Source organism: Sphingobacterium kyonggiense, from assembly GCF_039536825.1.
GTDB classification, from domain to species: Bacteria; Bacteroidota; Bacteroidia; order Sphingobacteriales; family Sphingobacteriaceae; genus Sphingobacterium; species Sphingobacterium kyonggiense.
This window is the reverse complement of the sequence record NZ_BAAAZI010000004.1, coordinates 418844-534186: the sequence shown is the minus strand read 5'-3', so window position 1 is coordinate 534186 and position 115343 is coordinate 418844. Positions and strand designations below refer to the sequence as shown.

General features: G+C 39.1%; 102 protein-coding genes and 1 other RNA gene (2 of these 103 running past the window's edge). 60 read left to right on the top strand and 43 right to left on the bottom strand.

From position 1 onward, the window contains the following. The 14 genes from ABD676_RS03400 to ABD676_RS03335 all read right to left on the bottom strand — a co-directional run. Nucleotides 1–200, bottom strand: the 5' portion of a protein-coding gene (locus ABD676_RS03400) for a polyprenyl synthetase family protein (RefSeq protein WP_344673264.1). 775 nt of this gene lie to the left of the window's left edge; the window shows 200 of its 975 coding nt (coding positions 1–200); the start codon lies at nucleotides 198–200; its stop codon lies beyond the left edge, outside the window. A 55-nt stretch (nucleotides 201–255) separates the two neighbouring features. Then, nucleotides 256–822: a DUF3109 family protein gene (locus ABD676_RS03395; protein ID WP_344673263.1), complete on the bottom strand. Its 567-nt coding sequence runs from the start codon at nucleotides 820–822 to the stop codon at nucleotides 256–258. A 3-nt stretch (nucleotides 823–825) separates the two neighbouring features. Further along, nucleotides 826–1617, bottom strand: coding sequence for a DUF3108 domain-containing protein (locus ABD676_RS03390; protein WP_344673262.1), 792 nt, complete (start codon nucleotides 1615–1617; stop codon nucleotides 826–828). 30 nt (nucleotides 1618–1647) lie between these two features. Then, nucleotides 1648–2163 (bottom strand): DUF2480 family protein, encoded by a 516-nt coding sequence (locus ABD676_RS03385; protein ID WP_344673261.1) that lies wholly within the window; start codon nucleotides 2161–2163, stop codon nucleotides 1648–1650. 64 nt (nucleotides 2164–2227) lie between these two features. Beyond that, nucleotides 2228–4327 (bottom strand): SurA N-terminal domain-containing protein, encoded by a 2100-nt coding sequence (locus ABD676_RS03380; protein WP_344673260.1) that lies wholly within the window; start codon nucleotides 4325–4327, stop codon nucleotides 2228–2230. Between the two features lie 152 nt (nucleotides 4328–4479). Continuing rightward, nucleotides 4480–5082: an LPS export ABC transporter periplasmic protein LptC gene (gene lptC / locus ABD676_RS03375; protein ID WP_344673259.1), complete on the bottom strand. Its 603-nt coding sequence runs from the start codon at nucleotides 5080–5082 to the stop codon at nucleotides 4480–4482. 1 nt (nucleotide 5083) lies between these two features. Continuing rightward, nucleotides 5084–6418: a BamG family beta-barrel-assembly machinery protein gene (gene bamG / locus ABD676_RS03370; RefSeq protein WP_344673258.1), complete on the bottom strand. Its 1335-nt coding sequence runs from the start codon at nucleotides 6416–6418 to the stop codon at nucleotides 5084–5086. A 194-nt stretch (nucleotides 6419–6612) separates the two neighbouring features. After that, nucleotides 6613–7596 (bottom strand): DUF6427 family protein, encoded by a 984-nt coding sequence (locus ABD676_RS03365; protein WP_344673257.1) that lies wholly within the window; start codon nucleotides 7594–7596, stop codon nucleotides 6613–6615. Nucleotides 7597–7605: 9 nt separating this feature from the next. Beyond that, nucleotides 7606–7824 carry a CcmD family protein gene (locus ABD676_RS03360; protein WP_344673256.1) on the bottom strand — a complete coding sequence of 73 codons (219 nt, stop codon included), beginning with the start codon at nucleotides 7822–7824 and terminating at the stop codon, nucleotides 7606–7608. Between the two features lie 6 nt (nucleotides 7825–7830). Then, nucleotides 7831–8562 (bottom strand): cytochrome c biogenesis protein CcsA, encoded by a 732-nt coding sequence (ccsA, locus tag ABD676_RS03355; RefSeq protein ID WP_344673255.1) that lies wholly within the window; start codon nucleotides 8560–8562, stop codon nucleotides 7831–7833. Further along, nucleotides 8507–9166, bottom strand: a complete 660-nt coding sequence (locus tag ABD676_RS03350; protein ID WP_344673254.1) for a heme exporter protein CcmB — start codon at nucleotides 9164–9166, stop codon at nucleotides 8507–8509. The genes ccsA and ABD676_RS03350 overlap by 56 nt, the downstream gene beginning before the upstream one ends. 51 nt (nucleotides 9167–9217) lie before the next feature. Continuing rightward, nucleotides 9218–9595 carry a YtxH domain-containing protein gene (locus tag ABD676_RS03345; protein WP_344673253.1) on the bottom strand — a complete coding sequence of 126 codons (378 nt, stop codon included), beginning with the start codon at nucleotides 9593–9595 and terminating at the stop codon, nucleotides 9218–9220. A gap of 94 nt (nucleotides 9596–9689) precedes the next feature. After that, nucleotides 9690–11525, bottom strand: coding sequence for an ABC transporter ATP-binding protein (locus ABD676_RS03340; RefSeq protein WP_344673252.1), 1836 nt, complete (start codon nucleotides 11523–11525; stop codon nucleotides 9690–9692). Nucleotides 11526–11580: 55 nt separating this feature from the next. Then, a complete protein-coding gene (locus ABD676_RS03335) occupies nucleotides 11581–12177 on the bottom strand; it encodes an NAP domain-containing protein (protein ID WP_344673251.1) in 597 nt (198 codons plus the stop codon). A gap of 354 nt (nucleotides 12178–12531) precedes the next feature. On the opposite strand from ABD676_RS03335, the gene ABD676_RS03330 reads away from it, so the two are divergent. Continuing rightward, the gene (locus ABD676_RS03330; protein ID WP_344673250.1) at nucleotides 12532–14124 is read left to right on the top strand and encodes a discoidin domain-containing protein; all 1593 of its coding nucleotides are present in this window, start codon (nucleotides 12532–12534) and stop codon (nucleotides 14122–14124) included. A gap of 890 nt (nucleotides 14125–15014) precedes the next feature. Here the strand turns inward: ABD676_RS03330 and ABD676_RS03325 are convergent. Beyond that, nucleotides 15015–15800 (bottom strand): SAM hydrolase/SAM-dependent halogenase family protein, encoded by a 786-nt coding sequence (locus tag ABD676_RS03325; protein ID WP_344673249.1) that lies wholly within the window; start codon nucleotides 15798–15800, stop codon nucleotides 15015–15017. Between the two features lie 255 nt (nucleotides 15801–16055). Between ABD676_RS03325 and ABD676_RS03320 the strand changes: the two genes are divergently transcribed. The 11 genes from ABD676_RS03320 (at nucleotide 16056) to ABD676_RS03270 (ending at nucleotide 25313) form a co-directional block, all read left to right on the top strand. Further along, nucleotides 16056–17027 (top strand): PhoH family protein, encoded by a 972-nt coding sequence (locus ABD676_RS03320; RefSeq protein WP_344673248.1) that lies wholly within the window; start codon nucleotides 16056–16058, stop codon nucleotides 17025–17027. 31 nt (nucleotides 17028–17058) lie between these two features. Continuing rightward, nucleotides 17059–18003 (top strand): phosphoribosylaminoimidazolesuccinocarboxamide synthase, encoded by a 945-nt coding sequence (locus ABD676_RS03315; RefSeq protein WP_344673247.1) that lies wholly within the window; start codon nucleotides 17059–17061, stop codon nucleotides 18001–18003. 25 nt (nucleotides 18004–18028) lie between these two features. Further along, the gene (locus ABD676_RS03310; protein ID WP_344673246.1) at nucleotides 18029–18406 is read left to right on the top strand and encodes an STAS domain-containing protein; all 378 of its coding nucleotides are present in this window, start codon (nucleotides 18029–18031) and stop codon (nucleotides 18404–18406) included. A 4-nt stretch (nucleotides 18407–18410) separates the two neighbouring features. Then, on the top strand, nucleotides 18411–19322 hold the full coding sequence (locus ABD676_RS03305) for a ribonuclease Z (protein ID WP_344673451.1): 912 nt from the start codon (nucleotides 18411–18413) through the stop codon (nucleotides 19320–19322). 52 nt (nucleotides 19323–19374) lie between these two features. Then, on the top strand, nucleotides 19375–20433 hold the full coding sequence (gene hisC / locus ABD676_RS03300; RefSeq protein WP_344673245.1) for a histidinol-phosphate transaminase: 1059 nt from the start codon (nucleotides 19375–19377) through the stop codon (nucleotides 20431–20433). Between the two features lies 1 nt (nucleotide 20434). After that, nucleotides 20435–21574 carry a bifunctional histidinol-phosphatase/imidazoleglycerol-phosphate dehydratase HisB gene (hisB, locus tag ABD676_RS03295; RefSeq protein ID WP_344673244.1) on the top strand — a complete coding sequence of 380 codons (1140 nt, stop codon included), beginning with the start codon at nucleotides 20435–20437 and terminating at the stop codon, nucleotides 21572–21574. 41 nt (nucleotides 21575–21615) lie between these two features. Then, nucleotides 21616–22206 (top strand): imidazole glycerol phosphate synthase subunit HisH, encoded by a 591-nt coding sequence (gene hisH / locus ABD676_RS03290; RefSeq protein ID WP_344673243.1) that lies wholly within the window; start codon nucleotides 21616–21618, stop codon nucleotides 22204–22206. Between the two features lie 16 nt (nucleotides 22207–22222). Continuing rightward, nucleotides 22223–22975 (top strand): 1-(5-phosphoribosyl)-5-[(5-phosphoribosylamino)methylideneamino]imidazole-4-carboxamide isomerase, encoded by a 753-nt coding sequence (locus ABD676_RS03285; RefSeq protein WP_344673242.1) that lies wholly within the window; start codon nucleotides 22223–22225, stop codon nucleotides 22973–22975. A 2-nt stretch (nucleotides 22976–22977) separates the two neighbouring features. After that, nucleotides 22978–23733: an imidazole glycerol phosphate synthase subunit HisF gene (gene hisF / locus ABD676_RS03280; RefSeq protein ID WP_344673241.1), complete on the top strand. Its 756-nt coding sequence runs from the start codon at nucleotides 22978–22980 to the stop codon at nucleotides 23731–23733. Between the two features lie 11 nt (nucleotides 23734–23744). Next, a complete protein-coding gene (hisIE, locus tag ABD676_RS03275; RefSeq protein ID WP_344673450.1) occupies nucleotides 23745–24335 on the top strand; it encodes a bifunctional phosphoribosyl-AMP cyclohydrolase/phosphoribosyl-ATP diphosphatase HisIE in 591 nt (196 codons plus the stop codon). A 66-nt stretch (nucleotides 24336–24401) separates the two neighbouring features. Next, on the top strand, nucleotides 24402–25313 hold the full coding sequence (locus ABD676_RS03270) for a WD40 repeat domain-containing protein (protein ID WP_344673240.1): 912 nt from the start codon (nucleotides 24402–24404) through the stop codon (nucleotides 25311–25313). Here ABD676_RS03270 and ABD676_RS03265 read toward each other — a convergent pair. The 5 genes from ABD676_RS03265 to dacB form a co-directional block, all read right to left on the bottom strand. After that, nucleotides 25285–26118, bottom strand: coding sequence for a hypothetical protein (locus ABD676_RS03265; protein WP_344673239.1), 834 nt, complete (start codon nucleotides 26116–26118; stop codon nucleotides 25285–25287). The two genes, ABD676_RS03270 and ABD676_RS03265, sit on opposite strands and share 29 nt — an antisense overlap. Nucleotides 26119–26252: 134 nt before the next feature. Continuing rightward, nucleotides 26253–26732 carry a GAF domain-containing protein gene (locus ABD676_RS03260; RefSeq protein WP_344673238.1) on the bottom strand — a complete coding sequence of 160 codons (480 nt, stop codon included), beginning with the start codon at nucleotides 26730–26732 and terminating at the stop codon, nucleotides 26253–26255. A gap of 124 nt (nucleotides 26733–26856) precedes the next feature. Then, on the bottom strand, nucleotides 26857–27441 hold the full coding sequence (gene ruvA, locus ABD676_RS03255; protein ID WP_344673237.1) for a Holliday junction branch migration protein RuvA: 585 nt from the start codon (nucleotides 27439–27441) through the stop codon (nucleotides 26857–26859). An 8-nt stretch (nucleotides 27442–27449) separates the two neighbouring features. Further along, nucleotides 27450–29738 carry an NADP-dependent malic enzyme gene (locus tag ABD676_RS03250; protein ID WP_344673236.1) on the bottom strand — a complete coding sequence of 763 codons (2289 nt, stop codon included), beginning with the start codon at nucleotides 29736–29738 and terminating at the stop codon, nucleotides 27450–27452. 52 nt (nucleotides 29739–29790) lie between these two features. Next, nucleotides 29791–31221 carry a D-alanyl-D-alanine carboxypeptidase/D-alanyl-D-alanine endopeptidase gene (gene dacB, locus ABD676_RS03245; protein ID WP_344673235.1) on the bottom strand — a complete coding sequence of 477 codons (1431 nt, stop codon included), beginning with the start codon at nucleotides 31219–31221 and terminating at the stop codon, nucleotides 29791–29793. Between the two features lie 128 nt (nucleotides 31222–31349). Here dacB and ABD676_RS03240 point away from each other — a divergent pair, with 128 nt between their 5' ends. Then, nucleotides 31350–33125: an aminopeptidase P family protein gene (locus tag ABD676_RS03240; RefSeq protein ID WP_344673234.1), complete on the top strand. Its 1776-nt coding sequence runs from the start codon at nucleotides 31350–31352 to the stop codon at nucleotides 33123–33125. Between the two features lie 138 nt (nucleotides 33126–33263). Here ABD676_RS03240 and ABD676_RS03235 read toward each other — a convergent pair whose 3' ends face one another. The 4 genes from ABD676_RS03235 to ABD676_RS03220 form a co-directional block, all read right to left on the bottom strand. Then, entirely contained in the window at nucleotides 33264–35051 is a 1788-nt protein-coding gene (locus ABD676_RS03235) for an alpha-L-fucosidase (RefSeq protein WP_344673233.1), read from the bottom strand. 129 nt (nucleotides 35052–35180) lie between these two features. Beyond that, a complete protein-coding gene (locus tag ABD676_RS03230; RefSeq protein ID WP_344673232.1) occupies nucleotides 35181–37070 on the bottom strand; it encodes a SusD/RagB family nutrient-binding outer membrane lipoprotein in 1890 nt (629 codons plus the stop codon). Nucleotides 37071–37080: 10 nt separating this feature from the next. Next, nucleotides 37081–40194 (bottom strand): SusC/RagA family TonB-linked outer membrane protein, encoded by a 3114-nt coding sequence (locus ABD676_RS03225; protein WP_344673231.1) that lies wholly within the window; start codon nucleotides 40192–40194, stop codon nucleotides 37081–37083. 84 nt (nucleotides 40195–40278) lie between these two features. Then, nucleotides 40279–41466 carry an ROK family transcriptional regulator gene (locus ABD676_RS03220; RefSeq protein WP_344673230.1) on the bottom strand — a complete coding sequence of 396 codons (1188 nt, stop codon included), beginning with the start codon at nucleotides 41464–41466 and terminating at the stop codon, nucleotides 40279–40281. A gap of 219 nt (nucleotides 41467–41685) precedes the next feature. Between ABD676_RS03220 and ABD676_RS03215 the strand changes: the two genes are divergently transcribed. From ABD676_RS03215 to pnp, 3 genes are all read left to right on the top strand, one after another. After that, nucleotides 41686–42897: an acyltransferase family protein gene (locus ABD676_RS03215; RefSeq protein WP_344673229.1), complete on the top strand. Its 1212-nt coding sequence runs from the start codon at nucleotides 41686–41688 to the stop codon at nucleotides 42895–42897. A 97-nt stretch (nucleotides 42898–42994) separates the two neighbouring features. Next, nucleotides 42995–43273, top strand: a complete 279-nt coding sequence (rpsO, locus tag ABD676_RS03210; protein ID WP_189625276.1) for a 30S ribosomal protein S15 — start codon at nucleotides 42995–42997, stop codon at nucleotides 43271–43273. Between the two features lie 343 nt (nucleotides 43274–43616). Continuing rightward, nucleotides 43617–45761 (top strand): polyribonucleotide nucleotidyltransferase, encoded by a 2145-nt coding sequence (pnp, locus tag ABD676_RS03205; RefSeq protein WP_344673228.1) that lies wholly within the window; start codon nucleotides 43617–43619, stop codon nucleotides 45759–45761. Between the two features lie 849 nt (nucleotides 45762–46610). Here the strand turns inward: pnp and ABD676_RS03200 are convergent. Then, nucleotides 46611–46934 (bottom strand): DUF493 domain-containing protein, encoded by a 324-nt coding sequence (locus ABD676_RS03200; RefSeq protein WP_344673227.1) that lies wholly within the window; start codon nucleotides 46932–46934, stop codon nucleotides 46611–46613. Nucleotides 46935–47015: 81 nt separating this feature from the next. Beyond that, the gene (locus tag ABD676_RS03195; RefSeq protein ID WP_344673226.1) at nucleotides 47016–49274 is read right to left on the bottom strand and encodes a GH92 family glycosyl hydrolase; all 2259 of its coding nucleotides are present in this window, start codon (nucleotides 49272–49274) and stop codon (nucleotides 47016–47018) included. Between the two features lie 160 nt (nucleotides 49275–49434). On the opposite strand from ABD676_RS03195, the gene ABD676_RS03190 reads away from it, so the two are divergent. Beyond that, nucleotides 49435–50454: a LacI family DNA-binding transcriptional regulator gene (locus tag ABD676_RS03190; RefSeq protein ID WP_344673225.1), complete on the top strand. Its 1020-nt coding sequence runs from the start codon at nucleotides 49435–49437 to the stop codon at nucleotides 50452–50454. Between the two features lie 524 nt (nucleotides 50455–50978). On the opposite strand, the gene ABD676_RS03185 is transcribed toward ABD676_RS03190, so the two are convergent. After that, on the bottom strand, nucleotides 50979–51440 hold the full coding sequence (locus ABD676_RS03185; RefSeq protein ID WP_344673224.1) for a methionine-R-sulfoxide reductase: 462 nt from the start codon (nucleotides 51438–51440) through the stop codon (nucleotides 50979–50981). A gap of 241 nt (nucleotides 51441–51681) precedes the next feature. On the opposite strand from ABD676_RS03185, the gene ABD676_RS03180 reads away from it, so the two are divergent. The 20 genes from ABD676_RS03180 to ABD676_RS03085 all read left to right on the top strand — a co-directional run bounded on the left by ABD676_RS03180 (nucleotide 51682) and on the right by ABD676_RS03085 (nucleotide 70779). Further along, on the top strand, nucleotides 51682–52965 hold the full coding sequence (locus ABD676_RS03180; RefSeq protein ID WP_344673223.1) for a cytochrome c3 family protein: 1284 nt from the start codon (nucleotides 51682–51684) through the stop codon (nucleotides 52963–52965). Between the two features lie 40 nt (nucleotides 52966–53005). Continuing rightward, nucleotides 53006–56017 carry a TAT-variant-translocated molybdopterin oxidoreductase gene (locus tag ABD676_RS03175; protein ID WP_344673222.1) on the top strand — a complete coding sequence of 1004 codons (3012 nt, stop codon included), beginning with the start codon at nucleotides 53006–53008 and terminating at the stop codon, nucleotides 56015–56017. Between the two features lie 26 nt (nucleotides 56018–56043). Beyond that, nucleotides 56044–57528: an NrfD/PsrC family molybdoenzyme membrane anchor subunit gene (gene nrfD / locus ABD676_RS03170; protein ID WP_344673221.1), complete on the top strand. Its 1485-nt coding sequence runs from the start codon at nucleotides 56044–56046 to the stop codon at nucleotides 57526–57528. A 6-nt stretch (nucleotides 57529–57534) separates the two neighbouring features. Beyond that, a complete protein-coding gene (locus ABD676_RS03165; RefSeq protein WP_344673220.1) occupies nucleotides 57535–58071 on the top strand; it encodes a DUF3341 domain-containing protein in 537 nt (178 codons plus the stop codon). Beyond that, on the top strand, nucleotides 58064–58693 hold the full coding sequence (locus tag ABD676_RS03160) for a c-type cytochrome (protein ID WP_344673219.1): 630 nt from the start codon (nucleotides 58064–58066) through the stop codon (nucleotides 58691–58693). Before ABD676_RS03165 ends, ABD676_RS03160 begins: the two co-directional genes overlap by 8 nt. 19 nt (nucleotides 58694–58712) lie before the next feature. After that, entirely contained in the window at nucleotides 58713–59948 is a 1236-nt protein-coding gene (locus ABD676_RS03155) for a quinol:cytochrome C oxidoreductase (protein ID WP_344673218.1), read from the top strand. A 41-nt stretch (nucleotides 59949–59989) separates the two neighbouring features. Then, entirely contained in the window at nucleotides 59990–61330 is a 1341-nt protein-coding gene (locus ABD676_RS03150) for a cytochrome c oxidase subunit II (protein ID WP_344673217.1), read from the top strand. A 25-nt stretch (nucleotides 61331–61355) separates the two neighbouring features. Continuing rightward, on the top strand, nucleotides 61356–63230 hold the full coding sequence (locus tag ABD676_RS03145) for a cytochrome c oxidase subunit I (protein WP_344673216.1): 1875 nt from the start codon (nucleotides 61356–61358) through the stop codon (nucleotides 63228–63230). Between the two features lie 51 nt (nucleotides 63231–63281). After that, the gene (locus ABD676_RS03140; protein WP_344673215.1) at nucleotides 63282–64340 is read left to right on the top strand and encodes a COX15/CtaA family protein; all 1059 of its coding nucleotides are present in this window, start codon (nucleotides 63282–63284) and stop codon (nucleotides 64338–64340) included. 19 nt (nucleotides 64341–64359) lie between these two features. Next, nucleotides 64360–65265, top strand: a complete 906-nt coding sequence (gene cyoE, locus ABD676_RS03135) for a heme o synthase (RefSeq protein WP_344673214.1) — start codon at nucleotides 64360–64362, stop codon at nucleotides 65263–65265. Nucleotides 65266–65270: 5 nt separating this feature from the next. Further along, nucleotides 65271–65873, top strand: coding sequence for a cytochrome c oxidase subunit 3 (locus tag ABD676_RS03130; RefSeq protein WP_344673213.1), 603 nt, complete (start codon nucleotides 65271–65273; stop codon nucleotides 65871–65873). Nucleotides 65874–65882: 9 nt separating this feature from the next. Then, a complete protein-coding gene (locus ABD676_RS03125) occupies nucleotides 65883–66620 on the top strand; it encodes a cytochrome c oxidase subunit 3 (RefSeq protein WP_344673212.1) in 738 nt (245 codons plus the stop codon). A gap of 31 nt (nucleotides 66621–66651) precedes the next feature. Further along, the gene (locus ABD676_RS03120; RefSeq protein ID WP_344673211.1) at nucleotides 66652–67026 is read left to right on the top strand and encodes a cytochrome C oxidase subunit IV family protein; all 375 of its coding nucleotides are present in this window, start codon (nucleotides 66652–66654) and stop codon (nucleotides 67024–67026) included. Between the two features lie 14 nt (nucleotides 67027–67040). After that, nucleotides 67041–67763 (top strand): SCO family protein, encoded by a 723-nt coding sequence (locus ABD676_RS03115; RefSeq protein WP_344673210.1) that lies wholly within the window; start codon nucleotides 67041–67043, stop codon nucleotides 67761–67763. Between the two features lie 2 nt (nucleotides 67764–67765). After that, complete coding sequence (locus ABD676_RS03110) at nucleotides 67766–68308, top strand: DUF420 domain-containing protein (RefSeq protein WP_344673209.1); 543 nt, start codon at nucleotides 67766–67768, stop codon at nucleotides 68306–68308. A gap of 27 nt (nucleotides 68309–68335) precedes the next feature. Then, nucleotides 68336–68800 (top strand): ABC transporter ATPase, encoded by a 465-nt coding sequence (locus tag ABD676_RS03105; RefSeq protein ID WP_344673208.1) that lies wholly within the window; start codon nucleotides 68336–68338, stop codon nucleotides 68798–68800. 175 nt (nucleotides 68801–68975) lie between these two features. Further along, complete coding sequence (locus tag ABD676_RS03100) at nucleotides 68976–69551, top strand: RNA polymerase sigma factor (protein ID WP_344673207.1); 576 nt, start codon at nucleotides 68976–68978, stop codon at nucleotides 69549–69551. 10 nt (nucleotides 69552–69561) lie between these two features. Then, nucleotides 69562–69915 (top strand): hypothetical protein, encoded by a 354-nt coding sequence (locus tag ABD676_RS03095; protein ID WP_344673206.1) that lies wholly within the window; start codon nucleotides 69562–69564, stop codon nucleotides 69913–69915. 89 nt (nucleotides 69916–70004) lie between these two features. After that, the gene (locus tag ABD676_RS03090; protein WP_344673205.1) at nucleotides 70005–70298 is read left to right on the top strand and encodes a hypothetical protein; all 294 of its coding nucleotides are present in this window, start codon (nucleotides 70005–70007) and stop codon (nucleotides 70296–70298) included. Between the two features lie 19 nt (nucleotides 70299–70317). After that, nucleotides 70318–70779 carry an Hsp20/alpha crystallin family protein gene (locus ABD676_RS03085; RefSeq protein ID WP_344673204.1) on the top strand — a complete coding sequence of 154 codons (462 nt, stop codon included), beginning with the start codon at nucleotides 70318–70320 and terminating at the stop codon, nucleotides 70777–70779. Between the two features lie 69 nt (nucleotides 70780–70848). Here the strand turns inward: ABD676_RS03085 and ABD676_RS03080 are convergent, their stop codons facing one another. Further along, nucleotides 70849–71244 carry a DoxX family protein gene (locus ABD676_RS03080; RefSeq protein ID WP_344673203.1) on the bottom strand — a complete coding sequence of 132 codons (396 nt, stop codon included), beginning with the start codon at nucleotides 71242–71244 and terminating at the stop codon, nucleotides 70849–70851. A 181-nt stretch (nucleotides 71245–71425) separates the two neighbouring features. Here ABD676_RS03080 and metG point away from each other — a divergent pair, with 181 nt between their 5' ends. Further along, a complete protein-coding gene (metG, locus tag ABD676_RS03075) occupies nucleotides 71426–73492 on the top strand; it encodes a methionine--tRNA ligase (RefSeq protein WP_344673202.1) in 2067 nt (688 codons plus the stop codon). Nucleotides 73493–73574: 82 nt separating this feature from the next. Here metG and ABD676_RS03070 read toward each other — a convergent pair whose 3' ends face one another. The 9 genes from ABD676_RS03070 to ABD676_RS03030 all read right to left on the bottom strand — a co-directional run bounded on the left by ABD676_RS03070 (nucleotide 73575) and on the right by ABD676_RS03030 (nucleotide 83586). Beyond that, nucleotides 73575–74213, bottom strand: coding sequence for an SCO family protein (locus tag ABD676_RS03070; RefSeq protein ID WP_344673201.1), 639 nt, complete (start codon nucleotides 74211–74213; stop codon nucleotides 73575–73577). Between the two features lie 10 nt (nucleotides 74214–74223). Further along, nucleotides 74224–74997: a formylglycine-generating enzyme family protein gene (locus ABD676_RS03065; protein ID WP_344673200.1), complete on the bottom strand. Its 774-nt coding sequence runs from the start codon at nucleotides 74995–74997 to the stop codon at nucleotides 74224–74226. A gap of 50 nt (nucleotides 74998–75047) precedes the next feature. Beyond that, on the bottom strand, nucleotides 75048–76487 hold the full coding sequence (nirK, locus tag ABD676_RS03060; RefSeq protein WP_344673199.1) for a copper-containing nitrite reductase: 1440 nt from the start codon (nucleotides 76485–76487) through the stop codon (nucleotides 75048–75050). Nucleotides 76488–76665: 178 nt separating this feature from the next. Further along, on the bottom strand, nucleotides 76666–78918 hold the full coding sequence (locus tag ABD676_RS03055) for a nitric-oxide reductase large subunit (RefSeq protein ID WP_344673198.1): 2253 nt from the start codon (nucleotides 78916–78918) through the stop codon (nucleotides 76666–76668). A 524-nt stretch (nucleotides 78919–79442) separates the two neighbouring features. Beyond that, entirely contained in the window at nucleotides 79443–80744 is a 1302-nt protein-coding gene (gene brnQ, locus ABD676_RS03050) for a branched-chain amino acid transport system II carrier protein (RefSeq protein ID WP_344673197.1), read from the bottom strand. Between the two features lie 15 nt (nucleotides 80745–80759). Beyond that, on the bottom strand, nucleotides 80760–81599 hold the full coding sequence (folP, locus tag ABD676_RS03045) for a dihydropteroate synthase (protein ID WP_344673196.1): 840 nt from the start codon (nucleotides 81597–81599) through the stop codon (nucleotides 80760–80762). Between the two features lie 73 nt (nucleotides 81600–81672). Beyond that, a complete protein-coding gene (locus ABD676_RS03040) occupies nucleotides 81673–82152 on the bottom strand; it encodes a DUF4920 domain-containing protein (protein WP_344673195.1) in 480 nt (159 codons plus the stop codon). Nucleotide 82153: 1 nt separating this feature from the next. Beyond that, nucleotides 82154–82738 (bottom strand): L-threonylcarbamoyladenylate synthase, encoded by a 585-nt coding sequence (locus tag ABD676_RS03035; RefSeq protein ID WP_344673194.1) that lies wholly within the window; start codon nucleotides 82736–82738, stop codon nucleotides 82154–82156. Between the two features lie 20 nt (nucleotides 82739–82758). Beyond that, nucleotides 82759–83586 carry a 2,3,4,5-tetrahydropyridine-2,6-dicarboxylate N-succinyltransferase gene (locus tag ABD676_RS03030; RefSeq protein WP_425565264.1) on the bottom strand — a complete coding sequence of 276 codons (828 nt, stop codon included), beginning with the start codon at nucleotides 83584–83586 and terminating at the stop codon, nucleotides 82759–82761. Between the two features lie 103 nt (nucleotides 83587–83689). On the opposite strand from ABD676_RS03030, the gene ABD676_RS03025 reads away from it, so the two are divergent. From ABD676_RS03025 to ABD676_RS02995, 7 genes are all read left to right on the top strand, one after another. Continuing rightward, nucleotides 83690–84103 (top strand): RNA-binding S4 domain-containing protein, encoded by a 414-nt coding sequence (locus tag ABD676_RS03025; RefSeq protein ID WP_344673193.1) that lies wholly within the window; start codon nucleotides 83690–83692, stop codon nucleotides 84101–84103. Between the two features lie 15 nt (nucleotides 84104–84118). After that, nucleotides 84119–85753 carry a DUF6377 domain-containing protein gene (locus tag ABD676_RS03020; protein WP_344673192.1) on the top strand — a complete coding sequence of 545 codons (1635 nt, stop codon included), beginning with the start codon at nucleotides 84119–84121 and terminating at the stop codon, nucleotides 85751–85753. Nucleotides 85754–85948: 195 nt separating this feature from the next. Further along, nucleotides 85949–88918, top strand: coding sequence for a SusC/RagA family TonB-linked outer membrane protein (locus ABD676_RS03015; protein ID WP_344673191.1), 2970 nt, complete (start codon nucleotides 85949–85951; stop codon nucleotides 88916–88918). Between the two features lie 18 nt (nucleotides 88919–88936). After that, the gene (locus tag ABD676_RS03010; protein ID WP_344673190.1) at nucleotides 88937–90457 is read left to right on the top strand and encodes a RagB/SusD family nutrient uptake outer membrane protein; all 1521 of its coding nucleotides are present in this window, start codon (nucleotides 88937–88939) and stop codon (nucleotides 90455–90457) included. A gap of 11 nt (nucleotides 90458–90468) precedes the next feature. After that, nucleotides 90469–91962, top strand: a complete 1494-nt coding sequence (locus ABD676_RS03005; protein ID WP_344673189.1) for an endo-1,6-beta-glucanase — start codon at nucleotides 90469–90471, stop codon at nucleotides 91960–91962. Further along, nucleotides 91959–93293, top strand: coding sequence for a DUF5125 domain-containing protein (locus ABD676_RS03000; RefSeq protein ID WP_344673188.1), 1335 nt, complete (start codon nucleotides 91959–91961; stop codon nucleotides 93291–93293). Before ABD676_RS03005 ends, ABD676_RS03000 begins: the two co-directional genes overlap by 4 nt. Nucleotides 93294–93392: 99 nt before the next feature. Then, entirely contained in the window at nucleotides 93393–94427 is a 1035-nt protein-coding gene (locus ABD676_RS02995; protein ID WP_344673187.1) for an isoaspartyl peptidase/L-asparaginase family protein, read from the top strand. Nucleotides 94428–95204: 777 nt separating this feature from the next. Here the strand turns inward: ABD676_RS02995 and mtgA are convergent. After that, entirely contained in the window at nucleotides 95205–95948 is a 744-nt protein-coding gene (gene mtgA / locus ABD676_RS02990; RefSeq protein ID WP_344673186.1) for a monofunctional biosynthetic peptidoglycan transglycosylase, read from the bottom strand. Between the two features lie 168 nt (nucleotides 95949–96116). Between mtgA and mutS the strand changes: the two genes are divergently transcribed. Genes mutS through ABD676_RS02975 form a run of 3 tightly spaced genes read left to right on the top strand, consistent with a single transcriptional unit; the run spans nucleotide 96117 to nucleotide 99927 of the window. Next, nucleotides 96117–98693: a DNA mismatch repair protein MutS gene (mutS, locus tag ABD676_RS02985; protein WP_344673185.1), complete on the top strand. Its 2577-nt coding sequence runs from the start codon at nucleotides 96117–96119 to the stop codon at nucleotides 98691–98693. Nucleotides 98694–98709: 16 nt separating this feature from the next. Beyond that, nucleotides 98710–99414, top strand: coding sequence for a tRNA1(Val) (adenine(37)-N6)-methyltransferase (locus ABD676_RS02980; RefSeq protein WP_344673184.1), 705 nt, complete (start codon nucleotides 98710–98712; stop codon nucleotides 99412–99414). Nucleotides 99415–99432: 18 nt separating this feature from the next. Next, nucleotides 99433–99927, top strand: a complete 495-nt coding sequence (locus ABD676_RS02975; RefSeq protein ID WP_344673183.1) for a metallophosphoesterase family protein — start codon at nucleotides 99433–99435, stop codon at nucleotides 99925–99927. 84 nt (nucleotides 99928–100011) lie between these two features. Here ABD676_RS02975 and ABD676_RS02970 read toward each other — a convergent pair whose 3' ends face one another. Next, nucleotides 100012–100347, bottom strand: coding sequence for a MerR family transcriptional regulator (locus ABD676_RS02970; protein ID WP_344673182.1), 336 nt, complete (start codon nucleotides 100345–100347; stop codon nucleotides 100012–100014). A 105-nt stretch (nucleotides 100348–100452) separates the two neighbouring features. On the opposite strand from ABD676_RS02970, the gene ABD676_RS02965 reads away from it, so the two are divergent. Further along, the gene (locus tag ABD676_RS02965) at nucleotides 100453–100818 is read left to right on the top strand and encodes a hypothetical protein (protein WP_344673181.1); all 366 of its coding nucleotides are present in this window, start codon (nucleotides 100453–100455) and stop codon (nucleotides 100816–100818) included. A 58-nt stretch (nucleotides 100819–100876) separates the two neighbouring features. On the opposite strand, the gene accD is transcribed toward ABD676_RS02965, so the two are convergent. After that, the gene (gene accD / locus ABD676_RS02960) at nucleotides 100877–101719 is read right to left on the bottom strand and encodes an acetyl-CoA carboxylase, carboxyltransferase subunit beta (protein WP_344673180.1); all 843 of its coding nucleotides are present in this window, start codon (nucleotides 101717–101719) and stop codon (nucleotides 100877–100879) included. Between the two features lie 205 nt (nucleotides 101720–101924). Then, nucleotides 101925–102152, bottom strand: a complete 228-nt coding sequence (locus tag ABD676_RS02955; protein WP_344673179.1) for a hypothetical protein — start codon at nucleotides 102150–102152, stop codon at nucleotides 101925–101927. A 95-nt stretch (nucleotides 102153–102247) separates the two neighbouring features. On the opposite strand from ABD676_RS02955, the gene dprA reads away from it, so the two are divergent. The 5 genes from dprA (at nucleotide 102248) to ABD676_RS02930 (ending at nucleotide 106350) form a co-directional block, all read left to right on the top strand. Further along, nucleotides 102248–103348, top strand: a complete 1101-nt coding sequence (gene dprA / locus ABD676_RS02950) for a DNA-processing protein DprA (RefSeq protein WP_344673178.1) — start codon at nucleotides 102248–102250, stop codon at nucleotides 103346–103348. A gap of 15 nt (nucleotides 103349–103363) precedes the next feature. Then, complete coding sequence (locus tag ABD676_RS02945) at nucleotides 103364–104899, top strand: MFS transporter (RefSeq protein WP_344673177.1); 1536 nt, start codon at nucleotides 103364–103366, stop codon at nucleotides 104897–104899. Between the two features lie 3 nt (nucleotides 104900–104902). Then, nucleotides 104903–105130, top strand: a complete 228-nt coding sequence (locus ABD676_RS02940; protein ID WP_344673176.1) for a DUF6814 family protein — start codon at nucleotides 104903–104905, stop codon at nucleotides 105128–105130. Nucleotides 105131–105211: 81 nt separating this feature from the next. Continuing rightward, an RNA gene (gene ffs / locus ABD676_RS02935) (signal recognition particle sRNA small type) lies at nucleotides 105212–105309 on the top strand. 303 nt (nucleotides 105310–105612) lie between these two features. Next, the gene (locus tag ABD676_RS02930; protein WP_344673175.1) at nucleotides 105613–106350 is read left to right on the top strand and encodes a hypothetical protein; all 738 of its coding nucleotides are present in this window, start codon (nucleotides 105613–105615) and stop codon (nucleotides 106348–106350) included. Between the two features lie 86 nt (nucleotides 106351–106436). On the opposite strand, the gene rsmG is transcribed toward ABD676_RS02930, so the two are convergent. Together rsmG and ABD676_RS02920 are read right to left on the bottom strand one after the other, a co-directional pair. Further along, nucleotides 106437–107072, bottom strand: coding sequence for a 16S rRNA (guanine(527)-N(7))-methyltransferase RsmG (rsmG, locus tag ABD676_RS02925; RefSeq protein ID WP_344673174.1), 636 nt, complete (start codon nucleotides 107070–107072; stop codon nucleotides 106437–106439). Nucleotides 107073–107103: 31 nt separating this feature from the next. Continuing rightward, entirely contained in the window at nucleotides 107104–108246 is a 1143-nt protein-coding gene (locus ABD676_RS02920) for a glycosyltransferase (RefSeq protein WP_344673173.1), read from the bottom strand. A 130-nt stretch (nucleotides 108247–108376) separates the two neighbouring features. Here ABD676_RS02920 and tgt point away from each other — a divergent pair, with 130 nt between their 5' ends. The 6 genes from tgt to ABD676_RS02890 all read left to right on the top strand — a co-directional run. Next, a complete protein-coding gene (tgt, locus tag ABD676_RS02915) occupies nucleotides 108377–109507 on the top strand; it encodes a tRNA guanosine(34) transglycosylase Tgt (protein ID WP_344673172.1) in 1131 nt (376 codons plus the stop codon). A 7-nt stretch (nucleotides 109508–109514) separates the two neighbouring features. Further along, complete coding sequence (locus ABD676_RS02910; RefSeq protein ID WP_344673171.1) at nucleotides 109515–110597, top strand: LptF/LptG family permease; 1083 nt, start codon at nucleotides 109515–109517, stop codon at nucleotides 110595–110597. An 11-nt stretch (nucleotides 110598–110608) separates the two neighbouring features. Further along, nucleotides 110609–111487, top strand: a complete 879-nt coding sequence (locus ABD676_RS02905; protein ID WP_344673170.1) for a DMT family transporter — start codon at nucleotides 110609–110611, stop codon at nucleotides 111485–111487. Between the two features lie 874 nt (nucleotides 111488–112361). Beyond that, entirely contained in the window at nucleotides 112362–113663 is a 1302-nt protein-coding gene (der, locus tag ABD676_RS02900) for a ribosome biogenesis GTPase Der (RefSeq protein WP_344673169.1), read from the top strand. An 18-nt stretch (nucleotides 113664–113681) separates the two neighbouring features. Further along, nucleotides 113682–115148: a cysteine--tRNA ligase gene (gene cysS / locus ABD676_RS02895; protein ID WP_344673168.1), complete on the top strand. Its 1467-nt coding sequence runs from the start codon at nucleotides 113682–113684 to the stop codon at nucleotides 115146–115148. Nucleotides 115149–115170: 22 nt separating this feature from the next. After that, nucleotides 115171–115343 carry the beginning of a DUF4440 domain-containing protein gene (locus ABD676_RS02890; protein WP_344673167.1) on the top strand. It continues 688 nt past the right edge of the window, so only the first 173 of its 861 coding nucleotides appear in the window; its start codon is at nucleotides 115171–115173; its stop codon lies off the right edge, out of view.

Sequence of the window (115343 nt, the reverse complement as noted above, 5' to 3'; positions counted from 1 at the left end):
GTTGCTTCTGTAATGCCGCCACATAACCCAGCTGAAAAGAAAACAAACATCGGTCGCATCTGTTTTCCTTTTTGTTTAATGATGTATCGTGTTATCTTATCCAATAAGGGAACAGAGCTCTGCATCGAAGCCTTGAAGGTTTTTTCGAATTTCTTGAGATGTTCTTTTATAGGAAGTTGTATTTCGTCTAATGTTAACATGAAAATGGTTTAAGACCATTAATAATCGATGAAATTGACCATAAAAATACTAAAATTATGGTTTAGAAGCTAAGGTAATTTCAAGCTCCTTATACCATTCTTCACCATATTCTCGAATTAATGGATCTTTTAAGAATTGATATACGGGGATTTTCAATTCTTGACCAAAGGTACAGGCGTCTTTACAGATGTACCAGCGGTCATAATGCAGGACATCAAACTCTGGATAATGTGTTGCACGAATAGGGTAGAGGTGACAAGAAATTGGTTTTTTCCAACTGACATCACCCATCTCATATGCTTTTTCAATGGCACACTTCGTTATACCATTCTCCCAAGTCACATAAGCACATTCTTTATTTCCATCTACACAGGTCGTCGTTAAGTCTCCATCAGAGTCTACAACATATTTCCCTTGCTTTTCAATAGCCTCAATACCCTTCTCTGTCAAGTAAGGTTTTACCTGTGGGTAGATATCTTCTAATATTTTCGTCTCTTCAGCCGTAAGTGGAGCACCTGAATCCCCTTCAATACAGCAAACACCCTTACACTTGCTCAGGTTACAAACAAAATCATGGTTCACAATGTCCTCGTGAACCAATACATTTCCTACTTCTATCATTTTTTATTTTGAATAACTAACCCGTTCTCCTAACGGGAATTTTAATCCGTCTGCACTGACCAAATCCATGGTAACTGAACCAATGAGGATATCAACCTGTGCTTTTACAGGAATACGGTTCCCATCGTTGGTGACCCAAAGATACAAACGACTGCTCTTTTTAAAGATTCTTCCCGGAGATATTTCAGGACTCAATTTGATACACTCCAATGTACCTAATACAGATTTAACCTTTTCTACCCCGATGTATTCCACGCCCAACTGAGCAACTTCATCATTTAGAAAATACGTAATCTTAAACTTATCACCTTTCTTAAGCGTTGAGAAGTCAAGATTCCTGGAGAAGTAATAGGCGGAAACCAAGTCAAAAGTCTGCGCAGTTGGACTTGAAAACTTTCCTTTTTTACCATTTACCTTTCTAGACTTATGATCAAATGTAGCGTATTCTACACGGCGGTAATTGTTCTCCCGAATATTTTCCGTATATAAAATCGGCAGGAAATTCCTACGGTCTATGTAAGAATCATATTGGTTTTTGACCGTATAGAATTTAGAGAATGCTCCTGAAGTCTGTCCGAAAACAGATAGGTGCATCGCATCCTTAACCCCGAAATCATATTTTGATTCATGTACAGCCAAAGTGCCTGTAGCAGCCGATAAAATACCGTAACGTAACTTATACTTCAAAACCTCACCCGCTTTGAAGGTGGGCTCCGAAAGATAAGGTAATGTCTGTGCTATGCTCATGGAGCTCAACACAAATAGCAATACTAGAACTGAAATTAATTTTTTCATATAAATATGACCGTGGTTAGCATAAATAGTTTAAGCTTTTCGCTTAAACACAGGAACTGTAGAACATGGTTCTCCGTACATAATACTTTTGGCAACTTTACTTAATGATGCTGTAAAGCTGACAAAGGCAGACTCAGGGATATAGATATCCCCACAACCCTTTACCACAATACGCTCATTCTGATATTGACTATAATCCAATTGCTGTAATTGTTGCTCAAACAGTACCTGACGAACATAAGCTTCATCACCGAAATGAACCGATAGGGCATGCTCAACCAGTTTGTTTGTTAATAGCATGTAAGCCCAGGTAGGTACAATTGCATCAGCGGTACAAACTATGCCAACATGTTTACCGGCATAGCTGGACCAATCATGTTCTTTTATAAATGTTCTGAAATCTTTCTCTTTTAATATCAACCCATGGAATAAGTTGTCCTTTATATCATAAACGACGATTGGCTCCGTAGGGGCATATTTTGCCAAGTCGATCGTAATCAATCCACTCTCTGCTACCTTATTAACGATGTTCTCTTGAATATCCATTTCCCTAAAATAAAAAAAGCTGGGCAACAAAACGTTACCCAGCTGTAAATTTAACTATTCTTTATTAATAGAATTTAATACGATTGTCAACAATCTTCGCATTATCCTGTAATGCTTGGAAAATTACGTTTTGAGAGCGTTGTGCTTTCTGTTGTGTAATTTGTCTCTGTTGTGAAGCCAATTCCTCTCCTGCTAATGCCTTAGGGTTTACAAAACCTACTACTTGAACAGCATAAACACCTTGCGAACCTTCAATTGCTTTAGATGGTTTGTTTGGTTGTAAACCAAATACAGTACCTACAACAGCGTTCTCAATTGCAATACCAGGGATAACCGGATTAGCCAATACCACATTCTCTACAGATTGTGCATTCTTACCTAATTTCTGAGCTACTTGATCGATAGATGATGCACCGTTTAAGGCATTGTTCATTTTCTCTTTCAACATACGTGCTTTAACCATGTTTCTAACTACTGGCTCAATAACACTTTTTACTGACTCTAATGGTTGATGGCCTTTAGGTTGAATATTTGTAACACGAGCTACGATGAAGTTATCTTGTGTATCGAAGATTTTCTCCCCAACATCACCTTGTTTTGCTTCAAATGCCCAACGAACTAAATCACGAGGTACCTCAATCGCGCCGAAGGTGTTATCCATAGCAGCTGTACGGTCGTTCTTCATGATCGTTAAGTTTTGTTTCTTCGCTTGCTCCTCGAAATTCTTTCCAGTTAAGCCCGAGAAGAATGTATTAGCTTTTGAATATGCGAAATCTGTTGTTTCTTTACCTGCAACGATGCTCTTGTCAACGATTGCTAATTTGGCAATTTTAGAGCTACCAATTTGCTTGTTCACTTTTACTACGTGTACACCATTGTTGGTAGGAACCACTTTTACATCACCAGTTACACCGTCGAATAAAACTTCGTCTAATTCAGGAATAGCGCCACGAGTTAATGTAGGCAATTCACCGCCATTATTTTTAGTCTGTGGATCAGCACTGAACTCAACAGCTAAAGTTGAAAAGTTACCACCTGCTAATACCAAGTTTTTGATGGAGTCAGCTTTTGCTTTTGCTTTGTCAAGACCCCCTTCAGCAGCAGGATCAATAACAATTAAGCTAGCATTTACAGAATCTGGTGAATTTTTAACACTGATTACTTTAGCAACCTCGTAAACATTTTGCGTTAAGAACGGTCCTACAACTGTTCCTGGAGCAGCATTGAATACGACTGAATCTAAAGCTGCGCTTAATTGATTCTTTCCGTAATATCTAACTGGATATTTATTCTCTGAATTGATGTTAACAAATGAAGAATCATTTGTAGAAGCAGCTAATTCATTCTTTAATTTCTGAATTTCAGCTGTCGCTAATGCTGTATCTGCTTTGTTAGGGCGAGCATCGAAAATTACGTAATCAATGCTACGTGTTTCTTCGTTGTTCTTGAAAGCATTTTTATTCTTATCGTAATACTCTTTATAATCTGCATCGGTCAATTTAACCTGTGCATCTGTTACGGATGCATAGTCTAACATCACATATTTGAAGTTAGCTAGTTTATTACGTGAGTTATAATCGTATTCCGCCTCTAAAGCTGTTGTATATACACTGTTGTTTACCAACGTGCTATATTTCTGGAATAAACGGTCAGTTTTGATGTTTTTCAATAAACCTTCCCATTGTGTTCTTGCATTAGGGTCTTGTTTTGTTTGTTGAATAAATGCATTTAATGCATTGTTGTCAATTTGACCTGTTTGTGGATTTGTAAAATACTGCGCAATTAATGCGGAAGGATTTTTTCCACTCACTAAACTGTTTAATTCATCTTTACCTACTTCAATTCCGATTTTCTCAATCTCTTGAGAAATCAATTGCTGAGTCAAATATTGATTCCAAACTTGTTGAACCGCATATCCTTGCATCTGTGGGTTGTTTGCACCACCCATTTGTTGCTGATACATGTTCACTGTTTGTTCTACTTGTCCATTAAACTCTTGATAGTCGATACCCTCTCCATTGACATTAGCAACCTCACTTTGACTGCTACGCCAAAATGGAGTCCCCATGTTAATCATATCGCCTAATAAAAACGCAACAATTGCCAAAGCTATAACGGTAACAACTAGTCCCGCATGGTTTCGCAAATAGCCCATTAATCCCATAACTGTATACTATATATTTTAATGCTTAATTTGAGTTACTTAATTGTGTTTCTTTAAAACAAGGCGCAAGATACAACTTTTATGAAAAAAAGTGTAAAATTTTATTTTTAGGCTGATTCCCAAATATTATTAGTCAATTACTTCACTTTCTGCTAGTTTCCGAAACCTGGGAAACCTGAAGAGTTTGATTTAGGGTATATTATTCCTGTGGCATTAGTGAAATCCACTATTTTGAAATCTACATCCGAAATAAACGAAGTCCCTTGCATTTGTCCCCTACCATCTGTGAAATCAGCGCTAATTGGTTGACTACCATAATATTGCTTTTTCTGCTCATCATGAATCAGCTCCTCCGTTTTGATCACCGATCCATCGGCCATGGTAATCACTACATTCTTGCGGAATTCAGTGAGCTTTTGCTTTTGTTTTAGAATCGCATATTCGGATGTAATGCGTTGCGATTCTTTAGCATTATCATCATAAAAGATTACTAAGACCCCTTTTTTAAATTCCATATTACCGGTACTATCGTGATATTGGCGCATTTCTGGAGCTTTAAGCTCTGCTTTTACCCTTGCCGAATCACTATAAATAACCGTTACATCCTTCGAAATATCCACTGCCTCCTCAGCCTCGATATTCGTCAAACGATCAATGTCCTTCTGATCGTTTTCACAGGCAATTGACAAGATTGCCCCTAGCAATACAATTGTTAGGGGCAAAATGGATGATATCTTTAATTTCGGAATTGACATATTAATCGTAAGATCTTCTCTTGAACCAAGCATCATTTAGCGTAAAGCCTAAGTTGATGTTGATATATCGCTCGCGAACTAAATTATGGTTCATGGTACCTTGCTGACCAAATTCGGCAGAAATGTTCACATTTGAAAATGTACGACCAAAATTGTTCTCAGGTAATGGTAAACCTAAACCTACTGTAACTGCCATATCTGTTAATCGATGATTATCGACTGAGATGTGCGATTTGTTATAGCGGAAACCAAGACGGTAATCCACCACATTCAAATATTTCATGGACGTAGGATCAGGCTTAAATTGCCCACCTACTGCTATACCCATGTTTTTACCTAATTTAGGTTGTCCTTGCTCCGTTTGGAAATTAGACCAATCTGCATATTTAAAGTCGGCACCCACACTCCAGTTAACACCTTTACTCAAGGTAAAACCAACGGAATGTTTTAGTGGAAGATTGATGTTTCTGTTGGATAAAAGATCCATTGCTGAAGTGTCAATCGCTACTTGTCCATTATCTCCTAATGAAGGGTCTGTTTGTGTCAAGGTAGTTAATGAACTCGTTTTGCTATTTACAGTGTTATTTAACGAACCGTTATAACCAATTGTCAAGTTCATTTTATTTCCAAGTGCTTTGAAATACTGCGCACCATAATCAAAAGTTGCCCCACGAATCTGTCTTGTACGGGTTTGAACCGTATTGTACATGCCTGCTTCATAAGGGAATTCAATCATGGACTTATCATACAAATTTCCGAAAAGAAAACCGGCATTAGCACCAATACTGAAATTTGGTAAAATAGAAACACCATAGCCAACATAGGCTTTATTTACACCTCCTTCACCAACTAAACTTGATTTATAAGGAATATTGTCAATTTGACGGGTGCTTGCTGTGTTATAACCCACATCCGAATACGGCATTAAACCAAAAGAAACACCACCTAATTTAGGTCCGTTTGTTTTATTTAAGGTAAATCCGAATGCGAAATGGCTGAATGCAAAGTCTGCTGTATGTCCTTGGCTGCCTGATTTTGCCAATTGGGTCACATTACCATATAAGCCCGCATCTAAAATAGCCAAACTGAAAGCTGAGTAACTCGCCGGGTTGGATATGTTTAAAATCGGTAAACCACTTTGATAACGGACACCGCTCGTGATACCACCCATAGAACGGGTTTGAGGCAATTGATCCTCACGCATTTGACCTAAGCCAAATTGTGAATAAGGAGAATGGGAAGTCGATGATTGGGCACGTGTTTCCGTGTAACCCAAGAGCATAGCACCTATACCCAAAAGTGTAAATAACTGTCTGTTTCTAAAAATTCGTCTCAATGGTATCAACTTTTTATAATAAACCATCGTATTTGATCGATTAAAGTAATCCTTATTTCGTAATCTAAAACGATGAGGTTAATTCTTAATTTTTGGCATTTTAAGCCTAAATTTTCGCTACAAAACTATCTAATTTTTAATAATCACGGGATAATTAGTTGTTAAAAAAGGTTAAACAGCTAAATATCAGTTTTTTAGAAAAACTGGAAGTAGATAATCGTGGCTATTATTACGGCATATAAGGTCTCATAAAACCAACGCAACTTGGCATAGGTGAAAAAATAAGCCAAATAAATCGAAATTGCCGGTATAGTCAATAAAAAATGGTTGACAGATTTATCAATATTCAAATAAAAGGAAGCAAAGATTAATATCAACATCACAAAGAGTAATTGAAAGCTCTTTCTGACTTGTACCACACTCTTAAAGAAATTGTCCTTAAGGATAAAAAGAAAACCAACTAAGGCAACTACAATTGGTATCAACACGAAGAAATCGTGCATGTCCATATTTAAACGTGTTGGAAATGCGTAGCTGAATGGGATAAAAATCTGATAAAACTCATCCATCCGCTCCAACCAGAAATAGGCTACCGCTAAAAGAAAATATACCACGATAACACCCAATAATGGAGTAACCCATTCTCTCCAAGCAAATGGACGGAAGATGACCAAACTAGCCCAGATAAGTAACAACATCACGATAAAAGGAAAGTAAATCAAACTTCCCAAGGCTATTAATAAACCAAGGTCAAACATGATTCCTTTCACATCACTGTGTTTATAGATGTTGAATAATTTATGCAACATCCATATGGTGATGAAATTACAGATTAAGGTAGGGGATAAGACCAGGAAGGGAATAAATACACTGACCAAGGTCATGAACATCAATGCCGTAAGGAAATTTGGCTTTCCCAATAAGTTGAAGTGATTTACTACCCGGTTCAGGTAGAATGCCTGAAGAATGGTCAATGCCAAGGTAATGAATACGTTGGATTGAGGTGAAATATTCTCCCCAATTTGAAATCCTAAAAGGTTCGCTAAGCCCGGCTCAAAAAGGACCGGTGTTAATCGTTCAGGTAAGTGCGTATAGGCACCAAGGCATAATACTGTGCCAACAAGAGTCACCAGGAAGATGTTTAATCCCGATAAAGTCCGGTGTTGGTTAATCAGCATATCTAATTCTTAGTTGTCTTTTTCTAATTTCTTCACTCGGCGGTCAAGTGTGAATAGGTAAACGGCAACCGCTATGAAAATAACTAACATGACCAAAACAACCACATAGATTTTTCCTTCAGCACGAAGACCATCTGCCATCGGAACATGGTTGGTAGTTGTAGTCTGTGCAATAGCCCCACTAAAACTTACTAGCACGGCCATTAGGGATAATAGGAAATTTCTCATATTTTCTTAAATACTATTTCTTTTGTCTTCAATTAAACGAATGCGATAGCGTAAGGTCGCTATCCAAATACCAATTAGAATCCATCCAATTACCGCCGTGTAAAATACCGGACGCATGTTATTATCCATATCCAAAGAACCAAAAGTGGAGTTACCACCACTTCCAGGATGTAAAGAATCGTTCATTTTTGGTAGGATATAGATCAATACGATCATAATCGGAAATGCGAAGATGTTGTATATCGCAGATATTTTTGCTCTCTTTTGTTCCTCCTCCAAGGCATTTCTCAATACCAAATAGGCCAGATACATTAACGTGGTTATTGCAGCACCATTTAACTGGGGATCGTTTGTCCAAGGGGTACCCCAAGTAATATTCGCCCATAACATACCAGTTAACAAACCACAGATACAAAACAATACCCCTGTATTTACGGCTTCAACCGCCATGAAATCATATTCCCGTTTACTGGTATTTAAATATTTGATGCTGTAAACCAATGAAATTAAATATAAAACCATCATGGTAAACCACATTGGAACGTGGAAATAGACATTTCTGATTGTTTCATTTAAAATATACAGTACCGGTACTGGGCCTAATAATCCGGCTATTACCGTACTCGCAACCATGACTACGGCTAGGATTTTCCACCAATTTTTTCTCATAAGTACTAAAAAATCAATCTCGCCAAAGGTAAGGAAATAACAGCAAAGAAACGGCAATAGTAACGACATTAATTGCCAATAAAACAGCAATATCTCCCCAGTTTTCAGCGATTAAGCCACCCATTGCTGCTGATTTCGATAATTTAATCAGCACGATTAACAAGGGAATAATAACAGGAAAACTCAGGATCGCCATGATGGTACTGTTATTACCTGCCTTTGCACTAATGCCGGCAACCATAGTGAAAACAGTGGCAAAGGAAATGCTGCCCAATAATATGCTCAGCAAATAAACAGGTAAATTGCCTATAGGCGTTCGGAAAATAAGGTTGTAAACCACAAAGGCAATCCCCGCCATCAAAATCATGATAAAGGAATTGTAGATAATCTTGGCAAGAATAATCGCCAAGGGACTCACCAGATTATAATAGTACATCTGCCTGTTTCCCGTTTCCTGTAGGAAAGAACGACTCATCGCATTGATCGCCGCAAAAAGTAATATTATCCAAAACAAGGTGTTCCAAATAGAAGTATCCACCGATTTGAATGATTGATAACATACAAATACGGTGGATACCACATAAAGTAGGATGCTGTTGATGGCATATTTTGAACGCCATTCCAAAAGAACATCCTTATATATTAATGTTTTTACTTGTGTAAACAGATTCATCGTGACAAAGATACGAATCAATCTGCTCTACCAAGTGGAATGAGCTAGAAATTAAGCGTTTTTAATCTCCGATTTTGCTTTGTCAGCTACATCACTCGCTTTATCAGCCATTCCATGAGCTGCATCTGATGCACGTCCTGCCCACTCGTTAGCTTTTGATGCTGCTTTATCCAATGCATCACGGCCTGCATTCTTTGCACGATCTTTAAGGTTCTCTAAATCTTCTTTTGCTGATTTAGCGAATTTTGAAGCACGTTTTGCTTCTTTCTTCGATAAATCTTTAATTGATTTCGTTAAACTTTTGATACCGTCATTTGCACGGTCCAATTGTTTTTTACCGTCTTCAGTTCCTAATAAATAATATGCTGCTGTACCTACAGCTAATCCTAATAGGGCGAATGCCACTAGTCCATTTCTATTCTTTTCCATGATTATATTGTTTTATCCTATTTTTTGTAATTGATATTATACTTCAAACAAGCAATAAGCCAAAATGTTTGTGCCTAGTGGAAATTAACAAAAATTAACTTTCAATCACCTGTAAGGACTGTAATTGGTATAAATGCTGGTAAAGCCCACTGCCCTTAGTCATCAACTCTTGGTGTGTTCCCATATCTGAAATTAATCCGTTTTCAACCACAATGATGCAGTCTGCATCGCGAATAGTCGATAGTCGATGGGCAATTATGACTGAGGTTCTGTTCTTCATCAATTCTTCTAAAGCAAGCTGCACCATACGCTCGGATTCGGAATCCAGTGATGAGGTGGCTTCATCCAAAATTAAGATAGCAGGATCCTTTAATAGTGCGCGCGCTATGGCAATACGTTGTCGCTGTCCGCCAGAAAGTTTCACCCCCCGTTCGCCAACAACCGTATCATAACCATCTGGAAAATCCATAATGAATTGATGGGCATTAGCACGTTTTGCCGCCATTATTATATCCTCCGCATCAGCCGTCAAGTTTCCATAACTTATGTTTTCCCGAATCGTACCGCCAAACAAGAGTACATCCTGAGGTACTACGGCAACCTGATTACGGATGTCGGTCAAGGCCAATTCTGTTGATGGTATGTCATCATAATAAATCGTACCACCACTTGGTTGATAGAACTGTAGGATTAAAGAAGCAATAGTTGACTTTCCAGTACCACTAGGACCTACAATCGCTAATTTCTTGCCGGCCTTTACCTCGAAGGAAATGTCTTTTAAAATTTCAATATCAGGTCTGGTTGGGTAAGCGAATTGAACATGATCAAAACGAATATCACCACGTAATTCCTGTTTTATGACTTTGTCGCTCTCAGCTACCTGTATATCTTCTTGTGGTTCGTCCAGGATTTCTAAGATACGTTCGCTAGCACCTAAAGAACGCTGTATACTGGCATAGAGCTCTGGGAAACTTCCCATAGAGCCAGCAACAAACATGGAGTATAAAATGTAACTGGTCAAATCACCAACCGAAATTTCCTTAGTAGATACCAATGTCGCACCATACCAAATAACCAAAACTACCGCTCCAAAAATGGCGAAAATGATAAAAGAAGCAAAAACACCACGGTAGGTGGCACCCTTAACCGCCAAATTAACCGCCTTCTCTAATTTTGAAGCATAACGTTTTGACTCGAAAAACTCATTTACAAAAGCTTTAACATTGCTAATCCCCAATAATGTCTCTTGAACAATGGCATTGGAATCAGCAAGTTCATCTTGTGACTCTCGAGATAATTTACGAATAAACCTTCCGAATATTAAAGCGATCACAATAATCACCGGTAAAATACTCAAGTTCATGAGGGCAAGTTTTGGCGAAACCAAAACCAATAAAACCACACTAAAAGATAAGCTGATTGTTTGACGGATTATTTCCGCCAAGGTAGTCGTCATGGTATCTTGAATCTGTGATAGATCGGCAGATAACCTACTGTTTAGTTCACCAACTCTGCGGTTGGCAAAAAAATCTATTGGTAAGGTTATTAGTTTTAGGTAGCTTTCTTTACGGATATTTGCCAATGCTTTCTCTGCAATCTCCACGAAAAGACGAATACGGAAAAAGGAAATGACGGCTAATATCCCGAGAATAGCAATGCTCAGTCCGCCGATATAGGAGACATCCGCTGGCAACCAATTATAGGATTGTTGCCCTTGGGCTGCATTTATCATCGCTCCTAGCAATGCTGGAACGGTCAGCATGGTTAAACTTGATAGAATCAAAAAAATCATCCCTATCACAAACTTCCACTTGAAAGGTTTGATATAAGAGAAAATCTTTAAGGCTTTTTTAAAGGTATCCTTGTTTAACTTCGTTTTCGGTAAATCCTCCGAATGCGAATCTCCACTGTTCAATCTCGGTCTGGCCATGTATCTTTACTAATGAATTGGGCAAAAGTAAACATATATCTATGTCTTCTTATCACTATACAGTCAATTTTTTAGGCTTATGCTTTAAATAAAGATAGACAATTATACCTACAAGTATCAGAATCAGGACGATTGCAAAAAAGAGTTTGTTGTCACTACCTTGATCTACATCTTGTAATTGACTTATTTCTCCTCGGAGTTTATCATTTTCATTTTGAAGTTTATTGATGGTTTTCATGTAGGCGGAGACCTGTTGGTCGTACTCGGTTGCTAGTTTTTGATAGCGCTCGGATTGTGCGTCTTTCAAGTCAAGCAATTTCCGTGTCTCCAAGAAGATATTATTATCGTTAATGACCAATTCCCGAAGAATGTCATTTGATTTCTGCATATCTTTTTTCGTCTTAAACAAACCAAAAACACCGGTCTTCTTTTCCAAAGAAGTAGCATACTCGCCAAACCGCTTGCTTCTGGAGTCCAATAGCTGATTGACTCTTGCTCGTTGGGCTTCGAATGTCAGGGAATCGGCGGCTTTTGCTGTACTATCTTGAATGTTCGCATGAGCCGGAATACTGCTCATGTAAAGGCCTATTATGGCTAAAAATAAGAATTGAAAATTAAGCTTCCTCCATTGAGGTCTTTGGATTTTAAACATGTTGTTTTAGGATATTTAGTTTTTTTATTATCAAAAATGCGTCCAAGAATGCAAAATATGTTTCACATGGAATACTTTAAAACAGACTGTATCATGTGAATTCCATCCCTTACGATATCCACTACAAGTTATACTGTCCTATGTTTTTGGATAATATTTTATTGCTTCATACTATCTGAAATTCTGTTTTTCTTAAATAGTTATTGTTTCTCGTTACATAGTTTTCGGTTTCGTTGTTTAAGCAATCGTTTGATTAATAAAAATGAATAAAAGAATAATGTGTTTCGTGAAAATATTGGTTTATGATTTGTAATATCGCATCAAATAATCAATTAACTATTTAATCCTATTACGATGATGCACGCAAACCTTTGGAGGATGTTTCTATGCGTATTTTTATTCGCATTTTATTCCTGTTCAAAATCAAAAGTTGATCCTGGAGTTAAGCCAGGTCCAGATCCAGATCCTAAACCAACGGAAATTACCAATCCATGGAACAAAAATCCATACAAACTGAATGTATTCTATTTTGTACCTAATGATGTGGATACTTTTGCAAATTTCAAAAATCGTTTAAGTCAAATCTTATTGCGAGGACAAAAGGAATTTGCGGATGATATGGAAAAAGATGGATATGGTCGAAAATCCTTCGGCTTAAACTTGATTAATGACAAAACGGTAAATGTCATTTATCTCAAAGGGAAATTTGGTAAAGAAAAATACATGTACGATGGCGGTGGACCAAATATTAAAGCCGAGGTTGATGCTTATTTCACGCAAAATCCCGATGATAAGAAAAGCGTACATAATTTAATCATCGTTCCTGCCTATGATCTTAGCGATCCTTATAGGCCTTCAGGACCCCCATATTATGGCAGTGGTACATATTGTTATGCCTTAGATTTCCAATACCTGGATGTAAATTACTTAGGTACATCCGGTGCTCGTGGTAACTCAGCAACAGTTTTTATTGGCGGATTATTGCATGAACTTGGACACGGTTTGAATGCCAGCCACGATAAAATGATAAAATCCATGGTTCCATCGCGAGGTACTTCACTAATGAGTGATGGAAACTATACTTATGGAAAGTCATTAACGACGCTTTCGAGGTCTTCAACAGCAACTTTCAATAGTTCTCAAACTTTCAGTACGGAAACACGTAGCGATTGGTATACAACAGTTAATAACGAGATCACTGAACTCTCGGTAAAATACGAAAATGGAAGTATTGTCATTGATGGAAAATTCCAAAGCAGCAAGAAAGTAAACGATATCATTGTTTGGAATGATCCTGCACCATTCGGAGCAGCAAACACAGATTACGATGCTGTAAGCTGGTCTGGAAAAGTCGTAGGTACAGACGGATTCCACTTTGTATGCCCTTTAACTGATTTCTATAAATTGGAAGGCGATTACCAATTGCGTATAGGATTTGTTCATGAAAATGGTACACGAACGAATTTTGGATATAACTATTCTTTTGTCAATTCAATCCCACAGATTTCTGGAGTAGCTGTCCATACATTGGAGCCTACTACTGGCTGGTCAATCTTAGGGAAAGATAGTGAAGAATGGGATGGAATAGCTTCCTCTATTCTGGATAATAATAGAAATACATTTTGGCACTCTACGTGGAGAGCTGGGCAACCTACTCACCCGCATTGGGTAGCAGTAGATATGGGGGAAGTGCGTAGCTTCAAAGGATTGGCATTTAGACAACGTGATAACTTAAATGGAGCCCTAAAAGATGTGAAAGTTTACCAAAGTACTAATGGTACAGAATGGACGCTGTTAAAAACATTTCAACTGCCAAATGTGAATGGATCGTGGATCAATATTGATTTAGGGTCTACAATCAGCACACGTTATTTAAAAATCGAATCCCAAAACTCTTGGGGAGATTTCTATTACGCAAACTTGGCGGATTTCGGAATTTATAAATAATCAAAACCACTAATAGAAAAAGCTGACCAATATACCGTGTCAGCTTTTTTTGTTTTATAGCCTTTCTAAATGATTAGATTATGATCCGATAATAGGTCATGCTACTCAATACAGAGCCTTCTTGTGGGGATTTAGGTATATAGCGGGCGATGCATGCATCGCCTACAGACAATCGTGATTTTATTACTGTTTACCACAAAAACCGTAGGGTCGAAGCATGCTTCGGCCGCTCAAGCAAAAATCTATTTCAACTTATTTTCTTTATCTGATTTGCATAGTTTAAAGATCTTCCACCTTCGATGGAAGATGACGAGTCATATGGGGAGGGAACAGAGACTCTTCACTTCGTTCTGAGTTGTAAATGACATAAATGATATTTCGCCAATAGGTCGAATTACTCCATACTAATTACTCCATACTGCCCGCAGGGCTCAGACTCTTTGCGGTGTTCTGAATTGTACGGACCATAACTTATCCACCTTAATATCTCATATCTCACATCTAATAGCGCAGCGGTCTCATACCTACTTTTTCCTTTCTATTTCTGATGTCTTTTGTCTGTGGTCTAACTATCTCTCACAAGGGTTTTCTTTGGTACTTATTCGGATCTCCTTCGGATCTCCTTCGGAACTCGTTCGGATCTCGTTCGGTTAGAAGCGAACGAGATCTGAACAAGATCCGTATCAGATCCTTGGAAATTCCATTAGAGTATCGAAGGATTATGGGCTAAAATTAGAATACGATATGAGGTAAATTTTTATCAATAAGGAGGTGTGAGTAGGATAGCATCCTTGGTAGACTACAGAGAAAAATAAAAAAAGTCCTGCAAGGTCATTTGCGGACTCAAGCCTGTGTCAGAAAGTAAAACTTTTGAGTAGAATTGAAAAATTCTATTTATCGAAAAACTCCACCAAGATGGTTTCATCTTGATACAAGCCTAACAATTGATTGGCATTTCCCTTATTAATGGCGATTTCCAAGAAATTACTGATACCAAATAAGCAGAGTTTTTCTCCTTCCACTACTTCATTGTAATGCCAACTCAGTTTAGAGATGGTTTCATTGCGTTTGAATCGTAAGATGAAATCTCTTCCGTTTTGCACTTTGTTGAAAAGTTCCTTACTGATGTTGCTGATCACGTTGCCAAAGGAGTCGATGTAAGTCACATGCCCTTTGATGCTAAACTGGTTGTAAACCGGTTGGAAGGTTACTTTTTGTACAGCATTGTCGATATGGAAGCCGATGTCAGTTAATTTGCCGGAACTGGCAATATGACAAGCAGCTTTGGTCAGGATATCCGCTAATGGGAAATGCAGGTATCGTAAATCCTGCATGATGTTGATTTCGATCAATTCCGTAGGTTGATCTTCACCAAGGATTATGCTGAAGATACCATTATCAGCGCCCACAAAGAATTGACCTTTGTATGCCATGGCTAAATAGCGTGAATCTTCTTGGAATACGGTGTCAATACCAATGAGGTGAACCGTTTTCTTCGGGAAATACGGGTAAGCGTTGTTGATAACGAATGCCGCATGCTGTATGTTGAAGGATGGAATATCGTGTGATATATCCACCAATCGCACATTAGGCAATTGCGAAATAATACTGCCTTTCAATGCAGCTTGATAAAAATCGCGATGACCTAAATCGGTGGTTAACGTTATTACTCCCATACTATCCAGAATGCCCGAAGCTAAAAATTTTAACTGATGTTTTTGATAAGCGAACTACAAAAATAGAAAAAGTAAACTGAATGCTAAATCATATGTGAATTTATCCTTGCAAATGCTTTTATTTCTGCTCAATTAGTTTGTATTTTTGAGTCAGCAAAACCTTTAAAAGGTTCAAGATAGTATAAAATTGGGTATCTTTAAAGAAACCCGCAGGGGATGAAAAGAAAAATAATTGAACAATTAACACACTAAAATTTGAGTGAATTAGAAATCAATTTAGATGTTGTCAATCTGGTAACCCTATGGGGGGCACAGAATGAGAATTATGAGCTTATCAAGAAGGCATTCCCAAAATTGCGCTTGGTAGCACGGGGTAGTCAGCTAAAGGTATTAGGCGAAGAGGGGGAAAGAGGTCGTTTTCAACAAACATTCGATCAGATTCTAGCCCACGTTAACCAATTTCAAACACTTTCATTATTGGAGCTTGAGGGCATCTTAGGAGTTGTCAGCGACATTAAGGCGCCGGTGAACAGTAAGGATGAGGCTGATGCGAAAGCAGCGGCCATGAAAGGGGAGCCTATTGTTTATGGTCCGAATGGAATTGTGGTTCGTGCAAGAACGGCCAACCAACGCCGTATGGTGGATAGTATCAATAAGAATGATATTCTTTTTGCTATCGGTCCTGCCGGAACGGGGAAAACCTATACTGCTGTTGCACTTGCTGTTCGTGCTTTACGCAATAAAGAGATCAAACGTATAATCTTAACACGTCCTGCAGTAGAAGCCGGGGAGAACTTAGGTTTCTTGCCGGGTGACTTGAAGGAAAAGGTAGATCCTTACTTACGGCCTTTATACGATGCCTTGGACGATATGATCCCTGTTGAAAAGCTGAAAGGATACTTGGAGAACCGTACCATCGAAGTTGCACCATTAGCATTTATGCGCGGACGTACCTTGGATAACTGTTTTGTGATTTTAGATGAAGCACAAAATGCGACCGATATGCAGTTGAAAATGTTCTTAACACGTATGGGACCAACGGCGAAATTCATCGTAACTGGAGATATGACGCAGGTGGATTTGCCGAAGAAAACACAGTCAGGGCTGGTGAATGCTGTGAAAATTCTGGATGGTATTGAAGGAATCGATATGATTTACCTAAGTGGTGCCGATGTGGTAAGGCATAAACTTGTGAAACGGATCTTGGAAGCCTACGGTGATATTTAATGAAATTTAACGCGTGATTACGCACAAGATAATGAGTACAATAAAAGAAACGAACTTTCAGTTCAATAATCAAACCTCCTTTTACCGGGGCAAGGTCCGTGATGTGTACAGCATCGGTGATGACTATTTAGTTATGGTCGCATCGGATCGTATTTCAGCCTTCGATGTGGTATTGCCACGGGCAATCCCTTACAAAGGTCAGGTATTGAATCAAATAGCATCGAAATTTTTGGCAGCAACCAAGGATATTGTTCCAAATTGGGTGGTTTCTGTTCCAGATCCCAATGTTACAATCGGGAAACAATGTGAACCTTTTAAAGTAGAAATGGTTATTCGTGGTTATGTATCTGGGCATTTATGGCGCACTTATCGCGATGGTGGTCGTGAATTATGTGGGGTTACTTTGCCAGAAGGCTTAAAGGAAAACGATAAGTTGCCTACTCCAATCATTACCCCGACAACCAAAGCTGCGGTTGGACATGATATGGATATTTCCCGTGAAGAGATTATTCGCCAAGGCATCGTAAGTGAAGAGGAATACAGCCAACTGGAGAAGTATGCACATGCCTTATATGCACGTGGAACCGAGATTGCGGCTGATAGAGGCTTAATCTTGGTGGATACGAAATATGAATTTGGTAAGCATAATGGTGAAATATACTTGATCGACGAGATTCATACGCCAGATTCTTCACGCTATTTTTATTCTGAAGGATATGAAGCACGTCAAGCGAATGGCGAAGCCCAAAAACAACTCTCCAAAGAGTTTGTCCGTCAATGGCTTATCGAGAATGGTTTCCAAGGGAAAGAAGGACAAGAAGTACCTGAAATGACAGATGCTATTGTAAATTCAATTTCTGAGCGCTATATTGAGCTTTTCGAACACATCACTGGGGATAAATTCCAATACCCTGCTGAAGGCGAGGTGTTGAATCGGGTGGAGAAAAATGTGAACGAAGCATTGGCACAATTATAGGAATTACCAAAAAAAGGAACATATTATGAAATTTACGGTGGATAAGTACGATCGATATGTGGTGATAGAGCCTCTTCAACAGAAATTGGATGGGGATGCCGCCGCAAGTTTAAAAGGCGAATTTATGTTACGCAATACCGGTGGTCAGCGAAACATCGTCCTTGATATGAATCAAGTATTGGAGACTGATGAGCATGGAATCCGTACTGGATTATTAGCTCGTCGTCTTTGTAAATCCTTAGGTGGATTATTTATCATCACCAACCTGAATGATGGTGTAAAAAGCTACATCAACTCCTTGGGGTTAGATAAATACCTTATTATTACTTCGAATGTGGAAAAAGCAAAGGATTTAATCTTTGGCAATGAGATTCGCTTAGACTTAAAAGAGGGGCAAGTATAAGATGATTCGATTTGAAGTGTTGGTATTAGGTAATAGCTCTGCTACGCCGATCTTTGAACGCCATCCAACATCACAAGTCATCAACTATAACGAACAATTATTTTTGATCGATTGTGGAGAAGGTACCCAGATGCAATTGTCGCGGTACGGAATCAAAAGCAATCGTATAGACCATATTTTTATTAGTCATTTGCATGGAGATCATTACTTAGGCTTAATTGGCCTCTTGTCTTCCATGCACTTGGTTGGTCGAAAATCAGACCTGCACATTTATGGTCCAGCACCATTGCAGGAAATTCTAGAAGTACATTTTAAGTACTCAGAGACGGTTATCCGTTATCCCATTATCTTTCACCATACCAATCCCAATGAGGAAGAGGAAATCTTCAGTTCACGGATGATGTCGATAAAATCTTTCCCGTTAGTGCATAGGATACCATGTACGGGTTTTCGTTTTAATGAAGGAAAGCGATCAGCAAGTATTTTAGCGGACAAAGTGGAAGCTGCAGGTGTTCCAAAGCCCTATTTTTCTTTATTGAAAAAAGGGATAGACTATGTGGATCCTACAGGCAAAGTGTTCTATGCAAGTGAACTAACGGAGCCTGGGCCAGAATCCAGAAGTTATGCGTATTGCTCGGATACGGTACGACACCCGATTTATCTGTCATCAATTCAAGATGCCGATCTATTGTATCACGAATCAACATTCTTAGACGATATGCGTGATCGCGCAAAAGAAACCTTTCATACGACTTGCTTGGAGGCAGCAGAAATTGCCAAAGAAACAGGGGTGAAGAAATTGCTTTTGGGGCATTACTCCGCTCGGTATAAGGTTTTAACACCACTTCTGGAAGAAGCGCAATCCGTATTTCCTAATACAGAGCTTTCTGTAGAAGGGAAATGGTATTTAGTTTAGTGATTTTGTGATTTTTTGACCATATTTACAGCTCAAAAAATTGACCAGTAAAATGTCCTTCGACTTAAACGCATTACTTCGGGATAATATTAGAAATCTCGTACCTTATTCATCTGCAAGGGATGAATTTAAAGGGGAAGCATCGGTATTCTTAGATGCTAATGAAAACGCATTTGGCTCACCACTTCCTCATGATTATAACCGCTATCCCGACCCTCTTCAACATCAAGTAAAGCATAAGTTATCAAAAATTAAAGGTGTACCTTCAGAAAATATGTTTTTGGGAAATGGTTCCGATGAAGCCATTGATATCCTTTATCGCGCATTTTGCACCCCAAAATTGGATAATGTCATCATTGTACCACCAACCTATGGTATGTACGAGGTGTCAGCAAATATTAATGATGTGCAAGTCCGAAAAGTCAATTTAACACCAGACTTTCAATTGGACCTAGACGGTATTGCAGATGCATTGGATATGCATACCAAGATTATCTTCATATGTTCGCCCAATAATCCTACAGGTAATAGTATCAATCCATTGGACATTGAAACCTTATTGCTGAATTTTAAAGGTATCGTAGTGGTTGATGAAGCTTATATCAATTATTCTAAGCAGAAATCATTTACTTACTCCCTTCCTGAATTCCCGAATTTGGTGGTGTTACAGACCTTATCAAAGGCTTGGGGGTTGGCAGCATTACGATTGGGATTAGCGTTCGCTAGCAAGGAGATAATAGCTGTTTTCAATAAAATTAAGCCACCGTATAACATTAACCAAGCCACACAGGACTTAGTCTTAGAGGCATTGGATAACTATAGCATTGTCAATGAATGGATTAAAGAAACCATTCAGGAACGAGAAGCATTAGTCACACAGTTAGCCAACTTAAGCCAGGTTGAACACATCACACCTTCGGATGCCAACTTTGTATTGGTGAAGTTAGAAGATCCTAGGGGATTATACGATGCCTTGGTAAACCAAGGGATTATCGTTCGTGATCGGTCCAAGGTTGCATTATGTGAAGGTTGCTTACGTATTACCGTAGGTACGAAAAATGAAAATGAAAAATTACTAGCCGAAATCCAATCTTTTTATAAATCAAAATAGCATGTCTGAGCAATTAATCCGTGTACTTTTTATCGATCGAGACGGGACTTTGGTTCAAGAACCAGCAGATGAACAAGTCGACTCTTTCAGCAAACTAAAATTTTATCCAGGAGCTTTACAATACTTACCAAGAATAGCCAAGGAATTGGATTTTGAATTGGTATTAGTAACGAATCAAGATGGTTTGGGAACCGACTCCCATCTGGAGGAAAACTTCTTTCCGGTGCATCAATTCATTATGGATAGTTTTGCTGGCGAAGGTGTAGCTTTCGCACGTGAGCATATTGATCGTACTTTCCCTCATGAGCTAGCGGAAACACGCAAGCCTGGTGTAGGTATGTTGAAGGAATATTTCAATGAAACGAAATACGATTTGGCCAATTCATTCGTCATAGGTGATCGCGTAAATGATGTGAAATTAGCGGAGAATTTAGGGGCAAAGGCGATTTGGTTGAGAAATAATGATCAATTGGGTCAATTGGAGGGTGTAGAAATCAACGCTGATGTCGTGGCTTTAGAAACTTCCGAATGGAAGTCGATCTATGAATTTTTGAAATTGGGATCCCGAGTTGCAGAGCATCATCGGAAGACCAATGAAACCGATATCTATATTAAACTGAACTTAGATGGTTCGGGTAAATCGGACATAGAAACAGGATTGCCGTTTTTTGACCATATGTTGGATCAATTAGCACGTCATGGTTCATTGGATTTGACAATAAAAGCTAAAGGCGATTTACACATTGATGAGCACCATACCATTGAGGATACCGGAATAGCTTTAGGAGAGATATTTCTTACCGCATTAGGAAATAAACGTGGTATTGAGCGTTATGCTTATACTCTACCGATGGACGATTGCTTAGCACAGGTGGCTTTGGATTTTGGTGGTCGTAATTGGATCGTATGGGATGCTGAGTTTAAACGTGAAAAAATAGGGGATATGCCTACGGAGATGTTCTTCCATTTCTTCAAGTCATTCTCTGATGCTTCCAAGTCGAATTTGAATATCCAAGCAACTGGAGATAATGAGCATCACAAGATAGAAGCAATCTTTAAGGCATTAGCAAAGACTATTAAGAAAGCGGTTCGTCGTGATGCGGACAACATGCATTTACCAAGTACCAAGGGATTACTGTAAAACTTTTTGAATACCAAATGGTTATACAAGGAAGATAAAAGATGATAGGGATAGTAAATTACGGAGCGGGCAATATATTCTCGATTACTGCGGCCTTAAAACGCTTAGGCTTAAGCTATGGAATGATAAATCATCCAGAGGATTTCGAGCAATATGATCGCATTCTAATTCCAGGCGTAGGCCATGCTGGAGCGGCTATGGAAAAGCTAAAGGCTTCAGGACTGGCAGAGATCATCAAACAACAAACGAAGCCCGTACTGGGGATTTGTGTAGGCATGCAATTGATGACGGATTTTTCGGAGGAAGGGAATGCAGATTTATTGGGGATAATCCCGGTTAAGACGCTTCATTTTGAGGAAAAATTAGGAGAAAAGGTGCCACATATGGGATGGAACACGATTGCGTTTGATGATAAATGTCCATTATTTAAAGATATAGCAAACAATTCCTATTTTTACTTTGTACATTCCTATTTTATCGAGTATAATGAAGCCTTTTGCGTTGCACGTTGTGAATATGGTTTACCATTTTCTGCAGCCATCGCGAAAGATAATTTTTGGGCGGTACAATTTCACCCCGAGAAGTCGGGGAAGGCAGGGGAAACACTGCTGCTGAACTTTAGTAACTTATAATTGAATATTTGAAATTATGTATATTATACCTGCAATTGATGTATTGGACAAACAGGTTGTCCGTTTGCGAGAAGGCAATTACGATGAAGTAACAACCTATCCTATTTCTTTAGAAGAACAGATCGATAAGTACCATGCTAATGGTACTGAAATCGTGCATATTATAGATTTAAATGGTGCTAAAGGCGACTTTAGTAACCAGGCTTACCTGTTTGACATCATCCGTCGTACGGAGATGAAAGTACAATATGGAGGAGGTGTTCGCAGCATTGAAAAAGTGAAAGAACTTATCGACGCAGGCGTATATCGTGTAATTGTTGGAACACAAGCGATTACAAATCCGACTTTTTTAGAGGAGTTATCAAAATTAAACGAGGGTCGTATTAAATATGCTGACCATATCGTGATTGCAATTGATGTCTTGGATGAAGTCATTAAATATTCAGGATGGTTAGAAAGTTCACCGATTAAATTAATCGAATACATTGATAAATGCCTTAGTTTAGGATTCTACCGTTTTCTATGTACGGATATCAGTAAGGACGGTAAACTAGGTGGTGCAGGTGTAGAGTTGTACAGCAAATTATTGGCGCATTCTCCCATTATTAAATTGATTGGCTCCGGTGGAATTAGTTCCATGGGTGATATTGAGGCATTGAACGATTTAGGTAAAATGGAATCGGTTGTTGTTGGGAAGGCCATTTATGAAAATAGAATTTCAATTGAAGATATCAAGGCTTGGAATTTAAAGGCCTTAATTAACTTCTAAGGATGTTAGCAAAGCGGATAATTCCATGTTTGGATGTAAAGGATGGCCGTACCGTCAAGGGGGTTAATTTTGTTGACCTTCGAGATGCTGGTGATCCGGTTGAATTAGCTTATCAGTATTCCCAGCAAGGGGCTGATGAATTGGTTTTCTTGGATATTACAGCCACTCATGAACGTAGGAAGACTACGGTTGACCTGGTGAAGGCTGTGGCTAGCCAGATTAATATTCCATTTACGATTGGGGGCGGGATTAATGAGTTAAAGGATGCCGATGTGTTGTTAAACGCAGGAGCCGATAAGATTTCCATTAATTCAGCTGCGGTTCGTAATCCAAAACTACTGGATGAATTTGCCAAAGCATTTGGGGTTCAGTTTGTGGTATTGGCTGTGGATACTCGATTCGTTAATGATGGCAATTATGTCCATTTGCGTGGAGGACGTGATTTAACGGATATAAAAACGGAAGATTGGATTTTAGAGGCTGCAGATCGAGGAGCAGGTGAAATCCTGCTGACCTCCATGGATCATGATGGCACAAAGAATGGCTTTGATCTGAAATTATTAAAGGAAATGAATGATCGGATTTCCATTCCTTTAATTGCTTCAGGCGGAGCAGGGAATCAACAACACTTTGTTGATGTATTCCAGGAAGCAGGTGTTGATGCTGCATTAGCAGCTTCGGTTTTCCACTATGGGGAAATCCTAATTCCAGAATTAAAAGATACACTTAAGGCTAAGGGGATAACCGTTAGAACTTAAAATACAAGATCATCATGAATATAGATTTTAGTAAGGGCGATGGATTAGTGCCCGTGGTTATTCAAGATGCTCAGACCTTAGAGGTCTTAATGTTGGGCTATATGAATGAAGAAGCCTGGAAAAAAACAGAAGCCGAAAAAAAGGTTACTTTTTTCTCCAGAAGTAAGAATCGTCTATGGACTAAAGGCGAAGAGAGTGGAAATTTCTTACATGTAGTGAGTTCACATCTAGATTGTGATCAGGATACGATATTATTGCTGGTAAATCCAGCAGGACCTACTTGTCATACGGGTTCGAGAAGTTGTTTTAAAACGGATTTCAATCAGAACTTCTTGTTCCAATTAGAGCGTATTATTCAACACCGTATTGACTTCCCTTCTGATGATTCCTATGTTAATAGGCTTCGTGGTCGTGGGATCAATAAGATCGCACAAAAAGTAGGCGAGGAGGCTGTAGAGACGGTTATTGCTGCTCTCCGCGAAACGGACATGGATTTTATCAACGAATCCTCCGACTTGCTCTTCCATTTGTTAGTACTTCTCAAGGAGAAGGGGATGGGTTTAGAAACTATTGCCAAGAATTTGGAAAGTAGACATCAATAAGATACTTTGAAAGGCTAACCTCAGGTTGGCCTTTTTATTTATAGCTAATGGGCTTATCTTTGTAGTATGAGAAGTATTGCAGACGTACAGCTTGAAGCCAGCCTAACAGGACACCAGAACCCCATATTTGCCTTAGCACAACCTGATGATCGATCCATCTTATACACGGGTGGGAATGATAAAGGCGTGGTGGAATGGGACCTAAAAAGTCAATCCTTTAAACGTATTGTCTGTAAAGTGGGGTCTTCTGTTTATAAATTGCTGGCCATATCAGGAACGAATATGCTAGCGGTAGGAATGCGATCAGGACAAGTACTCTTATTGGATACTGTGAAGATGGAGATCCTTGGGAATTGGAAAACGGAATCGGGAGCTATATTTGATATTCTATACCTCAAAGGCAAACAAGAGCTCCTAGCGATAGGAGAAGAAGGCTATGCTTATGTTTGGAGTTTGGAGAACAAGGAATTGTTATACCGATTTAAAGTCGCTAATGATACTTCAAGAGTGATAGCCATGTCAACCGATGAACGTTTCTTAGCTTTTGGTGATAAGCAAGGTTATATTCATTTGCATGATGCACATGATTTTCATGTTATCTGCAAAGAAAAGATTCACGAGTTACCGGTGACTAGTCTTAAATTTATTGGGAATGATTTAGTATCAGGTGGCAGAGATGCTAAATTGTATCTATTAAATCCTAAAAACCTGGAGAAGGTTCAAGATTTGGTTCCACATATGTTTACTGTTTATGGTATTGCAGCATCAGAGGACATGGAATATCTCGCTACGGCAAGTCGAGATAAAACACTGAAAATATGGAAGTCAAAAGATTGGACACTTGCTAAAAATATCTCTAGAGACAGAGGGTTCGATAGCCATTACCTGAGCATCAATAATGTTTTATGGAATGAAGATCGAATCTTCACGGTGAGTGATGATAAGCAAGTTAAGATATGGAAGGTGGATTTTCATTAAAATCCACGGCTGTCCCCCTTCGTACATTACATCGATAAAAGCTATAAGCTGAACTTAGAACAGTTACTGCCAACAGGATAAATAAATAAGGTTTCATATCCGGTTGAATATAAAATGGGCTATTAATGTTCTTTAATAGAATTCCAAAAACTCCCCAAGCCATGACTACTGATACAGCAGGTAAATTGTGGGAGATGGTATAATAAATGGAATAAATAGTTGCTGCAACTAGAATTGCCAAGTTTAACCCGAACATCTCGATAGAGTTCGAGATCAAATCGTATTTCGTTACGATAATAACGCTGTTAAAAGCTGCTATAACAATCATCCAACCCGTATATACACCAAAACCTAAGCGGATGAAATAACGTGTAATGGAATTGGATACCAATTTGTGGATTTCGATCTTTCTATTGATCAATAGAATAGTGATTAAACAACCTACAGAGCAAATTACCGATAAAATGAATTGGTCGTTTAATTTCAAGACCATGCTCATTCCACAAAATAATTGGTTGAGCAGCAATAGGTTCCCTATTTTTTCTACCTTTTTAAGGGTTCGGATATTTTCTTGTTCATTTTTGCTGGCTATATACATCAAAATGCCCACTAAGATCATATTAGCAGCTAAAAAGGACCAGATTTTAAAAGTAATTGCGTCGGGAGTTAAATAGGTTGGGTATTCGCTGATTGCTGAATTGATGGAATGTCCGAAGAAATAACTGTTATCAATGAGGATAATCCACGAAAAATTAATCGTGACAATGATACAATTGAGTAGAGCTAATGTCTTCGCTGTAGACATGGCAGATTAATAATTAGGTGTGACGTTCAACGAAGATAATCTTTTTACTCGAATAGTTGTGATTTATTTAGTGAAATTTAATCGATTTTCCTTTGTAGATAGGATAGATTACGTTTAATACCTAATTTTAGGTATTAAACGCTTTGGGGTAAGTAGTTTAAAACTTCTTGCAGGTAATTTGCATCAACTTGATCAAAAGCATTTAATTGATCGCTATCCACATCTAAAATTCCAATACATTTCCCAGCTTGGAAAATAGGGAGGACAATTTCAGATTTCGAAAGGGAAGAGCAAGCAATATGACCTGGGAATTCATCCACATTTGGGACAATAATCGTTTCTTCTTTTGCCCAAGCTGTTCCACATACACCACGGTCATAGGCAATGCGTGTACAAGCTACTGGGCCTTGGAAAGGACCTAATACCAATTGCTTGTTTTCTACTAAATAGAAACCGACCCAGAAAAAGTTAAATTGTTCTTTTAGAGCGGCCGCAATATTAGCTAAATTGGCGATGAGGTTATCTTCTCCAGTTATTAAGCCCTTGATTTGAGGAAGTAAGGACTGATATTGTTCTTCTTTTGTGCCTTTATGGATGGTTAACTCTTCTGCCATTTTCTACTGTTTATTTCGTTTGCAAATATAAGAAATTGTCCAAAGATGGTTTGTATGTTGCAACACCTGTTTGGTTTAGGTAATGTCAATAAAAAAGTCGGAAATTGATTTCCGACTTTTTTGATTATAAGCGCTTCAGGGCGCCTTTAATAAGCTGTTCGACACTTTGATCAGGATCGCTTGCATGAATGGCTTGTAGGGCCTTATCTGCGGCTGGTTTGGCAAATCCAAGCATGACTAGTGCAGTCAATGCTTCTTCAATAGCCGATGTTTTGCTGATCGGTAATGGTATCAAGGCATCAGGTCCTTGTTTTTTCAATTTGTCCTGAAGTTCCAAAATAACACGCTGTGCTGTCTTTGGTCCAATACCCTTGATCTTCTGGATAACATTTACTTGACCAGCAATAATAGCTTGTTGTATTTCCTCCGGAGTAATGGAAGAAAGCATCATTCTACCGGTATTCGGACCAATGCCGGAAACAGAAATCAGGTGTTCAAATAAATGGCGCTCCGCTTCTGTAGCAAAACCATATAAAGTTTGCGAATCTTCCCTCACTTGAAAAGAAGCAAACAGTTTACATTCCTCCATATCCTTGATCTGACTGAAGGTCGTCAATGATATGTGCAGATAATAGCCTATCCCACCCACTTCTAGGATGACGTGGGTAGGAGCTTTAAATACAAGTTTTCCTTTAAAATATTCGTACATATCTAAAATTATGCATTGGCATTAGCCGCTTTTTCATGTTCAATCGCGTCTACTACGGCAATAGTTACCATATTAACGATTTCACGAACAGAACTGTCTAATTGCAATACGTGTACTGGTTTATTCATTCCCAATAAGATTGGACCTACTGCTTCTGCATTTCCTACTTCTTGAAGTAATTTGTAAGCAATGTTTCCAGACTCTAAGTTAGGGAATACTAAGGTATTTGCAGCTTCACCATTTAAAGTCGAGAATGGGAAGTTTGCAGCTAACATTTCAGGGTTTAAAGCAAAGTTTGCTTGGATTTCTCCATCAACCACAATCTCTGGGTGTTCCCCATGTAAGATTTTAACTGCTCCACGCACCTTGTCAGAAATAGTGCCTTCATTCGAACCAAAGTTTGAATAAGATAACATCGCGATACGCGGTTTGATGTTGAAGCGTTTTACTGCTGAATCCAATAATACGGTAATATCAGCAAGCTCCTGTGCATTTGGATTCTCGTTTACAGTGGTGTCTCCAAAGAAAAGAGGTCCTTTTTTAGTCATCATGATATACATACCAGCAACACGGCTTCCTGGTTTAGCACCGATTACCTGTAATGCCGGACGAATAGTGGATGCATAGTTGCGGGTCAAGCCTGAAATTAAAGTATCAGCTTCTCCAAATTCCACCATACTTGCCGCGAAGTAGTTTCTGTTGGTCATCAATTTTCTAGAATCTAGTTTATTGATGCCACGACGCTGTCTTTTTGCATATAAATGATCCACATATTTCTCGAAACGTTCTGTTTTAGTTTCTGCTTGTGGGTCAATAATCTCTACACCATCCAATTCGAAACCATATTCTTGGATAATGCTTTGGATTTTTTCTTTATTACCTAAAAGGATTGGTTTTGCAATACCTTCTTCTTTAACAATCTGTGCGGCTCTTAATGTTTTAGTATTATCTGCTTCCGCAAATACAACACGCTTAGGATTTGTTTTTGCTTTAGCTGCCAGGTTACGGATTAAGCGATCATCTTTACCAAGGCGTTTGTGTAATTCCTCACGGTATGCATCCCAATCTTCGATGTTTTTACGAGCAACACCAGATTCTACTGCTGCTTTAGCAACCGCGATAGATACTTCTGTAATCAAACGTGGATCGGTGGGTTTAGGAATCACATAATCTCTTCCGAAACGGATATTGCTTTGGTTATAGGCGATATTTACTTCTTCAGGAACATTTTGTTTTGCTAGTTCAGCAATTGCACGAACGGCAGCAATCTTCATCGCTTCGTTGATAGCTGTTGCACGAACGTCTAATGCCCCACGGAAGATGTATGGGAAGCCCAATACGTTATTTACTTGGTTAGGATAATCTGAACGACCTGTACCCATGATGATATCTTTACGAGTAGCTAATGCCAATTCGTAATCAATCTCTGGATTAGGATTTGCCATCGCTAAGACAATCGGATTTTCAGCCATAGTGTTTAGCATATCTGGCGTTAATACATCTGCTTTTGAAAGTCCGATGAATACATCTGAATCTTTAACTGCATCTGCTAATGTGTGAATATCACGGTCAGTAGCCCATTCAATTTTAGTAGCATCCAAGTTCTCACGGTCTTTACGGATAACTCCTTTACTATCTAACATCACGATGTTTTCTTTCTTAGCACCAACAGCAACGTACATAGCTGTACAGGAAATAGCAGCTGCACCAGCACCATTTACTACGATTTTCACATCTGCAATGTTCTTTCCTAATAACTCACACGCATTGATTACTGCAGCGCCAGAAATAATAGCCGTACCGTGTTGGTCATCATGCATCACAGGGATGTTCATCTCGGCTTTAAGACGACGTTCAATTTCAAAACACTCAGGTGCTTTGATATCCTCTAAGTTCACTCCACCAAATGTAGGCTCTAAAGCCTTCACGATATTAACGAACTCGTCTACATTCTTGGTGTCTAATTCAATATCAAATACATCGATGTCAGCGAAGATCTTAAATAAAAGACCTTTACCTTCCATCACTGGCTTACCAGCTTGTGCACCAATATCTCCTAAGCCTAATACAGCAGTACCATTACTGATAACGGCTACTAGGTTTCCTTTTGCGGTATATTTATAAGCATCCTCACTGTTTGCTGCAATAGCCAAACAAGGCTCAGCAACTCCCGGAGAATAGGCTAAAGTTAAATCTCTCTGTGTACTGTGTGGTTTTGTAGGAACGACGGCAATCTTTCCTGGACGCCCCATAGCATGGTAATTTAAAGCGTCTTTTTTTCTGTTGATGTTACTCATTACAATTGTAGTTTATACTTATATATGTCGAAACAACCCTAAAAGGGTGATTCTATTTTAATGCATCTAATAATTTAAACATAGCCTGTCTCATGGCGGTACTGGATCCCTGATAGTTATTTACTAAAAGTGAAAAGCTGTATTCTTGGCCATCCGCGGATTTCTGATAACCGGTATATCCTAATGCCCCACCAATCGTGCCGCTTTTCATGCTCGTCCCATTGATTGTTGGTAATGATTTTAAAAAGTTGGCATACCAGTTTCTACCCTTGGCATATTGCATGATTTGCGCAATGGCATTTGTGGTTACCCGGTTTTGTGGCGATAAACCTGAACCGTCATAGGTATTGATTTCACTGGTTGGGATCTTCAATTTGGTCTGCCAATACTTAGAAACCATCGAAGCAGCTTCAGCGGTATTGGTTTTGTTAGCAGAGATTCCACCGATTACTTTCAGCATAGTCTCCCCGTATAAGTTAATGCTCTTTTGATTGAACCAATGAACAATCTCCATCAGTTTTGGGGATTGTACCGTATGGATCAGCTTTTTATTGCCTGGGATTTGGTATTGTGGGTTGGAATTTATCAGTCTTTGATACGTGATGATAGTATCTAGAACCAAAATAGAATCTTGTTCTAAAACACGAGAAAGGTCATAAGCCAAGTCTAAAGCAGGGTCAGGAACAGAGATTTCAATGGTCTTTTTCAAGTCGCTACCATAAGTTCCTCGTAAATAAACTACTTCCGAATATGGAGCTGAATAGGCGTAAACATTATCTCCTGAACCAACAGATCCAGTCTTTACTTCATTAATTAATCTATAGCTAGGGTTGCTTGCTTGGTCTAATAATCTAGCATCTTGACCCGGTTTTCCCGGATTGAATTTGATGCCTAGTTTATTTTCCTTCCAATTTAAGGCTGATACACCAGCACCGTAGTAATTACCAATATCTGTCCACATCCATGTTCCAGGAACATCATATCCCTTATAGAGTTGATCATTGGCAATAATACTACCCGCTATTTGCTTGATTCCCAAGCTAAGGATGGCTTCTTTCCATTTAGCTAATATCAACTCGGGTTTAGTTTGTGGATAGCGATCGCTTCCTAAAGTAGGGTCTCCTGTTCCTTCGATAATGATGTCACCATTTAATGTGCCCAAAGAATCAATATCTCCGGAGACATAAAGTTTAGTGGCAAAACTGAAGTCAGGTCCAAGAAGGTCTAGCGCTGTAATGGAAGTAATGACTTTCAAGGTAGATGCTGTAGGCATACCAACCTTGTTATTCCCTTCAAATACCAGCTCCCCGGTCTTCGCATTGATAACGGTTAGTGATCCCAATCCATTAGCTAAAGCAGGGTTTTTCAGGAATTGCTGAAAGGCAGCTTGAATTTTCGGTTTACTGTTCTGTGCAAACAAGGATGGGCTGCTTAGCAGACACAAAATGGTTGCAAACGTCAAAAAAGAAAGAATTCTTCTCATAGCTAGCAAATATCGTAATCTAGAGGACATAATGTGCATTTAAATTGTAAAATTTCAATTCTGTGATTATGGTAATGCATTAATTAAGAGACTTTTTATAACTTGCACGTATTCTTAAAAATTAAACAATGAAATACATCGAAAAATTAGCTTCCATCCGTCAGGAGATGAAAGAAAAGGCTGTAGATGGCTATATTATCCCTTCCTCTGATCCACATATAAGCGAGTACTTACCGGATCGATACAAATGTATCGCTTGGACTTCAGGATTTACTGGTTCAGCTGGTACATTGGTGATTACAGCGGATTTCGCTGGTCTTTGGACCGATTCACGCTACTTTGTACAAGCTAATGAGCAATTGGAAGGTACCGGATTTGAATTGGTGAAATTACAGGTTCAAGGTCGACCAGAATATGCAACTTGGCTTGCTAAGAACCTTAAAAAAGGCGATACAGTAGCATTCGATGGTAATTTAGCAGCGGTGGCTGTTGCACAGGCAGTACAAGCAGAATTGCTTCCTTTAGGTATTGAGGTGAATGGTCATTTGGATTTGCTAGATCCTATTTGGGAAAGCCGTCCGGCATTACCTGCAGAGAAAGCTTATTTGATCGATGAGTCTACCACAGGTCAATCTACTACTTCCAAAATTGAAGCAGTGAAAGCTAGATTGGCAGACAAGCGTATCGATTCTCACCTGGTTTCTTCATTGGATGATTTAGCTTGGTTGCTAAATATCCGTGGTAATGATGTGCATTGTAATCCTGTGGTATTAGGATTCTTCTTAATCCAACCGGATAAAAATACCTTGTTCATCGGTGATGGCAAATTATCAGCTGAAAATATTCAAGCTTTAAACAAAGCAGGAGTAGAAGTAGAGTCTTATGAAAAAGCATTTGATGCGGTAGCTAATATTAGCGATGGTCGAATCTTATTGGATCCAAAGAAAACTTGTTTTTCTATCTATGATTCAGTGAAAGATTCTGTGGATCTGGTTGAAGACATGAATCCATCGACTATTTTGAAAGCAGTTAAAAATAGTGTGGAAGCTTCGCATACGCGCCATGCTATGGTGAAAGATGGTGTTGCTTTAACGAAATTTTTCAAATGGGTAGAGGAGGAAGTTGCTAGCGGAGAATTATCAGAGATTTCTATTGCAGAACACCTGCAAGGATTAAGAGCTGCTTCAGAAGGTTTTGTTGACATCTCCTTTGATACCATCGCTGGATACAAAGAACATGGTGCATTACCACATTATAAAGCTACGGAAACCAGTAATTCGACATTAAAACCAGAGGGTTTATTATTGGTGGATTCTGGAGGTCAATATAAAGATGGAACTACCGATATTACCCGCGTAATTTCCTTAGGGAATATTCAAGATGAAGAACGTGCTGATTATACCTTAGTATTGAAGGGTACAATCGAGGGGTCTATGGCGATCTTCCCTAAAGGGACTCGTGGATATTCAATCGATGCCATTACCAGACGCCCCCTTTGGGAAACTTTACGTAATTATGGACATGGAACAGGTCACGGTGTTGGCTTCTTTTTAAATGTGCATGAAGGTCCTCAAGTGTTCAATATGGCAGCTGTAGACATCATGATTGAAGAAGGAATGATTACCTCCATCGAACCTGGTTTATACCGCGAAGGAAAATATGGCATCCGTATTGAAAACCTGGTATTAACACAAGCAGTTGAAAGTAATTACTTCGGCGAGTTCATGAATTTTGAAACTTTAACTATCTGTTACATTGCTACAGATTTAGTGGATAAATCGCTTTTAGAAGAAAAGCATATTAGTTGGTTGAATAACTACAATGCTTGGGTATACGAGCAGCTATCAAGTCACCTAAGCCCAGAAGAACAAGCTTGGTTGAAAAAGAAGACAGCTGCTATTTAGTATGTAGTAGTAAGTATTTAGTAGTTAGACTTATAACTCAATAAAAAAACGTGCAAAATATTATTTTGCACGTTTTTTATAACTAGAAACTATGGTTAGATGCCATAAGTCTTTATACTCAATACTAATTACTCAATACTAATTACTCAATACTATTTTATTAAACAAAACAGCCGTACTACTTTCCACTTCGACTAGGATTTCTTGTGGATTACTGATATCTAATTGTCCTATAGGGATATCAAGGAACTCCTCTACATACCAATTTTCATTGGGTTCTACAGTTACTTTGCCATTCGGTTTGGCGATTGCTTGGTAGCTTTTTCCATTGACAGTAATGCTTAACTGTACATTTTCCTTTTGTGGATTATGTAAGGAAACTTCTAAAGTGTATTTTCCTGATTGAGGGATATATACTTTCCATAGTACTTTCTGCTTTGCTTGAAGCTTGATGTGGTCTGGGCGTGTGCCGTCAAATTCTTTAATCTCCAAGTTCTTGCTGATGGTATTTTTGGCATTCAAGGCAAAGCCGCCAAATGTAGATTCTGCAACGACTTCATTGTTTAATTGGAAGTTGTCAAAAGTCAACTTGATAACAGATACATATGGATCTGCGGCTTGATCAGGACATTGTATGTGCATAACAGGTCCCCATTGCTGAAATTTCAAAGCCTGCTTTTTACCATTGGAGGTTAGAAGTTCTACTGTTTTTGGCTTACTATTAATCCCAGTTACACGGAGGATCTTATCCAATGGCCAATTGTACACATGTAAGTAAACTGCTTTATTGAGTTTGTTACGGGTCAACTTACCCCAATCGTGCTGTGATGCACGAATGTTGATTCCTTGGTTGTTGTATACAGCTTCACCGTACTTGCTTAACCATTTGCCAATGGCCTCCAATCGTTCGATACCTTCATAAGGAACTGAACCATCTGCTCTAGGGCCAATATTTAATGTATATGAACCATTTAAGCTGATGTTGTTGATCAAGGATTGGAAGAGCTGGCTGTTGGATTTCCATTCATTCTCTAAGGCGTTGAACCCCCAAGAGTGTGCTATTGTACCAGGAGTCTCCCACACATGGTCAGTATAAGCTGTACCGAATTGGTTATCACCTAAGGTTTCAAAATCCACATGCTCGTTTTCAATCGGTAAACCCAAACGCGAGTTAATTAAACAATTGGGTTGTAATTCATGAATTAGGTTTGCTAATTGTTCAAGCTGCTCTTTCTTGATGATACTTTTTTGATAAGGAATCCACATATCAAACCACATCATGGCCACATCACCATAGTTGGTTAGCAATTCCCTGACTTGTGGGATTACCTTTTCTTGCCAATATTGGTCGTATTGGGCATCTGTAACTCGCCCTGTAACCTCTTGGTTGTGATTCCAGGCATAAGGATGCTGCCAATCGATCCAATGGGAATAATAAAAACAAAGCTTAATGTCATGTTTCTTACATGCTTCGGCAATTTCCTTAATGACATCACGTTTGCTGCCACTTAATTTAAGTAAAGAATAATCACCAACTTTGGTATCCCAAAGCGCCACACCATCATGGTGTTTAGAGGTGATAATGATGTATTTCATACCAGCTTTTTTCGCAAGTAAGACCCATTCCTCCGGATTGATCTTAGACCAGTCAAATCGCTTAGCTAATGTTCCATATTCCGCTTCTCCGATGCGGTTTCTATAACGAATCCATTCAGCATAGTTGTTCGGATGTCTTAAGCGCTCACCCTTCCAGATTCCTTCTGTGGCACTGTATAGCCCCCAATGTATGAACATGCCAAAGCGCGCATCTTCTAGCCATTGGGCTTTATCTTCTTTATGTTCAGATTGAGCAAATAACTGGAATTGCGTGAATAGCAGGAAAAGGGAAAGTATTAGAATTTTGATATCGGTTAGTTTAAACATCATTGTTATAAGGATTATGCTTGATTACAAGTTTACTGAAAAACTTGCGGTTTTATATTTGAATGGGCTATAAAAAAGAATTCCCGTAGGCGCGAGTCCTACGAGAATCTTTTCAATAATCAACCTATATTTTTAGTTTTTCTTTGCCCACCATAATGGAGTGAATAGATTATCTTCACCACCTAACATGGAAACTGCTTTATCATAGTTAGCTTGATCGGCTGTACGGAAAGAAGAAGGGTATCTCAATCTTTGCGGGAAAAAGTTAACTTGATTTTTAGTGTAATTAGCTGCAGTTAATTGTGGTATTGTTGCTATTGGTTGCTCCACTGCTGGGTTTTCAAAGAATGGTAAACCCAAACGACGGTGGTCATTCCAAGCTTCTAATGCCAAATAAGGGAAAGAAGCAAGATACTTCTGCGTAATGATTTTCGTTAATTTATCATTCTTAACTGCACCATTTTTATAAATGGTATTACTTGGATAAGCAATTTGCGTAGTTCCTGTTGCTCCAGTATAAGCGTCTTTATAAGTGGCTGTAAATGTAGCTCCAGGTTCAGTAATATGATCGTAATTAACGGAAGTACCTACGCGACTGTAGTTCGATGAAGCTAAATATTCTGTTAGGAACTGAGATGCACCCCAATATTCGAAGTTATCTTTAATTCCTCTTTCATAAGCTGCTTTATCACTCATAGGAGTTGCCCAGCCTCTTAAAGCTGCTTCTGCGATTAGGAAATAAGATTCCCAAGAAGCAAAGAATAGACGTTTCTCCTTACTCGTTCTAAATCTGTTAATCATACCAGGTAAACGACCGTTCTGACCTCTTACAACGAGGTTGGAGGCTTTTCCACCCCATGTACCTGTACTGAATGCATTCCAAGTGTTGGTCATGTTGTACGTGTCGGTTTGAGTTTCAGAAACCTTAATAGTAGCTGTTTGGTTATTTGCTGCTGACCAATATTGTGGATCTGATGTGTTTCCTGGAATAAAGAATGCTTTATATGCTCTTGGGTCCATTTTATTAGGTAAACCATCTAATAAGTAACCTTGAGATGGATCATTAGACATAGTGGAGAAATGTTGTAGATAACGGATACCCATGTCATTCTCAGGTTTAACCTTTGCTTTAATCGCCGCACTGGAGAATTGTGATTCTGTTTTTACACCACCTAAACCAATATATAAATTGTTCATAGTAGCGGAAAGGATTTGTGCATTCCAAGATCTGGACATAACACCAGTCAAAGGATCCCAACCATCTTTTTCTTGAACCCCGAAGTTCTGAGCGCTGCTTTCAATAAATTTATTGGTAGCCACTGCTGCCTCAAATTCTGATTTAGCCTTGTTCACATCTACTTCAGAAAGACGCATTGCAAGACGCATTCTCATGGAGTTAGCATAACGAATCCAGTTATCCCAATTGAAACCATATGCCGCGTCATAATCTTTCACCTCACTGCCATCAACTGTAGTGTTGATTTTTGAGCTTGCATCTTTAAGTTCATCCAATAAGTAGTAGTAGACATCCTTTACCGTGTTGAACTCAGGGTTTTTACCTTGAAATGATTGAATAGGAGCAGGGCCGAAATTATCTGTAAGCTCACTCATCAAGTATGCTCTCCAAATACGAGCAACTTGCTTCACATTTTCATGATACGGCTTGGTTAAGCCTTTTTCAGCATGCAAATCTGTAATATCAATTGCTGAGTTGACATTGTTTAACCATTCTGAAATATATCGCCAATAATCAGCATTGAATGAATCATCATCCGATCCTATATTTAATACATTGGCATAATTTTGTCTCGATGCAGATTTCCAATAATACACGAATACACGCTCACCAACATGTGGATCTTGTTGAGCACCGATAATGGAATTGTTTAAAAAGTATTCAGGTTTTACCTGATCTTCACTCGCTTTCGTAGGGTCTGAATTTAGTGCCTCAAATTTACTACAGGAAACAGTGATGCCCCCAATTAGTAAAGCAAGTGTTATTTTTGAAATTATATTTTTCATGATTGTCTAATTAAAAACCTACAGAAATATTTAAGAAATAAGATCTTGATGTTGGGAATGAAAGGTATTCAAAACCAGTTGCATTGGAATTGATGGCAAAAGTAGATTCTGGATCTACACCTTTACCATAACTCTTCAACATCAACACGTTGTTTACAGAGAATCCGATTTTCGCATTTTTAACAACGGAGTTGCCTAATACGGATTGTGGAAGGCTGTAATTTAACATCACATTTCTGACACGAATATTGGTCGCACTTAATAAGTTGTGTTCTGTAATACCCAAGTTTCCAGTACCTGCAACTGCTGTCCAGTAATTTTCTGGAGTAACCTCTTGTTTATTGATTTCGTAAGCACCATTGTTTGAAATAACACCGTCTACGACGAAAGGCTTACGATCGCCATTGACAACTGTCTCCGCTGAAGTACCGTTTAATTGGATTGCACGGTGTGTACCAGCAAAGAATTTACCGCCAAAACGACCATCAATTTGGAAGCTTAATCCAAAGTTCTTGTACATGAACGAGTTGGTTAAGCCTACTAATGCACGTGCTGTTTGATCGCCTAGATAAACTGGCTCTCCTGCTGCCTTCGATGGAAGACCTGTTTGAGAACTTAAAATTAATTTACCATAGTGTTCTGATGATTCATCCTCAACACGAAGGAATTTAGTACCGTAAATAGCACCGTAGTTCTTGCCTTTTTCTGCAAATACTTGAACATCATCAAATCCACCTAGCTTTAAACGCTTTACATCATCCGTTAATTCTAAGATTTCGTTGTTGTTTTTAGAGAAATTAGCAACAATGTTCCATTTAAATGGGGTATCTCTAAAGACGCTAGCATTAATAATTGCTTCAAAACCTTCGTTTTGAATATTACCTGCATTCGCCATAAAGAATTGGTATCCAGATAAGTTATTTAATGGAATGCTTAATAGCTGATTGGTAGAATTCGTTTTATAGTATGCAAAGTCAATTCCTAAACGATCTTGGAAGAATCTAGTTTCAAAACCAGCCTCAAAACTCTTTTGCAATTCATTAACTACACTAGGGTCAAATAAAGTATTTCCTTTACTTGCTGTGGTGTGATTGTTAGGGTCATTTCCAACTGAGAAAGTATTGTACAATTGGTATGGATCCATATCACGTCCAGTTTGTGCGTAAGAAGCTCTGATCTTTGCAAAGCTAAACCATGAAGGCATTTGACCATTTGAATTAATTAAATCCGATACGATCAAGGATGAACTTACAGAAGGGTAAAAATAACTGTTATTATCTGGGTGTAACGTTGAAGTCCAGTCATTTCTAGCCGTCAAAGTGATATACCAGTAATTGCTGTAATTTAAGTCTAAACTCGCGTAAAGTGAGTTGATTTGTTTTTTATAGATAGACTCCGAAATGCCAGGATTACCAATATTGTTTCCTAAAGTGAATAAGTTAGGTACTCTTAAGTTTCCAGCAGAAGCATGAATGGAGTTTCTGTTGGATTCCATGATTTGACCATATAAGGCTAATGAACCTCCCCATTTGCCTACGATATTGTCTTTTCTTGCAGTAATATTTGCGATGTAGTTGTTTTCATAGAACTTATCTACACCTGTACCATATGAGTTGTTGATTTTACTTCCTGTATAAGTTTTGCTCTCATATTTGGTGTTGTAATTGTCTGTTCCGAAGCGAACATCAGCACTTAACCAGCTATTGAAATCATATTTAACAGTAGCATTCATCAAATAACGATCACGTGTATCGTTGCTTAGCTTGTTATGAATAGCCCAATAAGGGTTTACAGGAGCTTCTGTAGGATCTACATACCAAGTTTGGTTAACTCCAAGCTCGTCCATTCCAGTGCTGAATTGCGTAATGTCTAAAGATCTTGGGAATAAAAGTAACTGTGCATAATAGTTACCATCGTTCTGTCCACCAACTGCACGGTTGTACGCCATGTTTTTCATGTATTGTACTTTTACATCCGTTGACCATTGGTTTCTTTCTCCAAACTTAGCATTAACACGGTTGATTAGATTTAAACGATTTAGCTTCATGCCAGGAGTTTTACTGTTGTCATGGAGATAAGTTGCTGAGGAGTAAAGGTTTACTTTATCCGAAATAGCTTGTTGGAAGTTGATGTTTTGAGTTGTATTAAATCCTGTTTGGAAGAAATTCTGCATATTATCATATGCTTTCAAATTTATTTTCTTTCCGTCCCAAGTTTCTACTTCCTGACCAGTGATTTTTTCACCCCATGATGTACCAGCTTGTTTACCATAAATACCACCTGCACCTTGAGAGAATTCACTCTGCAATTCAGGTAGCATAAAGATGTTTTCCATACCAGTGATAGTGGAGTAGGAAATACCAACACCATCTTTTTGTTTACCAGATTTGGTTGTAATCAAGATAACACCGTTAGACGCGCGAGAACCATATAATGCAGAAGCTGCACCACCTTTTAATACCGACATACTTTCGATATCCTCAGGGTTTAAGTCTCCAAGACCACCACCCATATCGGCTGTAGGGTTCCAGAAGTCATTGTTTGAGGCTCCTACGAAGTTATCCATAGGTACTCCATCCACAACAATTAATGGTTGGTTATCCCCAGTTAATGAATTAAAACCTCTTAAAATGATTTTAGACGAAGAAGCAGGACCTCCTGAACTTTTCATAACTTGCAAGTTAGAGACCTTACCACTTAAAGCATTGGCAATGTTATTCTCTCTAGCATCAGTTAATGCTGTTCCTTGAACCTCTTGGAAAGAATATCCTAAAGATCTCTTTTCGCGTTTTACTCCCATTGCTGTCACCACTACTTCATCAATATTACTCTCATCTTGACTCAAGGTAACATTGTGTGAAGTTCCAGAAACGGTGATTTCTTGGGAACTATAACCAATAATGGTAAAACGTAGCTTTTCACCATTGTTAGCTTGAATGCTGTATTGCCCAGTCGCATTAGTTTGTGTAGCACGGTTGGTGCCTGCTACAGTCACACTAACGCCGGCAACAGGACCGTTTGCATCTGTTACTCGTCCTGTAACAGTCTGCTGTGCAAATAATGTCGAAATGCTCAATAGCATAACAAGCACTATACTGCAGCTTTTAGCGTAAAGTTTGCTCATTTTTTAAACTGATTTTTGGTAAATAATTTCTATTAATTGTGATTTTTATTCCTGATAGTGTTGTACTTTTTAAATTTTAATAGTTTATAAAATAGTCTTTAATTGTGATTTATAAATGGTTTTGTCGGCTCTTGCAATGCATATGCACGTAGAGCCTAATAGTTGTATGTGTTCAGTTTTACTGAATTTGATTTTAACATTTTTGGAAAGGCGATGAATGGTAAACTCTAAAATCGCCGCATGGATATGAGGGCTAAGGACATCTTTTGCTTTTGCACCTCGACCAGAAATAACAACCATTTCTGGATTGATGATGTGGATTAAGGTCGAAATACCCTTTCCTAACATATAGCCAATACGACTAACACATTCAATGGCCAATTGATCTCCATTAATTGCAGCAGTCAGTAATTGATCTCCTGTTAGATAGCCTTGTTCTTGATACGGTTTACTTAATTTGGATTCTGCTTGTTCCTTTAATCGTTCTTTTGCCATGTCGACCGCGGCTAACAGAGAAGCCTCTACCTCCAGGCAGCCTACTTTTCCACAAGAGCATAACTTATTTAAATTAGAAAGGGGAATGTGACTGAATTCACCAGCATAACCCGAATGTCCTCGATAAAGTTCATTGTCAATAATCATCCCCAAACCTACACCCCAATTCATATTGACAACCATTACATTCTTTGCCAGTTTTGCCTGTCCAAAATGATGCTCTGCAATAGCAATTGCCGACGAATCATTCTCAATGAATACAGGAAGATCTATTAGTTTAGATAGGTTGGCTTGTAAATTATAGAATGGAGAGTCAATAGAGTAGGAATAATTCTTCCCTAAATTACTATCCACAAAACCAGGCATGCTTAATCCTACTGCGTAAATAATAATATCCTTGGCTTCAGAAATAACAGATTGAATTAATTCCACAATCTGTTCAAATGCATTGGAATCTTTTAAGGTGATTTGTTGCGTTTTTATTGCTGTTTGATATACATTATTGAGGTTTGTAACAACAACTGAGGAATAGAACTGATCTATTGCAATACTAACGATGTTTGGAAGTGCCTTGGCATTTAAGATAAATTGTGCTGCGCGACGCCCTCCAGTTGATGGTGCTAAACCGTCTTGCTCCACTAAATTAGCTTCAATAAGTCTATTAATTGCACTTGTAGTATTAGGAATGCTCTTTCCAGCCGATTGACTAAGGTCTGCAATCGATTGCGGATTTGTAAAGTAAAGACTTTTAAGTATCGATAATTTAAGGCTTTCCAAGGCTAATTCGTTTTAACAATGATTTCGTAAAGTTAAATTAAAATAATCTTAACATACAAATACTTTTTAATTTTTTTAATAAGTCAGGCACCATTACTTAATTGATTAATAATGTCTTCTGTAAAACATGCGTTATTGTGCGTGTTTAGATTATCTTTCCGCATTATGTGGTTTTAATTATGCACTTAAAGCCGTACATTAGCTTTAATTATTACCCATATGAAACAACGTTATTATTCTTTAGATGTGTTCAGAGGAGCTACCGTGGCTTTGATGATCATGGTGAACAATCCGGGCACTTGGTCCTCCATGTTTGCCCCTTTAAAACATGCACCTTGGCATGGTTGTACTCCAACGGATTTGGTATTTCCATTTTTTCTGTTCGCAGTCGGTAATGCCATGTCGTTTGTGATTCCTCGATTGCAAGAAGCAGGGGATGGGGTGTTTTGGAGAAAAGTAATCAAGAGAACCATATTGATTTTCTTAATTGGATTAGGCTTAAATTGGTTTCCTTTTGTACAATGGGTTGATGGGACATTGCAATTCCGTGAGTGGGTAAGCTCTGCCGATCCCACAAAGGGCGTACGCATTTTAGGTGTATTACAACGAATTGCCATAGCCTATTTCTTTGCATCTGTATTAGCCTATTATTTTAAACCTAGAACATTGATTTATATATCCGCTGCAGTCCTTTTAGGCTATTGGGGATTAACGGCATTCTTAGGAACTGGCGATCCTTATTCTTTAGAAGGATGGTTTGGAACTGATATCGACAAGCAAATCTTGGGTGTTGCGCATATGTACAAGGGTGAGGGAGTGCCATTTGATCCAGAAGGATTTATGAGTGCTTTGCCAGCTGTAATACAAGTTGTGTTTGGTTATTTAGCAGGTGTATTTATTAAGAAGCAAGGGCAAGTTGATTGGTTATGGACGAAAGTGCCGGCCTCAAATGAACCTCACTTTAAATTGTTATCCGGTATGTTTGTAACGGGATTTATCCTAGTAGTTCTTGCTTGGACTTGGTCATTAGGATTCCCTATTAATAAGAAAATATGGACCAGTTCCTATGTATTATACACGACAGGCTTGGGTATAATGACCATAGGCGGCATGATTTGGTATATCGAGGTACAAGGCGTGAAGAATGCATTAACCAAATTCTTTGATGTATTTGGTAAAAACCCACTGTTTATCTTTGTTTTAAGCGGTTTGTTGCCAAAAACATTGGCTTTGATCCGTATTCCTAATGGAGTGTCAGCAGAGGGTGTGCAATTATTTACCAGTCCTTTGGCTTGGTTCTATAAAAATGTATGTGCACAATTGCCTGGACCTACTGAAGTGGGCTCATTTGCTTACTCCCTTTGTTTTCTAGCATTCATGTGGGCAATTTGTTACTGGTTAGACCAAAAGAAAATCTATATCAAGGTTTAAAAGGAAGATAAAGAAAGATATATTTTCATAATTGGATGAAAGCCATTATCTTTGCATCCAATTAATTAAATTTTTAACGCTTTAATATTATTCAAGAATGTATTTAAGTAAAGAGTACAAAGCTGATATCTTCGCAGAATTTGCAGGTGCAGCAGCAAACACTGGTTCTGCAGAAGGACAAGTAGCTTTATTCACTAAAAGAATTGCTCACTTAACAGAGCATTTGAAAAAAAACAGAAAAGACTTTAACACACAACGTTCCCTACAAATGTTAGTAGGTAAGCGTCGTTCTTTATTGGCTTACCTGTACAAAAAAGATATTAACAGATACCGTGCTATCATTAAAGCATTAGGTCTACGTGATATTATCAAATAAGCTTTTAGTAAAAAGTATTATCAAAGCCTCAGCATTTTTGTTGAGGCTTTGTTGTTGATAGATGTGAGATATGAGATATGAGACCGCTGAGCCCTACGGGCAGTAGTTAGTAGTTGAGACAACAGATAATAGACAAAAGAAAACAGACTTTGGTTTGTCCGTCGTCTAATGTCTGTCCTCTAATGTCTCCCATCTATTGTCTCCCCTTCCAATTCATGCCTATCTTATAAAAAAACGTACATCAATACGATTAGCTAAAATTTTATTTACCTTTGTGCGGATTAAAAAGGTCAAATAAATTGATGCATGACAAATGACGCAAATGCATCACAATGAAAAAACAATGAGTTATAACGAAAAGAAAGTAACAATTGAAATGGGTGGCGGATTAGCACCTATTGAATTGTCGACTGGAAAATTAGCTAAACAAGCTGATGGATCAGTTGTGTTGAAACAAGGTGCTACGATGTTGTTAGCAACAGTTGTTTCTGCTAAAGAACCTAAGCCGGGAACAGATTTCCTTCCTTTATCGGTAGATTATCAAGAGAAATATGCGGCTACTGGTCGTATCCCTGGTGGTTTCTTACGTCGTGAGGCAAGATTATCAGACTATGAGGTATTAATCTCTCGTTTGATTGACCGTGCTTTACGTCCATTATTCCCAGATACCTATCACGCAGATACCCAAGTGATGGTTTCTTTAATCTCTGCTGATAAAGAGATTATGCCTGATGCATTAGCTGGTCTTGCTGCATCTGCTGCTATCGCGGTTTCGGATATTCCATTCAATGGTCCTATCTCTGAAGTTCGTGTAGCGAAAGTAGATGGTCAGTTAGTAATTAACCCTACTGTGTCTGCATTAGAAAACGCAAGCTTAGAGTTTATCGTTGCAGGTTCTGCACAAGATATCGTGATGGTGGAAGGTGAATGTAAAGAAATTTCTGAAACCGAAATGGTAGAGGCAATTGCTTTTGCTCACGAAGCGATCAAAAAACAAGTTGCTGCTCAGGTTGAATTAGCTAACCTAGTAGGAGTTAAAGAAAAACGTAATGCTGAACACGAGCCTAGCAATCCAGAATTGCGTGATGCTATCTATGCTGCTACTTACGATCAAGTATACGCTATAGCAAAATCGGGTTCTTCTAAACATGACCGTACTGAGAAATTTGCAGAAATCGGTAAAGCATTCTTTGAAACTTTAGGTGAAGAGATTGACGATGAAACTGCATTCTTATTGAAGAAATATTACCATGACGTACAGTATGATGCTGTTCGTAACTTGGTATTAGACGAAGGAATTCGTCTTGATGGTCGTGATGTTCGTACGGTACGTCCTATCTGGACAGAAGTAGATTACTTACCTGCAGCACACGGATCAGCAATCTTTACTCGTGGAGAAACACAATCCTTAACATCTGTAACCTTAGGTTCTAAGGATGATGAGCAAATGATTGATGGTGCTTTCTTCCACGGATACAATAAATTCTTATTACACTACAATTTCCCAGCATTCTCTACAGGTGAAGTAAGACCTAACAGAGGTCCGGGTCGTCGTGAAGTAGGACACGGTAACTTGGCTATGCGTTCCTTGAAGCAGGTTCTTCCAGGAGAGGATAACCCATACACAATCCGCGTTGTTTCTGATATCCTAGAGTCCAATGGTTCTTCATCTATGGCTACTGTTTGTGCTGGTACATTAGCATTAATGGATGCAGGTGTGAAAATCAAAGCTCCAGTATCAGGTATTGCAATGGGATTGATTACTGACGAGAAAACCGGAAAGTATGCTATCCTTTCTGATATCTTAGGTGATGAAGATCACTTGGGTGATATGGACTTTAAAGTTACAGGTACAGAAAAAGGTATCGTAGGATGTCAGATGGACTTAAAAATCAATGGTTTGAAATGGGAAGTATTAACCCAAGCATTGGACCAAGCGAAAGAAGCTCGTCTTCACATCTTAGGAGAAATGGCGAAAACCATTACTAAACCACGTGAGGATTACAAACCACACGCTCCACGTATCATCCAAATCATCATTGATAAGGAATTCATCGGTGCAGTTATCGGACCTGGTGGTAAAATCATCCAAGAAATGCAACGTGAAACTGGTGCAACCATCTCTATCGAAGAAGTGGATAACAAAGGTGTTGTACAAATCTTCGCTGATAACAAAGAATCTATTGATGCTGCATTAGCACGTATCAAAGCCATCACTGCTAAACCAGAAATCGGTGAAGTATACGAAGGTAAAGTGAAAACGATTATGCCTTTCGGTGCATTCGTTGAAATCATGCCAGGTAAAGATGGATTACTACATATCTCTGAAATCGACTGGAAACGTCTGGAAACAATGGACGGCGTATTCAAAGAAGGCGATATGGTAACCGTTAAATTATTAGATATCGACAAACAAGGTAAATTGAAGCTTTCCCGCAAAGCTTTATTGCCAAGACCTCCTAAGGAAGACAAACCGAAAGAAGGATAGTTGAAACAAAAAGAGCGCTGATGAGGCGCTCTTTTTTTAGTATATAGTATTGAGGTGAGACCGCTTTGCTACTAGATATGAGACATGAGACCGCTTCGCTATTAGATATTAGAAAATAGATAGGTGGGTAGGTGTTATTTATTAGCGGTCGATGCGTGCATCGACCCTACCGATAGCGTGGAAAATATAGTCTAAAATGTCCCTAACTGTAGGGTCGAAGCATGCTTCGACCGCACTTTATCTAACTCAATTTCAACTTATTTACTTATTCTGATGTGCATGGTTTGAAGTTCGATCATCTTCGATTCTCGATGACGTGTTCCTGTGGGGGGAGGAGTGGAGACTCATCGCTTCGCTCTGAGTTGTAAATAGCGTTTCTGCTATCCCGCCAATAGGTCTATCTACTAAATACTACTTTCTATATCGGGCAGACATACCGCTGTGCTTAGTACTGCCCCTACGTATGGGAGCTACTAATTGCCTAAAATCAAACTATCTAGATAGTACGTAAGGTAGGGGCGGTACTGAGTGAGTTCGAGGGAAAGGGATTTATCCCTGACGAGAACGAACGGAATGTCCGCCCGTGTTTTGTGTTGATAGAAAACAGATGATAGACATCAGACACCAGATGTAAGGTTTTTAGGTTTTATTTATTAACGGTCGATGCATGCATCGACCCTACCGATAACGTGGAAAATACAACCTAAAACGTCCCTAACTGTAGGGTCGAAGCATGCTTCGACCGCTTTAGTACTCCATAAATCTATCCCGCCAATAGGTCTAACTACTCTGTACTAAATACTAAATACTAACCAAAAAAGGGATGCCATTTTGGCATCCCTTTTTTGGTTATAACATCATCACGTCAGGTATTTCTGCGACTTTTTTGTAATAATCAATTACTTCATCGGCATTGTTTACAAAGTTCTCAACCGATATCGATGTGTATTTACCACCTGAGGAAGATTTCTCCGAGAACTTAGCACTCGGATGGGTAAAAAGCGCTTTCACTTGATCTCCTTTGTCTGAATCGCTTTTAACGATGAATTTAAAGGTGTAGATTGTAGGGAAATTCTCTACATCGATTAATTTCTCCTTGAAGTTTTTGTAAAAATCCTCAGGATTGTTGTCTTGAATGTCCTTTATGTTAATGTTGTTGTTAAAATCTGTCATTTTTCTTTTCTCCTTTCCCTAATTTATCAAAATGCATACCTAAGGGTATTTTATGACAAAACGTTAGAGTGAGGGAATTGTTTAATTTTCCATAGAAGTTGGCTGATTCTTCTTGTGCTTGCCAAATTTCTTGTTTGGTTTGTCCGACATGAGGAACTCTAGCGTTCCGCCATTCAACATATCGCTGTGGCGAATGTAGGATTTGTTGTAAATCTTGCCATCCAAACGTACCGACTTGATGTAAACATTCTTAGGACTGTTGTTTTTCACTACGATGCTAAAGGTTTTGCCACTTGGCATGCTGATATGTGCTCCGTCCAATGAAGGGCTTCCAAATACATATTCCCCATTTACCGGAGATGCAGGGTATAGGCCCATCATTGACCATACTGCCCAAGCACTCATTTGACCTGCATCTTCGTTTCCTGCATAGCCATCTGGACGATCATGATACATGGAATCCAAAATAGTACGTACTTTCTCCTGCGTCTTCCACGGTTTACCCAAATAGCTATACATGTATGCAATATGGTGGCTTGGTTCATTTCCATGAGCATACTGCCCGATGAATCCACTCGCATCAGGCGATTTGTTTTCGCCAGTCATATAGGAAGGTGCAGCAAATAATTTATCCAGCATCTTGTCTAGTCCATCTTTCTTAGGAAATAAATTCGCTAAACCGCGTACATCATGTGGCACGAAGAAAGAATGTTGCCATGCATTACCCTCAATGTATTGGCTCTTGTCAAAATCATGTTCGGAATAGAATGGATCAAATGGCTCAACGAATGAACCGTCTTTCAATTTTGCGCGCATGAAACCACTCTTAGGATCAAAATGATGTTGGTAGTTTTTAGCTCTTTTCGTAAAAGCTTCGTAATCCGCAGTTTTACCTAGTTTTTTAGCAACTAAGGAGATACAGTAATCATCAAAAGCATATTCCAATGTTTTGGTTACAGATCCACCATTTACATCTTGCGGAACATAGCCATACTCGATATAAGCAGGTACTTCCCTTATTTTCTGAAATGCACTACCTAGCATGGCTTTATAAGCACGTTCTTGATCCAATCCTGGCCAATCCTTCAAAATAGCATCTGCTAAAACAGGAATAGCGTGGTATCCCGTCATGGTATTGGTCTCAAAGGTGCTTAGATCCCAAACAGGCAATAGACCATTCTCATCGTAAAAAGCCAACATGCTGTTTAGCATATCCGTATAACGATCTGCTTGTGTAATGGTAAAAAGCGGCTTTAGGGCACGGAAAGTATCCCAAAGAGAAAATAAGGTGTAGCGTTGTCCGCCATTTGCCATGCTATGAACCTCTCCCTTATAGTTTTTGTATGCACCATCTTGGTCCGAATAAAGGGTAGGGGATACCGCTGTGTGGTATAAAGCCGAATAGAATATTTTTTTCAATCGTTCATCTGAGGAAACCACCTTGATCTTTCCTAATTCTTTTTCCCATTTTGCTTCCGCATTTGCTTTTACAGCTTGAAAATTCCAACTCGGGATCTCCTGTAGGGCTGCCAATGCTTTTTCTTCGTTTGAAGTCGATAAGGCAACTTTTAATTCTACCGGATTGGAATCAGCGAAGATAAATTGGGCATTGGGAGCTAAACTTGCTGACATGCCTTGCTTCAATTCCAATTCCACATCTTTATCCATAGTCTTGTTACCGTTCAACAAGTATTTCGCAAATGGTTTTGAGAAACGAATAGCAAAGTAAACATGCTGTTTATTTGCCCAGCCTGTTGAATAACGATACCCAACCGCCGTGCTGTCGTTCAAAATGCGGATTGCAGTTTTTGTAGGTTTATCCCAATTGTATGCATGGTTAAGGTCTAAACGAATGGTTGCTTCCGAACCTTGAGGAAATTGATACCGATGATAACCCACACGTTCCGTTGCCGTTAGTTCGGCCTGAATGCCGTTTTGAAGTTTTACAGAATAATAACCAGGGCTAGCTTGCTCATTCTGATGGTCAAATTTAACCCGAGTATCCAGCTGATGCTGATATTTTGGCGAAACTAGTGGCATAATAGCAATATCCAACCAATCGCCTATTCCGGTTCCGCTCAAATGCATATGGCTAAATCCAGCAATGGAGTCTGCACTAATGTGGTAACCACTGACCCAGTCCCAACCGCCTTTGCCATTATCAGGTGACAGTTGAACCAGAGAGAAAGGTACGGTAGCTCCAGGATAGGTATGTCCATGACCGCCAGTACCGATAAAAGGATCTACATATTTCGTCAGTTCTTGCGCATTTCCTTGAAAAGAAAGCAGACTTAAAACCGAAAATATTGATGCGGCTTTCAGCTTGTTTAAGGTTATCATATATGCTAAGTTTAAAAATTGTTTATTACAAATGTACATTTTTAATTCGTTTAAACCCTTTTAGCATTTTATTTAGCGAATTATTTAGCATTTATTTGCTAAAATTTAGCTGTTTTTATATATTTGGTAGATTTTAACTATCAACAGCTAACCTAAAAAAATGAAGAAACGTATTTTGATCAGTGACATTGCCAAGAATCTGGGCGTCTCCGTAACGACTGTATCCTTTATCTTAAATGGCAAAGCCAAAGAAAAAAGGATCAGTGAGGGACTTACCAAGCGTGTATTGGACTATGTTAAGAAGGTAGGGTATAAGCCTAACCAACTGGCACAAAGTCTGCGTACTGGTCAATCAAAGATATTGGGCCTGATCGTCGAGGATATTTCCAATCCCTTTTTCTCGAATGTAGCAAAATTTATTGAACGAATTGCCTATGATAATGGCTACCACATCATCTATTGTAGCATGGATAATGACGTGACCAAAGCCAAGGAATTAATTCAATTGTTCTATGACCGTCAAGTGGATGGGTATATCATTACACCTCCCGAAGGTTTGGATGATACCATAGAAAACCTGCTAAAAAACAATGTTCCGGTGGTTTTATTTGACCGATACATTCCGAGTTTGGAAACCAACTATGTTGTTTTGGATAACTTTAACGGTGCTTTCAATGCTACCAAACACCTATTGGAAAACCCAAATAATAAACGTGTTGGTTTTGTTTCCTTATTCTCGAACCAAACCCAAATGCGCGACCGTTTAGATGGTTACATGAAAGCAATCGATGATTTTGAACAACAGGCATTCATTAAGAAAATCAAAATTGATGAGGATGAGGATTCCTCAATCGAGCAATTGCACGATTTCATTGACAGCAATAATTTGGATGCGGTATTGTTTGCGACCAATTACCTGGCTATTAAAGGACTAATGGCGGTGAAACAATATAATATGGAATTGCCACATATGGTTGCTTTTGATGATCACACGTTATTTAGTTTGTATGAACCAGGTATTTCCGTTGTGACGCAAGATACTGCAGCTATTGCCAATGAATTGATTCACACCTTGTTGAATGAAATCAAAGGAAAAAATAAAGAATTGCAAAAGATTGTTATTCCAAGTGAATTGCAAATCCGCGGTTCTTCTCGAATTCCAGAAGAAGTAGTCGGCTAAGCAAATCAAGCCATTTGCATAAGCAGGAGAACAGCTATTTCTCTTCATAAAATCTAAACATAGCCCCAAATAAGGATGAGCACTGTAGACCTTCCGCTTTGGGGCTATTCTTTTATCCTTTTGTTCTATATTTCCATGTTTTAAGTTCGGGTTTCCTTGGGTTTTCATGTGATATTCTCACGGAATTTCCTTGGATATGATAGGGATCTCCTTCGGAACTCGTTCGGTCGGAACCGAACGAGATCCGAACGAGATCCGAACAAGTTCCGAAGGAGATCCGAAGGTGTCACGACTAAAACCCCTCTGAAAGACGATGAGACTACAGACAATAGACAAAAGACCTGGGAGTGAAATAAAAGAGGACTGCATTCGTGAGAGTGGTAATATATCCGATTATTATGGTTTTTATTTTATCCTATTTTTAAGGTTTGACTACTTGCAGTAATTTTTTTAGAGACAAAAAAAGGACGAGTTGAGCTTCGTCCTGTTAATTTTTTTAAAACACTGTTTTTACTTGTTCTTGATTATTTTTTCTCTAGAGGAACAAATTTCATGGAAATGGAGTTGACGCAGTGTCTGGTGTTTTTGGCGGTGAATCCTTCACCTTCGAAAACATGGCCAAGGTGAGCACCGCATTTGGCACATAAAATTTCTGTTCTACGCCCGTCAGCATCTGTTTCTCGGCGTACTGCGCCTTTGATTTCATCATCAAAGCTTGGCCAACCACAGTGCGATTCAAATTTGTCCTTGGAAAGGTATAATGGGGCGTCGCAGCGCTTGCAGACATAAGTCCCTTGAGCTTTGTTGTTTAATAGTTCGCCAGTAAAAGGCCTTTCGGTGCCTTTTTGGAGGATGACATACTGTTCTTCCGGAGTAAGGCTGTTATATTTGCTGCTGTCGTTCATAAGCTTAGTAGATTTAGGCGGTTGTGACTGTGCACAACCGTAGAAAATGAAAGTAAATAATATGCAAAATATTGTTTTCATGAGTAGACTAAGTTACTAAAAAATCTGAGGAGAAAGATCAGGCTAATGTTATTTTTCGAGCGTTTGGGGCTATTTAGAGCAACCTATTTAGAATGATTATAAATTGATAAATTACGTCATCAAATTGTCAGGGATTGCTTAATAAGTTATACTTTTGTGCATTGTTTTGTACGGTATTGTGTACCAGTAGTAGAGAGTCAACAATTAATTATTACACATAAAATAGTATAAAGTGCTAAATATGAGAAATATCTCATCCGTTTTGGGAAGACTTGCGAAGTCAATATCAATCAGTTTGGTATTGTTTTTTGCCGTTATTACAACCACGCATGCGCAGGATGCTGCGAATGGTGCTGCGCTATTCAAGGCTAACGCCTGTCAGTCGTGTCACACTATGGGAAGAAAAGGTGTTGGTCCAGATTTGATTGGCTTATCCGAGCGTCGAGATATGGCCTGGATCGTGAAATGGATTCACAACCCTCAGGGCATGATTGATTCTGGCGATGAGCAAGCCGTAGCGTTGAAAGCAGAGTTTCCAACAGTGATGACTCCATTTGCGAGTTTATCTGAAGGCGACATTGCGGACATCGTAGCTTACTTGGATGCTGAGAAAGTGAAGATGGAAGAAAAGAAAGCTGCTGCTGGTGCAACTGGTGGTGGGGCTGCAAGTTCAGATGCTAATACGATGATGATCATCGGCTTAGTAGCTTTATTCGTAGTTGCTGTTGCTGTTATCTTTGCTTTGAACCGTGTTACAAAAACTTTAGAACGTGTTATTGCGAACAACCAAGCAGCAATTGCTGAGGCGCAAGCGAAACACGAAGAAGTTGGTGAAAGCAGTTCTGCGAAATTTGCTAAGGCATTCTTGAAAAACAAGAAGTTAGTAGGTTTTGTAGTCTTAATGGTGGTTGGTTTATTAGGTGTAATGGGATGGCAGACCATGTGGAACGTAGGTGTTCACCAAGGTTACAAACCAGTTCAGCCGATTAAATTCTCACACCAAATTCACGCTGGGGTTAACCAGATTGAATGTCAGTACTGTCACGGTGGTGCATTTAAATCGAAAAATGCCTCTATTCCATCTGCTAACGTATGTATGAACTGTCACAACACCGTAACAGGTTCAGATCACTATGATGGAAACATCTCACCAGAGATTGCTAAATTATACCGTGCAGTAGACTGGAATCCAGATACAAGAACTTATGGAACAAACACTAGACCTATCGAATGGGTTAGAATCCATAACTTACCTGACTTTGCATACTTCAATCACTCACAACACGTAGTTGTTGCAGGTGTGGAGTGTCAAACATGTCACGGTCCTATTCAGGATATGGAAGAAGTTTACCAATACTCGCCACTAACCATGAAATGGTGTGTGGACTGTCACAAATCAACTGAGGTTAATAAGGATAATGCTTATTACGATCAATTGATTGAAGCTCACGAGAAATTGAAAAAAGGTGAGAAAATGACAGCTGCAATGATCGGTGGATTAGAGTGTGGTAAGTGTCACTATTAATGAATTAATTTAGAAATACAGAATCTTATATATAGCTTAAATGGAAAGCAATAAAAAATATTGGAAAGGCTTAGAAGAATTGAATCAAACACCTGCTTTTGTTGAAGGAAGCAAAGGGGAGTTTGCTGAGTCTATTCCTGTAGAAGATGTGTTAAACGAAGCTGGTTTAAGTACTAAGACGCCTCGTCGTGATTTCTTAAAGGCTTTGGGTTTCGGTTTAGGCGCTGTAACATTAGCTGCGTGTAACCGTACACCAATTCATAAGGCAGTTCCTTATGTTATCAAACCAGAAGAAATTACCCCGGGTATCCCTAACTTCTACGCTTCCTCCTTCAATGGTCAGAGTGTAATCGTTAGAACTCGTGAGGGACGTCCTATTTCCTTAGAGGCGAACCCAAATGCAGTTGGATTGAACCAAGGTACAGATGCTAGCACAACAGCTTCTATCTTGGATCTTTACGACATGTCTAAGTTACAAGCTCCACAAATCGGTGGTAAGGATGTAAGTTGGGCGCAGATGGATAAAGCAGTTATCGATGCCTTAAACAAAGCGCAAGCAGCAGGTAAACAAATTACCATTGTTTCTGACAGTGTTAACAGTCCTTCTACTTTAGCTGCAATTGCTGCTTTAGCAGCGAAATACCCTGCTACTAACCATGTACAGGTTGATGCAGTTTCTTACAGCGGTATTCTAGAAGCCAACAGAGCTTCATTCGGTAAAGCTGTTATCCCTTCATACCACTTTGACAAGGCGCAAGTTGTTGTATCAGTTGCAGCAGACTTCTTAGGTTCTTGGTTAGCGGGTGAAGAGCATACGCAAGATTACATTAAAAACCGTGACCACAAATCACTAAAAGGTGGTAAGATGTCACGTCATATCCAATTTGAGTCTGGTCTATCGATGACTGGTTCAAATGCAGACGTTCGTGCAGCAATCAAGCCTTCAGAAGAAGGAGCTGTATTGATCGCATTATACAATGCGGTTACTGGTTCTTCGGTTGCAGGTGGTACAACCAATGCAAAAGCAACTAAAATCTTGAAATTAGCAGCTGCAGAGCTAGTAAATGCAAGAGGTGCTGCTGTGGTTGTTTCCGGTTCGAACGACATCAACACACAAGTATTGGTTAATGCGATCAACTCCGCACTTGGAGCTTACGGATCGATCATTGACTTAGATAACTTCTCTAAACAACATCAGGGTTCTGATGCTGCTTTCCAAACCTTCTTAACTGCTGCAAAAGCTGGACAAGTAGGGGTAGCATTCTTCTTGAACAGTAACCCGGTTTACAGTTATTACAAAACTGATGATGTAAAAGCTGCTTTAGCAAAAATCGATTACTCGGTTTCTTTCTCAGACCGTGCAGATGAGACTGCTTCTGAATTGAAAGCAATTGCTCCAAACTGTACATTCTTAGAAGCATGGGGAGATTCATCCGCTAAAGAAGGTTTATTTACCATCATTCAACCGACCATTAACCCAGTGTTCAACACACGTCAAGCAGAACAATCCTTATTGATCTGGGCTGGTGTTAACAAAAACATTCACGATTTTGTTAAAGAGACTTGGGAAGCAAACATTCTTGCAGGTACAGGAAAAACTTGGAAAGATGTATTGCAACAAGGTTTTGTATTCAAAGGTTCTACAACTGGTTCAGCATACACAGCTAATGCAGATGTAAATGCAGCAGCGACAGCGATCACTAATGATAGCAAACGTGTTGCTGGAGGCGTAGAATTAAAATTATACGAATCAACTTCCATCCGTGATGGACGTTATGCGAATAACGCTTACCTACAAGAGTTGCCAGATCCAGTATCTAAGGTAACTTGGGATAACTATGCTGCTATTAACCCGGTTGATGCAGAAGAGTTAGGCGTTAAAGAAACTGGAAAAGTAACAGTTGAAGCTAACGGTTATAAAGTTGATCTTCCAGTAATCTTACAACCGGGTCAAGCAAAGGGTACTGTTTCAGTAGCTGTAGGTTATGGCCGTACAAAAGTAGGAAAAGCTGGAAATGATGTAGGTGTGAATGCATATCCATTTGCAAGCTTAGTAAACGGAACAATTCAGTTTTCGGCTAAAGCAACAGTAAGCAAAGCATCAGGAATCTATGAATTAGCACAAACACAAACACACCACACGATTGAAGGACGTAACATTGTACGTGAGACTTCATTCGCGAAATACTTAAAAGATCCTAACTCGGAGTCCGGTCGTTTCTCTGATACGCACCAGACATATGATTTATGGAACAAGTTTGAGCAACCAGGTCACCGTTGGGTGATGGCGATTGACTTGAACGCATGTACAGGTTGTGGATCATGTATTGTAGCATGTAACGTTGAAAATAACATTCCAGTTGTAGGCCGTGATGAGGTTCGTCGTCGTCGTGAAATGCACTGGTTGCGTATTGACCGTTATTATACCTTAAACAATGGTGAGGCTTCTTTAACGAAAGAAAAAGAAATTGCAAAAGCAGATGGTCTTGACTACGAAGATGTAACCGTGGTACACCAACCAATGTTATGTCAGCACTGTGAGCACGCACCATGTGAGACGGTATGTCCGGTATTGGCAACAGTACACTCGTCAGAAGGTCTTAACCATATGGCATACAACCGTTGTTTTGGAACACGTTACTGTGCGAACAACTGTCCATATAAAGTACGTCGTTTCAACTGGTTCAACTACTGGAATGACTCACGTTTTGATAACTATCTAAACAATGAGTTCACGCAATTGGTATTGAACCCAGATGTAACTACACGTTCACGTGGTGTTATGGAGAAATGTTCAATGTGTATCCAACGTATCCAAGCAGGTAAATTGCAAGCGAAGATGGAGAACCGTAAAGTTAAGGACGGGGATATCAAAATGGCGTGTCAGGCAGCATGTTCTGCAAATGCTATCATCTTTGGTGATGCAAACGATCCGGAGTCAGAAGTTTCAAAAGCATTACGTAACGAACGCGTTTATTATGTGCTAGAAGAAATCAACGTACAACCAAATATTGGTTATATGACGAAGGTAAGAAACACATTTGAAGCTTAATTTATTCAGACTGAAATAAAAGAACTATGTCATCGCATAACGAATCAATATTAAGAGAACCATTAATCACCGGCAAGGATATCACCTACGCACAAATTACAGATGATATCTTACTTCCGGTAGAGAATAAGCCTAACAAAGCTTGGTGGATCGGTTTTACGGTTGCCGCATTAGGAGCTATGTTATGGGTAGTGAGTGTTGGATACACGTTCTGGACGGGTATCGGCGCTTGGGGATTAAACAAAACAGTGGGCTGGGCCTGGGATATCACCGACTTCGTATGGTGGGTAGGTATTGGTCACGCCGGTACGTTAATCTCCGCAGTATTATTATTATTCCGTCAAAACTGGCGTAACTCCATTAACAGATCGGCTGAGGCGATGACAATCTTTGCCGTTATCTGTGCCGCTACCTACGTTGTAGCACACATGGGCCGCCCGTGGTTAGCATACTGGATTTTCCCGTTGCCTAACCAATTCGGATCACTTTGGGTGAACTTTAACTCCCCGCTAGTATGGGATGCGTTCGCGATCTCCACGTACTTCACTGTATCCTTAGTATTCTGGTACTGTGGTTTGTTACCTGATATCGCGACAGTACGTGACCGTGCTACTGGATTAAAACAAAAAATCTATTCGGTATTGTCTTTTGGATGGAACGGTTCTGTGAAGACTTGGCAACGTTTTGAAATCGTTTCCTTAATCTTAGCAGGTATCTCTACTCCACTTGTACTTTCCGTACACACAATCGTATCCATGGACTTTGCTACCTCGGTTATCCCAGGATGGCACACGACGATCTTCCCTCCATACTTCGTTGCAGGGGCGATCTTCTCCGGATTTGCGATGGTACAAACCTTATTGTTGATCCTTCGTAAAGTGATGAACTTTGAGAACTACATTACTATGTTCCACATCGAGTCGATGAACAAGATCATCATGGTAACAGGTTCAATCGTAGGTATCGCTTATTTAACCGAGTTATTCATTGCATGGTACTCTGGTTCAGAATACGAGATGTATGCATTTGCAAACCGTATTGCTGGTCCTTACGCTTGGGCTTACTGGGCGATGATGACCTGTAACGTGATTTCTCCGCAGTTATTCTGGTTCAAGAAAATCCGTACAAGTATTCCTATCTCTTGGGTATTATCTATCGTAGTAAACATCGGTATGTGGTTTGAGCGTTTCGTAATTATCGTTACTTCTCTACACCGTGACTACTTGCCATCATCTTGGGCAATGTTCTACCCTACATGGGTTGACGTAGGTATCTTCGTAGGATCTATCGGATTGTTCTTTACCTTATTCTTATTGTTTTTACGTTTCTTACCTGGTATTGCGATTGCAGAGGTTAAGTTGTTGTTGAAGAGCGCGAGCTTACAACAGAAAACGAAATTGGTTCAAGAAGGAGCATTCCCTGAGGATCAAGTGGAATACTTCAGAAACTCGTTGGATAAGTACGATTCAGTGACAGAGGAAGACATTAAGGCGTTAAAGATTAAAAATTAATAAGCAATGAGCAATACAAAATATATACTAGGAAGTTTTGCGGATCCTGATGAAATGATGCACGGGATCGATAAGTTGCAAGCGAATAACATTAGCATTTTTGATTGTTTCACTCCAATGCCAATTCACGGAATTGAGGCGAAGTTAGGAGTAAAGCCATCACGTTTGCCAATTGCAGCATTTATATTTGGTGCATTAGGTACAATATTGGGATTTAGTTTATTGTTTTATACGATGGCTTACGATTGGCCGATGAACATTGGTGGTAAACCATCGATGCCATTGCCAAACTTTGTACCGGTTACATTTGAGGTTACCATTTTAATCTGTGCTCTAGGCATGGTGGCAACATTCTTCTTCCGTAACCACTTATTTCCAGGCCGTACACCACGTGTTATGGACTTAAGAGCGACAGATGATCGTTTTATCGTAGCAATTGATGCCCAAGAAAATACTGACCATGCTTTGATCGATAACTTATTGAAAGAAGCAGGCGCAGTTGAAGTTAAATACAATGAAAGAAAATATGTTAGTTATGAATAAGAAGAATTTTCTTGGAACTGTATGTGTAGCTGTCGCTTTATCAGCGGTTGTTTCTGCTTGCGGGGATGGAACTTCGCGTAGTGCAGGCTGGGAATTCTCGCCTAATATGTATGAGCCGATCGCTTTTAATCCCGATCAGCCAAACCCAAATTTTAAGAATAACCAAACAGCACAATTACCACCGGCAGCGACTGATCCAATTGGATTTGTACGCTTTGACTATCCAAATACTATTGAAGGATACCAACAAGCTGGCTTAGAAGTTAAGAATCCTTTAGCGGTAACTGAGGCTAACTTGAAACAAGGTGATGCATTATACCAAGTTTACTGTGCAGTTTGTCATGGTAAAGATGGAAATGGTGATGGCCCATTGACAAAAGATAGAAAGGTTAATGATTCAAGAGGAGAACGTGAATTGGAGAAATTCCCGCCGCCACCATCTTATCATAGATCTTCAGGAGCTAAATCAACTCGTGGAACATTAATGGCCGATCTATCCGATGGTCAAATCTACCACACCATTACTTATGGATACAACGCGATGGGTTCTCACGCTTCGCAATTAAATCCAGAGGAACGTTGGAAAGTGGTAATGTTCGTTCATGAATTACAAAAAAAATAATCTAACATTGATAATATAAATGGGAACTCACAATCATCATCACGATTATAATTTCAGCGAGCAATTTCAATTCGCAGGTATCGCTAAGGTCCTGAGTTTGGTTGCAATCGTTGTAGGAATAGCCGCTATTGCATTCGGCTTACTTTCTAGTGACCATATCATGGTTGAGCGTACATATGCCAATTTATTATTGATGGGATATTACTTTACCTGTGTTTGTGCTGCTGGAGCTTTCTTCATCGCCTTACAATTGGTTACTCAATCTGGTTGGTCTGCAGGCCTTCTACGTATTCCTCAAGCGATGGCTAGCATCCTTCCGATTGCTTCCATCATCTTATTGGTTATCGTAGGCCTAGGATTAACTTCACACAATCTATACCACCACTGGCATGCTGACGGGTTAACTGACCCAAACAGCCCTAACTATGATGCCTTAGTTGCTGGAAAAGCTGCTTTCTTAAATGTACCAGGATTCTTGATCCGTCAAATCTTGTTCATGGGAAGCTACGCTATTTTTGCTTTCATTTTAGCTAAGTTATCTTATAACGAAGATTTAGCAGGTGGTCTTAATGGCTACAAAAAGAGCTTTAAGCTTTCTGCGATCTTCTTAGTAATCTTCGGATTTACTACACCAATCTGGTCATTTGATACTGTGATGTCTTTAGAGGCTCACTGGTTCTCGACTATGTTCGGATGGTATAACTTCGCAGCAATGTGGGTAAGTGGATTAGCCGTAATCATCGTTATCTTGGTTCTTTTGAAAAAAGGCGGATACATGAGCTGGGTTAATGAAAACCACCTACATGATTTAGGTAAGTTATTATTTGGTTTCTCCATCTTCTGGACTTACGTTTGGTTTGCACAATTTATGTTGATTTGGTATTCGAATATTCCAGAGGAGACTGTGTACTTCTACAAACGTTGGGAACCAGAATACAAACCTTGGTTTTGGTTAAACATTATCATTAACTTTGTGGCGCCATTATTATTATTGGTTGACCGTGATGCAAAACGTAAATTAAACATGATGTTATTCGTAGCGATCTTGTTATTATGTGGTCACTGGTTAGACTATTATATTATGATTATGCCTGGTACCGTAGGTTCTGAAAGAGGTTTCGGTATTATTGAGATCGGTACTGCAATAGGATTTGTGGGCTTGTTCACTTTCTTGGTCATGACCAAAATAAGCAAACATGCTTTGGCACCTAAGAATCATCCATTCTTGGATGAGAGCTTGCATCATCAGATTTAATAGAGATTAAGTTGAAATAACGTTCAAACGTCTTATAAAAAATGAAGTTTAAAATAAATAACAGATTTAAGTCCTTGTTTGGAGGCTTATTAGCTATTAACCTATTATTTGCAGCGCCGGCATTTGCTTCGGTACAAGATTCAACGGCTGCAACTACTGCGGTGGAGCAAACAGCAGTGACAGCGGACTCGGCAGCGACCGCTACAGACACGACTGCAGCAGCAGCAACGGATACAGCTTCCGTAGCAGCAGCATCTACAGCTAGCTCTAGTGTGACGCCTGTAGCTTCTGGCACACAAAAAGAAGAAAAAGTAACTGATCCTCAGGTTTACAAAAACTTGACTTATTACATTTTATTCTTCTTGGTAATCTGTGCTGTAGTAGCAGTAATTGGAAAAGTACATTCAATTTACGTGTTGACAAAACGCGTGAATGGAACATATAATCCTTTAGCAAACAATACCCTTCAAGCAACCTTGATGTTGGTATTCTTAATTGCTTTCTTAGGATTTGTTTACTACGGATATGCCGTTTGGGGAGCTTGGTCTTGGCGACCAGCAGTAACCGAGCACGGTAAAGAAGTAGATACCATGTTTATTATCACAACCATCATCATTACCGTTGTATTGGTATTGGTTCACATCTTATTATTGGTATTCTCTTTTATCTACAGAATGCGTGCAAAACGCAAAGCTTATTTCTACCCTCACAACGATGCGATTGAGCGTTTATGGACAATCGTTCCTGCGGTGGTATTAACGATCTTAGTATTGTTTGGTTTCTTTACTTGGCGTAAAATCACCAACATTCCTGAGGACTTAAAAAAATCTGCTTTACAGGTAGAGGTATTAGGAGAGCAGTTCCAATGGACAGTTCGCTATCCTGGAGCTGACGGAAAAATCGGTAAACGTAATTACAAATTAACAACTCCATTAAACGGTTATGGTATTGACTTCAATGACAAAGCTGCTTGGGACGATGTTAAAGGTGATATGATCGTTATTCCGGTTAACAAACCAGTTCGTTTCCATATTTTATCAAAAGATATTATCCATTCATTCTACATTCCAGATTTCCGTGTACAAATCAACGCGGTACCAGGTATGACGAATTATTTCCAATTTACTCCGACAACAACAACGGAGGAAATGCGTGATAAGATGAATGACCCTCAATACGATTACGTAATGTTATGTGCGAAGATCTGTGGAGAGGCCCACTATAACATGCAAAAAACAGTTAAAGTGGTAACTGAAGCTGAATACGCAGAGTGGTTAAGCAAACAAGCTAAATTCTATACGGAAGATATTCAGAAGGAATTCGCTGAGCTTAATGGCGCTGAAGGAAAGAAGAAAGAAGACTTAACAGCTTCAATTAATTAATCGAATAGAGAATATATAATAACATATGTCAACTACAGTTATATCGCACGACGCAGCTCATCACGATGACCATGGTCACCATCATGAATCGTTCTTGACGAAGTATGTCTTCAGTCAGGATCACAAGATGATTGCAAAGCAGTTTTTGATCACAGGTATCATTATGGCCGTATTCGCTATGATCCTGTCGGTCCTATTCCGGATTCAACTTGCCTGGCCTGATAAAGAATTTCCTATTCTAGAAGTATTCTTAGGAAAATGGGCTGAAGGCGGTCGTATCAAACCTGACTTCTTCCTGTCATTAGTTACGATCCACGGTACCATGATGGTATTCTTCGTATTGACAGCTGGCCTATCAGGTACATTCAGTAACTTACTTATCCCTTATCAATTGGGAGCACGTGATATGGCATCTCCATTGATGAACATGTTATCGTACTGGTTTTTCTTCACTGCCTGTGTGATTATGGTTGCTTCTTTCTTTATTGAAAGTGGTCCAGCATCCGCAGGATGGACGATTTACCCGCCGCTCTCTGCTGTGCCGAAAGCCATTGCAGGTTCAGGATTGGGTATGACCTTATGGTTAATCAGTATGACCTTGTTTATCGCTTCTCAGGTATTAGGTGGTGTTAACTACATCAGTACCGTGTTAAACATGCGTACTAAAGGTATGGAGTTATGGAAAATGCCTTTAACAATTTGGGCGTTCTTCTTAACTGCTATCGTAGGTTTATTATCCTTCCCAGTATTGGTATCAGCAGTAGTATTGTTGTTCTTTGACCGTTCGGTAGGAACTTCATTCTACTTATCAGACTTAGTAGTTGGTGGTACAATCCTTCCAAACGAAGGTGGTTCGCCAATCTTATTCCAACACTTATTCTGGTTCTTAGGTCACCCTGAGGTATATATCGTAGTTATGCCTGCATTAGGTTTAACTTCTGAGGTTATCTCAACAAACTCACGTAAGCCGATCTTCGGTTACCATGCGATGGTTTATTCCTTAGTAGGTATTACCGTATTGTCTTTCATCGTTTGGGGTCACCACATGTTCGTAACAGGTATGAGTCCTTTCCTAGGTGGGGTGTTCATGATCACGACGTTGATCATTGCGGTACCTTCAGCTGTTAAAGCCTTCAACTATATTGCTACTCTATGGAGAGGAAATATCCGTTTCACGCCAGCGATGATGTTTGCTATCGGTATGGTATCATTCTTCGTATCAGGTGGTTTAACAGGATTATACTTAGGTAATGCAACGTTAGACATCAACTTACACGATACTTACTTCGTAGTAGCTCACTTCCACTTGGTAATGGGTTCAGCGTCAATCTTCGGTATGTTGTCTGGTGTTTACCACTGGTATCCTAAGATGTTCGGTCGTATGATGGATGAGCGTTTAGGTTATTTCCACTTCTGGTTAACATTCATTGGTGCTTACTTGGTATTCTTCCCGATGCACTTTATGGGTATTGATGGTGTTCCACGTCGTTATTACGCATTCACTGAGTTCCCTTTCATGGAGAAATGGGTATCGGTTAACTTGTTAGTAACTTGGGCAGCGATCGTTTCAGCAGTAGGTCAAGTAGCGTTCTTATGGAACTTCTTCTCTTCGATCTGGTGTGGAAAACGTGCTCCTCAAAACCCTTGGCATGCAAATACTTTAGAGTGGACTACTCCAGTAAAACATATCCATGGTAACTGGCCAGGAGAGATCCCAACTGTTTACCGTTGGCCATATGATTACTCTAAACCGGGGCATGATGAAGATTTTATTCCTCAAGACGTACCACATTCTCAAACGATGAGTTCTAACTTAATTCATGATTGGGAAGGTAACGAAGAAGGAATTGAAGCTCAAAAGGTGTATAACCGTGAGCATAACAGAGAAACAGAAGGGTAGGGTAAAACCTACCTCTCTTTTATAGATTATCATTTGTAAAAGTAGAGATCCATGTATCCAGCAGCTGAAAAGCGTTTTATTCGGATAAATAAGATCACGATATTCGTTCTTTTTATTGTCATAGCAGCAGGAGGAATCGTTAGAAGTACAGGTTCAGGAATGGGATGTCCAGACTGGCCTAAATGTTTTAACCGCATTATTCCACCTACCGATGTTTCCCAATTACCGCAAGGTTATGAGCAGCATTATGTAGAGGGAAGGATTAAAAAGAACGAACGATTTGCCAACATGATTGAGTTTTTTGGTTACAAAAATCTCGCTGATCAGATTCGTCATGATGAGTCGATCTTAATTCATGAGGAATTCAATGCTGCCAAGACCTGGACGGAATATGTGAATCGTTTAGCTGGTGTAACTGCCGGATTTTGTATGCTGTTTACTGCATTCTACTCTTTTACATATTGGAAAAAGAAAAAGGCCATAGCAATATGGAGCGTTCTTAATCTTATTGTCGTTGTGATACAAGCCTGGCTAGGCTCAATTGTCGTATCTACCAACTTAACACCATGGGTAATTACCATTCACATGTTGTTGGCCTTAGTAATTGTGTGTATAAGTATTCATACGTATTATTGGGCTACGACGCTTCGAAATGGTTCTATTCTGAAAGCTGGAATCCCAAAAGGATTAAAGCTGATTACCTTAGGTTCCATTGTACTATTAGTTATACAAGTGGTCTATGGAACAGAAGTTAGGGAGATAATTGATCACCTTAAACAAACGGATATCATGCGTTCTGAATGGATTGATTCAATCGGTTTGAATTATCATATTCACCGGATCTTAGCTTATTTAACATTGGCCATAACGGTGTTCTTGTTTTTAAAAGTCAAGTCATTGAATATTCAAAATTCAGTCCAATATAAGTATGCATTGATTTCTTTTGTGTTGGTTTGTATTCAAATGTTATCAGGGATTATTTTAGCAAGGTTTCATGTCCCCGCTGTCGCGCAGACAGTACATTTGGTTGTCGCAAGTTTATTCGTAGGTGCACAATACTACTTATTGTTGTTGTTGAATGCACCAAAGCCAGTACTTGTTGAAGATTAAGTAGGGGATTATTTTGATTATGAAGGAATTTATTTCAGATTTTAACAAGCTTGTCAAGCTACGTCTAACCTTGACGGTAGTTTTCTCGGCATCGATCTCATTTTTAATTGGTGCTACGCAGCAAGGAGATATTATCTGGTATAACTGGGCTTTGCTTACATTTGGTGGTTTTTTGGTTACCGGAGCTGCCAATGGGTTTAACGAGATCATTGAGCGTGATTTAGATAAATTGATGAAGCGCACCATGGATAGACCTTTACCTGCTGGTCGTATGACTACAGGTCAAGCCTTAATCTTGAGTGTGTTTATGGGGATCTTTGGAACGTTGGTTTTGGTGAATTTAAACTTCATCGCCGGACTACTTTCTGTGTTTTCCATTTTCTTATATGCATTTGTCTACACGCCGTTAAAACAGAAATCACCAATAGCCGTTTGGGTAGGCGCCATTCCTGGAGCATTACCACCACTAATTGGCTATTATGCAGCATTCAAATCTGCAGGTTTTGGTTTAGCGTACGCTGAGGTAAGCGAACAAGCAGTAGTGATCACACCCTTGGTGTTATTTGCTATTCAATTCTTCTGGCAGTTTCCTCATTTCTGGGCAATTGCCTGGGTATCGGATGAAGACTACAAAAGAGCAGGCTTTCGTTTATTACCAACAACGAGAAAAGATAAGTTATCAGCATGGTTCATATTTATATCAGCCTTGTTGATGATACCCGCAGGATTATTGCCAATGTACTACGGGATTGGAGGCTGGGTGTTCACATCCGTGTCTTTACTTGGCGGATTGCTGTTTACTTGGTATGGGTACCAGCATTTGGTTAAAATGGAAGTTAGTACGGCAAAGAAGATTATGTTTACTTCTTTTGCATACTTACCGATAACACAATTGTTGTTGTTATTAGATTTTAAACCTTTTTAAAATAGATGGAATTAAATATTGCAATGGATAAGCAGGAATTGCTAAACGCAGACTTACAAAAATCAAGAAAAGCCCAGAAGTTTAACCTTTGGTTAGGCATGATTGGGATGTTCATGATGTTTGCGGCCTTTTCAAGTGGGTTTATCGTATATACGAACAGTGGGGTAGATAAGGGTATCAAAACAATTCTTCCTTATGCTTTCATGTATAGTACAGCTGTTATCTTAATCAGCAGCTTGACGATGCACTTGGCTTATAAAGCCGCTAAAGATCACAATTTTGGAAAGCAGAAGCTTTTCTTATTAGCTACCATAGCTTTAGGGATAGTTTTCTTTTTCATACAGTTTCAAGCTTGGAACGTGTTAACCGAACGTGGAATATTCTTCATTAACTCGAATGCTTCACAATCGTTCATTTACATATTTACAGGTTTTCACTTGGCACACATCATAGCCGGAGTATTGGTGTTAGTGCGTTGTTTTGTTGGAGCGTCTAAAAACATTTCACAGGACAGTAATGTTTTCCGGATGGAACTTGCCACAATTTTCTGGCATTTTCTAGACCTATTATGGATATATATTTATGTTTTCTTACTTTTGAATCAATAACAGTAAACAATGAGTACAACAGTATCGCAATTGGATAAGGTAAAAGACGGACCTTGGAGCGGAGGTAAATCACCTTGGAATTTAGAGTATGGAAAAATCATGATGTGGTTTTTCTTGGTATCGGATGCATTTACGTTCTCTGCCTTCCTTATTTATTATGGAGCACAGAAATTTGCGCAACCATCTTGGATCGATGCCGATAAGGTATTCCAATCGATTCCAGGTATCGCAGATTCCGGACAGCCATTGGTATTCGTAGGTATCATGACCTTTATCTTGATTATGTCTTCCGTTACAATGGTATTAGCCGTAGAAGCAGGCCATCGTAACTCCAAACAGGAAGTTGTAAAATGGATGTTATGGACTGTATTAGGAGGTCTATGTTTCTTGAGCTGTCAGGCTATGGAGTGGTATCACTTACACCATATGGGCTTTTGGTTCGGACATAACCCAGCAACAGGTCTTACCGATGACAATGCCATTGTGCAAGCGCTGAGTCCTTACTTCACCAAAGAAGTATCTTATACAGCAGCACTTCAATTCTCTAATCTATTCTTTACGATTACAGGTTTCCACGGTTTCCACGTAACTATCGGTGTTTTATTAAACATCATCGTGCTTTCCATGACCTTGAACAATACATTCGAAAGAAGAGGAACGTATTTAATGGTTGAAAAAGTTGGTCTTTACTGGCACTTTGTAGACTTAGTTTGGGTATTCGTATTTACCTTCTTCTATTTAGTTTAATCATTACGGACAATTAAAATATATAAGACAAATGAGTAATCACGATCATATTGCAAGCCACGATGCACATGCACACGGCGAAGGAATGGATAAAAAACGTATCTGGTCCGTATTCTTTGTACTATTAGCTTTAACAGCATTAGAATTCTTAATCGCTCTAGGCTTTGTACACCATTGGGGTATCCTTCAAAAAGGTACTTTAGTAAATGTTATTTATATCATTTTAACATTAGTAAAAGCATTTTATATTATCGCATTCTTCATGCACTTGAAATTTGAGAAATCAAGCTTTATTGTATGTTGTAGTGTAGGGTTCATTCTTATCGTTTATTTCATCATCTTAATGTTAATTGAAGGTGGTTTCTTACACGGAGCAATGAATCATCAACCGATTTTCCCTCATTAATATATCTATTGCTAATGAGTAAAAATACTCGTTCGAAAAATATATCGAAATTAATAATCCTGGCATTGGTTCTATTCGTGCCAGGATTTTTATATATACTGGTTAATAAAATGGGCTCCAATGAGTACATTAAACTTCCGGTATATGGTGAAAAACACCTCACAGGAAAGATGAAACGCGTGATGGGTAGAGAAATACCCGATACGGCATTTCATGAGCTTAAAACCGTTGATTTCATCAATTATGATGGTAAGCCGGTTCAGTTTTTAGGTTCTGATACCATCATTACTGTCGCTCACTTGTTCTATACCAAAGATCAAGGCTTATCTAAGCAATTAATGCATGACTTGAACGTTATTGCTGAACGCTTTAAATACAATCCCAAAGTGCAGCTTTTCTCGATAGATGTAGACTCTACGGATACACCTGCGGATATGGATAAATACATCAGTTCGTTTAAGAAAGGTAAAAATCCACATTGGTTTGTGGTAAACAAGCCAAATGTAGATATCTTTAGCTATGCTAGAGAGAGCATGTTAATTGAGGCTATGCCTGTAGAAGGAGATCCTAATAAATTTGTTATCAGTAATCAATTGGTATTAATCGATTCCAAGAATCGTATTCGTGGATTCTATGACATCAGCCTTCGCTCAGAGATAGATCGATTGGAAGATGAAGTAAAAGTACAATTGGTTGAAGAAGTTCGTAATCATCCATTAAAAGTAGAAAGAAAGTAGACATGGGAATGACCGCTGAAGAGAAAAAGTATAAAGGTATTATTTGGGCATTAGCCATCATAATTCCTCTTGCTGTTGCTGTATTGTTTCGCGTGAATTTGCGAGATCTTGGATATGATGTGCAACCACTTAGCTTCCTTCCACCAATTTATGCGACTATTAATGGATTAACAGCCGTGTGTTTGGTGATTGCTGTTGCTGCTATAAAACGCGGAAATGTAAAAGTCCATGAAAACTTGATTAAGTTATGCATGGTTTTTTCTTCCTTGTTTCTATTGATGTATGTCGGTTATCATATGACTTCGGAATCCACTAAATTTGGTGGTGAAGGTGCTATTAAATATATCTACTTTTTTATTCTGATCACGCATATCGTTCTTTCGGTGGTTATTATACCTTTTGTATTGTTTACCTTTGTAAGAGGGATAGCTGGAGCATATGAGCGTCATAAGAAGTTGGCTCGTATTACTTATCCGATGTGGTTATATGTAGCTGTAACTGGTGTCATCGTTTATTTGATGATCTCGCCTTATTACGCACATTAATTCTTTAAATTATTAATAAACGAACAGATGAAAAGAGTTTGGATATATCAAGCAGATCGTTTTTTTACACAGCCTGAACTACGTTTGGCGGAAGAGAAATTGGCTGATTTTGTTCGGGAATGGACTGCACATGGTAGCCAGTTAGCAGGACTAGCAGAAATCAAGCATAATCTTTTTGTTGTTTTTACGGTAGATGAGGCCATGGCACAAGTAACGGGATGTTCCATTGATAAATCTGTACACATTCTAAAGCAATTGGAAAAGGATTTGAACATCGGTTTATTTAATAGAATGTTGATTTCCTATCGTGATAAAGAAGGTAATATTCAATTGGTTTCCCGAGATGTGTTTGCAGCACTATGCCAAGAAGGTGAAGTAAATGCCGATACACCCGTATTTAATAACCTGATTCAAACAGCAGATGATATTTCCACCAAGTGGGAAGTGCCTTTTAAAGACAGTTGGCATGCTTCGGTATTCCAATGTAAATAAGGCATTCTGAAAATATAGCAGTCTCTCCAATTGGGGAGACTTTTTTTGTGCCTGCTGGTTTTGCTAAAGTGTATCTACTAATGTTTAATTTTACAGAATTATTCATGAGTCCACAGGTCGAAAAATAAATCACGATATTTTAAAGTAAAATGCTTTTTGATTCGTCTACTTGGATATGGACAGCATACAGCCAGAAGAAATGCAGTTAAAGAATTCCAAGTCATTCTCGGATACGGTAAAGAAATACAGTAGCCAATTGATGAGCTTTGTAAAGGCCAGGGTTCGAAAAACTGCTGATGCTGAAGATATATTGCAAGAAGTATGGTTTCAGTTCTCAAGACTTACGAATATGGATCAGCTGGAGAATGCTGGGGCTTGGTTATATGCTGTTACCAGAAACAAAATTACCGATAGTTACCGCAAGAAAAAGACAGATTCCCTTGATGAGTTGACCGAGAACATGGAAGAAGAGACTGCTGTACTCGAGAAGTTTCTAATAGCCGATTATTCAAATAGCCCTGAGGCTAAATTATTCAAGGATATTTTTTGGGATGAGTTGTATAAGGCATTGGATGAATTGCCCGAGAAACAACGGTCGGTATTTTTATTAAATGAAATCGATCAACTCACTTTACAACAGATAGCTGATTTGCAGCAAGAGAATTTAAAGACCATCATTAGCCGTAAAGGTTATGCGGTCAAACACCTGCGATTACGGTTGCAGGGTTTATATGATGAATTAAAACATTAAGGAAATAAGGATGGAAAAGAATTGGAAACGAAGAAGAAAAGGCAAGTTTGTCTTTATTGGTTTAGCTATGATTGTCGGGGCTTTACTGTTAGTAGCTTTAGTACAATTCCTATGGAACCAGTTGATGACAGATATATTTAATCTCAAAGCGATTAGCTATTGGCAGGCATTAGGATTACTGGTACTCTCCAAGATTCTATTTGGGGGTGGTGGCTTTAAATCTAAGGGTCGCTGTGGAGGTCGATTCCGCAGAGGCAATGAGGGATGTCCAACTTTGGATGATGAGGATAAATCAAGGTTCCGCGAAGAGTGGAGAAGGAGGTTTGCTGATCGCTGTAAACCAAGAGAAGAAGAGGGAAAATAAAATATTCTCCAAATAATTTAAAGTAATTAAAGGTCTTTGTCGTCTACCAGAACAAAGGCCTTTAATTTTTTAGATTAAAAATAAAACACATGAAAAATAAAATGAAATTGATTATCCCACGCTTGATCGGACTGACAGCTATAGTTGGATTGGCAAGTATTATTATCAGCGCATTATTTAAGTTATTATTCTTCGGAACCATCTTATTAGCATTAGGGATGTTGTTCACTTGGATTATCCGTTCCTGGAAAAAAGAAAGTTCTGGTTCGGAGCTCATGCATGAAGATCCGTATTTAGGTATGCATTCGCAGCAGAGACAGGCTGTAGTGCCTGTTGTTGGTTTTAAGAAATCAGCAAAACCCAGTATTATCCCTATTTATTAATCCTTAAAAATAAAATAACATGTTTAGAAGAAATAACACCTTTGGCAGATATCATATGAATAAAGCAAACTGTTCAAGCGTTGGTAGAAATACATTTGATCGCATACAGCAACATTTTTGTAATTCCACGGAAGGCTTTGGTTTTATGAAAGACCGTAGAAATAACGTAGCTGCAAATATTTTAGAGAATGATTTGTATTATCAAGTTCAGGTTTTTGCTGCAGGACGCAAGAAAGATCAGTTTAAAGTCGCTATTGCTAATCAGATTTTAACCATCAGCAGTACGGCTCAAGAATTGGATGGGGACTTGAAGATTGTCTATCAAGAGACGGATTGCGGAGCATTTGAAAGATCTTTTCAATTAGAAGACGAGATTCTATTGGATGGTATTCATGCGAGCTATGAGGATGGTGTATTGACGGTAATCCTAAAAAAAGATCCTGCAAAACAAGAAGCAGATGTAGAAGTTGCTATTTCTTAATAGCGAGAATAGATGTAAAGATAAAGGGCATTCCAAATCGGGATGCCCTTTATGCTATATTTCTTTTTATTATTTCTTATCGACGCTCAATCTACCTGGTCCCATAATGGCAAATGCAACGAATACAGCTAAGAACTCTATAGCATGGGAAGCTCCGGACAATCCATCACCTTTTGCTAAATGGTTAGCAGCAGCAACAACCATCGTCAATGAAAGGAAGATAGCTGCAGGTCTTGTCCATAAGCCTAAGATCAATAATACAGAGCCTAATGATTCTACCAAACCAGCAGAAAATCCAAAAACCGTAGGCATAAAATTAATACCAAGATTACTCATGGAAGCACCAATCTTAGTCCAAGTTTCTACTCCTCCCATTAATTTAGGGAGACCATGAAAGGCTAGCATCGTAGCGCCTAATACCAGTCGAATAATTAATAAACCCGTGTCGATTTTTGAATTTTGCATAGCTTCTTAAATTTAGTGTAATGTTGTCCCAATATACATAAAATTCCTTAGGGTTAAAATTTGGCGGAAAAGCAATTCTGAGGACATGGAATTTGTACTAATACTTAGTGAAATAAGCCAATTTGCTGTATCTTTGCTAGCCTAACAATTTTGTTAGCAGAATTAATAAAATCTCACTCCATTGGATATATTTAGCAAACAACGTTATACCATTACCTCTGCATTACCATATGCAAACGGTCCTTTGCACATTGGTCACTTGGCCGGTGCTTACATTCCCGGAGATATCTTTGTTCGTTTCTTACGATTGAACCAAAAAGATGTAGTCTATGTTTGTGGATCGGATGAGCATGGGGCAGCAATAACCATTAAAGCAAAAAAAGAAGGGGTAACTCCACAGGAGATTATCGACAAGTATAATCAACAAATTAAAGAAAGCTTCGAGCAATTCGGTATTTCTTTCAATATCTATCACCGTACTTCGGAGCCTATTCACCATCAATTATCGCAAGAGTTCTTTCTTAACTTGTATGAAAAAGGAGAGTTCATCGAACGTTTTTCAGAGCAGTATTATGATGAAGAATACCATCAGTTCTTAGCGGATCGATATATCGTAGGTACTTGTCCACATTGCCATAATGAAGGAGCCTATGGCGATCAATGTGAAAAATGTGGTACTTCCTTAAATCCTACAGACCTTATTAACCCTAAATCAACATTAAGCGGTAAAACGCCAATTTTAAAGGAAACCAAACATTGGTACTTACCATTGGATAAATACCAACCTTGGTTAGAGAAATGGTTAATTGAAGGCAAGAAAGATGAATTGAAATCCAATGTATTTGGTCAATGTCAGTCTTGGTTGAAATCAGGTTTACAACCACGTTCCATGACCCGCGATTTAGATTGGGGAGTGGATGTTCCATTGGATGAAGCACAAGGCAAAAAACTATACGTTTGGTTGGATGCACCGATAGGCTATATCTCCGCTACAAAACAATGGGCAATCGATGAGGGTAAAGACTGGGAAGCTTATTGGAAGAAACAAGCTAATCCAGAAGATGATTCTACCTTGATTCACTTTATTGGAAAGGATAATATTGTATTCCACTGTATTATTTTCCCTGCTATTTTACATGCACACGGTGAATATATCCTTCCAGAGAATGTACCTGCAAATGAATTTTTGAACCTAGAAGGGGATAAGCTTTCTACTTCAAGAAATCATGCAGTATGGTTACATGAGTATTTGGAGGAATTCCCTGGAAAACAAGACGAGTTACGCTATATGCTGACTTCCATTTTACCAGAGACTTCAGATAGTGAGTTTACATGGAAAGATTTCCAAGCTCGTGTAAATAATGAGTTGGTTGCTATTCTAGGTAACTTTGTGAACCGTGTAATGGTGCTTTCCCACAAGTATTTTGATGGTAAGGTGTTAATGGGATCTCCATTGACAGCCGGAGATCAGGAAGTACTTGCTGAGCTTTCTAAATTCCCAGGACAGGTTCAACAATCCTTATCACAATATAGATTCCGTGAGGCTTTAGCAAACTTTATAAATGCAGCTCGCTTAGGAAATAAATACTTAGCGGACGAAGAGCCTTGGAAAGCGATTAAGACCGATGAAGAGCGTGTTAAAACTGTTCTGTTCGTAGCTGCACAGATCGTGGCTAACCTAGCCGTAATGGGACAACCATTCTTGCCATTCACAAGTACTAAGATCTTCGAAATGCTAAATCTTGCTGCGAAGAATTGGGATGAAGCAGGTAAGTCTGATCTATTGGAAAGTGGACATCTTCTAGGTGAAACGCAATTGTTATTTGACAAGATTACCGATGAACAGGTTGAGTTTCAATTGAATAAATTAGCAAATGCGAAAGCTTTAAATGCAGCATCAGCACCTAAAGCTCCTCAAAAAGCAAATATCACTTTTGATGATTTCGGTAAGTTGGATATTCGTGTAGGAAAGATCCTAACTGCTGAAAAAGTAGCAAAGACGAAGAAATTATTGAAACTGACCATCGATACAGGAATTGATAAACGAACAGTTGTATCAGGTATTGCAGAGCATTTTACACCTGAGGAAATTGTTGGTAAACAAGTTTCCATCTTAGTAAACTTAGAGCCTCGTGAAATCAAAGGTATTCAATCTCAAGGGATGATCTTAATGGCCGAAGACGCTAATGGTCGACTTGATTTTGTAAATCCTATATCGGATGTATCGGCTGGTAGTATTATTCGATAAATCGGATATTACTCCAATAAAAACATAAAATAGGGGCGTAGAAATAATCTACGCCCCTTTTGTTTACTAAATAACATTCCTATTATATCTTTTCTGCTGTTTCTTCAATAGCTTTGATGGTAGGGCTATAATCTACTCCTAAACCTTCTTGTTGGTAAACCAATTCACCTTCTTCATTAAATAGACTGATGATATTAGAATGCGAGAAATCTATTGGTGATATCTTTTTATAGTTTACCGCTAATGTAGCTGCAAATTCTCTTGTATTATCTTCATTTGATCGTAGGAATAACCATTGAGGACCATCCATTTCATTTTCTTTGGCAAATGTTTTCAGACGCTCTGGCGTGTCAACTTCTGGATCAATACTTACTAATACGTATTTGACTTTATCCTTATACTTCGCCTGAACTGTTTTTTCAATATGCCTCATATCGGCAACTAAACGAGGACAGGCAGCTTGACAAGAGGTATAAATCATAACCACTACAACAGCTTGACCCTTCAGATCTTTTAATTCGATTTCTTTATTGTCTTGAGTTTGCCAAGTGGAAGGCAAGTTATAAATGGACAAATCAGATAGATCCGTACTTATTTTGGCCTCTTTTAACGTTTGTTCTTGCTCTTTATTTTCCTCCTGATTGTTTGACTGACAGGAGAAGAAAAATACAGGAAGCCCTATAAAAAGCAGCATCCTGAATAATTTGATTGCTTTTCTCATAATAAGCAGTTTATTTTATATCTCTTACACATCGGAAACCTAAGTTTCTACCTGTGTAGGGAGCTTTCATACTTCCACGAAATGCATAGCGCATGAAAGCTGCATAGTTCATTAAATCACTGGCATTAACAGAGGCACTTCCACAGAACAATTCATCATCATTTCCTTTATCCTTCCTGGATTCTCCAGAAAGAAAAATAGAGTTGAAATCAGCTGTCCACTCCCATACCAAACCATGTAGATCATATACTCCCCAATAATTCTTAAAGGTGCTTCCTACTTCCTGATTGTAGGTCTTTGGTGATTCGTACCATTTTAAGATATATTGATTGTATGATTTTCGCGTTCTAGCATCCATGTTCTTTGCATCCGCCATTGCCGCATACTCCCACTCATCCATTGTTGGCAAACGCTTGCCTTTGGATTCACAATACTTCTTTGCAGTATGCCAAGAGACGTTTGTGACTGGTGACTTTGGACTTGCTTGCCCATAATCAAAGTCAGATACCCAATAATTCAAATAAGACTTATCGGCAAATAGACGCTTGATTTTCGATTTGGAATAGTTGGGATTGGATTTGACAAAGAGAAGGTACTCTTGATTGGTTACCGGATATACATCCATAAAGAAGGAATTTACCAGAACAGGTTTTTTATCTGCTGATCCGTATAAAGGAACATAACTTCCTTTTTTTACCATTACCATTTCCTGTCCTTGCACTTTGGCAAAGCTTAAACTGATTAACAACAGTAAATATATTCCACAGTAGATTCTTCTAGCCATAATAAAGATAAATTCTGGGGCAGTTAACTACCCCAGAATTATTAATTTAATTAACTACCTCTTTTTTTCTTGACATCTGCAGGAGCAATAATTGTTTTATTATTACCCCAACTGTTATAGACGTAATTCAATACATCGGCAACCTCTTGATCGGATAAAGATTGACTAGGCATCACCGAATTGTATTTTTCACCATTCACCATAATTTCACCTTTCAAACCATGTATAACAGCTTCAATAGCCTTGTCTTTACTCTTGTTTAAGTAATCTGAATTGGCCAATGGAGGGAATACAGCTTTAATTCCTTTACCGTCGCTTTGGTGACAAGCTAAACAAGTACGACTGAATATAGCCTTACCATCAGCAATAGACTGTTCCGGTGTTTTCGCAACGATGACCTCTTCTTTCTTCTTTCCAGGCATTTTCTGGATAGTACCTCCCTCAGGAAGGTAAATTCCCTCCATGATTTTACCGGAATAGATTTTATGGTTTTCTGGTCCACTCACTTTTATCATTCCTAAGGCACCTTTATTAAAGGCTCGGAAGATGGAGTGATCCACCATAACCAAGGTTCCAGGTACATCCACTTTAAATTCTACTATAGCTGCACCACCTGCTGGAATTAAGGTTGTCTGTATGTTATTGTTGATTAAGTCGCCCCCTTCTACGTGAACTTTGTCGAAGATTTCTCCGATAACGTGGAAAGAAGAAACTAAGTTCGGTCCACCATTACCTACGAACAATCTGATTTTCTGTCCTACCTTAGCTTGTAGAGCATTGTCATTTACCAAGGCATTCACATTTCCATTAAATACCACGTAATCGGCTTCTTCTTTAATGGCTTTATTCATATCAAAGGCTTGCAGACCTTTATCACCATAGGCACCTTCTGTATAGAAATCACCTTGCATTACATAGTATTCCTTATCTACTGGCTCTAAACCACCTTCAGGTTCTACAAGGATCAAACCATACATACCATTGGCAATGTGCATACCGACAGGTGCAGTAGCACAGTGGTAAACATACAAGCCTGGATTTAGACACTTAAAGGAAAAGGAAACCTCATGTCCTGGCGCTACTAGAGATGATTCAGCACCTCCGCCAGGGCCTGTCACGGCGTGTAAGTCAATATTGTGGGGTAATTTATTATCTGGGTGATTCTTCAATAAGAACTCCACCTCATCCCCAACACGGGTCCGAATAAACTGTCCCGGTACGGAGCCTCCAAATGTCCAATACGTATATTTTACACCATCGACCATTTCACCTTCCAACTCAAGGATTTCCAAACTTACTTTAAGTTTAGTCGCCTCACGTTTTCCAACTGGTTTGGGAACAAATGGAGGTGATGTTAATTCGGCTACAGTTTCCCCTTTGACTTCAATTTTAGAGGTATCCGGCCCCTTGTTTCCTGGAGAGCCTTTGCAAGACCATAACCCTAAGGCTAGAAGAGCAAATAAGCTCCATATTTTCATGTGTTCTTTCATATTGCTTGCTTTTAATGAGCAAAAATTGTTATCCTATCTTTTGGAGTAAATTTCCGTCAATTCGGTAAAATCTACCATGATATACATCTATAGAAAAAAGTAATTTTACTTACATTTTTATGACAAATCATCGATTTGAGTTAGAATCCATCAATAGAATGAGTTCAAAATGTGTTATTTACTGTTTAGGTTCTTTTGGTGTCTTGTTCTTCAAAGTCAAATCAAACACAAACCAGGCACAGGCAAATATTCCTATTGCGAAGACTACATCCCCAGGAGTTCTCATCCATTTGAGGAACACCATTCCGGGTTCTTGCATTAATTCAGCAGACCGAGCATACCACATTCCTTTGGAGATACTTTCAATAGCTTGCCATATCCCTACAGGAAGTAAACTCAATAAAGCCATACCCAAAAGACCTATATTTAAGCTCCAGAATCCTATGCGTAATAACTTGTCATTCCATTTGACATTTCTATATAAGCTGCGTAGTACAAAGAGCATCAATCCTATTCCTAGCATACCATATACCCCAAACAAAGCGGTGTGTCCATGTAAAGGAGTGGTATTTAAGCCTTGCACGTAATACAAAGCAATTGGTGGGTTAATGATAAAGCCAAATACTCCGGCTCCTAAGAAATTCCAAAAGGCTACTGATATTAAAAAGTAAATTGGCCATTTATAATCCTCGAGCCATTTAGTGGCTTTGGAGACTTTGTAATTATGGTATGCCTCAAAGCCTATAATGGTTAATGGAACGACTTCCAAAGCGCTGAATGTGGCGCCTAATGCCATGACAGCTGTTGGAGTTCCAGAAAAATACAAGTGGTGGAAAGTCCCTAATATACCTCCAGCTAAGAAAATGATGGTGGAGAATAAGACACTAGCTGTTGCACTCTTCGGTTTTAATAGTCCTAGTCGAACAAATAGGAAGGCCATAACCACTGTGGCAAAGACTTCAAAAAATCCTTCTACCCACAAGTGTACTACCCACCAACGCCAGTATTCAGCAATAGCAAGATTGGTTTGTCTGCCCCACATTAATCCTGCTCCATAGAATAGGGCAATTGCTGAACAGGAAATCAAAAACATGATGATGAGGTTTCTTTCTTCACCACCTTTTTTAAGGATCGGTAGGAGTGGTCTTACCATAAGAGCAAGCCACACAAATAAACCAACAAATAAGAATAACTGCCAAAATCGTCCTAAATCGACATATTCATATCCTTGATGACCAAACCAGAAGTTTTCAACCAAATTCAGCTTCTGCATTACACCAAACCATTGGCCTACCATAGAACCTGCCACAATGATCAATAAGGCAATGAAAAGGAAATTAACCCCGAATACCTGAAACTTAGGATCTTTCCCCGAAACTGCAGGGGCAATGTATAAACCTGTTGCTAACCATGCAGTAGCAATCCAGAAAATTGCTAATTGTGTATGCCAAGTTCGAGTAACAGCATAAGGTAAGAACTGATCGATCGGTATGCCATAAAGTCCATCGCCCTCTACACCATAATGTGCAGTGACAATCCCCAAGCCCACTTGGACGATCATCAATAGGCTGACGATCCAAAAGTATTTCTTCACCAATCGCATCGAAGGGGTGATCCCTTGTCTTAACAAAGGATCTTCAGAAGGATAGATCAAATCATCATCTTCGCCTTGTTTTACCTGCCATAATACCAATGCACCAACGCAAAAGATCAATAGGATAATACTTACACCTGACCAAGCCAATAAATCCATGGTTACATCATTGCCAACCAATTTCTCATTCGGCCAATTGTGGGTATAGGAAACTTCAGCTCCCGGTCGTTCTGTAACCGTAGCCCATGTTGCCCAGAAAAAGAAGGCATTCATCTTACGCATTCGAGCCTCATCTTTAATGGAATTCACCGGAATAGCATAATCCTTCCGCAATTGTTCAAATGTTGGATCATCTGTAAATAATCCTTTGTAATAATTGGATAAAGCTTTTAAGGCATCTACACGATCTGCATCAATTGTAAGTTTTTTTGTAATGGGATTGTAGGTGTTCTTACGGATATAGTTTTTTAAACGGGTAACCAATAAGGCTTGTTTCTCGTCGTTTACTTCTTCATAATTTGCGGCATATTCCTTTTGTGCATAACGATCAAGGATATGTAATGCTTCCCGATGTAACCAATCAGCAGTCCAATCGGGTGCTACATAAGCGCCATGTCCCCAAATGGATCCTACTTCTTGGCCACCGATACTTTGCCAAATGTTTTGCCCATCTTTAATGTCTTCAGCTGTAAAAATAACTTCACCAGCTTCATCAACAACTTGTTCAGGAATAGGAGGAGAGACTTGATAGATCTCATAACCGTAATAGAGTAATACGGTAAAGGATAGGAGGACCACTAGGATAAAGGTCCACCAGAGTTTCTTTTCTTTTTTCATAGCTTTTCGTTCAAATAGTAAGGAGGATATATGTTATATTTTCTATTTAAGACAAAAATGTCTTTTATACACTAACTACACAATTTGATCCGTCACATTTAAAAGTGATGCCTGCAATAATTTTGATTGGAAAGAGATTTTACGTTAATTTTTTGACCCTACTATCAATTGTTTTATATGAAAGGATGATTTTGTTTATCTCAAAAAACAATTTTTAATTAAGATATTGAAAGGAATAGTAGAATATGGGCAAAGTAGGTTCAAGCTTATAAAGGATAATTAAACGCCTTGTTGATATCAATAGACAGAATTTGCCGAGGCAAATAATTAAAGAAGAGAAGGGAAAGTTTAGAGAAGAAGGCAAGGAGATCGTAATCAAATTTTGCTATAAAATTCAATAAGCCTTCTTTTGAAGTAAATAATGCTGATAAATGTTAGAATTAGAGGCATGCTGGCTTATTTTTAAGGTAAAGGTTAAGCTTTTTATTTTGAATAACCTTCAGGAGAATAAGCCAGCAAATCAACTATAGAGTTTCAGTATTTTTATTTCCGAGGCCACCGATTAATATCCCGATGATAAATAATACAATAGAAGGAACTACCCATCCCAGGTCGTATTGGAAGAAAGGAATATGATTCAATTTGTCTATTAGGCTAGCTGAAAGCAGATTGAACTGCTTAAACAAACCTACAATAGCCATTACGGTAGAACCCGCCAAAGCCAACCAATATGGAAGCCTGCTTTTTACCAACTTTCCAAATAAAACATAATAGATCACCAAGGTAATGACGATGGGATAAACAAAGCTCAATATAGGATAGGCAAAGCTGATGATGTTATCTACTCCAGTAATGGAAAGTACACAGGAAATAACACAACAAAGTGTTACAAGTACTTTATAACCCAATTTATTATTGGTCAAATCCGAGAAGAAAGTCCCAATGGCAGATGTTAAAGCAATAGCCGTTGTTAAACATGCCAGCGCAATACTGATGGCAATAGCAATTGTACCATAATGTCCAAGAATTGATCTGGAGATAAAGATCAATAATTCCGATCTTTTCATGCTCGGATCCTCAACGCCGGATCGAGCACCCAAATAGATTAATCCACCATAGATGATAAATAAACAGACTGCAGCTAAAACACCTGCAGCTATAACCACCTTGTTTTTAGATTTAATGTCTTTATAGCCTTTAGCTTTAGAGGCTGTAATTATTATCCCAGCAAAGATAACTGAGGCTAACACATCCAAGGTTTGATAGCCATCAATAAAACCTAAGGTAAAAGATTCTCCGGCATTAAGATCGGTGTGTGTATAATCTGCTATTGGATTTAATACCCCTACCACGATTAAACCAATCAATAGCACTAAGAGTAGAGGCGTTAGGAAGTTACCAATGATATCGACCACTTTGGAAGGTGCAATGGTTAATGCCCAGGTAGTAGCAAAAAAGATAATGGAGGTCCAGATTGGCTTTGCATCAGGGAAGGAGGGAAGGATTCCAACCTCAAAAGTTGTTGCCGCGGTACGCGGAATGGCAATCATAGGACCAATACACAACATGATAATGCTACCCAATATTGGGGCTAGGTTTTTATGAACACGATCGCCAAGATCGTTGAAGTCTTCGCCAGAATTGACAATGGAAAGTATCCCAAAAAAAGGTAATAAGATTCCGGTTAATCCGAATGCTAAGATGGTTAGTGGAACGTGGTCGCCAATTTGAATACCAATATATGGCGGTAATAGTAAGTTTCCTGCTCCGAAGAACATGGCAAATAGGGCAAAACCAATGGTGATAATGTCTCTAGTTCTTTTCAAAATAAGGGTTTGTTTTTAGTAAAATATGTCAATAAGTTGTTTGGCTTCTTTTACATCATGCACACGTAGGATCTGTACCCCGCGTTCTAATAGTAAGGTGTTTAAGGCAATAGTCCCCGGAAGTACATCCTGAGGTTTCAAATTTAATTTTTTATAGAGCATGGACTTTCTGGATATCCCGCCTAAAATAGGAAGTCCAAAATAATGCAATTCATCCACACGCATTAATAGCTCATAATTCTGTGCTACTGTCTTAGCAAATCCATAACCAGGATCCAGAATAATATCTTTTACGCCTAAGGCTCGTAATTGTGCTACAGCATTTCCTAAATGCACAGCAACATCATTTACTACATCATCATAATCCGTTAGCTTCGTCATGGTAGACGGAGTACCACGCATGTGCATCAAAATATAAGGAACTTGCAAATCTGCTACAGTTTGAAACATATTCGGATCTAAAGTCCCTCCAGAAATATCATTGATGATATGAGCACCTGCTTGAATACTTTCACGAGCAACCTTCGCACGGAAGGTATCGATGGATAATATAGCATCTGGATACTCCTTTTTCAGCGCCTCAATAACAGGGAGCATTCGATCCAGTTCCTCTTGTTCGGAGATTTCTTTGGCACCCGGTCTACTGGAATAAGCACCTAAATCTAATATATCTGCACCTTCATTCAGTAGTGTCTGCGCATGCTCCATGGCAGCTGAAACACCTTCATGCTGTCCGCCATCGAAGAAAGAGTCAGGTGTCAAATTCAGGATCCCCATTACCTTAGGTTTAAGGAAATCCATCAATTCACCATTGACTTGAATGCTCTGGCAGGCTGCTGAATGAAATAAAGACATAAAGTTCTAGGGCTTAATAAAAATAAAAGGCTGTAAATTTTCATTTACAGCCTCCAAAATAAGGTTTTTAAGATTACTTTACAACTAAAACCCCATCAGCAACTACAGAAATGTCTTTGCGTGGCTTGGTAATTTTAGCGATTTCCTCTTTGCTTTTGCCCATATCTTCGGCATAATGCTTTTGCCATTCTACGGTAGTTTCTTTTACTTTAGCTTTTCCTTCTACAACGACAGTTTTACCAACTAAGTCTTGAGGAACGAAATAACCATAATCAGTAAAACGAACCATGATTGGCTCTTCTTGACCTTCACGTTTGATCGTTAGGAAACATCCCTTCTTGGTACATACCTGAACAACCTGTCCTTCGATTTTACCGTTGAAGTTTTCCTGTTTAGCTAAGGATTTCTCCAATTGCTGAACAGATACTGCTCCTTTTTTATCAATTTTCTTACCGTAGTTCACACCAATCTTTGCTGGAGTGATGGCTTGTTGTGCATGGCTAATGCTGATTACAGCAAATACAGCCACAAAAATGGCGATTAGTTTTTTCATATTATTTTCTAATAAACTCAAATTTACCACTTGGGTCTAACTTCATAATGGTCGATGCTTTACCTTCGGTAAGATCATCTTGACCAAATTTAACAACATAATCCACAGATTCTATCAAAATAGGGTCAATTTCAGCAAAGTTTCTCGCTGATGGTTGTCCTGAAAAGTTAGCCGATGTTGAAACTATTGGCTTGCGAAAGCGTTGAATCAATTGCTCACAGAATGGGTGATTAACTACTCGTATTCCTACAGAGCCATCTTCAGCAACTACATTTGCAGCCAGGTTCTTCGCATTTGAATAGATAATGGTTAGCGGTTTTTCACTAACATCAATTAATTCATAAGCCACATCAGGAATCTCTTGCACATAGCTCTGCAATTGATTGTCATTGCCCAGCAGGACGATCATGCTCTTCCCTTTATCCCGACCTTTCAGATTAAAAATCTTCTCCACGGCCTCCGGATTGGTCGCATCACATCCTAATCCCCAAATAGTATCTGTCGGATATAGGATAATGCCACCAGCTTTCAATGTTTCTAAAGCTTGGTTAAAGTCTTCCCGATCTATGGCTACGCGTTGTTGCATCAATCTTTATGTTCTATTTATTAAACTGCTACGTTATGCTCGCGAAGGGCATCGTTTAAAGAAGTCTTTTTATCAGTAGACTCTTTACGCTGACCGATAATCAAAGCACACGGTACTTGATATTCTCCAGCAGGGAATTTCTTGCTGTATGATCCTGGAATAACAACTGAACGAGCAGGTACATATCCTTTGTATTCAATAGGCTCAGGTCCCGATACATCAATAATTTTAGTAGATGCGGTCAATACAACATTTGCACCTAATACTGCCTCTTCTTCTACACGGATACCTTCTACAACAATTGCTCTAGAACCCACGAATACATTATCTTCAATAATAACTGGAGATGCTTGAACAGGCTCCAATACACCACCGATACCAACACCACCACTTAAGTGAACATTCTTGCCAATTTGCGCACATGAACCTACAGTAGCCCAAGTGTCAACCATCGTACCTTCATCTACATAAGCGCCGATATTAACATAAGAAGGCATCATAATAACTCCTTTTGCTAAGTATGCTCCATAGCGTGCAGAAGCACCAGGAACTACACGAACACCAATTTCTTTATAGTTGGTCTTTAATTTCATTTTATCGTGGTAAACGAATGGATCGTTTTTGATCTCTTTCATACCCCGGATTGGGAAATAAAGAATTACGGCTTTCTTAATCCAGTCATTCACATGCCAACGCTCGCCAACTGGTTCTGCTACACGTAGATCTCCTTCATCCAACATTTGGATAACAAAGGAAATGGCTTCAAAATATTCTTTATATTCTAGTAATTGTCTGTTTTCCCAAGCTTCTTCTACGAGTTTTTTTAAGTTGTTGATTTCTGTCATCATGTTTATTGAACTTATATTTTATAGGACACAAATATGAAGAATTTTGATGACAACTCCGGTCTTGCAGAGGCTAAAATTGAGAATAATGCTTATTTTTGATCTTATGGCAGAAGTGAAAGAGAAATTACGGATAGACAAATATTTATGGGCAATTCGCATTTTCAAGACCCGCAGTTTAGCTACAGAGGCTTGTAAGGCCGGAAAGGTGAAATTGAATGGGCAAAATGTGAAACCCTCGGCTATCGTGAAAGTAGGGGATGAATATTCCGTACAGAAGGGAATAGAGCGTAAATTGATTTATGTAACTGGGTTATTGGAGCGTCGTTCAGATGCTAAAACTGCAGTTCAGTTTTACGAGGATAGAACGCCCGTAGAAGAAACCTATGGTTTCAAATCTGTATTCCATGCACCAATATTGAAGCGTGATCGGGGTACAGGTAGACCGACTAAAAAAGACCGTCGTGAAATTGATGACCTCAAGAGCGACTGGTGGGATGCAGAGAAAGAGGAAGATTAAACCATAACCTTTATTATGTTTTTGCGAACAGTTTTTCTAGGAATGCTATTGGCCTTGTGTCAATTTGCCTTGGCGAACCAAGTCGGTATTCGCCTTGCTGTCGATTCCGTGGAAAAAGAATTGCAAAATACCCTAGCTCGCAAGCTTGAATTTGAACGCATTAAACTTCGTGAAATCTTTCAAACAAAACAGCGACTCCATAAAAATGTAGAACCTGAACACCGTTATAAACTGTATACCAAGCTCTATGAGGAATTCAGGACCTACCAAATGGACTCGGCGATTTACTATGTCAATCTCAATCTGAAGATTGCCAATGATCTGCAGGATAAATTCAAACATAACCAATCCGCCATTCAGCTTGCTGGTTTGTATTCCTCGGCCGGTCGATTCATAGAATCAAATGATATCCTCAAAGGAATTCCCCGTGATGGTCTTGAAACAGAGCTTTTAGCCGATTATTACCGCACCTACTCAGACTTTTATTCGCACTATGGTCAGAGTACCAATTATATCGAATACTTTACACGTAGTGAGATTTATCGTGATTCCTTACTGGCTGTCATTCCGAAGAACTCCGTTGATTACCGCCTTATATTGGCAACCAGAAATGTTTTCAGCAATAACCAGGATAAAGCGGAGGCAGAATTACTACAATTGCTTCAGGAATACAAAGAGCCCCAGCACGAACGTGCTGTAATAGCCTACCTATTGGGGATAGTCCATAAAAGCAGGTCAGATCGAGAGAAGCAAATCTATTATTTTGCTATGTCGGCCATTACCGATATCAAAAACTCCGTAAAAGACAACGCCTCCTTACAGAGTTTAGCCTTAGTCTATTTTGAGAAAAACGATATTGATAAAGCTTATATCTATATTCAGGAGGCCTTAGATGATGCCTTGTTCTGTAATGTACGTTATAGAACCATTGAGAATTCCTCATTTTATCCAATTATCAATTCTGCCTTCCAAGAGAAAGAACAAGCCCGTAAGAAACAATTGACAGGTTTCTTATATACGATTAGTATCATGTCCTTTCTTCTGCTTCTGGTGTTGATTATTGTGTATTTGCAAATGAAGCATATTAAGAAAGCAAGAAAGCATGTCAGTGATGTTAACCAGGAATTACAATTGCTGAATGCAGAGCTGCTTAAAGTGAATAAAGATCTTCAGGAAACTAATCTGATCAAGGAAGAGTATATGGCTCAATTCTTTGAACTTTGTTCTTCTTATATTGATAAGTTGGATCATAATCGGAAAAGCATGCTAAAGAAATTGTCCAATAAGCAATATGATGAGCTGAATAAGGAATTAAAGTCTCAAGACTACATCAAGACAGAGCTTGATGACCTTTACCATAATTTCGATGTGATATTTCTCAGTCTCTATCCGACCTTTATCCATGAATTCAATAAACTACTAAAACCGGAAGAACAGATAGCCTTGAAGCCGGATGAACTTCTCAATTCAGAGCTTCGGATCTTCGCGCTTATACGCTTAGGAATTTCTGATTCCACTAAAATTGCACGCTTCCTGCGCTACTCCTTAAGGACGGTTTACAACTACCGTGTCAAAGTGAAAAATAAGGTTGTCGGATCCAAAGAAGACTTTGATGAACGCATCAAAGAGATTGGAAAACCTAGTATTTAAGCCTAAAACACTTTACTTTTTTTTAAGTTTATTAACGCTATAACGCTGATATGTAGTGTTTTTGGCTTTACTTGGTTTACTTTTTTGTTTTCTTTCCTTATGATTTCGTAATATAGGCTTAATCCATGCTTAACTTTGTTAGAGTGAGAACAGGATCTACCTGAATCATTTTAAATTATAACCCTATAAGTCCTTATGAAACTTTTTACCAGAGTAACCTATGGTCTTTTGCTTATTCTTTTTACCTTAAGTTTTGGCGACACCTATGCCCAGACAAACCTAACGGTCAACGGAAGAGTAATTGATGCATCCACAAGCGTGCCGATAGCTGGGGCTACGGTTCACTTAGTAGGTGGTTCTACTGCCACCTCAACCAATGTTGATGGACAATTCACCTTGGCGAATGTTCCCTCAAATTCTAAACTTCGTATTACTTTCGTAGGCTACAACAGCCAGGAGGTCATTGCCAAATCAGGAGAAATGACCATTTCCTTGCAAGCTTCGAGTACAGCTTTAGAAGGAATCGTGGTCATCGGATATGGCGCTGTTAAGCGAAAGGATGTGACCACGGCTATATCTTCCGTATCACTCGATGATATGGAGGAGAGACCTATTGTCAATGCCAACCAAGCAATTCAAGGTAAAGCAGCTGGGGTATCTGTCACACAGCCAAATGGTAAACCAGGTGGCGAGACCTCTATCCGTATCCGCGGTACAACCTCCTTTAATGGAAGCAATGCCCCATTATATGTGGTCGATGATGTGCCTGTGGATAACATTAACTTCCTGGCTCCCTCCGATATTGCTGACATTCAAATCATGAAAGATGCCTCCTCAGCCGCCATTTACGGTTCCAGAGCAGCCAATGGGGTTGTGTTAATTACCACCAAACGTGGAAAAACAAATAACCCAAAAATAAACTTCAATGCCTTGGCTACCCATAACCGCGTAACTTCTGTATTGGATCCATTGAATACCGCACAATACAAGGACTTAATGGATGAAATCGGAATCATCAGCTTACCGGATAACCTGACCGATCAAACCAATTGGTTTGACGAAACCTTTCAGAATGGTGTTACCCAGGATTATCAAGTTGCTATTTCCGATGGTACAGAACGCTTGAAATACTACCTTTCAGGTGGGTATGTCAATGATAAAGGTATTATCAATACCGCCTTCTATAAGCGTTATAACTTCCGTGCGAATATTGAAAATAAAGTACGCGATTGGTTAACGGTGAACGCCAATGTATCTTATGCCGACTATAACGGCAATGATATTATTTCAGGTACAGGTTCAAACCGTGGAGGTGTTGTATTGGCAACGATTAATACCCCAACCTATGCGCCTATTTGGGATGCTTTCAATGCAGGTCAATATTACAATGACTTCTACGGTTTAAACCTGACTAGCCCCATTGAAAATATGGCTAGAACAGCCAAAAACAAAAACCGTGAAAACAGAATCTTAGCAGCAGGAAGTGGTACTATTCATATTCTTCCCGAATTGAATTTTAAAACTTCCATTGCCTTCGACCGTCGAAATACACTGTCTACTACATTCTTGGATCCATTATCCACATCTTGGGGAAGGAACCAATACGGGGAAGCTTCTGATACCAGAGCGATGAATACTGTAATGACCTTTGATAATGTGTTGACCTACAATAAAGATTTTGGCAAACACAATGTTTTGGTAATGGGAGGTACTTCTTGGAGTGATTCCAAATACATGAACAGTTGGATTAATGGTTCTCATTTCCGGTCTGATCAAATAGAAACTTTAAACGCTGCAAATAAAATCTCCTGGACAGGTACAGGCACTGGTGCTTCTGATTGGGCGGTATTATCTTATTTCAGCCGTCTAGCGTATAACTACGATAGCAAATACTTGATCACAGTTAATATGCGTGCAGATGGTTCATCCAGGTTGCATCCCAATCACCGTTGGGCAGGCTTCCCTTCTTTCTCCGCTGCTTGGCGACCTTCAGCAGAAGATTTCATGAAGGATGTCACTTGGGTTAATGACCTCAAGATTCGTGGAGGATGGGGTAAAACAGCTAATCAGTCAGGAATTCATGACTACAGCTATCTACAACGCTACAACATTACGCGCGTTCCTTGGTTTGAAGAAGGAAAAGAGAATTCCGTTGTAACCATATCGCCAGCAAACTTAAGAACCAAAGACTTATCTTGGGAAACAACCACACAAACCGGTGTTGGTCTAGATTTTACCGGATTTGACAACCGAGTAACGGTGAACCTGGATTATTACTACAAGCTAACGACTGGTCTATTGACAACCGTAAATATTCCTGGTGCAGGTCAGCTTAACTCTATTACACGTAATGAAGGCGAAATGTCCAATCGAGGTTTTGAAGTGAACATCAATACTGATAACCTACGTGGACCTTTGACTTGGAAATCTACATTCAATATTTCCTTCAATAAGAATAAACTGGAGAAATTAGCTACCCAAGCATTCTATCCAGATGCGAAAACAGTGGATTATGTAAATGATTACGCAGTGCGCAATTCTCCCGGAAACCCGATGGGAACTTTCTACGGCTATATTGCAGAAGGGGTAAATCCAGAGACCGGTGATATGAACTATAGAGATATCAACGGGGATGGACGTATTTCTTCTTCTGACCGTACCATTATCGGCGATCCGAATCCGAAGTTTACTTATGGATTTAACAATAGCCTTAGCTACAAAGGATTTAACCTTAATATTTTCATTCAAGGATCCCAAGGCAATGATATTTTCAATGCTTCCCGTATGGACACAGAAGGGATGTATGACGGCAAGAACCAATCTACCCGAGTATTACAAAGATGGCGCGTACCTGGTCAAGTTACCGAAGTGCCAAAAGCAGGGTATAACATGTTAAACTCCACTTATTTTATTGAGGATGGAAGCTACCTACGTTTGAAAAACATCTCCTTGTCTTACAACATCAAAGGAGCAGTCTTAAGTAGAATTGGTGTGAATAAATTACAGCCATTTGTATCGGCAAGTAACTTGTTGACTCTAACGAAATATACTGGTATTGATCCTGAGGTTAACCAATGGGGTGGCTATGGTGGTGTACAGGGTGTAGATTGGGGAACCTATCCTCAAAGTAAAGCCTTGGTTTTAGGAGTAAGTGTCGAGTTTTAGGATTTAATAATGAAAGCCATGAAAAGAAATTTTATAAATAGTCTGTTCCTTATGCTGCTGTTGGGCATCGTAACGAGCTGTTCATTGGATAAAGATCCTCTTTCGGACTTCTCTGATGTTACCGAGGGGATTGATGAGGAAGGGAAAGGAGAAGTATTTAAAGACCGTGCGGCAGTAGAAAGTGCCATGACGGGTATATATAACCAGATGCGTGATCGTCAAGAACACTGGTATTTGGATAAATTACTAGTTGCAGAGTCCCATTCGGACAATGCCTATGCCGGAACGACTGGTGCTGAAGTTGTACCTTATGAATCAAATGCGATTGAAGGATCCAACTCGGTGATGGAGCGTGACTGGAACCGTTTTATGGAAGATATCGCTCGTGTCAATATCCTCATCAATTTTATTGATTCCGTAAAGGATAATTCATTAACCGCGGCTGTACGTAAGCAGTATAAAGCGGAGGCGAAGATTTTTCGTGCGATGGTCATGTTTGATATGGTACGTAATTGGGGAGACATCCCGGTTGTAACCGTTGTTGCTGATGATATTACCGCGGATAATCTGGAAGATGTTTATGATGATTACTTTCCAGATCAAAAACCGGAGAAAGAAGCCTATCAACAAATTGAGAAAGATCTGTTAGATGCGATTGCTGATGCGCCAGCCAATAATCCGGCGAATAAAACAAAGTTCAGTAAATCAGTGGCAAAAGCCCTTCTTGCTAAGGTATATGCTGAAAAACCTTTACGTGACTACGCAAAAGTGATTCAATATGCTGATGAATTAGCAACCGAAGGTTTTGATTTGGAGGCAGACTACCGCGACCTATTCGGGGTATTGGAAGGTACTGCTGATGCCAAGAAACGCAATTCAAAAGAAAGTATCCTTGAGACCCAATTCTTTACTGGAAATGGAAACTGGGTAACTTGGATGTTCGGTCGTGATCTTTCCAATTATAACAATGCTTTTGACTGGGCAAAATGGGTAACCCCATCGCGCGATTTAATCAAAGCATTTACTACGGAAGCAGATAATATTCGATACACCGAATCTATTGTGTATTACCAAGCAAAATGGAGTAATTATTATCCTTCCAACAATTATCCATTTATGTACAAGACGCGTTCGGCATTTAGTAATATTATCAAATTCCGTTATGCTGATATTCTGCTGTTAAAAGCAGAAGCATTGATCATGCGTGATGCACCTAATTTACCGGCTGCTGCAGAAATTATTGATAAGGTACGCACGAGGGTAAAACTACCTGTTTTAACTGCCGCGGCAAAGGCTAGCAAAGAGTCTATGTTGGAAGCCTTATTGAAAGAGCGCCGTTTAGAATTGGCCTTTGAAGGACAGCGATGGTTTGATTTGGTTCGTCTGAACAAAGTAGAATCGGTGATGAATGCCGTTTATGCTAAGGATTCAGGACGTAAAGCCCAAGTATATCAATTCAATGAAAATTCCTATCGCCTGCCTATTCCGCAAGCTATTATTGACCAAAATCCTAAAATCAAACAAAACCTAGGATACTAAACTTTCGACGTATGAACTTTAAGAAATATATTTTAGCAGTAAGCATATTCTCCAGCGTATTCACCGCTTGTGGCAATGACAATGTAGGCAATGGAGGTGATCCTGTTGTACCTGTAGGACCAACCTCAGGCGATGTAATGATCTATACAACTACGGGGTCATTAAGTCATGATTTCAAAAAGTCTTTTGTGAACTTCAACAAGACAAGCAATATGTCCTCGCAGACCATAAAGCTATTGGAGAATACCAAATACCAAACCATGGATGGCTTTGGTTCTGCTATTACAGGTTCTACTGCCTATAACCTGTTAAAAATGACCAGTGCTGATCGGGCCAAGTTTCTAAAAGAAACCTTTTCTCCAACAGAAGGAATGGGGCAGAGCTACATCCGTATAGCAATTGGATGTTCTGACTTCTCCCTGTCGGAATATTCTCTTGCCGATAAACCGGGAATTGAGAATTTCGCCCTTCAAGAGGAGGAGTTGAAATATGTCATCCCTGTTTTGAAGGAGATCATTGCTATTAACCCAACCATCAAGATTATGGGTTCCCCATGGACACCACCTATGTGGATGAAGGTTAATAACCTGACCGATCTACAACCATTTAACTCTTGGACAGCAGGTCATTTAAACCCAAAATACTACCAGGATTACGCGACTTATTTTGTGAAATGGATTCAGGCAATGGCAACAGAAGGTATTAAAATCTATTCCATTACGCCACAGAATGAACCCTTGAACGATAAGAACTCGGCATCCATGCTGATGTTTTGGCCCGAGCAACAGGCATTTGTTAAGAACGCTTTAGGTCCAAAAATCAAAGCGGCTGGTTTAAACACCAAAATCTATGCATTTGACCATAACTACAATTATGACGATATGCCGGATCAGCAGGATTACCCGATCAAGATTTATGAGGATCCCGCAGCAGCAGCTTTCTTTGCCGGTGCTGCTTACCATAACTACGGTGGGGATAAAGCAGAGTTATTGGATATTCACCAAAAGGCTCCGCAAAAGGATATTGTCTTTACGGAGACCTCCATTGGTACCTGGAATGATGGTAATGTGTTGGGAAAACGCCTGACAGAAGATATGCGTGAAGTGGCTTTAGGTACGGTGAATAACTACAGTAAGGCAGTCATTGTTTGGAACCTGATGTTAGACTCAGAGAAAGGGCCAAACCGTGAGGGTGGTTGCCAAACTTGTTATGGTGCGGTAGATATCAGCAAATCCGATTATAAAACCATCCGTAAGAATTCCCACTACTACATCATCGGGCATCTTTCATCGGTTGTTAAACCTGGTGCAGTCCGCATAGGTACCGAAGGTTTTAAAGGTAATGGACTGACTTATGCAGCCTTTAAAAACACCGATAACTCCTATGCTTTTGTGATTACAAATGATTCTGGATCGGCTACACGCATTGTCTTGGAGGATGGAAAAAATAACTTCGGTTATGAAATCCCTGCAAATTCCGTAGTCTCTTATACTTGGAAAAAATGAAAAAACTAATCAATTATACCGCCTTATTATGTCTTTTTACACTGTTGTATTCGTGTAAGGAGGATGAGTTTATTGTGGCTATCGGTGGAGGATCCCCAACTATTGAGGTGAAAACCGCCCCAACGGCATCCTTTATGGGAGATAGTTTGCAATTTACAGTCAATGTTAAGGATCAAGGGGTAGCCTTGTCGACATTGAAAGCGCAATTACTTTTCTCAGGAGAAGTGGTAGCCGAAAAAATAATCCGCACCAAGGATTATGCGGAATACTCTGGAAAACTATTTGTTCCCTTCTTGAAGAATATTCCTAATGGTACGGCTGCACTGAAGTTTACCCTGGAGAATGTTGAGCTCGTGAAGAAAGAATTGGAACAGGAAGTAGCGATTACCAGACCTGATTTTCCATTCATCAATTTGGTAACAGCAACGAAAACCTACAAAATGAACCGTGTTGCCTTGAATAAATATGAATTGACCGAAAATTTTCCTTTCAAGGTAAGTGGCTACTTGCAAGCACCAAAATTTGGTGCAAATGGTAATGACATCAACTTTGGATGGGAGAGTGAGGCGGTGACTCAGGGAATTACACAGAACATTCCTTTTTCTAATTCGGTTTCTGGCGTTTACACTATTTCCTTCAATACATTGACTTATGAAGCTGCTCCATTTATTATTGGCTATGCCTTTAATGGTGAAGGAATGAAGCAGATCAACGATAATCTATACAGTGTGGATCTTCAAATCGAAAAAGATAAGGAAATTGTTATTGATGGAATTGAAGATGTGGCTACTTGGACGGTTGATGGTGATTTTGTCCAAAAAGATGGAGCAAAATTCTCTTTCAATGCCTTGACTGGTAAATATCGTTTCTATGCCAATTTCGAAAAGAAATACATTTATGCAGAGGCAATGAGCGGGAATAACCTGGCGACTTTAAATGCTGATGGAACTGGAGCAATCTGGATTATCGGAGAGGGTATTGGTAAACCGGATGTAGCCAGTAGCCAAGTTGGCTGGTCTCCTGAAAATGCGATTTGTGTGGCGCCAATTGGTGGCAAGAAATACCGTGTTACGGTAGTTGCCGGAAAATCCATTAAAGCTGATAACATCAATTTCAAGTTCTTCCACCAGAAAAACTGGGGTGGAGAAATCAAAGATGATTTGACGACGACAAGTGATATTGTTCTTGTAGGTAATGGTAAAAATGGCCGTGACCCTGGTAACCTAGGTCTGGTTGCTGGTAAAACCTTAGAACAAGGTGCTACTTATGAGTTTATTGTTGATTTATCCGCCGGAAATACCAAAGGCGTCTTAACAGTAACCAAGAAGTAATAAATCACTAACTATTAATATAGGATAGATCGGTTCTGCAAAGGACCGGTCTATTTTTTTAGGGCAATATTGAGTATGTTTGTATAAAGCCTCTATTTTATGAAAAGCATCAGTTTAATTTTATTGATTTTTACGATGATGAGCAGTATAAACTCCAGTCATGCGCAAACTACAAATGGTTCAAGCTATGTCTTGGCTATTCACGGTGGAGCAGGAACCATTCTCAAGAAGAACATGTCCGAGGCTATGGAAAAGGCCTATGTTGAAGCCTTAACCGAGGCATTGCAAAAAGGCTATGATCAGATTAAAGCTGGCAAAACAAGTTTGGATGCGGTAGTTGCTGCTATTGAGGTGATGGAGAACTCGCCACTTTTCAATGCGGGAAAGGGTGCTGTATTTACCAATCAAGGGAAAAATGAATTGGATGCCTCGATCATGGATGGAAAGAACCGTAAAGCGGGTGCTGTAGCAGGAGTAACCAACATCAAGAATCCCATAAAAGCCGCTAGAGCTGTGATGGACAAGACAGAACACGTCATGTTGATCAGCAAAGGGGCTGAGGAATTTGCTCAAAAACAAGGCTTAGAAATCGTAAATCCTAAATACTTCTGGACACAATCTCGATGGGATGGTCTACAAAAAGCACTTGAACGCGATAAGGAACGCATGGAATTAGACCATGATGCTCAACAAAGCCAACTGCCTCCGGCATTTAAGGACGAGAAATTTGGAACCGTAGGTTGTGTAGCACTTGATAAACAAGGTAATTTAGCCGCAGGAACATCAACCGGCGGCATGACCAACAAGAAATTTGGACGCGTAGGTGATTCTCCAATTATTGGTGCTGGAACTTATGCTGACAATGAAACTGTAGCGATCTCTTGTACCGGCTGGGGCGAATATTATATCCGTACCGCAGCGGCATTTAATGTTTCTGCGAAAATGAAATACGGTAAACTGCCACTCAAGCAAGCTAGCCAAGAAGCCATCGATGAGATAGGAAAAATGGGTGGTGACGGCGGTATGATTGCACTAGATAAAAATGGCCAAGTAGCCATGCCATTCAATACCGAAGGCATGTACCGAGGTACAGTAACTGCTGATGGAAAAATCGAAGTATTAATCTATAAATAACCATTCTCTTAAATATGCTATTGGATTCAATGAGCAAATGACTTCGGGAATGTTGTGGTCGTATTGAATTCATTATAGGTTCGTGTTGGAGTCGGTACTCTTAGGGAATTCTTAAGGATCTGAGAGGGATTTTGTTCGGATCTCGTTCGCTTCTAACCGAACGAGATCCGAAGGAGTTCCGAACAAGTTCCGAAGGAGATCCGAAGGAGTGTCGAAGAAAACCTATGTGAGAGACAGTTAGACAACAGACGAAAGACATAGCCCTTCGGGCAGTATAAAGTATATAGTACGGAGTATTTAGACCTATTGGCGGGATAGATATTACGTCACTTACAACTCAGAGCAACGCGAAGAGTCTCTATAACCCCCACATGACGCCATCATCTTCCACCGAAGGTGGAAGATCTTTAAACTATGATGGATTTTTAGATTGTTAATAGGCGGGCGATGCATGCATCGACCCTACAGACGTTCGTGAATTTATTATTTTTACTGCCATAACAGTAGGGTCGAAGCATGCTTCGACCGTTAATAATTTCTATCAAACAATCCTCTACTTTTAGGTGCTACTAATCACCTAAGAACAAACTATCTAGATAACACGTAAGGTAGGGGCGGTACTGAGTGAGTTCGAGGGAAGGCGATTTATCCCCGACGAGAATGAACGGAATGTCCGCCCGTTTTTTTAAATCAAATAGTTTCATAAAGATTAATTTGATTCTATCCCACCGAAGGTGGAAGATCTCTAAACTATGAAGGATTTTTAAGACCTTAGCCCTACTCCGGAATCTTATAATAATTCAAATAACGAACGATGCTGTTTGCACGTCTGTTGATGTAATTCGAAGGTCTTCTGGCATCCCATTTCTGTGGGCTTGGGAGAATGGCTATAATAAGTGCTGCTTCTTTTTTGGTTAAGCTTTTCCCCGATTTATGAAAATAGTATTGGGAAGCTGCCTCTGCACCATACACTCCTTGACCCATTTCAATGACATTGAGATAGACTTCTAAGATTCGTTTTTTGCTCCAGAAGATTTCAATCAGGACAGTGAAATAGCTTTCCAGGCCTTTGCGAATCCATGAACGGCCAGGCCAAAGGAATACATTTTTGGCAGTTTGCTGACTGATGGTACTCCCGCCGCGAAGAGATTTACCGGCTTTATTTTTTTCGATGGCTTCAAAGATGGCCTTGGTGTCAAAGCCATTATGAGTCATAAAATGGGCATCTTCACCAGCTAAGGCAGCTCTTTTTAAATTGTCGGATATATCCTCATAATCCAGCCATTTGCGTTCAATCTTCCATTCCTTGCCAGCAGCTTTACGTTCGAAGCCACGCTTCAACATCAAATAGGTAATCGGGGGATTGGTAAAACGTAGGGCAATTACCCAAAGTATACTGAGTACAAAGAGAGTTAACACGGCACGCCACAGGTAAGGCCATATCTTCGTTTTGAAGAATGATTGTCCTTTACTGTTTTTTTGCTTGATCTTGTTCTGTTTGGTAGAACGCTTGATAGCCATGGCATTGAAAATTTATGCAAACATAAGAGGTATTTTTTAATTTTCGGGTCAAATTTCACTGTTGACATTGCTTTTTGTTCGGTTTTGCAAATCGGGACAATTCTGCTATTTTTACATCACATTCAAAATAAGCATACCTTGGCAAAAGAGAAGAAACAAACCCCCTTAATGCAGCAATATAATACGATAAAGGCCAAGTACCCCGGTGCCTTATTGTTGTTTAGGGTGGGGGATTTTTATGAGACGTTTGGAGAAGATGCGGTAAAGGCCGCCAAAATATTGGGTATTGTTTTGACTAAGCGTGGAAATGGTACCGAATCGGAGACTGCATTAGCAGGATTTCCACACCACTCCCTAGAAACTTATTTACCGAAATTAGTTCGTGCAGGACAAAGGGTCGCTATCTGTGATCAATTGGAGGACCCTAAACAAACAAAAACCATTGTGAAACGTGGGGTGACCGAATTAGTTACGCCTGGAGTTTCTTACAGTGAGAATATCGTTCAGCAGAAGTCCAATAATTACTTAGCATCTATATTTTTTGATAAAAGTTCTGTAGGGGTGTCTTTCCTGGATATTTCCACTGGAGAATTCCTGGTGGCACAAGGGAGTGTGGGGTATATCGATAAGTTGCTTCAAGGCTTTAAGCCGACCGAGGTGATTATGCCCAAGAAACAAGCTAAGGAATTTATGGAACAGTTTGGTTCCAGTTATTATACCTATACCTTGGATGAATGGCCTTATACAGGCGATTATGCGGATGAACAGTTGCTGAAGCATTTTGAGGTAAAGTCCATGAAGGGCTTTGGTGTTGACCGCATGAATGTTGGTCTGATTGCAGCAGGTGTAGCCTTACATTATCTGAATGAAACAGAACACCGAAATCTACAACATATTTCCAATATCTCCAGAATTGAGGAAGACCGCTATATGTGGTTGGATCGTTTTACGATTCGGAATCTGGAATTAGTAGGTTCTGCCAATGAGAATGCAAGTACTTTAGCGGATGTATTGGATGAAACTTCTTCCCCAATGGGGGCTCGTTTGTTAAAACGTTGGATTATCATGCCATTGAAGGATGAGAAGGCAATTAACGAACGCTTGCAGGTAGTCGATTACTTCCATAAACAGCGAGATGTACGGGAAGAATTAATTCGCGAGATTAAACATGTTGGGGATTTGGAACGACTGATCTCCAAGATAGGTTTACTGAAAGCAAATCCTAGGGAGATCATTCAGCTGAAGAGAGCCCTTTATGCGGTAGAAAAATTAAAAGAATTGACAGCAGGGGCAGAATCGGAATCTCTAAGGGTGATTGCCGAACAGCTGAATCCTTGTTTGATTATTCGCGATAAAATAGAGAGTACGGTACAAGCGGAACCACCGGTTGCCTTGAATAAGGGAAATGTAATTGCCGATCAGGTGGATGCTGATTTGGATAAATTACGTAAGGTTGCCTTCGGTGGGAAAGATTATTTGTTGGAGATTCAGAAACGTGAATCAGACGCCACAGGTATTCCTTCTTTAAAAATCGCTTTCAATAATGTGTTTGGATACTACCTGGAAGTTACCAATACCCATAAGGATAAGGTGCCAGAGGGATGGATTCGAAAGCAGACTTTGGTCAATGCGGAGCGTTATATTACTGAGGAGCTGAAGGAATATGAAGAACAAATCTTAGGGGCAGAAGAGAAGATTCAAGTCATTGAAAATCGAATCTATGCCGAATTGCTGCAAGATATTGCAGCATATATCAAGCCCATTCAATTAAATGCTCAATTGTTGGCCAAACTGGATGTGCTGTTAAACTTTGCGGTGATCGCCGAAAAGAATTACTACGTAAAACCAGAAATCAACAATAGCCGTATCATAGATATCAAGGGTGGTCGCCACCCGGTAATTGAAAAGAAATTGCCAATAGGTGAGGACTACATCACCAACGATACTTTCTTGGATCCGGAGGGTCAACAGATCATTATCATCACTGGACCCAATATGGCGGGTAAATCGGCATTATTGCGTCAGACCGGATTGATTGTCCTTATGGCACAGATAGGTAGTTTTGTTCCTGCCAAGGAAGCGACCTTGGGAATCGTGGATAAGATCTTCACCCGTGTTGGGGCTTCAGATAATCTTTCTTCTGGGGAATCGACCTTTATGGTAGAAATGAATGAGACCGCGAGTATTATGAACAACCTTTCTGACCGAAGTTTAATTCTGTTGGATGAGATTGGACGTGGCACCAGTACTTACGATGGTATTTCCATTGCTTGGGCAATTGCGGAGTTTTTACATAGCCATCCAACCTGTCGTGCAAAAACATTATTTGCAACACACTATCATGAATTGAACGAGCTGTGTACTTCCATGCCTCGTATCAAGAACTACAATGTCAGCGTAAAGGAATTGAACAACAAGGTGATCTTCCTTCGTAAGCTTGTTCCGGGCGGCTCTGAGCATAGTTTTGGTATTCATGTAGCCAAGCTTGCTGGAATGCCTCCTAAGCTTATAGCGCGCGCCAATGACGTCTTAAAACGATTGGAACAGGAGCGTACCGGAGGGGAGAAGATCAAGGATAGTATGCGTAAGATTCAGAAGCAGGCTTATCAGTTGCAAATGTTTTCCATTGATGATCCGGTTTTGGAAAAGATTCGGGATATGCTGAATAATTTGGATGTCAATACCTTAACTCCAGTTGAGGCATTGATGAAATTGGATGAGATACAGCGTTTATTAAAGAATTAATTCTAGTTAGAAGGTTATGGGTCAGGTGTTTCAGTTTAAACAATTTGCAGTAGATCAGAATAATGTTCCAATGCGCATTAACACAGATGGTGTTTTGTTAGGGGCGCAGGCAGAGGCAGAATCCGTGAATCGTATTTTGGATATTGGTACCGGTACGGGAGTCATCGCTTTGATGTTAGCCCAGCGTTTTGAGGATGCTGAGGTATGGGGTGTAGAGATTGATGATCTTGCCGCTAAAACCGCTAGAATGAATTTTGATCAGTCGCCTTTTACTAATCGAATGCACTTGTTGCATTCTGATATTTTTCATTGGAAAAATGACTTGCAATTTGATTTAATAGTTTCCAATCCACCATTTTATATCAATTCTCTGCATAACCCTGACGAGCGTAAGAAAATAGCAAAACATACCGATGATACCTTCTTTATTGGGATGTTGGAATTTGCTGCTAAGCACCTGACTGAGCAAGGTTCATTTCAATTGATCGTCCCAGTAGAATTGGAAGATTTCTTAAAAACCGAAGCGGAAAAATTGGGTTTAGTTTGGGATGGACAGGTGAATATTCGTTCTTTTGCGGATTCAGAAAGCTTCCGTTGTATCATTCGATTTGCTCGTCAATCGAGTGAGCAGAAAACAGAAGAATTTATCATCTATAAAGGTCGAGGAATCTATTCGGATGCCTATAATCATTTGCTCCAACCCTTCTTTTTAGCTTTTTAATTCGGTACACATATCCTTATGAAAATTGGCTTAATATCGGATACCCACAGTTATTTGGATGAAGCTGTTTTTGAGTACTTCAAAGACTGTGATGAAATCTGGCATGTCGGTGATTTTGGTTCTATGGAAGTTATTGAACAATTAGCTGCATTTAAGCCATTGCGGGGCGTCTTTGGTAATATCGATCATAAAGATATTCGAAATCTTTATCCAGAGAATCTGCGTTTTACTTGTGAGGATGTTGATGTGTGGATGACGCATATCGGGGGTTATCCCGGTAAATACAGTCCATTGGTTAGGGAGGAGATTAAGAAGAATCCGCCTAAGTTGTTTATTTGCGGGCATTCTCATATCTTGAAAGTACAGTTTGATGCAAAATTACAGTTATTGCATTTGAATCCAGGTGCTGCCGGAAAACAAGGATGGCATAAGCAAAGGACTTTAATGCGCTTTGACATTCAAGCTGACCGCATTGAGAATCTGGAAGTGATCGAGTTGAACCCTAGGTGGTAGGTCACATCATTTCACCATTCTATATTCGAAAAAGTATAAGCTTTTTTGAAAAAGTAAGTAAAGAATTAAATCAACGAATATTTCTTACAAACTATCTCTAACCTCTAATAAGAAGCTTTTTAGTTTTTCTAATGAATCTACGACACGTTGATTTTCTTTTGCTTCGTTTTTGTTGTTACGAAGGAAATCGCGGGCACCTTGAAGGGTATAACCTTTGTCTTTTACAAGATTGAAGATTATTTTTAGGTTCGCGATGTCATCTGGAGTAAATAGACGATTGCCTTTTTTGTTTTTCTTAGGCTGAAGAATATCAAATTCACGCTCATAAAAACGAACTTGAGAAGCATTTACACCGAACAACTCGGTTACTTCGCCCATTGTATAGTATAATTTGTTGATTTCGCGTTCTTTGTACGGCATCTATTTATCCATTTGGTGACCTAAACAAATATACAACCTAAGTTTGATATTCAAAAAAACTATAAATTAAAGGGGATATTTATACCTTTAAAGCAAGAAATAGCTATGAAAGGAAAAGTTATTGTCAGTGCATTTTGGACGAAGTTCTTCTCTTGGGGTAAAGCGCAAGCTATTACTATTTTTCCTTTTATTTTCTTAAAACACCCTGCTTATAAGAAAGATAAGGTGCTGATAAACCATGAGAATATACACATTCGTCAGGCTTTGGAATTATTGATCATTCCTTTCTATTTCTTTTACCTGACGGAGTTTATGTTTCGATTGATTCAATATCGACACTTTTTCAAAGCCTATTTGAATATCTCCTTTGAAAGGGAGGCATTTCAAAATGAAGAAAACTTATATTACCTCCGAGAGCGAAAAGTATTTAGCTCGTTTAAATATCTGCGCAGTTGGAAAGAGAAAGCATAAAAAAGCCGAACATTTGATGTTCGGCTTTCTATTTCTTATATTCTCGACTGGAATTTGGTTATTTCACTAATTTCAAGAAAGTCGATACTTTTTCTTTCAATTGTCTTCTATCCACAATGAAATCCAAGAATCCGTGTTCTAATACGAATTCAGAAGTTTGGAATCCCTTAGGAAGGTCTTTCTTAATGGTTTCTTTGATGACACGAGGACCTGCGAAACCGATTAATGCTCCTGGTTCAGCGATATTGATATCACCTAACATCGCGTAGGATGCAGTTACACCTCCGGTTGTCGGGTCAGTCAATAAACAGATATAAGGAAGTTTGGCTTGTGCCAAAAGTGCTAATTTTGCGGATGTTTTAGCCATCTGCATTAAGGAGAAAGCTGCTTCCATCATACGTGCACCACCAGATTTAGAGATCAACATAAAAGGTAATTTATGTTCGATACAGTAATCAATGGAACGTGCGATTTTTTCTCCTACTACTGATCCCATAGATCCACCGATAAAGGAGAAGTCCATACAGTCAATTACGATTTCTTGACCGTCCAATTTACCAACAGCAGCACGTAATGCATCATTTAAGCCAGTCTTTGCTTGGCTATCGAGCAATCGATCTTTGTAGGGTTTGGTGTCGACGAAATGTAAGGGATCACCTGCTTTCAGGTTCGGGAAGAGTTCCGTGTATTCGTTATTATCAAATAAAATCGAAAAATATGCGGTAGAGCCTATTCTAATATGATAATCACAATAATGACAAACGTATTTGTTTTCTACCTGCTCTACATTCAAAAGGGGCTTTTTACAGTTAGGACATTTGTTCCACATCCCATCAGGTGCCTCTTTCTTATGCTCCGTAGCAGTTTGTATTCCTGCTTTGTTTCTTTTAAACCAACTCATAGACTCGTGTTAATTCGGATTACAAATAAACAAAAAATATCTAATATGTGTAGGAGGAATTGTTATTGTACCCAAAAGCTGATTGACTGACAGGTAATTAGCCCTCATTGGCCTAGGCTATTTATTGTTAATAGCAAAGCTAAGCTTTTTAATTACACGATTTCTCCAATTTCAGAATTGAGAAATCGTGCTTCATGTGTTGAAATTAGATATATTTATTGATTTCGGAACCGATCAGGTTGATTTCTTCATCCATTCCAAACATCGGAAGTCCAGTTTCAGGATTCAGCTTTAACCACGTAGTTTCAGTGTCTTTAATGATTTGCACATATTCTTGTCCATCCTTAAAAACGGTATAGGTATCTTTCTCGTCCGGGAATACGGAATAGGTGATTCCGTTGATCTCAATATCAAAAGGTTCTTGTAGTTCCATTTTATTTCTTTAGAAGTACAAAGTTAAGCATTTAAGTTTTAAGGATGTTGCAGAAGGTAGTCTGATTCCTTATATTTAGACTCAACTAGCCAAGAATGAATGCCATAGAGCAGATTGCAATTACTAAGATAAAAGGTGTCGGACCTAAATCAAGTCGACTATTATTGGCCTACTTTGGCAGTTTAGAAGAAGTTTTTAAAAGTAAACCTGCAGAATTAAAACGAATACCGGGGATTACACGTTCTGTAATAGATGAATTGGTTTCTGGTGCCCATATGCGAGCTGCTGAAGCAGAGTATCGGTATACACAAGACCATGGTATCCAATTGTTCTGGTATGAGGATGACCGTTATCCGCGTCGACTGAAAAATTGTGATGACGCACCTATGCTTCTGTATAGCAAAGGGAATTTAGACCTGAATAAGCAAAGGATAGTCAGTGTAGTAGGCACTAGAAATGCCACCCATTATGGTCGCAAATTGACGGAAGCTCTATTGGAAGGCTTCTCCGAATTGGATGTAATTATGGTAAGTGGTTTAGCTTTTGGAATTGATATCCTGGCTCATCGTGCAGCAGTAGAACAGAAAATGGGAAATGTGGCTGTATTAGGTCACGGTCTAGATCGGATTTATCCTTTTGATCATCGGGAAACTGCTGAAAAGATTCTGGAGAATGGACGCTTATTGTCCGAATTCCCATCAGGTACAATGCCTGACCGAGTTAATTTTCCAATGCGCAATCGGATTATAGCAGGTCTTTCGGATGTTACAGTGGTGGTCGAGGCAGCAAATAAGGGAGGCGCTTTAATTACAGCAGAGATTGCGAACAGTTATAATCGTGATGTATGTGCTTTTCCTGGTCCGGTTGATCAGCCATATTCGGTAGGTTGTAATGAATTGATCAGGAATAATAAAGCGCATTTAATACGGCATGCGGAAGATCTTATTCAATTAATGCAATGGGATCTGAATACAGCAAGCAAGAAAGATGCAGGTACGCAATTAAGCCTTCTGGCAGACTTGAATAATGATGAAGAACGCATATTTACTTATTTGAAAGAGGTAGAGCATGCTTCGATTGACGAATTGGCCATTTATTGTGATTGGCAACAGAGTAAAATTGCGCTCGTATTGTTGGAAATGGAAATGAAAGGAATAGTACAGTCCCTACCGGGGAAAATATATAAATTACCTTAAACCTAATAAACATCTATGCAAGAACAAGTAAGTAAGAAAGGGATCTGGAAGGTTATCGGGGCATCTTCCTTAGGAACCCTCATTGAGTGGTACGATTTTTTTATTTTCGGGAGTTTATCGGTGGTTATTTCCACCAAATTCTTTCCGGCAGATAATCCTACTGCCGCCTTTTTATCCACATTAGCCACTTTTGCAGCTGGCTTTGTCGTACGCCCCTTTGGGGCTTTATTTTTTGGTCGTCTAGGTGACTTGATAGGGCGTAAATACACCTTCATGGTAACATTGATGCTGATGGGTGGTGCTACTTTCCTTATAGGCTTAATACCTTCCTATGAACAGATCGGTTTCTTTGCGCCGCTGATTGTGCTTATCCTGCGTCTATTGCAAGGTTTGGCCTTGGGAGGTGAGTATGGTGGTGCGGCAACCTATGTTGCTGAACACGCTCCTCATGGGGAGAGGGGTTATTGGACATCTTGGATTCAGACGACTGCAACATTCGGACTCTTTATTTCCTTGGTGGTTATCCTGTTGACAAAGTTAGTTTTGACTGAAACACAATTTGACCAATGGGGTTGGCGAGTACCCTTCCTACTATCCATTTTAATGGTTTATGTTTCTTACTTGATTCGTAAAAACATGGATGAGTCGCCTGAATTTAAGAAAGCCAAAGCAGAGGGTAAGACATCAACAAACCCCTTGAAAGAGAGTTTTGGTAATAAATACAATTTGAAATTTGTTCTATTGGCTTTGTTTGGTGCCGCTATGGGGCAGGGGGTAGTTTGGTATACAGGCCAGTTCTATTCCATGTCTTTTATGAAGACGGTCATGATGGTACATTCCGATCAAGCTGATACCATATTGGGGATAGCGCTGCTATTTGGTACTCCATTCTTTGTGGTGTTTGGTAAACTCTCGGATAAGGTTGGACGTAAATGGGTGATGTTAATCGGGATGTTGCTTGCTGTATTGACCTATAGGCCGATTTATCAAGCCATGTATAAGCTAAGTAACCCAGATTTAAAGGAAGAGGTTATTGCTTCCAGATCGGAGGAAACAAAACAACAACAAATTGATGATGATTTGTTGGAAGTGCATACGATAAACCGTGTATTTACTGATGGAACCACATTAAAAGAGGAACACCGGCGCTACTTGGAGAAAGATGGTCAAGCGGTAATTGGGGAGGTGAAGATGTTGGAGAAAACTACGGTCCATCTCTCAGGAGGTAATTATGTGGCATTAATAGCTTTGATTTTCATTCAGATTATCTATATCACTTTGGTGTATGGTCCGATAGCAGCCTTTTTGGTTGAAATTTTTCCAGTTAAGATCCGGTATACCTCCATGTCCTTACCATACCATATTGGTAATGGTATTTTTGGAGGGCTCTTACCTGCGGTATCCACTTATTTGGCCACAACAGCTAAAACGGCAGCAGACCCTAATTTCTATTTAGCAGGTTTATGGTATCCCATTATTATATCCGCAGTTTGTTTTGTGATAGGGGCATTATATATCAATAAGAATATGGTAGCAAAAGATTTGAGTTAGACTATGGAAAACATTAAAAAAATATTAGGTATTGTCTGGATAGCTTTGGCATTACTTACGGCATATTTCTGTATAGCAAAATTTGGTTTACCCAAGATTATGTCCGGTCATCAAGAAGATGTGGTATTTGGGATAATTATTCTGTTTATCCTGACGCCGATCATCAGTATTGGCTTGGCGGTGTTCGGTTATTTTGCCTTAAAAGGAGAATATCGGGAAGACAAGATGTAATTTTTTGGCTGAATGTCAACGGTATAGCGCATAAGTGCTATTTTCTTTTCGAAAACATTAAAAAATTGTTAATTTTGCCGTGGGTAAGTCCTTTACGACCAGCTCCCATTGACTCCCCCAGGTTGGGAACAAAGCAAGGGTATTTGGTTGAGCGGTGCGATAAAGGGGGCTTACCCATTTTTTATGCCTTTTTTTGAAGGATATAAAAAACAATCACCGCAGCATATTCTCAACGAATTTTTTAATTATACATATTTCCTTAATTATTCATTCAATCGGTAACCTATCATTGATTGAATTTCACAGGCCATCTTTATTTTAAATTAGATGGCCTGTGGTTTTTACTGTACGATGTTAATTTAATATTATATTTTTTTTCCTGAGCATGTTTTTAGCTGTTGCCTATTGTATTGACTTTTTAAAAAATGTAGTTTCGATAAACAATTTATTTTTTCTAAAGTACACACTAACAGCGCTAGGTTATGAAAATTTTCCAAAACTTTATTTTGTTGACTATGGTCACATTAGGCTCATTGCAATTCTTAAATGCTCAAGAGCAAAGCAATAAACCAATCCCTTATTTACTTAATTTAAAATTGGATTTTGGTGAAATCGCTGACAGTTACAATCAAATAGAAATTCTGATGATAGATAGTTTGGCAATTCAAAAAAATACTATACATAAAACCACAACAAGTATTCAATTAGATGGGAGAAATGATTTCAAAGAACTTGGCTCTACTTCCAAAGACTCTTTAGTAGGTTATTTCCTGACAGATTACGTTACTAAAAAAACATATGAGTTTGATGCAAATAAGAAATTTGTAGGAATTTTAAACAATACCAAAGAGCTACCGGAGCTTTTGTTTTTAAAAACTGATTCTGCATTAGCTTCAATTGCTTCAAAATATGTATTGAAAGGAGATACTTTATTAGCAGACCAAAAATGTAAGATAGCTGTTTATGAGGCTAAGGAAAATGGAGAATCCATTTCACAAAAAGCCTATATTTCTGAGGAAAAAAAAGATGGAAAGCTTCTGAATGTGCTGGCAAATTCCTTAGAAGAAAGATTTAATGGGACTTGTGTCGCAATAGATTTTCATAATATGAATAATCAAATGAAAACTGTTCATAGGATAGGATTAAGTTTTGATCGTAATGTTGGTCCTGAAGAACGTGAATTAGCCAATTTCTTTTATGATTGGTTTCAGAAACAATAGGAAGAGAATTTATCCATTTAAAAGTTATAAAAGAAAAGCCAGTATATTTTTACATACTGGCTTTTCTTTGTTTTATATATCTCCGCTTACATTGGGATATAAACGACATATTTAGTGTCAAAGAAGTCTTCTTTAAAATAACTGGAGATAGGATGTAATTCAGCTTTCACTCTAGCCTCTTTGATTTCTTCCTTCAAGTCACCTCCCTTTAGATATAAAATACCGTTAGGAATGCTATTCCTGTCGTTTTTCTCAAACTTGTTTCTAACCCATGGTAGGAAATCGCCTAAACGGGTTACTGCTCTAGAAACCACGAAATCATATTTGTAATCCAGCTCCTCTGCACGCATGTGGTCTGCTTCTACATTCGTTAATCCTAATGCTTGTGCAACCTCCCTAACCACCTTAATTTTCTTTCCAATGGAGTCTACCAAATGAAATTGTATTTCCGGAAATAAAATCGCCAATGGGATTCCGGGGAATCCTCCACCGGTACCTACATCAAGCACACGAGTCTTCGGGCTAAACTCTCCAACGAATTTACCGATGGCCAATGAGTGTAATACATGCTTCAAGTATAAACTCTCGATATCCTTGCGAGAAACCACATTGATCTGGTCGTTCCAAAAAGGATAAACTTCTTCTAATTGGGCAAATTGTTGCTTTTGCTTCTCAGTAAGTTTTGGGAAATATTGATAAATAATATCTACAGTTGGATTCACGGTATTGCTTTGTTAAATGTTCAATAGGATGCTATTTCCAGGTCTTTTGTTTTTTCTTTCGATTGAAAAGACCGTTGAAACAGATGTAAAAATAATAATAGAAATCTAAAAGGGGAAGCCAAACTAAAAGGTCGGCTACCTGTAATTTACGATAGATAGGCTTGAAGACCAGCAGTTGGCAAATTAATCGAATTAAATAAGCTGCCAATGCTAGATACCAATACTGAGGTGTTATCAATATAGCAACGATTACGGCCAAATAAAATAGTACGGCAGTTACCAATTGGATGCCCAACATGTTCTTGTGTCTTGTTTTATAAAGCACTGATGCTCCAGAATGCCTAGCCTTTTGTTTGTAATAGCTTTTCCAAGTTGTCTTAGGAGCTGATTCCACAACAGCATCGGGATGAATGGCAATAGCCACATTCGATGAATTGGCATTGCTGTTCACAAATAAATCATCATCTCCCGATTTAATATGCATGTGAGCATTGAAACCTTTTCCTTTGAAGAATAAAGATTTGGTATAAGCAAGATTTCGTCCCACACCCATATAGGCATCTCCCTTTAGGGCATAAGAGAGATAACTCATGGCTGTGTGGCTGGTCTCAAATCGAATTAGCTTATTTAGAAATCCTTTGTGTTTGAAGTATGGGGAATAGCCGAGAATGATCTCTTTCTTGTCTTGAAATGCTCCTTCTAATTCGCTAATCCAATTTCTGCTTATTGGTTCACAATCTGCATCACACATCAGCAAGTATTCATTTTTCGCGGCCTTGATACCCATGGTCAGTGCAAATTTCTTACTGTGCTTAAGCTGAATATGCTCTTTGATTTCCACAATTCGTAAATGAGAATATTTACTTGCAAAATCCTGTAAGATCCATTTGGTTTCATCACTGGAGCAATCATTGACAACGATTACTTCAAAATCCGGGTAATCCTGATTCAAAATGCTCGGTAGGAATTGTTGTAAGTTATCCTGTTCATTATGGGCACAGATTAGTACAGAAACCGGCTTTTTATCGGCATGTTCCTGATAAGATTTGACACGATAGCGTGCAAGCTTGCTGTACACAAACAAGATAAAGTAAAGTTGGAATACCAAAAACAGCAAGAGAATTCCATAAGGAATTAAGTCACTGTTCAGGTCGATATGGAAATTAGCTAACATAAAAGTAGGAGCAAAGATACAGGTTATCGTAATAATACGGGTGAAAGGTTGTTAAGAATTACTAATTAAATGCCGGATATATCAATCGGTCGGAATTTTATAGTATTTTTGCGGTCGATTAAGGATAAGTATGAAATTTACGCTTCAGGCACAAGATAATTTTTCAAGAGCAAGAGCAGGGGAGATAGAAACTGCTCATGGTACCATAAAAACACCTATTTTCATGCCCGTTGGTACTGCGGGAACAGTAAAAGCGGTTCACCAACATGAATTGGTTAATGATATTCAAGCACAAATCATCTTAGGGAACACCTATCACCTGTACTTACGTCCAGGTTTAGATGTATTGAATAAGGCTGGAGGTTTACATAAGTTCATCAATTGGGATCGTCCCATTTTGACTGACTCTGGAGGTTATCAAGTATATTCCTTAACCGAAGTCCGTAAAATTAAAGAAGAAGGGGTAACCTTTCGTTCACATATCGATGGTTCCAAGCATTTATTCACACCAGAGAATGTGATGGATACTCAACGTATCATCGGTGCAGACATCATCATGGCATTTGATGAATGTACGCCATACCCGTGTGACTATAACTATGCTCGTAGATCTTTAGATATGACGCACCGTTGGTTAAAGCGTTGTTGTGATCGATTTGATAGTACAGAGCCATTGTATGGTTATGATCAAACCTTATTCCCAATCGTGCAAGGTTCAGTTTACAAAGATCTTCGTGAGAAATCTGCTGAGAAAATTGCCTCATTTAATCGTGAAGGAAATGCTATCGGCGGTTTATCCGTAGGTGAGCCTGCAGAGGAGATGTATGCCATGACTGAAGTTGTGACCAACATCCTGCCTAAAGAAAAGCCACGTTATTTAATGGGCGTGGGTACTCCAGTAAACATTTTAGAAAATATCGCTCTGGGTATTGATATGTTCGACTGTGTGATGCCGACTAGAAATGCTCGTAATGGAATGTTATTTACTCGTGAGGGTATCATCAATATCAAGAATGAGAAATGGAAGGATGACTTTAGTCCGATCGAAGCAGAAAGCGATTTATTAGTTGATCAAATCCATTCTAAAGCCTATTTACGCCATCTTATTCGCTCGCAAGAGATTTTAGGAGCGCAAATTGCATCTTTACATAATTTACATTTTTATCTTTGGTTAGTAAATGAAGCCAGAGAACGCATCATCGATGGTACTTTCTATGATTGGAAGAACAAGATGGTGGTAAAATTAGGACAAAGATTATAATCGAAGCATGAAAATTATCGATCGTTATATCATCAAAAAGTACTTGTCTACTTTTGTATTTACGGTAGCCATCTTCTGTGTGGTCATCGTAATCTTTGATATTTCGGAGAAAATCGATGATTTTAACAAGTATAAGGCTCCCATGTCCAAGGTATTCTTACAATACTATGCTTTGGGAAGTTTGCCTTTCTTCATCAACATGCTGACGCCGCTATTTAACTTTATAGCTGTTATTTTCTTTACCTCCAAGATGGCTGACCAGACGGAGATTGTTCCGATCCTCAGCGGAGGGATGAGTTTCAATAGAATGCTTAGGCCATATTTGTTGTGTTCGGGATTAATCTGTGCAATGACCTTGGTTTCCAATGTCTATGTCATTCCTTTTACCAATAAGGTCAAGGTTGATTTTGAGAATGTCTATGTAAAGCCGAATAAAGTTTCGAATACATCATCCTCTACCCACATGCAGATTGACTCCAATACCTACGTGTATATGGGTTCTTTCGATACCAAGGCTAAAGTAGGGTACAACTTCAGTTTGGAGAAGTTTGACGGCAACAGAATGACTGAAAAGTTAATGGCAGAGCGTATTACTTGGGATTCTACTCAAAATAAATGGAGCATCCACAGTTATACCAATCGACATATCGACGGTTTGAAAGAGCGTATGGATTCCGGAGAAAAGCGGGATACCACTTTAGATATGGCACCTCAGGATTTTGATGTCTACGAGAATGTCTTTACCACCATGAGTCAAAAAGAATTGGAAAGCCGTATCAGTAAAGAAGAAATTCGTGGTACAGGAATGATGAATGAATTGCTTCTTGAGAAGTACAAACGCATTATCAATCCCTTTTCAGCCTTTATCCTAACCATTATTGGAGTCTCCTTGTCCTCTAAAAAAGTCAGGGGGGGGATTGGGTTAAGTTTGGGACTAGGTATTGCCCTGAGCTGTATTTACATCGTATTGGAAAGATTCTCGAGTATGTTCTCTATCAAAGGAGGTTTGGATCCTTTAATATCGGTGCTGATTCCAAACGTTATTTTTCTATTCATTAGTTTTTATCTATTAAAGAAGGCGCCTAAATAAAGGCGGTTAACATGTCAAACCTTACGATTAATCGCAATATCCTAATATTGCATTTCACGGTCCTTATCTGGGGATTTACCGGGGTTCTTGGTGAATTGATTTCTGTGTCGGCTTTACATTTGGTCTGGTATCGGGTATTGATCGCAGCCTTGTCGCTATGGGTTTTCTTTATGTTTAAGCGTAGAAGTATCCGGGTCAGTATGGCACAATTGGGACAATATTTGGCTGTCGGAAGTTTAGTCGGTCTGCATTGGGTTCTGTTCTTTCATGCGATAAAAATTTCCACCGTATCCGTTACACTCGTTACGTTGTCTTCCGTAACACTTTTTACCTCTATTTTGGAGCCTATTATCAACAGGAAGCGAATTGCTATTTCCGATGTGATGGTTGGCCTTTTGATAATCTTTGGGATTTACCTCATCTTTAAATTTGAATTTCAATATTTCTGGGGTATAGTGTATGGTCTTTCCTGTGCGTTCTGTGCCAGTATATTCTCCATATTTAATGCGAGGATGGTGAAAAAGGCTAGCCCCACGATCATCACATTCTATGAGATGATAGGTGCTTTCCTTGTTGTTTCCATCATGTTAGCTGTGGTAGGTCAATTTGATCAGCAGCTTTATTTGAGCCAATCAGATTTTCTATATCTATTGTTGTTAGGTGGATTGTGTACTGCTTTTGCCTATGTGTTGGGAGTTGCGGTCATGAAAGAATTATCGGCTTTTACCGTGGCATTGACGACCAATCTTGAACCCGTATATGGAATTATCCTTGCATTGATGATCTTTGGTCATCGAGAAGCTATGAGTACCGGGTTTTATTTCGGTGCCATCATTATTTTGGGCGCTGTTTTTATCTACCCTTATTTGAAAACCAAATTGAAGTGGTAGTCATTAAAAATTTGACCTTCGGATAAATCATTTTATACCGAATAGACTTTACTGGAGTCGCTTTAAATTTTAATTATTTTACGTAATATTTCTGTTGTTTTTCCTAATAAATAAAACTTTTTTTAAAAAGTTTTTAAGTGTCGTTATTTTCACGACACGAATCCCTTGTTTCATAAATGAAACTAACTTGCCTCGCTCTTAATTTATTTCTTTTGTTCGTTATAATTTGTGGTTAAGCGGGAGTGTATAACCCTTATATATTTAATTGCAATCAATCGGTTGCGTGTTTTTTGATTTTTGTTTCTTAGAAAGAATGTCGTATATTTTCATTGAATTTATAGGAAAGCACTCTTTCTTATGTGTTGAAATAATATTTATTTGGTGTTTATTTCGGAGATTAATTAACAAAATCGGTTAATTTTTCCAAAGAAAATCAAAGAAATATGACCTGAATAATAATCAGCCTCAGGGGAATGATAAGAGAAGAATAGGGGGTGATTACAATACTTGACAATAAAGCTTACTGCTGTATTTCGGTAACGGATACAAATAGTATTTACAATATTTCTAACTGTTAATTTTCAAGACACATCAATGTCTGGTTGCCTGATCTTCAGGCAACCTTTTTTTGTGCCTTTTATCGAGTTAGTAATTGTTAATAAGCTTGAATAAGTCTTTTTTCATTGCTGTGATGTTCAATGTTTTGCTGCATATTTTGAGGAGTCTTGTAAATTGGATGTAAAAGCTTGGCGTATTAGCTATAAAATGTATTCCTATTTGTGATTTCTGACCAATTATGTTTGATTATTGCGTAACTTTGTACTTTTACAAAGAACTGTACTGTTGCCGTGAGGTAACAGAAGAATAACAAAATATGGCAAATATTGTAGCAATTGTAGGGAGGCCAAATGTTGGCAAATCCACTTTATACAACCGTCTTACGGAGAGTCGTAAGGCTATTGTAGATGATTTTAGTGGTGTTACCCGAGACCGTCATTACGGACAAGCCGAATGGATCGGCAAAAAATTCACTGTCATTGATACCGGAGGTTTTGTTCACGGATCAGATGATGTATTCGAAGCGGCTATCCGCGACCAAGTATTAATTGCTATCGATGAAGCTTCCGCGATTCTTTTTGTCGTAGATGCTACAACCGGAATCACTGACCTTGATGATGAAATTGCCGATGTTCTACGTCGCAGCAGTAAACCCGTATTTGTCGTTGCCAATAAAGTAGATAGTGCAAAGCAAACCCACGATACACATGAATTCTATTCCTTAGGACTAGGCGAAGTATTTAACATATCTTCCATGACTGGTTCTGGAACCGGTGAATTACTTGACGAGGTTGTTAAGGGATTAGATGAAAATCAGGAAGATGAGGACGAATTACCTAAGTTTACCATTGTAGGTAGACCTAACGTTGGTAAATCCTCCTTAACCAATGCACTTTTAGGTGAGGAACGTAATATCGTAACTCCTATTGCTGGTACAACTCGCGACTCTATCCGTATTCATTATAACCAATTCGGACATGAATTCCTTTTGGTTGATACCGCAGGACTTCGTCGTAAATCCAAAGTAAATGAGGATATCGAATTCTATTCGGTCATGCGTACTATCAAAGCTCTAGAGGATTCTGATGTAGTTATCCTGATGATTGATGCTAAAGATGGTATTGAAGCACAGGATATCAATATCTTCCACTTAGCGGAGAAAAACAAAAAAGGTATTGTGCTTCTAGTGAATAAATGGGATACCGTAGAGAAAGACCATAAGACAGCAAAAGCATTTGAAGATGCAATCAAATCCAAGATTGCGCCATTTACCGATATGCCCGTCATCTTCACTTCCGTTACGGAGAAACAACGTATTTTCAAAGCTGTAGAAACAGCTATGGAGGTCTATGAGAATAAAACCAAGAAAATCCCTACATCAAAATTAAACGATGTGATGTTGGAGATTATTGAGAAATATCCGCCACCAGCAACCAAAGGAAAATACATTAAAATTAAATATGTAACGCAATTACCTGGGAGATCGCCAATGTTTGCTTTCTTCTGTAATTTGCCTCAATACATTAAAGATCCTTATAAGCGATTTATTGAGAATAAACTTCGAGAAAACTTTGATTTCTCTGGAGTTCCTATTCAAATCTTCTTTAGACAAAAATAAACGAATCAGCAAATCAATATGAATCATAATCTCGTATTATACAATACCTTAACACGTAAGAAAGAGAAATTTGTCCCTATCCATCCAAATATGGTAGGGATGTATGTGTGTGGACCCACTGTTTACAGTGATGTGCATTTAGGGAATTGTAGAACCTTTGTTTCTTTTGATTTGATTTTCCGTTACCTCCTTCACCTTGGTTATAAGGTTCGTTATGTTCGTAACATAACGGATGCTGGCCACTTAGAAGGTGATAATGATGAGGGAGACGATAAATTTGCGAAAAAGGCAAAGCTAGAACAATTGGAACCTATGGAGATTGTACAGAAGTACACCTTAGGGTTCCACGATGTATTGCGTATGTTCAATACCTTGCCACCTAGCATTGAACCTACTGCAACCGGGCATATCTCCGAGCAGATTGAAATGGTTCAAGAGATTATCAAGAATGGTTTTGCATACGAAGTGAATGGTACTGTTTACTTCGATGTGGAGAAATATGTGAAGGAATATAACTACACCATCTTGACCAACCGCAATTTGGAGGATATGTTAAACAATACCCGAGAATTAGGTGGACAAGACGAAAAGCGTGGTCGTTTGGACTTTGCACTTTGGATCAAGGCTAAACCAGAGCATATCATGCGTTGGCCATCACCTTGGGGAGTAGGTTTCCCAGGATGGCATATTGAATGTTCAGCCATGAGCCGCAAGTACTTGGGCGATCAATTCGATATTCATGGTGGAGGAATGGATTTAGCCGCTACGCACCATACCAATGAAATTGCACAATCTGAGGCTTGTAACCATACAGCACCAGCTAAATACTGGATGCACACGAATATGCTAACTGTCAATGGAGCAAGAATGTCTAAATCAGCAGGAAATGGTTTCCTTCCAGGTGAATTATTCACTGGTAACCATCCATTGTTGACCAGAGGCTATTCTCCAATGGCTGTTCGTTTCTTTATGCTGCAAGCGCATTATAGAAGTACTCTGGACTTTTCCAATGAAGCATTAGAGGCAGCCGATAAAGGCTATAAACGTCTGATAACGGCCATTAGTTTATTGGATAAAATCAGCCCGTCTTCAAAATCTAACTTTGGTAATCTGGAAGATATTAAAGCCAAATGTTATGCTGCCATGGACGATGATTTCAATAGCCCAGTCTTAATTGCTGAGCTATTTGAAGTTGTGCGTATCATTAATTCCATTTACGATAATAAACTGACCATAAATGCTACAGATTTGGAAGCATTGCGCAGTTTTATACAAGCCTTTGTATTTGATATCCTAGGTCTTAAAGATGACCAAGTAGGGGATGTGGACAGCATGGATGATTTGATGCAAATCATCATTGGAATCCGCAATGACGCCAAGAAAAACAAAGATTTTGTGACTTCCGATAGCATCCGTGAGAAATTGACGGAGATCGGTATCCAACTAAAGGATAGCAAGGAAGGAACACTTTGGAATAAGATTTGATTAGGTAGAGAAAATATTAAGAATGATCTATAAAAAAGGCTTAACTCTATTAGCCGCTGCATTAGTATCTGTATCTGCATTTGCTCAACTACCAGATAAGGTAGGTGGATTATTAAATGTGGATAAAACTGCAGCAAATCTATCCAAAACGGAAGGTCCGCATACCGGATTTAAATATATGGTGGATAAACTATC

Bases quoted from the DNA above. Each gene is read 5' to 3' on its own strand.
- ABD676_RS03145 (WP_344673216.1), top strand. From the start codon at position 61,356: ATGTCAACTACAGTTATATCGCACGACGCAGCTCATCACGATGACCAT.
- ABD676_RS02920 (WP_344673173.1), bottom strand. From the start codon at position 108,246: ATGTTAGCTAATTTCCATATCGACCTGAACAGTGACTTAATTCCTTAT.
- ccsA (WP_344673255.1), bottom strand. From the start codon at position 8,562: ATGTCGTTACTATTGCCGTTTCTTTGCTGTTATTTCCTTACCTTTGGC.
- ABD676_RS03265 (WP_344673239.1), bottom strand. From the start codon at position 26,118: ATGTCTACAGCGAAGACATTAGCTCTACTCAATTGTATCATTGTCACG.
- ABD676_RS03110 (WP_344673209.1), top strand. From the start codon at position 67,766: ATGGGAATGACCGCTGAAGAGAAAAAGTATAAAGGTATTATTTGGGCA.
- ABD676_RS03260 (WP_344673238.1), bottom strand. From the start codon at position 26,732: ATGGCAGAAGAGTTAACCATCCATAAAGGCACAAAAGAAGAACAATAT.
- ABD676_RS03270 (WP_344673240.1), top strand. From the start codon at position 24,402: ATGAGAAGTATTGCAGACGTACAGCTTGAAGCCAGCCTAACAGGACAC.
- mutS (WP_344673185.1), top strand. From the start codon at position 96,117: ATGCAGCAATATAATACGATAAAGGCCAAGTACCCCGGTGCCTTATTG.
- ABD676_RS03285 (WP_344673242.1), top strand. From the start codon at position 22,223: ATGTATATTATACCTGCAATTGATGTATTGGACAAACAGGTTGTCCGT.
- ABD676_RS03025 (WP_344673193.1), top strand. From the start codon at position 83,690: ATGGCAGAAGTGAAAGAGAAATTACGGATAGACAAATATTTATGGGCA.
- ABD676_RS03395 (WP_344673263.1), bottom strand. From the start codon at position 822: ATGATAGAAGTAGGAAATGTATTGGTTCACGAGGACATTGTGAACCAT.
- ABD676_RS03195 (WP_344673226.1), bottom strand. From the start codon at position 49,274: ATGATAACCTTAAACAAGCTGAAAGCCGCATCAATATTTTCGGTTTTA.
- ABD676_RS02905 (WP_344673170.1), top strand. From the start codon at position 110,609: ATGTCAAACCTTACGATTAATCGCAATATCCTAATATTGCATTTCACG.
- ABD676_RS02970 (WP_344673182.1), bottom strand. From the start codon at position 100,347: ATGCCGTACAAAGAACGCGAAATCAACAAATTATACTATACAATGGGC.
- nrfD (WP_344673221.1), top strand. From the start codon at position 56,044: ATGTCATCGCATAACGAATCAATATTAAGAGAACCATTAATCACCGGC.
- ABD676_RS03160 (WP_344673219.1), top strand. From the start codon at position 58,064: ATGAATAAGAAGAATTTTCTTGGAACTGTATGTGTAGCTGTCGCTTTA.
- dprA (WP_344673178.1), top strand. From the start codon at position 102,248: ATGAATGCCATAGAGCAGATTGCAATTACTAAGATAAAAGGTGTCGGA.
- ABD676_RS03150 (WP_344673217.1), top strand. From the start codon at position 59,990: ATGAAGTTTAAAATAAATAACAGATTTAAGTCCTTGTTTGGAGGCTTA.
- ABD676_RS03340 (WP_344673252.1), bottom strand. From the start codon at position 11,525: ATGGCCAGACCGAGATTGAACAGTGGAGATTCGCATTCGGAGGATTTA.
- lptC (WP_344673259.1), bottom strand. From the start codon at position 5,082: ATGTCAATTCCGAAATTAAAGATATCATCCATTTTGCCCCTAACAATT.
- ABD676_RS03315 (WP_344673247.1), top strand. From the start codon at position 17,059: ATGAGTACAATAAAAGAAACGAACTTTCAGTTCAATAATCAAACCTCC.
- ABD676_RS03005 (WP_344673189.1), top strand. From the start codon at position 90,469: ATGAACTTTAAGAAATATATTTTAGCAGTAAGCATATTCTCCAGCGTA.
- ABD676_RS03365 (WP_344673257.1), bottom strand. From the start codon at position 7,596: ATGCTGATTAACCAACACCGGACTTTATCGGGATTAAACATCTTCCTG.
- folP (WP_344673196.1), bottom strand. From the start codon at position 81,599: ATGTCTTTATTTCATTCAGCAGCCTGCCAGAGCATTCAAGTCAATGGT.
- ABD676_RS03010 (WP_344673190.1), top strand. From the start codon at position 88,937: ATGAAAAGAAATTTTATAAATAGTCTGTTCCTTATGCTGCTGTTGGGC.
- ABD676_RS03140 (WP_344673215.1), top strand. From the start codon at position 63,282: ATGTATCCAGCAGCTGAAAAGCGTTTTATTCGGATAAATAAGATCACG.
- ABD676_RS03090 (WP_344673205.1), top strand. From the start codon at position 70,005: ATGAAAAATAAAATGAAATTGATTATCCCACGCTTGATCGGACTGACA.
- ABD676_RS03235 (WP_344673233.1), bottom strand. From the start codon at position 35,051: ATGATGTTTAAACTAACCGATATCAAAATTCTAATACTTTCCCTTTTC.
- ABD676_RS02940 (WP_344673176.1), top strand. From the start codon at position 104,903: ATGGAAAACATTAAAAAAATATTAGGTATTGTCTGGATAGCTTTGGCA.
- ABD676_RS03000 (WP_344673188.1), top strand. From the start codon at position 91,959: ATGAAAAAACTAATCAATTATACCGCCTTATTATGTCTTTTTACACTG.
- ABD676_RS03115 (WP_344673210.1), top strand. From the start codon at position 67,041: ATGAGTAAAAATACTCGTTCGAAAAATATATCGAAATTAATAATCCTG.
- ABD676_RS02975 (WP_344673183.1), top strand. From the start codon at position 99,433: ATGAAAATTGGCTTAATATCGGATACCCACAGTTATTTGGATGAAGCT.
- ABD676_RS03020 (WP_344673192.1), top strand. From the start codon at position 84,119: ATGTTTTTGCGAACAGTTTTTCTAGGAATGCTATTGGCCTTGTGTCAA.
- ABD676_RS03215 (WP_344673229.1), top strand. From the start codon at position 41,686: ATGAAACAACGTTATTATTCTTTAGATGTGTTCAGAGGAGCTACCGTG.
- ABD676_RS03330 (WP_344673250.1), top strand. From the start codon at position 12,532: ATGATGCACGCAAACCTTTGGAGGATGTTTCTATGCGTATTTTTATTC.
- tgt (WP_344673172.1), top strand. From the start codon at position 108,377: ATGAAATTTACGCTTCAGGCACAAGATAATTTTTCAAGAGCAAGAGCA.
- ABD676_RS03095 (WP_344673206.1), top strand. From the start codon at position 69,562: ATGGAAAAGAATTGGAAACGAAGAAGAAAAGGCAAGTTTGTCTTTATT.
- ABD676_RS03125 (WP_344673212.1), top strand. From the start codon at position 65,883: ATGAGTACAACAGTATCGCAATTGGATAAGGTAAAAGACGGACCTTGG.
- ABD676_RS03065 (WP_344673200.1), bottom strand. From the start codon at position 74,997: ATGGCTAGAAGAATCTACTGTGGAATATATTTACTGTTGTTAATCAGT.
- der (WP_344673169.1), top strand. From the start codon at position 112,362: ATGGCAAATATTGTAGCAATTGTAGGGAGGCCAAATGTTGGCAAATCC.
- ABD676_RS03230 (WP_344673232.1), bottom strand. From the start codon at position 37,070: ATGAAAAATATAATTTCAAAAATAACACTTGCTTTACTAATTGGGGGC.
- ABD676_RS03310 (WP_344673246.1), top strand. From the start codon at position 18,029: ATGAAATTTACGGTGGATAAGTACGATCGATATGTGGTGATAGAGCCT.
- ABD676_RS03175 (WP_344673222.1), top strand. From the start codon at position 53,006: ATGGAAAGCAATAAAAAATATTGGAAAGGCTTAGAAGAATTGAATCAA.
- ABD676_RS02995 (WP_344673187.1), top strand. From the start codon at position 93,393: ATGAAAAGCATCAGTTTAATTTTATTGATTTTTACGATGATGAGCAGT.
- rpsO (WP_189625276.1), top strand. From the start codon at position 42,995: ATGTATTTAAGTAAAGAGTACAAAGCTGATATCTTCGCAGAATTTGCA.
- ABD676_RS03130 (WP_344673213.1), top strand. From the start codon at position 65,271: ATGGAATTAAATATTGCAATGGATAAGCAGGAATTGCTAAACGCAGAC.
- ABD676_RS03085 (WP_344673204.1), top strand. From the start codon at position 70,318: ATGTTTAGAAGAAATAACACCTTTGGCAGATATCATATGAATAAAGCA.
- cyoE (WP_344673214.1), top strand. From the start codon at position 64,360: ATGAAGGAATTTATTTCAGATTTTAACAAGCTTGTCAAGCTACGTCTA.
- ABD676_RS02945 (WP_344673177.1), top strand. From the start codon at position 103,364: ATGCAAGAACAAGTAAGTAAGAAAGGGATCTGGAAGGTTATCGGGGCA.
- hisC (WP_344673245.1), top strand. From the start codon at position 19,375: ATGTCCTTCGACTTAAACGCATTACTTCGGGATAATATTAGAAATCTC.
- ABD676_RS02910 (WP_344673171.1), top strand. From the start codon at position 109,515: ATGAAAATTATCGATCGTTATATCATCAAAAAGTACTTGTCTACTTTT.
- ABD676_RS03040 (WP_344673195.1), bottom strand. From the start codon at position 82,152: ATGAAAAAACTAATCGCCATTTTTGTGGCTGTATTTGCTGTAATCAGC.
- ABD676_RS03325 (WP_344673249.1), bottom strand. From the start codon at position 15,800: ATGGGAGTAATAACGTTAACCACCGATTTAGGTCATCGCGATTTTTAT.
- ABD676_RS03070 (WP_344673201.1), bottom strand. From the start codon at position 74,213: ATGAGAAAAGCAATCAAATTATTCAGGATGCTGCTTTTTATAGGGCTT.
- nirK (WP_344673199.1), bottom strand. From the start codon at position 76,487: ATGAAAGAACACATGAAAATATGGAGCTTATTTGCTCTTCTAGCCTTA.
- ABD676_RS03335 (WP_344673251.1), bottom strand. From the start codon at position 12,177: ATGTTTAAAATCCAAAGACCTCAATGGAGGAAGCTTAATTTTCAATTC.
- ABD676_RS03015 (WP_344673191.1), top strand. From the start codon at position 85,949: ATGAAACTTTTTACCAGAGTAACCTATGGTCTTTTGCTTATTCTTTTT.
- ABD676_RS03240 (WP_344673234.1), top strand. From the start codon at position 31,350: ATGAAATACATCGAAAAATTAGCTTCCATCCGTCAGGAGATGAAAGAA.
- ABD676_RS03055 (WP_344673198.1), bottom strand. From the start codon at position 78,918: ATGAAAAAAGAAAAGAAACTCTGGTGGACCTTTATCCTAGTGGTCCTC.
- ABD676_RS03190 (WP_344673225.1), top strand. From the start codon at position 49,435: ATGAAGAAACGTATTTTGATCAGTGACATTGCCAAGAATCTGGGCGTC.
- pnp (WP_344673228.1), top strand. From the start codon at position 43,617: ATGAGTTATAACGAAAAGAAAGTAACAATTGAAATGGGTGGCGGATTA.
- dacB (WP_344673235.1), bottom strand. From the start codon at position 31,221: ATGAGAAGAATTCTTTCTTTTTTGACGTTTGCAACCATTTTGTGTCTG.
- ABD676_RS03250 (WP_344673236.1), bottom strand. From the start codon at position 29,738: ATGAGTAACATCAACAGAAAAAAAGACGCTTTAAATTACCATGCTATG.
- ABD676_RS03185 (WP_344673224.1), bottom strand. From the start codon at position 51,440: ATGAAAACAATATTTTGCATATTATTTACTTTCATTTTCTACGGTTGT.
- ABD676_RS03225 (WP_344673231.1), bottom strand. From the start codon at position 40,194: ATGAGCAAACTTTACGCTAAAAGCTGCAGTATAGTGCTTGTTATGCTA.
- ABD676_RS03350 (WP_344673254.1), bottom strand. From the start codon at position 9,166: ATGAATCTGTTTACACAAGTAAAAACATTAATATATAAGGATGTTCTT.
- ABD676_RS03385 (WP_344673261.1), bottom strand. From the start codon at position 2,163: ATGGATATTCAAGAGAACATCGTTAATAAGGTAGCAGAGAGTGGATTG.
- ABD676_RS03120 (WP_344673211.1), top strand. From the start codon at position 66,652: ATGAGTAATCACGATCATATTGCAAGCCACGATGCACATGCACACGGC.
- accD (WP_344673180.1), bottom strand. From the start codon at position 101,719: ATGAGTTGGTTTAAAAGAAACAAAGCAGGAATACAAACTGCTACGGAG.
- ABD676_RS03360 (WP_344673256.1), bottom strand. From the start codon at position 7,824: ATGAGAAATTTCCTATTATCCCTAATGGCCGTGCTAGTAAGTTTTAGT.
- ABD676_RS03180 (WP_344673223.1), top strand. From the start codon at position 51,682: ATGAGAAATATCTCATCCGTTTTGGGAAGACTTGCGAAGTCAATATCA.
- mtgA (WP_344673186.1), bottom strand. From the start codon at position 95,948: ATGGCTATCAAGCGTTCTACCAAACAGAACAAGATCAAGCAAAAAAAC.
- ABD676_RS03345 (WP_344673253.1), bottom strand. From the start codon at position 9,595: ATGGAAAAGAATAGAAATGGACTAGTGGCATTCGCCCTATTAGGATTA.
- ABD676_RS02930 (WP_344673175.1), top strand. From the start codon at position 105,613: ATGAAAATTTTCCAAAACTTTATTTTGTTGACTATGGTCACATTAGGC.
- ABD676_RS03200 (WP_344673227.1), bottom strand. From the start codon at position 46,934: ATGACAGATTTTAACAACAACATTAACATAAAGGACATTCAAGACAAC.
- hisH (WP_344673243.1), top strand. From the start codon at position 21,616: ATGATAGGGATAGTAAATTACGGAGCGGGCAATATATTCTCGATTACT.
- ABD676_RS03100 (WP_344673207.1), top strand. From the start codon at position 68,976: ATGGACAGCATACAGCCAGAAGAAATGCAGTTAAAGAATTCCAAGTCA.
- ABD676_RS02965 (WP_344673181.1), top strand. From the start codon at position 100,453: ATGAAAGGAAAAGTTATTGTCAGTGCATTTTGGACGAAGTTCTTCTCT.
- ABD676_RS03080 (WP_344673203.1), bottom strand. From the start codon at position 71,244: ATGCAAAATTCAAAAATCGACACGGGTTTATTAATTATTCGACTGGTA.
- ruvA (WP_344673237.1), bottom strand. From the start codon at position 27,441: ATGTACGAATATTTTAAAGGAAAACTTGTATTTAAAGCTCCTACCCAC.
- ABD676_RS03380 (WP_344673260.1), bottom strand. From the start codon at position 4,327: ATGGGATTAATGGGCTATTTGCGAAACCATGCGGGACTAGTTGTTACC.
- hisF (WP_344673241.1), top strand. From the start codon at position 22,978: ATGTTAGCAAAGCGGATAATTCCATGTTTGGATGTAAAGGATGGCCGT.
- ABD676_RS03035 (WP_344673194.1), bottom strand. From the start codon at position 82,738: ATGCAACAACGCGTAGCCATAGATCGGGAAGACTTTAACCAAGCTTTA.
- ABD676_RS03390 (WP_344673262.1), bottom strand. From the start codon at position 1,617: ATGAAAAAATTAATTTCAGTTCTAGTATTGCTATTTGTGTTGAGCTCC.
- ABD676_RS03165 (WP_344673220.1), top strand. From the start codon at position 57,535: ATGAGCAATACAAAATATATACTAGGAAGTTTTGCGGATCCTGATGAA.
- ABD676_RS03105 (WP_344673208.1), top strand. From the start codon at position 68,336: ATGAAAAGAGTTTGGATATATCAAGCAGATCGTTTTTTTACACAGCCT.
- ABD676_RS03155 (WP_344673218.1), top strand. From the start codon at position 58,713: ATGGGAACTCACAATCATCATCACGATTATAATTTCAGCGAGCAATTT.
- hisB (WP_344673244.1), top strand. From the start codon at position 20,435: ATGTCTGAGCAATTAATCCGTGTACTTTTTATCGATCGAGACGGGACT.
- ABD676_RS02980 (WP_344673184.1), top strand. From the start codon at position 98,710: ATGGGTCAGGTGTTTCAGTTTAAACAATTTGCAGTAGATCAGAATAAT.
- ABD676_RS02955 (WP_344673179.1), bottom strand. From the start codon at position 102,152: ATGGAACTACAAGAACCTTTTGATATTGAGATCAACGGAATCACCTAT.
- ABD676_RS03030 (WP_425565264.1), bottom strand. From the start codon at position 83,586: ATGATGACAGAAATCAACAACTTAAAAAAACTCGTAGAAGAAGCTTGG.
- cysS (WP_344673168.1), top strand. From the start codon at position 113,682: ATGAATCATAATCTCGTATTATACAATACCTTAACACGTAAGAAAGAG.